Origin of the sequence: Streptomyces sp. NPDC048473 (assembly GCF_043200155.1) — a bacterium.
In the GTDB taxonomy this organism is placed as follows: domain Bacteria; phylum Actinomycetota; class Actinomycetes; order Streptomycetales; family Streptomycetaceae; genus Streptomyces.
The window spans coordinates 398,308-510,402 of record NZ_JBICXE010000002.1 but is presented as its reverse complement, the minus strand read 5'-3'; the positions used below and the strand labels follow the sequence as shown (position 1 = coordinate 510,402).

The 112,095-nt window shown below is 70.1% G+C and carries 107 protein-coding genes, 1 tRNA gene and 2 pseudogenes (2 of these 110 cut by a window edge); 66 read left to right on the top strand and 44 right to left on the bottom strand.

Annotated elements, in window-relative coordinates:
• From ACGFU7_RS05730 to ACGFU7_RS05705, 6 genes are all read left to right on the top strand, one after another.
• Positions 1–617 carry the 3' portion of a hypothetical protein gene (locus ACGFU7_RS05730; RefSeq protein WP_393692605.1) on the top strand. The gene continues 37 nt to the left of window position 1, outside the view, so the window shows 617 of its 654 coding nt (coding positions 38–654); its start codon lies beyond the left edge, outside the window; it ends in the stop codon at positions 615–617.
• Positions 614–1,690, top strand: a complete 1,077-nt coding sequence (locus tag ACGFU7_RS05725) for a peptidoglycan-binding protein (protein WP_393692603.1) — start codon at positions 614–616, stop codon at positions 1,688–1,690. The genes ACGFU7_RS05730 and ACGFU7_RS05725 overlap by 4 nt, the downstream gene beginning before the upstream one ends.
• Complete coding sequence (locus ACGFU7_RS05720; RefSeq protein WP_393692601.1) at positions 1,687–2,406, top strand: ABC transporter ATP-binding protein; 720 nt, start codon at positions 1,687–1,689, stop codon at positions 2,404–2,406. Before ACGFU7_RS05725 ends, ACGFU7_RS05720 begins: the two co-directional genes overlap by 4 nt.
• The gene (locus ACGFU7_RS05715; protein WP_393692599.1) at positions 2,403–3,596 is read left to right on the top strand and encodes an ABC transporter permease; all 1,194 of its coding nucleotides are present in this window, start codon (positions 2,403–2,405) and stop codon (positions 3,594–3,596) included. Before ACGFU7_RS05720 ends, ACGFU7_RS05715 begins: the two co-directional genes overlap by 4 nt.
• A 183-nt stretch (positions 3,597–3,779) precedes the next feature.
• Entirely contained in the window at positions 3,780–4,232 is a 453-nt protein-coding gene (locus tag ACGFU7_RS05710; RefSeq protein WP_393692597.1) for a DoxX family membrane protein, read from the top strand.
• Positions 4,229–4,657, top strand: a complete 429-nt coding sequence (locus ACGFU7_RS05705; RefSeq protein ID WP_393692595.1) for a Zn-ribbon domain-containing OB-fold protein — start codon at positions 4,229–4,231, stop codon at positions 4,655–4,657. Before ACGFU7_RS05710 ends, ACGFU7_RS05705 begins: the two co-directional genes overlap by 4 nt.
• 9 nt (positions 4,658–4,666) lie before the next feature.
• On the opposite strand, the gene ACGFU7_RS05700 is transcribed toward ACGFU7_RS05705, so the two are convergent.
• The 4 genes from ACGFU7_RS05700 to ACGFU7_RS05685 form a co-directional block, all read right to left on the bottom strand.
• A complete protein-coding gene (locus ACGFU7_RS05700; RefSeq protein ID WP_393692593.1) occupies positions 4,667–5,251 on the bottom strand; it encodes a hypothetical protein in 585 nt (194 codons plus the stop codon).
• 9 nt (positions 5,252–5,260) lie between these two features.
• On the bottom strand, positions 5,261–6,172 hold the full coding sequence (gene htpX / locus ACGFU7_RS05695; protein WP_393692591.1) for a zinc metalloprotease HtpX: 912 nt from the start codon (positions 6,170–6,172) through the stop codon (positions 5,261–5,263).
• Between the two features lie 92 nt (positions 6,173–6,264).
• Positions 6,265–6,945: a pyridoxal 5'-phosphate synthase gene (locus ACGFU7_RS05690; protein WP_393692589.1), complete on the bottom strand. Its 681-nt coding sequence runs from the start codon at positions 6,943–6,945 to the stop codon at positions 6,265–6,267.
• A gap of 219 nt (positions 6,946–7,164) precedes the next feature.
• Positions 7,165–8,334 carry an acetyl-CoA acetyltransferase gene (locus ACGFU7_RS05685; protein ID WP_393692587.1) on the bottom strand — a complete coding sequence of 390 codons (1,170 nt, stop codon included), beginning with the start codon at positions 8,332–8,334 and terminating at the stop codon, positions 7,165–7,167.
• A 163-nt stretch (positions 8,335–8,497) separates the two neighbouring features.
• Here ACGFU7_RS05685 and ACGFU7_RS05680 point away from each other — a divergent pair, with 163 nt between their 5' ends.
• Together ACGFU7_RS05680 and ACGFU7_RS05675 are read left to right on the top strand one after the other, a co-directional pair.
• Positions 8,498–9,766 (top strand): acyl-CoA dehydrogenase family protein, encoded by a 1,269-nt coding sequence (locus tag ACGFU7_RS05680; protein ID WP_393692585.1) that lies wholly within the window; start codon positions 8,498–8,500, stop codon positions 9,764–9,766.
• The gene (locus ACGFU7_RS05675) at positions 9,766–10,272 is read left to right on the top strand and encodes a nitroreductase family deazaflavin-dependent oxidoreductase (RefSeq protein WP_393692583.1); all 507 of its coding nucleotides are present in this window, start codon (positions 9,766–9,768) and stop codon (positions 10,270–10,272) included. The genes ACGFU7_RS05680 and ACGFU7_RS05675 overlap by 1 nt, the downstream gene beginning before the upstream one ends.
• Before the next feature lie 169 nt (positions 10,273–10,441).
• On the opposite strand, the gene ACGFU7_RS05670 is transcribed toward ACGFU7_RS05675, so the two are convergent.
• Entirely contained in the window at positions 10,442–11,089 is a 648-nt protein-coding gene (locus tag ACGFU7_RS05670) for a TetR family transcriptional regulator (RefSeq protein WP_093893325.1), read from the bottom strand.
• Between the two features lie 350 nt (positions 11,090–11,439).
• Here ACGFU7_RS05670 and ACGFU7_RS05665 point away from each other — a divergent pair, with 350 nt between their 5' ends.
• Positions 11,440–12,330, top strand: a complete 891-nt coding sequence (locus tag ACGFU7_RS05665; RefSeq protein WP_393692581.1) for a VOC family protein — start codon at positions 11,440–11,442, stop codon at positions 12,328–12,330.
• A 160-nt stretch (positions 12,331–12,490) separates the two neighbouring features.
• Entirely contained in the window at positions 12,491–14,887 is a 2,397-nt protein-coding gene (locus ACGFU7_RS05660; RefSeq protein WP_393692579.1) for a PQQ-binding-like beta-propeller repeat protein, read from the top strand.
• A 61-nt stretch (positions 14,888–14,948) separates the two neighbouring features.
• Here the strand turns inward: ACGFU7_RS05660 and ACGFU7_RS05655 are convergent, their stop codons facing one another.
• The gene (locus tag ACGFU7_RS05655; RefSeq protein WP_393692886.1) at positions 14,949–15,617 is read right to left on the bottom strand and encodes a hypothetical protein; all 669 of its coding nucleotides are present in this window, start codon (positions 15,615–15,617) and stop codon (positions 14,949–14,951) included.
• A 147-nt stretch (positions 15,618–15,764) separates the two neighbouring features.
• On the opposite strand from ACGFU7_RS05655, the gene ACGFU7_RS05650 reads away from it, so the two are divergent.
• A complete protein-coding gene (locus ACGFU7_RS05650) occupies positions 15,765–16,310 on the top strand; it encodes a hypothetical protein (RefSeq protein WP_393692577.1) in 546 nt (181 codons plus the stop codon).
• A gap of 2 nt (positions 16,311–16,312) precedes the next feature.
• Here ACGFU7_RS05650 and ACGFU7_RS05645 read toward each other — a convergent pair whose 3' ends face one another.
• Genes ACGFU7_RS05645 through ACGFU7_RS05635 form a run of 3 tightly spaced genes read right to left on the bottom strand, consistent with a single transcriptional unit; the run spans position 16,313 to position 18,695 of the window.
• Positions 16,313–17,086 (bottom strand): enoyl-CoA hydratase/isomerase family protein, encoded by a 774-nt coding sequence (locus tag ACGFU7_RS05645; RefSeq protein WP_393692575.1) that lies wholly within the window; start codon positions 17,084–17,086, stop codon positions 16,313–16,315.
• 6 nt (positions 17,087–17,092) lie between these two features.
• Positions 17,093–17,533, bottom strand: coding sequence for a Zn-ribbon domain-containing OB-fold protein (locus ACGFU7_RS05640; RefSeq protein WP_393692573.1), 441 nt, complete (start codon positions 17,531–17,533; stop codon positions 17,093–17,095).
• A gap of 13 nt (positions 17,534–17,546) precedes the next feature.
• Complete coding sequence (locus tag ACGFU7_RS05635; protein ID WP_393692571.1) at positions 17,547–18,695, bottom strand: lipid-transfer protein; 1,149 nt, start codon at positions 18,693–18,695, stop codon at positions 17,547–17,549.
• A 97-nt stretch (positions 18,696–18,792) separates the two neighbouring features.
• Here ACGFU7_RS05635 and ACGFU7_RS05630 point away from each other — a divergent pair, with 97 nt between their 5' ends.
• Both ACGFU7_RS05630 and ACGFU7_RS05625 read left to right on the top strand, forming a co-directional pair.
• Positions 18,793–20,349 carry a FadD3 family acyl-CoA ligase gene (locus ACGFU7_RS05630; RefSeq protein WP_393692569.1) on the top strand — a complete coding sequence of 519 codons (1,557 nt, stop codon included), beginning with the start codon at positions 18,793–18,795 and terminating at the stop codon, positions 20,347–20,349.
• A gap of 31 nt (positions 20,350–20,380) precedes the next feature.
• Entirely contained in the window at positions 20,381–20,635 is a 255-nt protein-coding gene (locus tag ACGFU7_RS05625) for a hypothetical protein (RefSeq protein ID WP_393692567.1), read from the top strand.
• A 3-nt stretch (positions 20,636–20,638) separates the two neighbouring features.
• Here the strand turns inward: ACGFU7_RS05625 and ACGFU7_RS05620 are convergent, their stop codons facing one another.
• The gene (locus ACGFU7_RS05620) at positions 20,639–20,851 is read right to left on the bottom strand and encodes a hypothetical protein (RefSeq protein ID WP_393692565.1); all 213 of its coding nucleotides are present in this window, start codon (positions 20,849–20,851) and stop codon (positions 20,639–20,641) included.
• Positions 20,852–21,071: 220 nt separating this feature from the next.
• Positions 21,072–24,029 (bottom strand): BTAD domain-containing putative transcriptional regulator, encoded by a 2,958-nt coding sequence (locus tag ACGFU7_RS05615; protein WP_393692563.1) that lies wholly within the window; start codon positions 24,027–24,029, stop codon positions 21,072–21,074.
• A 263-nt stretch (positions 24,030–24,292) separates the two neighbouring features.
• Here ACGFU7_RS05615 and ACGFU7_RS05610 point away from each other — a divergent pair, with 263 nt between their 5' ends.
• Positions 24,293–25,522, top strand: a complete 1,230-nt coding sequence (locus tag ACGFU7_RS05610) for an amidohydrolase family protein (protein WP_393692561.1) — start codon at positions 24,293–24,295, stop codon at positions 25,520–25,522.
• Positions 25,523–25,597: 75 nt separating this feature from the next.
• Here ACGFU7_RS05610 and ACGFU7_RS05605 read toward each other — a convergent pair whose 3' ends face one another.
• Both ACGFU7_RS05605 and ACGFU7_RS05600 read right to left on the bottom strand, forming a co-directional pair.
• On the bottom strand, positions 25,598–26,425 hold the full coding sequence (locus tag ACGFU7_RS05605; protein ID WP_393692559.1) for a MerR family transcriptional regulator: 828 nt from the start codon (positions 26,423–26,425) through the stop codon (positions 25,598–25,600).
• A 173-nt stretch (positions 26,426–26,598) separates the two neighbouring features.
• Positions 26,599–26,802 carry a cold-shock protein gene (locus ACGFU7_RS05600; protein WP_003967102.1) on the bottom strand — a complete coding sequence of 68 codons (204 nt, stop codon included), beginning with the start codon at positions 26,800–26,802 and terminating at the stop codon, positions 26,599–26,601.
• 378 nt (positions 26,803–27,180) lie between these two features.
• Between ACGFU7_RS05600 and ACGFU7_RS05595 the strand changes: the two genes are divergently transcribed.
• From ACGFU7_RS05595 to ACGFU7_RS05580, 4 genes are all read left to right on the top strand, one after another.
• Positions 27,181–28,059 (top strand): menaquinone biosynthetic enzyme MqnA/MqnD family protein, encoded by an 879-nt coding sequence (locus ACGFU7_RS05595; RefSeq protein ID WP_393692558.1) that lies wholly within the window; start codon positions 27,181–27,183, stop codon positions 28,057–28,059.
• Positions 28,060–28,447: 388 nt separating this feature from the next.
• The gene (locus ACGFU7_RS05590) at positions 28,448–30,226 is read left to right on the top strand and encodes a protein kinase (RefSeq protein WP_393692557.1); all 1,779 of its coding nucleotides are present in this window, start codon (positions 28,448–28,450) and stop codon (positions 30,224–30,226) included.
• A 72-nt stretch (positions 30,227–30,298) separates the two neighbouring features.
• Entirely contained in the window at positions 30,299–31,498 is a 1,200-nt protein-coding gene (gene mqnC / locus ACGFU7_RS05585; RefSeq protein ID WP_393692556.1) for a cyclic dehypoxanthinyl futalosine synthase, read from the top strand.
• A gap of 7 nt (positions 31,499–31,505) precedes the next feature.
• Complete coding sequence (locus ACGFU7_RS05580; protein WP_393692555.1) at positions 31,506–32,132, top strand: hypothetical protein; 627 nt, start codon at positions 31,506–31,508, stop codon at positions 32,130–32,132.
• Between the two features lie 10 nt (positions 32,133–32,142).
• Here the strand turns inward: ACGFU7_RS05580 and ACGFU7_RS05575 are convergent, their stop codons facing one another.
• Positions 32,143–32,865 carry a DUF3152 domain-containing protein gene (locus ACGFU7_RS05575; RefSeq protein WP_393692554.1) on the bottom strand — a complete coding sequence of 241 codons (723 nt, stop codon included), beginning with the start codon at positions 32,863–32,865 and terminating at the stop codon, positions 32,143–32,145.
• Positions 32,866–32,992: 127 nt separating this feature from the next.
• On the opposite strand from ACGFU7_RS05575, the gene ACGFU7_RS05570 reads away from it, so the two are divergent.
• Complete coding sequence (locus ACGFU7_RS05570) at positions 32,993–33,685, top strand: demethylmenaquinone methyltransferase (protein WP_266358846.1); 693 nt, start codon at positions 32,993–32,995, stop codon at positions 33,683–33,685.
• A 95-nt stretch (positions 33,686–33,780) separates the two neighbouring features.
• Here ACGFU7_RS05570 and ACGFU7_RS05565 read toward each other — a convergent pair whose 3' ends face one another.
• Positions 33,781–34,305 carry a GNAT family N-acetyltransferase gene (locus ACGFU7_RS05565; RefSeq protein ID WP_393692553.1) on the bottom strand — a complete coding sequence of 175 codons (525 nt, stop codon included), beginning with the start codon at positions 34,303–34,305 and terminating at the stop codon, positions 33,781–33,783.
• Between the two features lie 96 nt (positions 34,306–34,401).
• Between ACGFU7_RS05565 and ACGFU7_RS05560 the strand changes: the two genes are divergently transcribed.
• Positions 34,402–35,685 (top strand): geranylgeranyl reductase family protein, encoded by a 1,284-nt coding sequence (locus ACGFU7_RS05560; protein ID WP_393692551.1) that lies wholly within the window; start codon positions 34,402–34,404, stop codon positions 35,683–35,685.
• A gap of 71 nt (positions 35,686–35,756) precedes the next feature.
• Here ACGFU7_RS05560 and ACGFU7_RS05555 read toward each other — a convergent pair whose 3' ends face one another.
• A complete protein-coding gene (locus ACGFU7_RS05555; protein WP_393692549.1) occupies positions 35,757–37,406 on the bottom strand; it encodes a penicillin-binding transpeptidase domain-containing protein in 1,650 nt (549 codons plus the stop codon).
• 85 nt (positions 37,407–37,491) lie between these two features.
• Between ACGFU7_RS05555 and ACGFU7_RS05550 the strand changes: the two genes are divergently transcribed.
• Together ACGFU7_RS05550 and ACGFU7_RS05545 are read left to right on the top strand one after the other, a co-directional pair.
• Complete coding sequence (locus ACGFU7_RS05550) at positions 37,492–38,451, top strand: LysR family transcriptional regulator (RefSeq protein WP_393692547.1); 960 nt, start codon at positions 37,492–37,494, stop codon at positions 38,449–38,451.
• Positions 38,452–38,465: 14 nt separating this feature from the next.
• Positions 38,466–39,338 (top strand): serine hydrolase, encoded by an 873-nt coding sequence (locus ACGFU7_RS05545; RefSeq protein ID WP_393692884.1) that lies wholly within the window; start codon positions 38,466–38,468, stop codon positions 39,336–39,338.
• A 49-nt stretch (positions 39,339–39,387) separates the two neighbouring features.
• On the opposite strand, the gene ACGFU7_RS05540 is transcribed toward ACGFU7_RS05545, so the two are convergent.
• The 6 genes from ACGFU7_RS05540 to ACGFU7_RS05515 all read right to left on the bottom strand — a co-directional run bounded on the left by ACGFU7_RS05540 (position 39,388) and on the right by ACGFU7_RS05515 (position 46,234).
• Positions 39,388–40,548: an abortive phage infection protein gene (locus ACGFU7_RS05540; RefSeq protein WP_393692545.1), complete on the bottom strand. Its 1,161-nt coding sequence runs from the start codon at positions 40,546–40,548 to the stop codon at positions 39,388–39,390.
• Between the two features lie 163 nt (positions 40,549–40,711).
• Positions 40,712–41,941 (bottom strand): MraY family glycosyltransferase, encoded by a 1,230-nt coding sequence (locus ACGFU7_RS05535; protein ID WP_393692543.1) that lies wholly within the window; start codon positions 41,939–41,941, stop codon positions 40,712–40,714.
• 66 nt (positions 41,942–42,007) lie between these two features.
• A complete protein-coding gene (locus tag ACGFU7_RS05530) occupies positions 42,008–42,397 on the bottom strand; it encodes a hypothetical protein (protein WP_393692541.1) in 390 nt (129 codons plus the stop codon).
• 58 nt (positions 42,398–42,455) lie between these two features.
• Positions 42,456–43,814 carry an acyltransferase gene (locus tag ACGFU7_RS05525; RefSeq protein ID WP_393692539.1) on the bottom strand — a complete coding sequence of 453 codons (1,359 nt, stop codon included), beginning with the start codon at positions 43,812–43,814 and terminating at the stop codon, positions 42,456–42,458.
• A gap of 114 nt (positions 43,815–43,928) precedes the next feature.
• Positions 43,929–45,149, bottom strand: a complete 1,221-nt coding sequence (locus ACGFU7_RS05520) for an MFS transporter (protein ID WP_393692537.1) — start codon at positions 45,147–45,149, stop codon at positions 43,929–43,931.
• 266 nt (positions 45,150–45,415) lie between these two features.
• Positions 45,416–46,234, bottom strand: a complete 819-nt coding sequence (locus ACGFU7_RS05515) for a C40 family peptidase (protein ID WP_393692535.1) — start codon at positions 46,232–46,234, stop codon at positions 45,416–45,418.
• A 761-nt stretch (positions 46,235–46,995) separates the two neighbouring features.
• Here ACGFU7_RS05515 and ACGFU7_RS05510 point away from each other — a divergent pair.
• From ACGFU7_RS05510 to recQ, 15 genes are all read left to right on the top strand, one after another.
• Positions 46,996–47,355: an NADH-quinone oxidoreductase subunit A gene (locus tag ACGFU7_RS05510; protein WP_003992243.1), complete on the top strand. Its 360-nt coding sequence runs from the start codon at positions 46,996–46,998 to the stop codon at positions 47,353–47,355.
• Between the two features lie 18 nt (positions 47,356–47,373).
• Positions 47,374–47,928, top strand: coding sequence for an NADH-quinone oxidoreductase subunit B family protein (locus ACGFU7_RS05505; RefSeq protein ID WP_030975705.1), 555 nt, complete (start codon positions 47,374–47,376; stop codon positions 47,926–47,928).
• Positions 47,925–48,650: an NADH-quinone oxidoreductase subunit C gene (locus ACGFU7_RS05500; RefSeq protein WP_393692533.1), complete on the top strand. Its 726-nt coding sequence runs from the start codon at positions 47,925–47,927 to the stop codon at positions 48,648–48,650. Before ACGFU7_RS05505 ends, ACGFU7_RS05500 begins: the two co-directional genes overlap by 4 nt.
• Positions 48,650–49,972: an NADH-quinone oxidoreductase subunit D gene (locus ACGFU7_RS05495; protein WP_393692531.1), complete on the top strand. Its 1,323-nt coding sequence runs from the start codon at positions 48,650–48,652 to the stop codon at positions 49,970–49,972. The genes ACGFU7_RS05500 and ACGFU7_RS05495 overlap by 1 nt, the downstream gene beginning before the upstream one ends.
• A gap of 29 nt (positions 49,973–50,001) precedes the next feature.
• A complete protein-coding gene (gene nuoE / locus ACGFU7_RS05490) occupies positions 50,002–50,772 on the top strand; it encodes an NADH-quinone oxidoreductase subunit NuoE (RefSeq protein ID WP_393692882.1) in 771 nt (256 codons plus the stop codon).
• Entirely contained in the window at positions 50,769–52,142 is a 1,374-nt protein-coding gene (nuoF, locus tag ACGFU7_RS05485; protein WP_393692529.1) for an NADH-quinone oxidoreductase subunit NuoF, read from the top strand. The genes nuoE and nuoF overlap by 4 nt, the downstream gene beginning before the upstream one ends.
• A complete protein-coding gene (locus ACGFU7_RS05480; RefSeq protein WP_393692527.1) occupies positions 52,139–54,646 on the top strand; it encodes an NADH-quinone oxidoreductase subunit G in 2,508 nt (835 codons plus the stop codon). Before nuoF ends, ACGFU7_RS05480 begins: the two co-directional genes overlap by 4 nt.
• A complete protein-coding gene (gene nuoH / locus ACGFU7_RS05475) occupies positions 54,643–56,046 on the top strand; it encodes an NADH-quinone oxidoreductase subunit NuoH (protein WP_393692525.1) in 1,404 nt (467 codons plus the stop codon). Before ACGFU7_RS05480 ends, nuoH begins: the two co-directional genes overlap by 4 nt.
• Positions 56,039–56,668 (top strand): NADH-quinone oxidoreductase subunit NuoI, encoded by a 630-nt coding sequence (gene nuoI / locus ACGFU7_RS05470; protein ID WP_393692523.1) that lies wholly within the window; start codon positions 56,039–56,041, stop codon positions 56,666–56,668. The genes nuoH and nuoI overlap by 8 nt, the downstream gene beginning before the upstream one ends.
• On the top strand, positions 56,665–57,492 hold the full coding sequence (locus tag ACGFU7_RS05465) for an NADH-quinone oxidoreductase subunit J (RefSeq protein ID WP_393692521.1): 828 nt from the start codon (positions 56,665–56,667) through the stop codon (positions 57,490–57,492). The genes nuoI and ACGFU7_RS05465 overlap by 4 nt, the downstream gene beginning before the upstream one ends.
• Entirely contained in the window at positions 57,489–57,788 is a 300-nt protein-coding gene (gene nuoK, locus ACGFU7_RS05460) for an NADH-quinone oxidoreductase subunit NuoK (protein WP_093543641.1), read from the top strand. Before ACGFU7_RS05465 ends, nuoK (ACGFU7_RS05460) begins: the two co-directional genes overlap by 4 nt.
• 14 nt (positions 57,789–57,802) lie before the next feature.
• Positions 57,803–59,698 carry an NADH-quinone oxidoreductase subunit L gene (gene nuoL / locus ACGFU7_RS05455; protein WP_393692519.1) on the top strand — a complete coding sequence of 632 codons (1,896 nt, stop codon included), beginning with the start codon at positions 57,803–57,805 and terminating at the stop codon, positions 59,696–59,698.
• Between the two features lie 4 nt (positions 59,699–59,702).
• Positions 59,703–61,274 (top strand): NADH-quinone oxidoreductase subunit M, encoded by a 1,572-nt coding sequence (locus ACGFU7_RS05450; RefSeq protein WP_393692517.1) that lies wholly within the window; start codon positions 59,703–59,705, stop codon positions 61,272–61,274.
• Entirely contained in the window at positions 61,271–62,935 is a 1,665-nt protein-coding gene (gene nuoN, locus ACGFU7_RS05445) for an NADH-quinone oxidoreductase subunit NuoN (RefSeq protein ID WP_393692515.1), read from the top strand. Before ACGFU7_RS05450 ends, nuoN begins: the two co-directional genes overlap by 4 nt.
• A 141-nt stretch (positions 62,936–63,076) precedes the next feature.
• Positions 63,077–65,125, top strand: a complete 2,049-nt coding sequence (recQ, locus tag ACGFU7_RS05440; protein ID WP_393692513.1) for a DNA helicase RecQ — start codon at positions 63,077–63,079, stop codon at positions 65,123–65,125.
• A 70-nt stretch (positions 65,126–65,195) separates the two neighbouring features.
• Here the strand turns inward: recQ and fahA are convergent, their stop codons facing one another.
• From fahA to ACGFU7_RS05425, 3 genes are all read right to left on the bottom strand, one after another.
• Positions 65,196–66,425, bottom strand: a complete 1,230-nt coding sequence (fahA, locus tag ACGFU7_RS05435; protein WP_393692511.1) for a fumarylacetoacetase — start codon at positions 66,423–66,425, stop codon at positions 65,196–65,198.
• 204 nt (positions 66,426–66,629) lie between these two features.
• A complete protein-coding gene (locus tag ACGFU7_RS05430; protein ID WP_393692509.1) occupies positions 66,630–68,624 on the bottom strand; it encodes a CocE/NonD family hydrolase in 1,995 nt (664 codons plus the stop codon).
• A 9-nt stretch (positions 68,625–68,633) separates the two neighbouring features.
• Entirely contained in the window at positions 68,634–70,133 is a 1,500-nt protein-coding gene (locus tag ACGFU7_RS05425; protein ID WP_393692507.1) for a peptide MFS transporter, read from the bottom strand.
• A 156-nt stretch (positions 70,134–70,289) separates the two neighbouring features.
• Here ACGFU7_RS05425 and ACGFU7_RS05420 point away from each other — a divergent pair, with 156 nt between their 5' ends.
• The 6 genes from ACGFU7_RS05420 (at position 70,290) to ACGFU7_RS05395 (ending at position 76,056) form a co-directional block, all read left to right on the top strand.
• Positions 70,290–71,300 carry a polyprenyl synthetase family protein gene (locus ACGFU7_RS05420; RefSeq protein WP_393692505.1) on the top strand — a complete coding sequence of 337 codons (1,011 nt, stop codon included), beginning with the start codon at positions 70,290–70,292 and terminating at the stop codon, positions 71,298–71,300.
• A gap of 217 nt (positions 71,301–71,517) precedes the next feature.
• On the top strand, positions 71,518–72,786 hold the full coding sequence (locus ACGFU7_RS05415) for an outer membrane lipoprotein carrier protein LolA (RefSeq protein WP_393692503.1): 1,269 nt from the start codon (positions 71,518–71,520) through the stop codon (positions 72,784–72,786).
• Positions 72,787–72,901: 115 nt separating this feature from the next.
• Positions 72,902–73,885 carry an ATP-binding cassette domain-containing protein gene (locus ACGFU7_RS05410; protein WP_393692501.1) on the top strand — a complete coding sequence of 328 codons (984 nt, stop codon included), beginning with the start codon at positions 72,902–72,904 and terminating at the stop codon, positions 73,883–73,885.
• Positions 73,872–74,768 (top strand): ABC transporter permease, encoded by an 897-nt coding sequence (locus ACGFU7_RS05405; RefSeq protein WP_393692499.1) that lies wholly within the window; start codon positions 73,872–73,874, stop codon positions 74,766–74,768. The genes ACGFU7_RS05410 and ACGFU7_RS05405 overlap by 14 nt, the downstream gene beginning before the upstream one ends.
• A 195-nt stretch (positions 74,769–74,963) precedes the next feature.
• Positions 74,964–75,557 (top strand): TetR/AcrR family transcriptional regulator, encoded by a 594-nt coding sequence (locus ACGFU7_RS05400; RefSeq protein ID WP_393692497.1) that lies wholly within the window; start codon positions 74,964–74,966, stop codon positions 75,555–75,557.
• A 52-nt stretch (positions 75,558–75,609) separates the two neighbouring features.
• Positions 75,610–76,056 carry a hypothetical protein gene (locus ACGFU7_RS05395; RefSeq protein ID WP_393692495.1) on the top strand — a complete coding sequence of 149 codons (447 nt, stop codon included), beginning with the start codon at positions 75,610–75,612 and terminating at the stop codon, positions 76,054–76,056.
• A gap of 9 nt (positions 76,057–76,065) precedes the next feature.
• Here ACGFU7_RS05395 and ACGFU7_RS05390 read toward each other — a convergent pair whose 3' ends face one another.
• Positions 76,066–76,872, bottom strand: coding sequence for an HAD family hydrolase (locus ACGFU7_RS05390; RefSeq protein ID WP_393692493.1), 807 nt, complete (start codon positions 76,870–76,872; stop codon positions 76,066–76,068).
• Between the two features lie 400 nt (positions 76,873–77,272).
• Between ACGFU7_RS05390 and ACGFU7_RS05385 the strand changes: the two genes are divergently transcribed.
• Together ACGFU7_RS05385 and ACGFU7_RS05380 are read left to right on the top strand one after the other, a co-directional pair.
• Positions 77,273–78,193: a nitroreductase/quinone reductase family protein gene (locus ACGFU7_RS05385; RefSeq protein WP_393692490.1), complete on the top strand. Its 921-nt coding sequence runs from the start codon at positions 77,273–77,275 to the stop codon at positions 78,191–78,193.
• Positions 78,194–78,249: 56 nt separating this feature from the next.
• Positions 78,250–78,639: a VOC family protein gene (locus tag ACGFU7_RS05380; protein WP_393692880.1), complete on the top strand. Its 390-nt coding sequence runs from the start codon at positions 78,250–78,252 to the stop codon at positions 78,637–78,639.
• Between the two features lie 170 nt (positions 78,640–78,809).
• On the opposite strand, the gene ACGFU7_RS05375 is transcribed toward ACGFU7_RS05380, so the two are convergent.
• Positions 78,810–79,259, bottom strand: coding sequence for a VOC family protein (locus tag ACGFU7_RS05375; protein ID WP_393692488.1), 450 nt, complete (start codon positions 79,257–79,259; stop codon positions 78,810–78,812).
• 22 nt (positions 79,260–79,281) lie between these two features.
• Here ACGFU7_RS05375 and ACGFU7_RS05370 point away from each other — a divergent pair, with 22 nt between their 5' ends.
• Positions 79,282–79,893: a CGNR zinc finger domain-containing protein gene (locus ACGFU7_RS05370; protein ID WP_393692487.1), complete on the top strand. Its 612-nt coding sequence runs from the start codon at positions 79,282–79,284 to the stop codon at positions 79,891–79,893.
• 102 nt (positions 79,894–79,995) lie between these two features.
• On the opposite strand, the gene ACGFU7_RS05365 is transcribed toward ACGFU7_RS05370, so the two are convergent.
• Complete coding sequence (locus ACGFU7_RS05365) at positions 79,996–80,388, bottom strand: MerR family transcriptional regulator (RefSeq protein WP_393692485.1); 393 nt, start codon at positions 80,386–80,388, stop codon at positions 79,996–79,998.
• A 93-nt stretch (positions 80,389–80,481) separates the two neighbouring features.
• Between ACGFU7_RS05365 and ACGFU7_RS05360 the strand changes: the two genes are divergently transcribed.
• Both ACGFU7_RS05360 and ACGFU7_RS05355 read left to right on the top strand, forming a co-directional pair.
• Complete coding sequence (locus ACGFU7_RS05360) at positions 80,482–80,955, top strand: hypothetical protein (RefSeq protein ID WP_393692483.1); 474 nt, start codon at positions 80,482–80,484, stop codon at positions 80,953–80,955.
• A gap of 205 nt (positions 80,956–81,160) precedes the next feature.
• The gene (locus ACGFU7_RS05355; protein WP_393692481.1) at positions 81,161–81,778 is read left to right on the top strand and encodes a hypothetical protein; all 618 of its coding nucleotides are present in this window, start codon (positions 81,161–81,163) and stop codon (positions 81,776–81,778) included.
• A 131-nt stretch (positions 81,779–81,909) separates the two neighbouring features.
• Here ACGFU7_RS05355 and ACGFU7_RS05350 read toward each other — a convergent pair whose 3' ends face one another.
• The 5 genes from ACGFU7_RS05350 to ACGFU7_RS05330 all read right to left on the bottom strand — a co-directional run bounded on the left by ACGFU7_RS05350 (position 81,910) and on the right by ACGFU7_RS05330 (position 86,236).
• Positions 81,910–82,188 carry a hypothetical protein gene (locus tag ACGFU7_RS05350; RefSeq protein WP_393692479.1) on the bottom strand — a complete coding sequence of 93 codons (279 nt, stop codon included), beginning with the start codon at positions 82,186–82,188 and terminating at the stop codon, positions 81,910–81,912.
• Between the two features lie 57 nt (positions 82,189–82,245).
• Positions 82,246–83,820, bottom strand: coding sequence for an FAD-dependent monooxygenase (locus tag ACGFU7_RS05345; RefSeq protein WP_393692477.1), 1,575 nt, complete (start codon positions 83,818–83,820; stop codon positions 82,246–82,248).
• 70 nt (positions 83,821–83,890) lie between these two features.
• On the bottom strand, positions 83,891–84,193 hold the full coding sequence (locus ACGFU7_RS05340; RefSeq protein WP_393692878.1) for a winged helix-turn-helix transcriptional regulator: 303 nt from the start codon (positions 84,191–84,193) through the stop codon (positions 83,891–83,893).
• A gap of 21 nt (positions 84,194–84,214) precedes the next feature.
• Positions 84,215–85,210, bottom strand: a complete 996-nt coding sequence (gene rarD, locus ACGFU7_RS05335) for an EamA family transporter RarD (RefSeq protein WP_393692475.1) — start codon at positions 85,208–85,210, stop codon at positions 84,215–84,217.
• A 165-nt stretch (positions 85,211–85,375) separates the two neighbouring features.
• The gene (locus tag ACGFU7_RS05330) at positions 85,376–86,236 is read right to left on the bottom strand and encodes an SDR family oxidoreductase (protein WP_393692473.1); all 861 of its coding nucleotides are present in this window, start codon (positions 86,234–86,236) and stop codon (positions 85,376–85,378) included.
• Between the two features lie 108 nt (positions 86,237–86,344).
• Between ACGFU7_RS05330 and ACGFU7_RS05325 the strand changes: the two genes are divergently transcribed.
• Positions 86,345–86,734: a winged helix-turn-helix transcriptional regulator gene (locus ACGFU7_RS05325; RefSeq protein ID WP_393692471.1), complete on the top strand. Its 390-nt coding sequence runs from the start codon at positions 86,345–86,347 to the stop codon at positions 86,732–86,734.
• A gap of 20 nt (positions 86,735–86,754) precedes the next feature.
• Here ACGFU7_RS05325 and ACGFU7_RS05320 read toward each other — a convergent pair whose 3' ends face one another.
• The 6 genes from ACGFU7_RS05320 to ACGFU7_RS05295 all read right to left on the bottom strand — a co-directional run bounded on the left by ACGFU7_RS05320 (position 86,755) and on the right by ACGFU7_RS05295 (position 95,671).
• Positions 86,755–88,710, bottom strand: coding sequence for an APC family permease (locus ACGFU7_RS05320; protein ID WP_393692469.1), 1,956 nt, complete (start codon positions 88,708–88,710; stop codon positions 86,755–86,757).
• Between the two features lie 90 nt (positions 88,711–88,800).
• Positions 88,801–89,856, bottom strand: a complete 1,056-nt coding sequence (locus tag ACGFU7_RS05315; protein ID WP_393692467.1) for a 2-oxoacid:ferredoxin oxidoreductase subunit beta — start codon at positions 89,854–89,856, stop codon at positions 88,801–88,803.
• Positions 89,846–91,804, bottom strand: coding sequence for a 2-oxoacid:acceptor oxidoreductase subunit alpha (locus ACGFU7_RS05310; RefSeq protein WP_393692465.1), 1,959 nt, complete (start codon positions 91,802–91,804; stop codon positions 89,846–89,848). The genes ACGFU7_RS05315 and ACGFU7_RS05310 overlap by 11 nt, the downstream gene beginning before the upstream one ends.
• A gap of 307 nt (positions 91,805–92,111) precedes the next feature.
• Complete coding sequence (locus ACGFU7_RS05305; protein WP_393692463.1) at positions 92,112–92,786, bottom strand: LuxR C-terminal-related transcriptional regulator; 675 nt, start codon at positions 92,784–92,786, stop codon at positions 92,112–92,114.
• Between the two features lie 186 nt (positions 92,787–92,972).
• Positions 92,973–94,328, bottom strand: coding sequence for a sensor histidine kinase (locus ACGFU7_RS05300; protein WP_393692461.1), 1,356 nt, complete (start codon positions 94,326–94,328; stop codon positions 92,973–92,975).
• A gap of 149 nt (positions 94,329–94,477) precedes the next feature.
• Positions 94,478–95,671: a sensor histidine kinase gene (locus tag ACGFU7_RS05295; RefSeq protein ID WP_393692459.1), complete on the bottom strand. Its 1,194-nt coding sequence runs from the start codon at positions 95,669–95,671 to the stop codon at positions 94,478–94,480.
• A 181-nt stretch (positions 95,672–95,852) separates the two neighbouring features.
• On the opposite strand from ACGFU7_RS05295, the gene ACGFU7_RS05290 reads away from it, so the two are divergent.
• The 12 genes from ACGFU7_RS05290 (at position 95,853) to htpX (ACGFU7_RS05235) (ending at position 107,857) form a co-directional block, all read left to right on the top strand.
• Entirely contained in the window at positions 95,853–96,254 is a 402-nt protein-coding gene (locus ACGFU7_RS05290; protein WP_037689408.1) for an NADH-quinone oxidoreductase subunit A, read from the top strand.
• The gene (nuoB, locus tag ACGFU7_RS05285; protein ID WP_393692457.1) at positions 96,245–96,991 is read left to right on the top strand and encodes an NADH-quinone oxidoreductase subunit NuoB; all 747 of its coding nucleotides are present in this window, start codon (positions 96,245–96,247) and stop codon (positions 96,989–96,991) included. The genes ACGFU7_RS05290 and nuoB overlap by 10 nt, the downstream gene beginning before the upstream one ends.
• Positions 96,988–98,484, top strand: a complete 1,497-nt coding sequence (locus ACGFU7_RS05280; protein WP_393692455.1) for an NADH-quinone oxidoreductase subunit C — start codon at positions 96,988–96,990, stop codon at positions 98,482–98,484. Before nuoB ends, ACGFU7_RS05280 begins: the two co-directional genes overlap by 4 nt.
• Positions 98,481–99,449: an NADH-quinone oxidoreductase subunit H gene (locus ACGFU7_RS05275; protein ID WP_393692453.1), complete on the top strand. Its 969-nt coding sequence runs from the start codon at positions 98,481–98,483 to the stop codon at positions 99,447–99,449. The genes ACGFU7_RS05280 and ACGFU7_RS05275 overlap by 4 nt, the downstream gene beginning before the upstream one ends.
• Positions 99,449–100,099 carry a NuoI/complex I 23 kDa subunit family protein gene (locus ACGFU7_RS05270; RefSeq protein WP_393692451.1) on the top strand — a complete coding sequence of 217 codons (651 nt, stop codon included), beginning with the start codon at positions 99,449–99,451 and terminating at the stop codon, positions 100,097–100,099. Before ACGFU7_RS05275 ends, ACGFU7_RS05270 begins: the two co-directional genes overlap by 1 nt.
• Entirely contained in the window at positions 100,096–100,659 is a 564-nt protein-coding gene (locus ACGFU7_RS05265) for an NADH-quinone oxidoreductase subunit J (RefSeq protein WP_393692449.1), read from the top strand. Before ACGFU7_RS05270 ends, ACGFU7_RS05265 begins: the two co-directional genes overlap by 4 nt.
• Entirely contained in the window at positions 100,659–101,072 is a 414-nt protein-coding gene (gene nuoK, locus ACGFU7_RS05260; protein ID WP_393692447.1) for an NADH-quinone oxidoreductase subunit NuoK, read from the top strand. The genes ACGFU7_RS05265 and nuoK (ACGFU7_RS05260) overlap by 1 nt, the downstream gene beginning before the upstream one ends.
• The gene (locus tag ACGFU7_RS05255) at positions 101,069–103,069 is read left to right on the top strand and encodes an NADH-quinone oxidoreductase subunit L (RefSeq protein WP_393692445.1); all 2,001 of its coding nucleotides are present in this window, start codon (positions 101,069–101,071) and stop codon (positions 103,067–103,069) included. Before nuoK (ACGFU7_RS05260) ends, ACGFU7_RS05255 begins: the two co-directional genes overlap by 4 nt.
• A 27-nt stretch (positions 103,070–103,096) precedes the next feature.
• Complete coding sequence (locus ACGFU7_RS05250; RefSeq protein WP_393692876.1) at positions 103,097–104,671, top strand: NuoM family protein; 1,575 nt, start codon at positions 103,097–103,099, stop codon at positions 104,669–104,671.
• Complete coding sequence (locus ACGFU7_RS05245; RefSeq protein ID WP_393692443.1) at positions 104,668–106,221, top strand: NADH-quinone oxidoreductase subunit N; 1,554 nt, start codon at positions 104,668–104,670, stop codon at positions 106,219–106,221. Before ACGFU7_RS05250 ends, ACGFU7_RS05245 begins: the two co-directional genes overlap by 4 nt.
• A 97-nt stretch (positions 106,222–106,318) precedes the next feature.
• A complete protein-coding gene (gene mscL, locus ACGFU7_RS05240) occupies positions 106,319–106,777 on the top strand; it encodes a large conductance mechanosensitive channel protein MscL (RefSeq protein ID WP_393692441.1) in 459 nt (152 codons plus the stop codon).
• A 216-nt stretch (positions 106,778–106,993) separates the two neighbouring features.
• Entirely contained in the window at positions 106,994–107,857 is an 864-nt protein-coding gene (gene htpX, locus ACGFU7_RS05235) for a zinc metalloprotease HtpX (RefSeq protein WP_393692439.1), read from the top strand.
• Between the two features lie 66 nt (positions 107,858–107,923).
• Here the strand turns inward: htpX (ACGFU7_RS05235) and ACGFU7_RS05230 are convergent, their stop codons facing one another.
• Positions 107,924–108,325, bottom strand: a complete 402-nt coding sequence (locus tag ACGFU7_RS05230) for a YccF domain-containing protein (protein ID WP_393692437.1) — start codon at positions 108,323–108,325, stop codon at positions 107,924–107,926.
• A 126-nt stretch (positions 108,326–108,451) separates the two neighbouring features.
• Here ACGFU7_RS05230 and ACGFU7_RS05225 point away from each other — a divergent pair, with 126 nt between their 5' ends.
• Both ACGFU7_RS05225 and ACGFU7_RS05220 read left to right on the top strand, forming a co-directional pair.
• A complete protein-coding gene (locus tag ACGFU7_RS05225) occupies positions 108,452–109,009 on the top strand; it encodes an SMI1/KNR4 family protein (RefSeq protein ID WP_393692435.1) in 558 nt (185 codons plus the stop codon).
• A gap of 107 nt (positions 109,010–109,116) precedes the next feature.
• Positions 109,117–109,389 carry a GlsB/YeaQ/YmgE family stress response membrane protein gene (locus ACGFU7_RS05220; RefSeq protein WP_093897216.1) on the top strand — a complete coding sequence of 91 codons (273 nt, stop codon included), beginning with the start codon at positions 109,117–109,119 and terminating at the stop codon, positions 109,387–109,389.
• On the opposite strand, the gene ACGFU7_RS05215 is transcribed toward ACGFU7_RS05220, so the two are convergent.
• From ACGFU7_RS05215 to ACGFU7_RS05205, 3 genes are all read right to left on the bottom strand, one after another.
• The gene (locus ACGFU7_RS05215) at positions 109,350–110,063 is read right to left on the bottom strand and encodes an alpha-ketoglutarate-dependent dioxygenase AlkB family protein (RefSeq protein WP_393692433.1); all 714 of its coding nucleotides are present in this window, start codon (positions 110,061–110,063) and stop codon (positions 109,350–109,352) included. The two genes, ACGFU7_RS05220 and ACGFU7_RS05215, sit on opposite strands and share 40 nt — an antisense overlap.
• Before the next feature lies 1 nt (position 110,064).
• Positions 110,065–110,574 carry a methylated-DNA--[protein]-cysteine S-methyltransferase gene (locus ACGFU7_RS05210; protein WP_393692431.1) on the bottom strand — a complete coding sequence of 170 codons (510 nt, stop codon included), beginning with the start codon at positions 110,572–110,574 and terminating at the stop codon, positions 110,065–110,067.
• Between the two features lie 196 nt (positions 110,575–110,770).
• Positions 110,771–111,259, bottom strand: coding sequence for a YajQ family cyclic di-GMP-binding protein (locus ACGFU7_RS05205; RefSeq protein WP_266931780.1), 489 nt, complete (start codon positions 111,257–111,259; stop codon positions 110,771–110,773).
• A gap of 215 nt (positions 111,260–111,474) precedes the next feature.
• On the opposite strand from ACGFU7_RS05205, the gene ACGFU7_RS05200 reads away from it, so the two are divergent.
• Positions 111,475–111,556, top strand: a tRNA-Tyr gene (locus ACGFU7_RS05200).
• Between the two features lie 162 nt (positions 111,557–111,718).
• Here ACGFU7_RS05200 and ACGFU7_RS05195 read toward each other — a convergent pair.
• Positions 111,719–111,943, bottom strand: a pseudogene (locus ACGFU7_RS05195) (site-specific integrase); the annotation flags it as partial.
• Between ACGFU7_RS05195 and ACGFU7_RS05190 the strand changes: the two are divergent.
• Together ACGFU7_RS05190 and ACGFU7_RS05185 are read left to right on the top strand one after the other, a co-directional pair.
• Positions 111,935–112,087, top strand: a pseudogene (locus ACGFU7_RS05190) (UTRA domain-containing protein); the annotation flags it as partial. The pseudogenes ACGFU7_RS05195 and ACGFU7_RS05190 sit on opposite strands and share 9 nt — an antisense overlap.
• Before the next feature lie 2 nt (positions 112,088–112,089).
• A protein-coding gene (locus tag ACGFU7_RS05185; RefSeq protein ID WP_393692429.1) for a YdcF family protein crosses the window boundary here: on the top strand, positions 112,090–112,095 show its 5' portion. The gene runs 663 nt beyond the window's last position; the window shows 6 of its 669 coding nt (coding positions 1–6); its start codon is at positions 112,090–112,092; its stop codon lies beyond the right edge, outside the window.

The following is a 112,095-nucleotide window of genomic DNA, read 5'->3' as shown; positions in this document are numbered from 1 at the left end:
GGCTGCGCATGGCCGGCCTCGTGGCCCTGCCCGTACTCGCCTTCTCCGTCGCCTGCGGCGGCGGTGACGACAGCGCCGGCGGAGCGAAGAAGGACGACGCGATCGCCGACGTACCGGACGCGCCGACCGCGAGCGCCGCGAAGGGCGAGAACAAGCCGAGCACGCAGCCCGCGGGCAAGAGCGCCTTCTACGACGCACAGATGAAGTACGTCCAGTGCATGCGCGCCAAGGGCGGCTACAAGGACTTCCCCGACCCCAAGCTCAGTGGGCACCTCGACTGGGCGAAGGTCGACGAGATCGGCGCCCAGCCCGGCCGCAACGAAGGCATCAAGGGCGGCAAGAACGGTGTCTGCGTCACCGAGTTGCAGGCCGCCATGACGGCCGAGCCCAAGCGCGACCAGCAGAAGGACTACGAGTCGATGCTCGCGCACGCCAAGTGCATGCGGGACAACGGCGTCTCCAAGTTCACCAACCCGACCATGAGTGGCGGCAACGCCCAGCCGGGCGGCGACCCGAACCCGGCGTCCCCGTCCATCGACTCGAAGTCGCCGGCGTACAAGCAGGCCCGCGAGGCGTGCAAGTCGAAGCTGCTCGATGGTCTGGACGGCATGCAGTGAAGCGCCGCACCACCTTCCTCACGATCGGCGCGGTGACCGCCGCCGCCGTCACCGGGGGAGTCCTGTTCCTCGGCGACGGCGGCGACGCGGGCACCTCCGGGAGGGTCGGCGGCCTGCCGCCCGCCACCGCGACCGTCGTACGCACCGACCTCGTGCAGTCCAAGACGGTCGACGGCAAGCTCGACTTTGCGCAGCGCCGCGCCGTCAAGTCCGCCGTCGAGGGCACCGTCACGGTGGCCGCTTCCGAAGGGAGGACGCTGACCATGGGACAGGCGCTGTACGAGCTGAACGACAAGCCCGTCACCCTCCTCTACGGGCCGGTCCCGATGTTCCGCGAGATGAAGGCGGGCGACCGGGGCAGTGACGTACTCCAACTGGAGCGCAATCTGCGCGACTTGGGGTACGGGTCGAATCTGTACGTCGACACGCGGTACGACAAGGACACCGAGGCCGCCGTCAAGCAGTGGCAGAAGTCCCTGAACCGCGACAGCACCGGCAGGGTCGGCAGGGGCGACGTCGTCTTCCAGCCCGGCCAGGTCAAGGTGGTCTCCGCCGACGCGGCGCTCGCCGACCAGGTCGGCCCGGACGAGCCGGTCCTGACGATCGCCTCCACCAAGCCCGTCGTACGGGCGCAACTGGAGCAGGCCGACGGCGCGCTCACATCGAGAGGCACCAAGGTCGAGGTCACCCTGCCGAGCGGGAAGACCGCGGCCGGCAAGGTCGCCGGGACGGTGCGCCCCGAGGAGCCCGACTCCGGGGGTGGTGCGGGCGCCCAGGAGGGCATCACCGTCGAAGTCGTCCTGGACGGCGGGGCGAGCGCCGCGTCCGGTGAGGACACCAAGGCGTCGGCGAGCGTGAAGTTCGTCAGCGAGGCGCACAAGGGAGTCCTCGCGGTCCCCGTCGAGGCGGTCGTCGCCCTGCGCGGCGAGAACGGCGGCTACGGCCTCCAAGTAGTCCAGGGCGCCACCTCGAAGATGGTGCGGGTGGAGACGGGCATGACCACAGACGGGCAGATCGAGGTCAGCGGCCCGGACGTGCGCGAGGGCATGAAGGTAGGTGTGGCGAAGTCATGACGTCGGTGCCGGTGATCGAACTGCGGGACGCCACCAAGTCCTACCCCGGCGGCGTCCACGCCCTGCGCGGAGTGAACCTCACCGTCGAAGAGGGCGAACTGGTCGCCGTCGTCGGCCCGTCCGGCTCCGGCAAGTCCACGATGCTCAACGTCATGGGCACCCTCGACAAGCCCACCACGGGCACCGTCCGGGTCGCCGGATACGACGTGTCCGAGCTCTCCGACTCCCGGCTCTCCGCACTGCGCGCCCGCCACATCGGCTTCGTGTTCCAGCACTTCCACCTGGCGGCGGGGCGCGACGCGGTGGACAACGTCGCCGACGGACTGCTGTACGCGGGCGTACCGCTGAAGGAACGGCGCACACGTGCGCGGGAAGCGCTCGCCAAGGTGCGACTGGACCACCGCTACTCGCACACGCCGAACGAGCTGTCCGGCGGCGAGAAGCAGCGCGTGGCCATCGCCCGCGCCCTGGTGGGAGACCCCCGGCTGCTGCTGGCGGACGAACCGACCGGGGCGCTGGACACCGCGTCCGGCGAGATCGTCATGGAGCTGCTGCACGAGCTGAACGCGTCCGGCACCACCATCTGCGTGATCACCCACGACAACGAGATCGCGGACTCGCTGCCGCGCCGGGTCCGCTTCAAGGACGGCGAGATCGTCTCGGACTCGCGTTCCGGCGCGCACTCCGCCTCCCGTACGGAAGAGGCCGGTTCATGAAGAACGACCTCAAGCCCTCCCGCCTCTCCCCCCGCGACATCCTCCGCGTCGGTGCGGTCGGCCTTCGCGCGCGTCGCGCCCGCGTGGTGCTCTCGGCGCTCGGCATCGCCATCGGTATCGCGACCATGGTCGCGGTCGTCGGCCTGTCCGAGTCGAGCCGCTCGGACCTGATGGCCCGGCTCGACCGCCTGGGCACCAACCTCCTCACCGCCGAGGCGGGCGAGGACGCCATGGGGCAGGAGGTCAAGCTCCCCAAGAACGCGGTCGCGATGGTCGAGCGCGTCGGCCCCGTGCAGCACGCCACGGCCACCGCCGATGTCGACGCCCGCATCCGCCGCACCGACGTGGTCCCCGAGGAGCGCAGCGCCGGCGTCACCACCCAGGCGGCCCGCATCGACCTGCTGTCCGCGCTCGGCGGCGAGGTCGACAAGGGCGCCTGGCTGAATCCGGCCGGCGAACGCCTCCCGGTGACCGTCCTCGGCGCGGTGGCGGCGGACCGCCTCGGCATCACCCGCACCGGCGAGACCATCATGATGAACGACACGCGCGTGGTCGTCGTCGGCATCCTCAAACCGCTCGAACTGGTCCCCAACCTGGACCGGGTGGCCATGGTCGGATTCCCCGCCGCCGAGCGCTACTTCGGCTTCGACGGCCACCCCACCACCATCTTCGAGCGCTCCACGGACGCCTCGGTGGAGGACGTACGGGCGGTCCTGGCCCGCACCATCAGCCCCGGCAACGAGGCGGCCGTCAAGGTCTCCCGCCCCTCGGACGCGCTGGCCGCCAAGGCCGCCACCGACGAGGGCCTGACGACCCTGATGCTCGGCCTGGGCGCGGTGGCCCTCCTGGTCGGCGGTGTGGGCGTTGCCAACACCATGGTCATCTCCGTCCTGGAGCGCCGCCAGGAGATCGGCCTGCGCCGCTCGCTGGGCGCGACCCGCAACGCGATCCGGCTCCAGTTCCTGACCGAGTCGCTGCTGCTGTCGGCGCTGGGCGGGGCGACGGGCGCGCTGCTGGGCGCGGCGGCGACGTACGGCTTCGCGCGGGTCCAGGGGTGGACGGCGGTGGTCCCGCCCTGGTCCCTGGCCGGCGGCCTGGCCGCCACCCTCCTGATCGGCGTGGTCGCGGGCCTCTATCCGGCGATCCGCGCCTCCCGTCTCCACCCGACGGTGGCTCTGAACGCGACGTGAGGCGGCGGCGTACGGGGCGCCCTCTTGAGGCGGCGCCCCGTACGCCCCACGCCGCCCTGCACTTCTTCGGCCCCGCCGTCGCCGCCGGCTCCGCCTCCCGTCTGCCTCTCGCACGCCTCTTGCGCGAGCCGCCCGCCATCAGGTGAACTGACGTACCGTCAGATTCATTGAGCGGGAGGCCCCATGCAGACGATCTGGCTCGGCGGAGCCGAGTGGCTCGCCGTTCTCCGGATAGGCCTCGGCCTGTGGTGGCTGGAGAGCTGGCGGCACAAGGACAAGAAGGGCTGGTTCGAGCGCGGTACGGGCATCGCCTGGGCCGCGGATGTCGCGGGCAAGCACAGATGGCCGGTGGTGAAGAGCGGCTTCGAGAAGATCGTCGCGCCGCGCCCCCGGCTCATGGCCCATGTCGTCGTCTACGCGGAACTCGCCCTCGGGCTCGGCCTGGTGCTGGGATTCCTGACCCCCGTCGCACTCGTCGCCGGGCTCCTGCTCAACCTTCTCTACCTGGTCCTGATGATCCACGACTGGGCCGAGCAGGGGCAGAACGCGATGATGGGGCTCATCTCGCTCGTGACACTGTTCGCGATGTCCTGGCAGACCTGGTCCCTCGACGACGCGATCGGACTCTTCCTGTGACCACGGCAGCAGTACGTTTCGACCTCCCCGAACCCGACGCCTTCACCCGCCCCTACTGGGACGCCGCCGCCCGGGGGGAGTTGCTGCTCCGCCGCTGCCGCACCTGCGGGCGCGCCCACCACTACCCCCGCGAGTTCTGCCCGCACTGCTGGAGCGAGGACGTGGCCTGGGAGCGGGCGAGCGGACGGGCCACGCTCTACACATGGTCCGTCGTCCACCGCAACGACCTGCCGCCGTTCGGTGCCCGTGTGCCGTACGTCGCCGGCGTCGTCGATCTGGCCGAGGGGCCGCGGATGATGACGCAGATCGTGGAGTGCGCGGAGTCGGGCCTGGCGATCGGTATGGCGCTGCGGGTGGCATTCCGGCGGGAGGAGGATCAGGAGGCTGTCCCGGTCTTCCGGCCGCGGTCCTCCGGCACCGGCTGACCCTGCCCGTTACAGCCCCGGCGCCCCCCACACCGGGAACCACCGGGCCAGATCCTTCTCCATCCGGAGGTCGTCCCCGAGTACCGCCCGGACCTGCAGCTCCAGCTGATTGTCACGCTTCTCGGCGCCGCCCGGCACCGGAGCGAACGGATAGAACGTGCCGCGCTTGTAGAGGTAGACCAGGGCCAGCGGACGGTCCCGCGCGTCCCGGAAGCCGATCAGGGAGCAGAGCAGCTGCGGCCCGAAGCCGCCGTCCTGGAGCAGGGTGTTGACCGCGTGCAGGTCGTTGACCAGGGCGGGGGTGTCCTCGGCCGGCCGGCGGGCGAGCAGCCAGGTGTAGCCGTAGCTGTCCTGGCTGAACTCCACCGGGATGCCGCCCCGGCCGGTGTCGGCGTCGAGCAGTTCGCGTACGTCCTGTTGGATGCGGGCGAAGGTGCCGCCCTCGACGCCCGCGAAGCACACCGAGCCGAGGCCGGTGGGGGCGAACCCGGCGCCCGCCTGGAGGGTGAGGGCGGCGGAGGGCACGGCGAAGAGCTGGTCGAGGTCGGGGCGGACCGGTTTGCTGCGGCCCAGGATGGTGTCGAGGAGACCCATGAACATTCCTTACGGGCGGGCGAGGTCGGCGGAGATACGGGCCAGCTGGTCCAGGCGCTGTTCGAGGGTCGGGTGGGAGGAGAGCAGCCGGCTCAGGCTCTCCTTGGAGGAGAACGCGGGAACGAAGTAGAAGGCGTTGTACGGCTCCGCCTTCCGCAGGTCCTCGGTCGGGATGCGGGCCATCTGGCCGCTCACCTTCGTGAGGGCGGAGGCGAGCGCCGAGGGGCGGCCGGTGAGCAGGGCGGCGGTGCGGTCGGCGGAGAGCTCGCGGTAGCGCGAGAGCAGCCGGGTGAGCAGGAAGCTCAGGGCGTACACGACGGCGCTGACCAGCGGGATCAGCATGATCGCGATGCCGACGGGGTCATTGCTCCGGCTGTTGCGGGAGAGGCCGCCCCACAGGGCGACGCGGGTGATGATGCCGGCGAGCACACCGAGGAACGAGGCGATCGTCATGACGGCGACATCGCGGTGCGCGACATGCGACATCTCGTGCGCGAGTACGCCCTCCAGCTCCTCCGGTTCCAGTCTGCGGAGCAGTCCGGTGGTGGCGCAGACGAGGGCGGTCTTCTCGCTCCGGCCGGTGGCGAAGGCGTTCGGCACATCGCTCTGGGCGATGGCCACCCGTGGCTTGGGCATGTCGGCCAGGGCGCAGATCCGGTCGACCGTGCCGTGCAGTTCGGGCGCCTGCTCGGGGGTGACCTCCCGGGCGCCCATGCTGAATGCGGCGATGCGGTCGCTGAACCAGAACTGGGCGATGAAGAGTCCGCCGGTGAAGATCAGAATGATCGGCCAGGCGCCGCGCAGCACCGCGAGCAGCACGCCGACCAGCACCACGTACAGCAGACCGATCAGGAACATGGTGGTCACCATGCGCGTGGTCAGCCCGCGGTCGGGGGCGTAACGGGAACGGGTTCGGCTCATCGGTGCCTCCAGTCCTCACCTGTCTCCCATAGTGCTCCTTCACGGTTGAATCCGAATAAAACGGCGACCTGCGGGCGCGGTTCCTGCGGCTCTCACGGCCAGAGCAGTTCCCGCGTCCAGTCCGCACCGTCCCGGCGGTAGCGCAGTCGTACGTGCCGGCGCCTCGCGTCGCCCTGGAAGAACTCGACCTCCCGCGGCTCGACCACGTACCGCGTCCAGCTCGCGACCTCCGCGTCCGGCTCGGCCGAGGCCCGTTCCCAGGCGGCGTCGGCGGTCCGGGCCAGTTCCCCCGGCGAGGCCAGCACCTCGCTCTGCGACCCGGTCAGCGCCGATGCGAGTGCCCCGGTCGAGCGGGCGTGCAGATCGGCCAGGCTCTCGGCAGGTGCGCAAGCGGTGACCGGCCCCCGCACTCGTACCTGCCGCCCCTGCACCGGCCAGTAGAAGCCGAGCGCCGCGTACGGGTGGGTGGCGAGCTGGCGGCCCTTCGCGCTGGTGCGGTGCGTGGCGAAGTGCCAGCCGCGCTCGTCCGCGTCGTGCAGCATCAGCGTCCGTACGTCAGGGTGTCCCTCGGCGTCGACGGTGGCCAGCGACATCGTGTGCGGCTCGGCCTGCCCGGCGGCCACGGCCTCGGCGAACCAGGTGTGGAAGAGGGGGAGCGGGGCGGAGGGTGCGGTGTCCGGGGCGAAGGCGGGAAGCTCCACGTCCCAGACCCGCTGGGCGTGGAGCAGGTCCAGGAAGCTCTGCTGTGCGTCGGTCTTCTGTGCGTCGCTCATGGCCCCATTGCAGCGCATGGCGCCATCGCGCGGGGCGTCGGGAATATCGCGTAGCGCATGGCCCGGCGTCATCCCGGGCCCCGGCGCATGGCCCTGCTGATCGCGTCCATCGCCTCGGTCGGGGGACTGCCGCGCTTCACCCGCGACGCGGAAGACCTCAAGGGTCTGGAGGGGCGCTCACGGGCGTCGCAGTGTGACCGGCCGCCCCCGCCGGAACCCTCACCCCCGCCCCAGCACCACCGTCCCCGACGAGCAGAACCAGCCGCCCGTCCCCGATGCCACCGCCAGCTCCGGGCGCCGCCCGCCCGCCCTGTGCACCTGGCGCTCGCCCGCCTCGCCGCGCAGCTGCCGTACCGCCTCCACCAGCAGGAACAGTCCGCGCATCCCGGGGTGGCAGGCGGACAGGCCACCGCCGTCGGTGTTGACCGGCAGCTCGCCCGTCAGGCCGGTCCGGCCCTTCTCCACGAACGCGCCGCCCTCCCCCTTCGCGCAGAAGCCCAGGTCCTCCAGCGTCACCAGCGTCATATAGGTGAACGCGTCGTAGATCTCGGCGAGATCGATGTCCGCCGGCCGCACCCCGGCCCGTTCGAACGCCAGGCGGCCCGAGACCGCCGCGGGGGAGACCGTGAAGTCGTCCCACTCGGACATGGCGGAGTGCGAGACGTGCTCACCCGTACCGAGGATCCACACCGGTTCCTTCGCCGTGTCCGGTACGTACTCCTCGGCGGCCAGCAGCACCGCGCAGCCGCCGTCGCTGCGGATGCAGCAGTGCAGCTTGGTGAACGGGTCCGAGATCATCGGCCCCGACAGCACGTCGTCCACGGTGATCGGGTCACGGAACATCGCGTCCGGGTTGGCCGCCGCGTTCGCCCGCGCCTGGACCGCCACCTCGGCGAGCTGCTCCAGGGTCGTCCCGTACTCGTGCATATGGCGGCGGGCGGCCATCGCGTACTTGGCGATCAGAGAGTGCCCGTACGGCACCTCGAACTGGAGCGGGCCGCGCGCCCCGAAGGAGAGGTTGGAGGTCCGACGGCCCGCCTTGATGTCCGCGCGGGCCGTCGACCCGTACACCAGCAGTACGGCATTGGCGTGACCCGCCGCGATGGCGTCCGCCGCATGGGCCGCCATCACCTCCCAGGTCGAGCCACCGACCGCGGTGGAGTCCACCCAGGTGGGCTTCAGCCCCAGATACTCGGCGACCTCGACCGGGGCGAGCGTGCCGAGCCCGGCGGAGGCGAAACCGTCGACGACGGACCGGTCCAGACCCGAATCGGCCAGTGCCCGGCGGGCCGCCTGGGCGTGCAGGGCGTACGGCGTGGCCTCGTCGACGCGCCCGCAGTCGGCGAGGGATATGCCGACGACAGCGACCTTGCGGTGGGAAGAAGGCATGAATCTGACGGTACATCAGATAGTGGGTGCGCGGACCGCTCGGTGGGACGGGATCTTCCCGGCCCCTCCCGGTGCGCGACTCTGTGCATCTGGTGGATTCACCCCTAGCATGACGGCCCGTCAGATCAGAGGTCCGAGGCCCCTGAGGGGAAGGAGCCCGACGATGGATGCCGCCTTCACCGCGGAACAGGACGAGATCCGCCGCACCCTGCGCGAACTGCTGGCCAAACGCAGCGGACCCGACGACGTCAGGAGTGCCGTACGGACCGCCGACGGGTACGACGAGCCCCTGTGGCGACAGCTCGCCCAGGACCTCGGGCTGCCCGGGCTCGCCCTGCCGGAAGAGTACGGAGGCGTCGGCTGCGGCCTCGCCGAGCTCGCCGTCGCCTGTGAGGAGACCGGCCGTGCCCTGCTGCCGTCGCCCCTGATCGCCACCTCCGCACTCGCCGCGCCCCTGATCGCCGCCCTCGGCACCGAGGCCCAGCGCACCGCCCTGCTGCCGCGCATCGCCGCCGGAGCCCTGACCGCGACCCTGGCCGTCCCCGGCGGCTCGCTCGCCACCGCACTCGGCCTCACCGGTGACCCCACCGGCGGCGCCTGGGCGGGTGGCGGCCGGGCGGGCGGCATACAGGCCAGGCCGGTCGGCGGTGCGGAGGGCTGGCGGCTGTACGGGGAGGCCGCGCAGGTCCTCGACGGGCACAGCGCGGGACTCCTCCTGGTCGCCGCCCACACCGGCGGCTTCCCGCGCAGCCGTACGCTCCTCTTCCTGGTCCGCCCGGACACGGCGGCCGGAATCGTCCGCACCCGCCGGACCTCGCTGGACGAGACCCGCCCGCTGGCCCGCATCGAACTCCGCGACACCGAGGCCGAACTGCTCGGCGCGGACGACACCGTGGACATCACCGACGCACTCGCCCCGGCCGGACGCGGGGTCGCCGCACTGCTCGCGGCGGAGGCGGTGGGGGCGGCGGCGAGCGCACTGGAGCGGACCGTCGAATACGTCAAGGCGCGCGAACAGTTCGGCCGGGCGATCGGCTCCTTCCAGGCCGTGAAACACCGCCTCGCGGACCTGTACGTACGGGTGCAGGCGGCCCGCTCCGCCGCGTACTACGCCGCCTGGGACCCGGCGGCCGGGGGTCTCGCCCTCGCCCAGGCCCTGGAGGCGCTGCGCATCACCACCGCCGAGGCCGTCCAGCTGCACGGCGGGATCGGCTTCACCTGGGAGCACGAGGCGCATCTGTACTTCAAGCGGGCCGCCGCCGACGAACTGCTCTTCGGCCCCGTGCACCGGCTCCGCGACCATGCGGCGCAGCGGGCGGGGCTGTTCACACCGTCGAACGGGCAGCCGTCCGCGTCCCCGGCCTTCGCCGCCCCGGGATCCGCAGCTCCGGGATCGGCCGCCCCGGGATCGGCCGGGCAGGTGGCGGTCTGATGGCGCCCGGCGTCCGGCTGGTCCAGAAAGTCTCCTCGACCCGCATGTTCGCGAGGATCGCCCCGCATGTCATCCCCGCCATGGACCGTACGGTGCACCGGCTCACGCGCGGCAAAGTGCTGCTCAGTGCCCGGATGCTGCCGGGGCTGATCCTGACGGTGCCGGGCGCGAGGAGCGGGCGGCTCAGGATCACTCCGCTGGCCTGCATGCCGGAGAACGGCATGGAGAACGGGACGGAACAGAGCTGGATCCTGGTCGGCAGCAACTTCGGCCGTACGGGGCACCCGGCCTGGACCGCGAATCTGCTGGCCGGTTCCGGCAAGGCCGTCGTCAACTGGAAGGGCCGGGACATCCCGGTGCGCGCCACACTGCTGAAGGGCGCGGAACGGGACGTGGTGTGGCAGACGGCGCTGAAGTTCTGGCCGCCCTATGCGGCGTACCAGGCGCGGGTGGAGCGGGAGATCCGGCTCTTCAGACTGGAACGGCGGGGTGACGCCGCTACCTGACGAGGATGCGCGAAAGCTTCGTGCGGGAACGGCCGTTGGAGCGATCCGTGGAACGGTCCGGGTGCATCGACGGCGGACCACATGCGTGGTCCGCCGTCGATGAGACAGGACCTGGGGCGCCCGGAATTGCCGCGCGGTGCCCAGTGGGGGGAAGTGGCCCGGCGCGGCGCTACTTGGTCGGCTTCTTGCCGGTGATGCCCAGATGTACCAACAGTGCGAGATTCGGCTTGAGTTCGGCCTGCTTCACACCCCAGGTCGTGAAGCCCTTCTGGTGCGAGGCGACCGCGGCCAGCATCGCGACGAGCGAGCCCGCCATCGCGGCGGCGCTGACGTCCTTGTCGACCTTGCCCTTGGCCTGGAGCTCCTTCACCGAATCCGTAAGGGAGTTGGTGACCGAGTTCAGGATCTTCATACGGATCTTGTAGAACCGCTTGTCGCCCTCGGCCGCTCCGAGGTCGACCACGCGCAGGATCGCGTCGTGATGTCGCCAGAAGTCGAGGAATCCCTCGACGAGTTCTTCGGCGGTCTGCCAGCCGGCCTTGCCGACCCAGGAGCGGCCTGCGACCAGTTCGGTCAACCCGGCACCCTCCTTTGCCATTTCTTCGGCGATTTCGAGGACGGCGCCCTCGACGTCGGGGAAGTATTGGTAGAAGGTCGCGGGTGAAGTCCCCGCCTTCCGGGCGACGTCGATGACTTTGACGTCCCGGTACGGCGAGGAACTGAGCATCTCGCTGAGGCAGTCGAGCAGCTTCTGCCGCGTCGCCTGTCCGCGTCGACCGGCCACGCGGCCGTCGACGGTGCGCACTTGTCCTGTCATGCCGTCAGCTTACCGAGGGGTGATCGGAGCGCGATTCGGCCGACTGCAAATGGGGAGCACCGCAGGCGGGGTGGGGGGAGTGGCCGGATATCGACGGATGCGCCCCACGGAGCGATAAGTCTTATCAACAGCCTGTGGATAACTTCCGTGGATAACTTTCCGTGACGCCGCGGGCAAGGAACTCCTCTATCGAATGTGAGTTCGATGTAGACGGGTCGGGGCGCGGTGTATGCCACCCGCGGTTACGTTTGCTGTGACGAGCGTCACTGTCACGAACTGTGAGCGACCGCGAGCGACCGCGGACAACTGGGAACAAACCGCGAACGACCGCGACGGAAGGACCCGGGCCCATGGCCGCATTCGCGCAATCCGCGCCGTGCTGGGTGGATGTGCAGCTTCCCGACCTCGAAGCGGGCAAGCGCTTCTACGGTGAGCTGTTCGGCTGGACCTTCCGGGCCGGCGACGGCCCGTACGCGGACGCCCTCAGCGACGGGAAGCTCGTCGCCGCACTCGCGGCCAAGCAGGACGGCCGGATGCCGACTGCCTGGGGCATCTACTTCGCCACCGACGACATCGCCGCGACCGTCGCCCGCATCAGGGAGGCGGGCGGTCAGGTGATCACCGACCCCGTGCGAGCCGGCCGGGCCGGAGTGCTCGCCCAGGCGGCCGACCCCGGCGGAGCGGTCTTCGGGCTCTGGCAGGCCGGTGACCGCGAAGGCTTCCAGAAGCAGAACGAACCCGGCTCCTTCTGCTGGACCGAGGTCTACACCCGGCAGAAGGGCCGTGTCGACGCCTTCTACGAGGAGGTCTTCGGCTTCCAGGGCACGGATCTCGACGGCACGGATCTCGACGGCACGGATCTCGACGCCTCCGAGGCAGGTGAATCCGACGCGGGTGAATCCGACGCGGGCGCCTCCGACGCGGGCGAACCCGGCCCGGCCGAGCCCGGCGTCGACTTCCGTATGTGGTCCCCGGCGGGCACGGAACCCGGACCGGACACCGCGGTCGGCGGCCGCAGCGTCATCACCGACGCCTTCCCGGCCGAGATGCCCAGCTACTTCCTCAGCTACTTCGCCGTCGAGGACTGCAATGCCACCGCCGGGCACGCCGTACGCCTCGGCGGCCGCATCTCCGCGCCGCCCTTCGACATCCCGTACGGGAGGATGGCGGTCCTCCAGGACGATCAGGGTGCCGTGTTCGCCGTACTTCAGCCCCCTGTGTCCGAGAAGAGGGCAGAGTGAGCTGTGACACCCCGGTCCGCCCCCGGGTTCGCAACCAGAGCGTCAGCCAGGAACAATCGGGGTGCGCACCGCCGGGTGGTGCCCAGTGGTGAGACGCCGTACAGGGCGGGTTTTCGCGGGCTTCTGTTCCTGAGGTCCGTACGGGGAGGTGGCAGGGCAAGTGGTGGAGCAGCTGACGCAGCACGACCCGAGGCGGATCGGCCCGTTCGAGGTGCTGGGACGGCTCGGGGCCGGCGGCATGGGGCTCGTCTATCTAGCCCGCTCGGCTTCGGGCCGGCGGGTAGCGATCAAGACGGTACGTACGGAGCTTGCCGAGGACCAGCTGTTCCGGGTCCGCTTCACGCGTGAGGTGGAGGCCGCCCGGGCCGTCAGCGGCTTCTACACGGCCGCGGTGGTGGACGCCGACCCGCGGGCCGCCGTGCCGTGGCTGGCCACCGCCTATGTGCCCGCCCCGTCGCTCGAAGAGATAGTGAATGAGTGCGGGCCCATGCCGGCCCAGGCGGTGCGCTGGCTGGCCGCCGGTATCGCCGAGGCGCTCCAGTCGATCCACGGTGCGGGGCTCGTCCACCGCGACATGAAGCCGTCGAACGTGCTCGTCGTCGAGGACGGCCCGCGGGTGATCGACTTCGGGATCGCGTCCGGTGTCTCCAACACCCGGCTGACCATGACGAATGTCGCCGTCGGCACGCCCGCGTACATGTCGCCCGAGCAGGCGCGGGACTCGCGCAGCGTCACGGGCGCCAGCGATGTCTTCTCGCTCGGCTCGACGCTGGTCTTCGCTGCCACCGGCCATGCGCCGTTCCACGGCGCCAACCCCGTCGAGACGGTCTTCATGCTGCTGCGCGAGGGACCCGACCTGGAGGGCCTGCCCGACGAACTGCGGCCGCTGATCGATTCCTGTATGGAGATGGACGCCGGGCTGCGGCCCACCCCCGCCGATCTGCAGGCCCAGCTCGCCCCGCACCTCTTCGCCTCCGGCAGCGACGACAGCGGTACGGCCTCGGCATGGCTGCCGGCCTCCGCCACCGCGATGATCGAGCAGCGCCGCGGCGGAGGCCGCAAGACCGCGGCTCCCGCACCCGCTCCGGCCCCCGTGCCGCCGCCGCCCCAGCAGCCGCCCGGCGCCGACCGGGACACCGCCTGGCGCAGCGGCGCCGACCTGCGCTCCCCGGCGGCCGCGTCCGCGCAGCTGCCCGACGGGGGCGGTCCGGTACGGCTGCCCGGTGCGAAGGTGCCGATCGGTCCCGGCCCGCGCGCCCAGGACGTACGGGCCACCGCCACGGCCACCGCGGACGCCGGCCCCGCAACCGGCTGGGTGCGCCCGCCCGCCGGGGTGAACGGCACGGCCCTCGCCGCCCCGCACGCCCCCCTGCCCGCGCCCGCGCCCGCGCACGCCCCTGAGACCCCGCCCGCGGGCCCGGACCGCTGGCGGCCCTGGCGGTTCCGGATGTCCAACGACGTCTGGGGGACGCCCGTCGTCGCCGGGGACCTCCTCTACGTCACGTCGTTCGAGGTGCACGCCCTGGATATCGGCAACGGGCGGCGCCAGTTCAAGACCCGGGACGTGGCCTGGGCGATGGCCGTCGAGGGCGGCCGTATCCACGCCTCCGACGGGCCGTCGCTGTACGCCCTGGACGCGGCGACCGGCACCGAGCGGTGGCGGCTGCAGACCGATGCCTGGGTGTACTCCCTCAAGGCCGACCGCGGCACCGTCGTCACCGGAACCCGGGGCGGCGGCGTGCAGGCGTGGGAGGCGTCCACCGGCGAGAAGCTGTGGGAGAGCAGCGGCGTACAGACCGACTTCGAGACGGCGGAGGCCGGGCCCGCGATCCACGACGGCACGGTCTACCTCTGGCAGGACGCCCGGCTGCGCGCCGTCGACGCCCGAACCGGCATCGAGCGCTGGTCGTACCCCATCGGCGACGCGGCCTCCTGCGGCGGCGTGCCGGTCCGGGTGACCGCGGCCCCGGACGGATTCGTGTACGTCAGCGCCGGGGCCCGGGTTCTGGCCGTCGACACCGTGTCCGGTCATGTCCGCTGGCACTTCGAGTCGCCCGCGGTCTTCCTCTCCCCGCCCGCGTTCGCGCCCGGACCCGCCGTCACCGGCGGTGGTGTGTACCTCGCCGACTACCTCGGCACGGTGTACGCGATCGACGCCTCGACCGGCAAGGACCGCTGGCGCATCGCCACGGAGGCCCGCCAGTCGATCGAGCCGGTCCTGGTCACGGCCGGGAACGTCCATGTCGGCAGCGGCAGCGCGCTGTACACGCTCGACGCGGTCACCGGCACCCCGAAGTGGCGGTTCGCGGCGGGCGGCGAGGTGGTGGGTGCCCCGGTCGTCGCCGATGGCCGGGTCCACTTCGGCTCCGCCGACCACGTCCTGTACACCCTGGACGCGGCGGGCGGCCAACTCCGCTGGAAGCTGGCGACGGGCGGCGAGATCACGGGTTCGCCGGTGGCGCAGGGCGGTGTCGTGTACGCGTGCAGCAAGGACCGCTGCGTGTACGCGCTGGACGCGCTGAAGGGTACGGGTACGGGCAGCCGGGCCCGGACGTAGAGCTTCGCCCACTTCAAGCCCGTCCGGCGAGTTGAGGACGGAACCCTCGGCGCGGGGGGCCTCAGGGGCGCGGGGGCCGGTCGGTGTCGGGGCCCTCGTCCGGTACGGAAGGGGGTGGCGCCGTGTCCTGGTCCTCCGGGGCCGGGCGGCGGGCCGCCGGAGAGGGCCCCGTGTACAGGTCCGGCTCGGGTTCCGGCAACGTACTCGTCTGCACGGACGGCCCCGGCTCCTGCGTCGGCGGCCACGTGTCCGGGTTCTCCGAGCCGGGCGCCGCATACGGCTGGTCATGGCCCCCGCGGGCAAACCGGCGCCCACCGCCGCGCCGCCCCGACATCACCGCCGCCCCCAACAGCAGCAGCACCCCGCCGCCCGCCGCGTACGCCACCCCCCACCGCACCCCGGAACCGTCGCCCGCGACCGTCGGACTGCCCACGGCCTCCCCCTGGCGCACCATCCACAGCACGGTGAACCCGAGCACCACCACACCCGCGGACGCCACCAGCAGCCGCGACCGCAGCACCACACCGACCACCGTCAGCAGGGCGGCGAAGAGGAAGGCCAGGAAGATCGAGCCCAGCAGTCCGGGTCGGCTGCCGGTGATACCGGTGAACAGCTCGTCGATCCGGTAATGACGCCCCGGACGGCCGTCGTACCAGTCACGGAAGGGGCTCAGCACGGCGGCCGCCGCTCCTGCGAGAGCGAGCACCGAGCCGAGGACGTTGCGGAGCATCATCGGCCTCCTGCGTGTACGCGGACCGGCGTCACAGATCAGCACCGCTCTCGGCCTCGACGCTACGCCCGGCCCTTGACCCCCGCACCTTGCGCTAGCGTGTCGCGCGGTCGTTCGACAGACAACAACACAAGGGGGGCTGCATCGATGATGCGGCAGCACATAAAGCTTTCCGCGGTACTGGTCGTGGTGGTCCTCGCACTCACCGGCTTCTCGACCTCCAGCCACGGCGGCCGCGGACACGGCAGCAAGAGCAAGGGATCGAGCAGCAGCGGCGGCGGCTGCTCCAACTCCAAGAAGAGCAACGGCAGCTACCACCACAACGACTACGACGACAACGACTACGACTCGTCGAGCAGCTCCTCCGGCAACACCGGCTACGAGACGCCGGCCCCGAGCGTGACGGCTTCGGACGCGCCCCGGGCGTACGTCTTCCGCTGCGCCCAGCCCCGCAAGGGCAAGCGCAAGGCCGTCACCTCCTCCACCGTCCGGCTCACGGCGAACGCCGTCGGCTCGCACACGTACGACGTCGATGTGACGTTCCTCGACGCAGTGGGCAACACCGTCGACACCGGTGAGGCGACCGTGGACGTCGAGGGCGGCGACACCAAGACCGTCTCCGTGCGGATGGACAGCCCGCGCAAGGTCTCCCGGGTGAAGAAGTGCCGGGTCGAGGCCGAGCTGAGCTACTGACCTCAACGCATCCGGAACTCGTTGCCGCCCCGCCCCTGGAACAACTCGGCCTGCCGCTCCGGCTCCAGGTTCCCGAGCGCGATCAGGTGCGGGGCATGGGCCATGGCCTGCGCCCTGGCCGCCTCCTTCGCGGACCACACCGCCCGTACCGTCCCCTGCACCGCCCGGGTCGGGTACGAGGCGATCACGCCCGCTGCCCGCAGCGCCGCCTCCACCGCGCCGCCGGGTGCCGTCACCTCACTGACCAGCCCGGTCTCGTACGCCCGGCGGGCCGTGACCCGTTCGGCCGTACCCATCAGGGACATCCGGGCCACCTCGCCGAACGGCATCCGCTGCGCCATGGAGATCGCCTCGTACGCGCTGACCATGCCGTACGTCGTGTGCGGGTCGAAGAACGTCGCCTCCTCGGACGCGATGACGAACTCCGCCTCGCCCAGCAGATAGAACGCCCCGCCGCAGGCCATCCCCTCAACGGCCGCGATCACCGGCTTCCACAGGTCGTTCGCCTTCGGCCCGATCGCGATCAGCGGATCGTCGATCGTGTACGGGGACGGGGGCTGCGGCACCTGCACGCCCCGGTCGATCCCCGTACAGAAGGCCCGGCCGCCCGCACCGGTGACGACAACGGCCCGTACCCCGTCGTCGAAGCGGAACGTCCGCCAGGCAGCGGTCAGTTCGGCGGCCGTCGCCAGGTCGATCGCATTGAGCTTCTCGGGCCGGTCGAGGGTGACGAGCGCGACCCCGGTCTCCTTGTCCGTCTCCGTCCGCAGCGCCATCGCCGATCACCTCTCCAGCAGCCAACGCACCAGGGTCGCCCCGGATCCGACCGGGCAGAACACCGCCCGCACCGGCGCACCGATCCGCAGCCGCCCCGGATCGACCGAGTCCAGCGGGGCGTCCGGACCGCTCACCACATTCCCGACCAGCCGGATGTCCGGGGCGTCGGCCAGCTCGACCACGACGGCGTTGTACGGGGCCTGCGCGGCGTACGCGGGCAGCAGCGGCGGATGCGGCAGCACGTACGACCAGATGCGGCCGCGTCCGCTCATCGGCCGCCACTCGCTCGCGAAGGACTGACAGTGCGGGCAGCACGGCCGGGGCGGGAAGCGGAGCCTTCCGCAGCCGGCGGCGGCGCATGCCTGGACGCGGAGTTCGCCGCGGGCCGCGTACTCCCAGAAGGGGGCGCCGTCCTCGTCCACGACGGGCAGCAGCAGAGCATCCATCCCGGTCAACTCCTCAACTCCTCAGCAGTACGGCAGATGTGGGCACGCCCTCCCCGGCGGTGACCAGGCACGTCCCGGCGTCCGGTACCTGGGCGGTGGAGATGCCGCGCAGCTGCTTCACGCCCTCGTTGATGAGGTTGAAGCCATGCACATACGCCTCACTGAGCCCGCCGCCCCCGGTGTTGAGGGGCAGCCGCCCGCCGCTCTCCAGCGCCCCGCCCTCGGTGAACGCCGCGCCCTCGCCGCGCCCGCAGAAGCCGTAGCCCTCCAGGGAGAGCGGAATGAGCGGGGTGAACGCGTCGTAGATCTGCGCGACATCCACATCGTCCGGGCCGAAGTCGGCCTGCTTCCACAGCTGCCGGGCGGCCGTCCAGGCGGGTCCGGTGAGCGGGTCGTCGTTCCAGTAATTGACCATGCCGTGGTGCTGGGCGGGCAGCCCCTGGGCGACGGAGTGGATGTAGACGGGTTTCTGCCGGCAGTCGCGGGCCCGCTCCGCCGAGACGATGACGCAGGCCAGCGCCCCGTCCGTCTCCAGACAATTGTCGAAGAGGCAGAGCGGCTCGCTGATCCAGCGCGAGGTCATATACATGTCGCGGGTCAGCGGCCGCTCGTACATCACCGCGTCCGGGTTCTGGTTGGCGCGGTTGCGGCAGGCGAGGGCGACATTGAAGAGATGGTCGCGGGTCGCCCCGTACTCGTGCATGTACCTCCGCGCCAGCATCCCGATCTCGTCGGCCGGCCGCAGCAGTCCGTAGGGCCGGGTCCACTGGGCGGGGGTGGGCAGTTGCACGGCGGTGTTCCTCCAGGGCCGGGGCCCCGACCCCCGCTTCCGTGACCGCCAGGCGACACCGACACTCGCCTGCCCGGTCGCCACGGCGGCGGCGAGATGCGCGATCGTCGCGCACGAGCCCCCGCCCCCGTACCCCACCTTGCTGAAGAAGGTGACATCGCCCGCCCCGATGGCCTTGGCGATCTCGACCTCGTCGGTCTCCTCCATCGTGTACGAGGCGAAGGCATCCACCTCCGAGGCGGCGATGCCCGCGTCGTCGAGCGCCGCGACGATGGCCCGGCAGGCCAATGTCTTCTCGGATTCGGGCAGTTGCTTCGCAAAGGCCGTCTGCCCTATGCCGGCTATCGCTGTCACGTCCTTGAGTGCCGCCACGCCACCGCCACCTCCGAGACCGTCATGACTGCTGACAGCGGCTGAGGCTACAGCTAATCTGACGGATAGTCAGCTACTGCGTCAGGGAGGGCGAACGATGCGCGGCGACGAGGAATGGGGCAGCATCCCGAAGCTGGTACGGGCGGCGGCGCGACGGTACGGGGACCGGGAGGCGGTCGTCGAGGGCCGGACCCGGATCTCGTACACCGAACTCGGCGACCGCGTCGAACGGGCTGCCGCCGCCTGCATGGCCTCGGGCGTCGAGCCGGGGGACCGGGTCGCGGTCTGGGCCCCGAACACCCTGGACTGGATCGTCTCCGCGCTCGGCGCGGTCACGGCCGGCGCGGTCCTCGTCCCCCTCAACACCCGCTTCAAGGGCACGGAGGCGACGTACATCCTGGACCGCAGCCGGGCGAAGCTGCTCTTCGTCACGGGCACCTTCCTCGGAACGTCGTACGTGGCGTCCCTGCGCCGGGCGGAGGTCGAACTCCCCCACCTGGAAAGAGTGGTGGTGCTGGCGGACACCGCCCCCGAGGACTACGTCACCTGGAAGGACTTCCTGGCGGCGGGGGAGGGGGTGTCCGGCGCGGAGGTACGGTCCCGCGCCGACGCGATCGCCCCCTCGGACCCCTCCGACATCATCTACACCTCGGGCACCACGGGCCGGCCCAAGGGCGCCGTCATCACCCACGCCCAGACCCTGCGCTGCTACGCGATCTGGAGCGAACTGGCGGATCTGCGCGAGGGCGACCGCTATCTGATCGTGAACCCCTTCTTCCACACCTTCGGCTACAAGGCGGGCATCATCGCGTGCCTGATGCGGGGCGCGACGATGGTCCCGCAACCGGTGTTCAACGTGGACACGGTCCTGGCCAACATCGCCGCCGAACGCATCTCGGTCCTGCCCGGCCCGCCCACCCTCCACCAGTCCCTCCTGGACCACCCGGCGCGCGGCGCGCACGACCTCTCCGCCCTCCGCCTGGTGGTGACGGGCGCGGCGGTGGTCCCCCTGCGACTGGTGGAGCGCCTGCGCACGGAACTCGGGATAGCGACGGTCCTCACCGCGTACGGCCTCTCCGAGGCGAGCGGCATCGTCACCATGTGCCGCCGCGGCGACCCGGTGGAGACGGTCGCCTCGACGTCGGGCCGGGCGATCGACGGCACGGAGATCCGCGTCCTGGCCGCCCCCGGCAAGTCCGGCGAGGTGCTGGTCCGCGGCTTCAACGTGATGCAGGGCTACTTCGAGGACCCGGAGACCACGGCCGCCGCGATCACCTCCGACGGCTGGCTCCACACGGGCGACGTGGGCGTCCTCGACGAGGACGGCAACCTCCGGATCACCGACCGGATCAAGGACATGTTCATCGTCGGCGGCTTCAATGCGTACCCCGCCGAGATCGAACAGCTCCTCGGCCTGCACCCGGATGTGGCCGACGTGGCGGTGATCGGCGTCCCGGACCCCCGGCTGGGCGAGGTGGGCAAGGCCTACGCGGTACGCAGACCGGGCGCGACGCTGACGGCCGACGACCTGATCGCCTGGTCCCGCCGCGAGATGGCGAACTACAAGGTCCCGAGGGCGGTGGAGTTCGTGAACGAGCTGCCGCGCAATGCGAGCGGCAAGGTGGTGAAGGGGGAGCTGCGGGGGCGGGAGTAGAGGGGAGGGCTCCCGGATCGTCGTCGAACCGATGACCAAGGAGGTCGCGGACGAGGCGATCGGGCTGCCGGCGGATACCGGCCTGCACGGTCACAAGTACGCCAACTACACGGCACTCGCGGTGATTGCGGGGCGGCAGCGGGGGCGGGTCGCGGGTGCAGGCCAGGGCACTGTAGGGGTACGGGGAGGGGTCCGAGCCACCTGGCCCGGACCCCTCCCCCGCGGACATGCAGCGGCCGCGACGGCTCCCCCTCCGCGCCGCCGCGGCCGCTTCCCCGTCGAGTGACGTTCAGGCCTTCTCGGAACCCGCGTGGTTCTCCTGCGTCTTGAGGAGATCCTTCGGCGTGCTACCGGCGTGGTTCTCCAGGGTCGTGATGTCCTCGGTCACACTGCCGGCGTGGTTCTCCAGCGGCTTGACGGTGCCTCCACCGTTGCTCGGGCTGCCGGCGTGGTTCTCCTGAGTGGTCGCGGCACCCGTCTTCGGCTTCAATGCGTCGCTCATGCCTGTCAACTCCCAAAGTTCTTGCTTGCGTGGTCGGCGATGCCCGTCCGGCTGCTCCCCCGTGGGCTGCCGGACGGGCATATCAGGGCCGTTCACCCTAGCGGTGTGGTCCCCCGTACAACCCGCCTGCCCCCCGACACGACGGATCGATGGGCTTAAGACTGACGAGTGGCGATAAACGTTCGATGAACGCCGACGGCTCTCTGCCTGTTCCGGTGCGTCAGGCGGCACTGACCGGGTTGAGGAGTGCCCGGACCTTTTCCGCCTCCGCGGCTCCGAACTGCTCGTGGATGGCCAGTGCTTCGGTCCAGCATGCATGGGCCCGGTCGATCTGACCGAGGTGTTCGAGGGCGCGTCCCAGGGTGATCAGAACGTTGCCCCGCATCCATTCGCCTCCGATGACACGCAGGGCCAGGGCCTGCTCCGCGTGCTGAGCCGCCTGTGCGGGGCGCTCGTCGGCCAGGTGTGCCTCCGCCATCCGGAAGTGGGTCGAGCCTTCCCAGAGCCGTTGCCGGTTGCCCCGGAACACGCGCAGCGCCTCGTCGAGCTCCTCCAGGGCCTCGGTCGGCCTTCCGGCCTGAGTGAGCGCGATGCCCAGCGCGAAGCGACCGTTGGCCGTGCGGAGACTGAGTCCCATGCCGTCGAAGATGGCCGTGCCCTGCTGGGCGAGCTCGACCGCGCTGGCCGTGCGGTTCATGTTCACGTGGATGCGCGAGAGATTGCACAGCGCGGATGCCTCGCCGACCAGGTTTCCGTCCGCGCGGTAGTTGTCTATTGCTGCCTGCAGGAACTTCTCACCCTCTTCGTGCCTGCCCTGGTAGAACGCGATGATGCCGCGATCGTTGGGCGCCCAGCACGCGGGGATCGGGTCCTTGGTGCTCTCGGCCAGATCCATTGCGTGCCGTGCCTCCTCGTCGGCCAGCGTGAAGCGGCCGGAGACGAGGTAGACGGTGGACAGCGAGGCGCGGGCCCGCGCCTCGGAGCGCGGGTCGGCGGCAGCCCGTGCTGCGTCACGCAGAGCCGCGCCGGTGGTTTCGTACTGGCGGGAGTTCGCGCCCGACTCGGCGAGGTCCTTTGCCGCGCAAAGCAGGTCGACGGCTCGCTGAAGCATTCCGCTCGACGCGCTCTGATGGGCGCAGGCGAGCAGCGAATTGGCCTCGCTGTACAGCCAGTCCACGGCCTGCGGCCCGTCCGTGAATTCGAGTCCCGGGTGCTCGGTGGCCACCAGGTGGGCAACGGCGCGATCTCCCGGCCGCTCCAGCGCATACACCCCCGCCGCCGTCGCCAGGTAGAAGTCCAGCAGCCGCGACAGCGCCGACTCCCGTTCCTCCAGGGGCTCCTCGTCCCGTTCCGCGCAGGAACGCGCGTAGAGGCGTACCAGGTCGTGGTAGCGGTAGCGGCCCGGCGCCGCCGACTCCAGAAGGCTGGTGTCCACCAGGGCCTCCAGGAGGTCCTCCGCGGCGTGTACGTCCAGGTTCAGCAGGGCCGCCGCTGCGGCCAGGGAGATGTCGGGGCCGTCCGCCAGGCCCAGGAGGCGGAAGGCGCGGGCCTGGGCGGGCTCCAGCTGTCCGTAGCCGAGTTCGAAGGTGGCCTTCACCGCGAGGTCACCGGCCTGGAGTTCGTCCAGGCGGCGGCGTTCGTCGGCGAGTTTGGCGGCCAGGACGGAGACCGTCCAGGTGCGGCGAGCGGCCAGGCGGGAGGCGGCGATGCGGATGGCCAGGGGGAGGAAGCCGCAGGCGGCGACCACGTCGAGGGCGGCCTCGCGCTCGGAGTTGATGCGCTCCTCGCCCACGATGCGGGTGAAGAGCTGGAGCGCCTCCTCCGGGGACATCACGTCCAGGTCGACCAGGTGGGCGCCGGCCAGGTCGACCATGCGGACGCGGCTGGTGACCAGGGCCGCGCAGCCCGCGGTGCCGGGAAGCAGGGGGCGGATCTGGGCCGCGTCATGGGCGTTGTCGAGGAGGACCAGTATGCGGCGGCCGTCGAGCGTGGACCGGTAGAGGGCGGCGCGTTCGTCCAGGGAGTCGGGGATCGCCGAGTCCGCCGTGCCCAGGGCGCGCAGGAAGGCGCCGAGGACCGTCTCCGGTTCGGCGGCGCGTGCGCCGGCGCCCTGGAGGTCCACGTACAGCTGGCCGTCCGGGAAGTGCTGGCGCGCCTGGTGGGCGACGTGCACGGCGAGGGTCGTCTTGCCGACGCCACCGATTCCGGCCAGTGCCGAGACGGCCATGACCGAACCCTCGGCGGTCGCCAGCCGGTCGCCCAGATCCCGGACGAAGGAGGCGCGGCCCGTGAAGTCGGGAACGGTGGCCGGTAGCTGGGCGGGGCGCACCGGTGCGGGGGCCGGGGCCGGTTCGTCGGCCGGGCGGGCCAGTTCCTCGTCGGCCTGCAGGATGCGCTGCTGGAGCTGGGAGAGCTCGGGGCGCGGGTCGACGCCCAGTTCGTCGGCGAGCAGCCGGCGGGTGTCGGCGTACACCGCGAGCGCCTCGGCCTGGCGGCCGCTGCGGTACAGGGCGACCATGAGGAGTTCGCGCAGCCGTTCGCGCAGCGGGTGCGCGGCGGTGAGCGCGGTCAGTTCGGAGACCGCCTCCGCGTGGCAGCCGACCTCCAGGTCCAGGTCGAGGCGGGATTCGGTGAGCTGGAGCCGCCATTCCTCCAGACGGGTGCGCTGATTCTCGGCGTACGGTCCGGGCACGGAGGCCAGGGCCTCGCCGTCCCACAGACCGAGCGCCTTGTCGAAGAGGGCGCGGGCCTGGGCGCGGTCACCGCCGGCCCGGGCCTTCTCCGCCTCGGCCGCCAGCGCCTGAGCCATGGTCAGGTCGAGGGCATCGCGCCTGATCCGGATCGCGTATCCACCGGCGTCGCTGGCCAGCGTCTGCGGGCCGAGGATCTTACGGAGCCGGGAGGCGTACGTGCGTACGGCGGCGAGCGCCTGTGAGGGCGGGTCCTCGCCCCAGATGGCGTCGATGAGTTCGGAGGCGGTGGCCGTGCGGCCGCCGCGCAGAAGCAGTGCGGTCAGTAGGGCGCGCTGCTGAGGTGAACCGGACGGCAGCGCCTCGCCGCCCCGCCATGCCCGTACCGGGCCGAGCACGGCAAAGCGCAGATCGGCGCCGTCGGCCGACCGTTGCCCAGGAGCGCGCTGCTCCGGAACATGCATGCGCGGCCCGTTGTCACGGTCCATTGCTGCCCCCTGCCCTGCTCGCCCCGCCGGTCCTGCCGATCGTGCTGGTGCTGTCTGTTTCGGATTGCCCGCCCATGTGCCGGTCCGGTACGGGTGGATCCGGATTGCTCGGTACCGCTGGTATCGCGCTCAACAGTCTGCCTTGTTATCGGCGGACACGTCAGCAGTGGGTGGCTCTCTGCACAAGCCCTCGACAACGATTGTGGAACGGGGGTCGGTACAGATAGCTGACGGTACGTCAGATCAACGCTACCGTGGGAGGCATGGAGACCTTCCCGAAGATCATCTCGGTGGACGACCACACGGTGGAGCCCGCTCATGTCTGGCGGGACCGGCTCCCGTCCAAGTACCTCGACCGCGGCCCGCGGATCGTTCGCGCACCGCTCAAGGAAATGACCTTCATGGGCGGCAGGTTCGCGCCTGTGATGGGTGCGAAGGGCGACGACGGGCCGGTCGGCGACTGGTGGGTGTACGAGGACCTGCACCGCCCGCTCACCCGGCTCGACACCGCGGTCGGCTACGACCGGGACGAGATCAGGCTTGAGGTCATCACGTACGAGCAGATGCGCCCGGGTTCGTTCTCCGTCCCCGACCGGCTCGCCGACATGGACGTCAACCACGTCCAGTCCGCCCTCTGCTTCCCCACCTTCCCCCGCTTCTGCGGCCAGACCTTCACCGAAGCGAAGGATCACGAGCTGGGGCTGCTCGGGGTGCGGGCGTACAACGACTGGATGGTGGAGGAGTGGTGCGGGCCCGAGGCGCGGGGCCGGCTCATCCCGCTCACCCTGATCCCGCTCTGGGACGCACAGTTGGCCGCGGACGAGGTCAGGCGGAACGCGGCGCGCGGTGTGCGCGCGGTGGCGTTCTCCGAAATACCTCCGCATCTCGGGCTGCCGTCCATTCATACGGACGAGTGGGATCCGTTCCTGCGGGCCTGTGACGAGACGGGGACGGTGATCGCGATGCACATCGGCTCGTCCTCGAAGATGCCGTCCACCTCGGCGGACGCCCCGCCCGCCGTCGGTTCCACCATCACCTTCGCCAACTGCTGCTTCTCGATGGTTGATTGGCTGATGAGCGGCAAGTTCGAACAATTCCCGAACCTGCGGATCATGTACGCGGAGGGCCAGATCGGCTGGATTCCGTACATCCTGGAACGTGCCGACGTGGTCTGGGAGGAGAACCGGGCCTGGGGCGGCGTCGCCGACAAGGTCCACCGTCCGCCGTCGGAACTGTTCGCCGAGCACGTCTACGGCTGTTTCTTCGACGATGCCTTCGGGCTGAAGAACCTGGACTCGATCGGCGTCGGGAACGTCCTGTACGAGACGGACTACCCGCACTCCGACTCCACCTGGCCCAAGTCGCGCGAGGTCGGCGAGGCGCAGATGGGGCATCTGGACGCCGATGTCGTGGACCGGATCGTGCGCCGCAACGCGATCGACCTGCTGGGGCTGACGGACGACGGGCTGTGGGCGGGGCCCGGAGGACGGTAGGGGGGTGCGAAAGAACGTGACACCCGAGGGGTGGAGTGTCACGTTCTTTTCGACCCATTGGGCGTCCGGAGGGAGTCAGGCCCTGGTGACCGGCTCCTGGAGTTCCGTCACCCACTTGTCCCGGTCCTCGGGGCACTCCAGGCTGATCTCGCGGGCGTATCCCGCGGACCGGTAGCCGTTGGCGTCGATCCAGCGGGCCAGGGTCTGGGCCGTCGGCAGTACGCCGTCCATCGAACCCCGGTGGACAATGGTCGCCGCCTCGAACGGGGGCAGTTCGACCACCGTGATCCCGGTGTCGCCGAGCGGGCCCACCGGGGCGGAGACCGTCACCCCGGCGTGGACGACGACCGCGCCGCCACCCTCCGGGGCATCCTCGTAGTGTGCGATCCCGGGGCCGCTCGGGCTGACACCCACCGTGCCCAGCAGCGGGAAGAGCCGGTCGTACAGCGGGCCGATCACCGGAGTGATGTCCTCCGGTTCGTAGCCCGCCGCGGTGCCGGTCAGCTCGGCCACCCGTACCGCGGCAACACTCTTGACCACCACATCGTCCGCAGACATGCGTCCCTCGCTCTCGATCGACCGGAGCCTCGCCTCGACCTGCGCCAGCCGTGCGGCGGCCGCCGCCATGGCCTCCTCCAGCTCCGCCCGCCGCAGCCGCAGCATCCCGCGCAGCTCCTCCGATCCCACCTGCTCGTCGAGGATGGCCTGCACCTGCTGGAGGGTGAAGCCGAGATCCTTGAGGGCGATGATGCGGTTGAGGCGGGCGAGCTGGGCGGCCCCGTAGAAGCGGTAGCCGGTGGCGGGGTCGGTGCGGTCGGGGTGCAGCAGCCCGATGGCGTCGTAGTGGCGCAGCATCCGGGCCGACACCCGTCCGTACCGGGCGAAGTCTCCGATGGTGAACATGATGTCTCCCACTGCACTGCTTCACACGGTGTCAAGGTCAAGCATCTCAGTGCCCCGATGCCGCCGAGAGGGGAAAAGGCGGGAGAAAAGGCAGGAGCCCCGTTCCCCGCCGAGGCGGAGGAGCGGGGCTCCTTGGGTACTGCTAGCCGGCCGCGATCGGCCGACCCGGGCAACTAGGCCGGGGTGACGTTCTCAGCCTGCGGACCCTTGGGTCCCTGAGTGACGTCGAAGTTCACGACCTGGTTCTCCTCGAGGGAGCGGAACCCGGACGCGTTGATCGCGGAGTAGTGGACGAAGACATCCGGGCCGCCGCCGTCCTGGGCGATGAAGCCGAAGCCCTTTTCAGCGTTGAACCACTTGACGGTTCCGGTAGCCATAAGCCCTCCTTGGGCCAAAGGGTTGCCCTGCTCCAGAACCTGCAAAGAAGTCTGAAAACTACAAAAGCCTGCGGGTTACATGCTCCGCAGGCTCTGTACTGCAAGGGAAACCAAACTGCAACTTGGCGTTGAGCCTAGCACGCAGCATGTAGGGAAGGGTAGAGGGAAAGATCACTTCACTCGGATGTTTGATTGTCATGCCGATGAGCTGACGAAGTGGGTGTCCCGGGGGGTGTCATCGAGGTGCCTTCAAGGGGTACGGAGAGGGCTTCCATGCGCTCCTCGGGGGTGGTGTCGGTGCGATCCCGGGGGTGGGATCGGGTGACGCCCCGTGCACCCGGTGCCGTCCGGGCGGCGCCACGGGTCTAGCCTCGCGATGTGGACAATTCAACCGTCTCAACCGTCGCAGGCGACGACCGTCGCAGCCGGCCGCGCGTCGGCCACATCCAGTTCCTGAACTGCCTCCCCCTGTACTGGGGGCTGGCAAGAACCGGAACCCTGCTCGACCTGGAGCTCTCGAAGGACACCCCGGAGAAGCTCAGTGAGCAGCTGATCAGGGGCGATCTGGACATCGGCCCCGTCACGCTGGTGGAGTTCCTCCGCAACGCCGACGACCTGGTCGCCTTCCCGGACATCGCGGTGGGCTGCGACGGGTCCGTCATGTCGTGCGTGATCGTGTCGCAGGTGCCGCTGGACCAGCTGGACCGCGCCCGGGTGGCGCTCGGTTCGACCTCGCGTACCTCCGTGCGGCTGGCCCAGCTGCTGCTCGCCGAGCGGTACGGGGTCAGCCCGGACTACTACACCTGCCCGCCGGACCTCGGCGTGATGATGCAGGAGGCGGACGCCGCCGTGCTGATCGGCGACGCCGCGCTGCGGGCCAACCTGCACGACGCGCCCCGGCTCGGTCTCCAGGTCCACGACCTGGGCCAGATGTGGAAGGAGTGGACCGGGCTGCCGTTCGTCTTCGCGGTCTGGGCGGCCCGCAAGGACTACCTGGCGGCCGAGCCCCACCACGTGAGCAAGGTGCACGAGGCCTTCCTGGCCTCGCGGGACGTCTCCCTGGAGGAGGTCACCAAGGTCGCGGAGCAGGCGGCGCGCTGGGAGGCCTTCGACGCGGAGGTGCTGGAGCGGTACTTCACGACCCTGGACTTCCGCTTCGGCCCGGACCAGCTGGCGGGCGTACAGGAGTTCGCGCGCCGGATCGGTCCGACGACCGGCTTCCCGGCGGACGTGAAGGTCGAGCTGCTCGGCGGCTGACCGGGCGGCGGGGTGGGGCGGGGCGGGGTGCCGGGCCGCCGGCGGGCGCCGAGTGTGCCGCGCGCGGGAATGGCCCGGGATATAGGTGAATCCTGTACCTCTGCGGCGGATATCTCTTCCCGCCCCTGCTCTCGCCCCTTCTCCCGGCCCGGTTATCGATTCGGGTTAATACGCGTCGAATAGCCGATTCCTGGATGGTGTCCGGGGAGAGCCCCGATCGTGTACCGGAATCGCTCGGGTGAACGACGCATTCACGCCTTTTGTTGTGTCGAAAGCCGTTGTTCGTTCCCTTAGGGGTGAAATCGGCGGATGGTTTCCCCTGTGACCCGATGACCTTCGCCCCCTAGGCTTCGGTCGGAGGTCCGGCCGGTCCACAGGGGGAGTCCATATGCAGCCGCTGGAAGCCGGCGAACCGCTGACCATCGGTGCCTACCGACTGCTCGGCAGGCTCGGTGCGGGCGGCATGGGCCGGGTCTATCTGGGGCGCAGCGCGGGCGGACGTACGGTCGCGGTCAAAGTCGTGCACCCCCACTTCGCCCTCGACGAGCAGTTCCGGGCCCGCTTCCGGCGGGAGGTGGACGCGGCGCGGCGGATCGGTGCGCAGTGGACGGCGCCCGTCCTGGACGCCGACCCGGACGCCCCCATTCCGTGGGTCGCCACCGGTTATGTGGCCGGGCCCCCGCTGTCGGCCGCGGTCACCGAGCACGGGCCGCTGCCCGAGCACGCGGTGCGGACGCTGGGCGCCGGACTCGGGGAGGCGCTGGCCGCGGTGCACGCGCAGGGCCTCATCCACCGCGATGTGAAGCCGTCCAACGTGCTGCTCGCCCTCGACGGCCCCCGGCTGATCGACTTCGGGATCGCCCACGCCATCGGTGCCGCCGCCTCGCTCACCTCCACCGGGGTCTCCGTCGGCTCGCCGGGCTACATGGCACCGGAGCAGATCCGGGGCGTGGACATCTCGGGCGCGGCCGATGTCTTCTCGCTCGGCGCGGTGCTCGCGTACGCGGCGACCGGTACCGCGCCCTTCCTCGGCGACTCCTCGGCCGTACTGCTCTACAAGGTGGTGCACGAGGAGCCCGAACTGGGTGAACTGGAGGGGGAGTTGCGGGACGTCGTCGCCGGGTGTCTGGCGAAGTACCCGGAGGACCGGCCGACGCCCATGGAGCTGGCCCGGCAGCTGGCGCCGGGCGGGGCGGCCGCGCTGGTGGCGGCGGGCTGGCTGCCCGGCCCTCTGGTGCGCGAGGTCAGCCGGGCAGCGGTCGCACTGCTGGACCTGGAGCCGCAGGATGCACCGGTGCAGTCGGGGCCGGTGCCGTTCAGCAGCGCGGCGTGGGACGTTCACGGCGCCAACAGTGCGAACGGTGGAGGTGGTGCGGGCGGTGGGTTCGGCCCGCCGATCGAGCCGCCCCCGTCGCATGAACCGACCCGGCCACCCCGTCCGAACGGGCCGCCCTCATGGCCCGCGACCGCCGGTATGGCCGAGTCGGCCGGGACATCCGGGCAACGTACGCCCGACCCCCGTTTCTCCGTCACCGTCAGCGCGGACTCCGCCCCGGCCCGCCCCGATGCGAACCGCGGCCGGAGGCTGAGCTGCACCGTCGCCCTCGCCGTGGCGGGCGCCCTCGCCGCCGTGACCGTGGGCAGTGCGTACCTCTTCGATCTGATGCCGGGAGGCGGTGGCAGCGACACCGCCGAGAACGGCGGTGTCGGCCACACCCCGCCGGCCGCCACGTCCTCCGCGAAACCTTCGCAGCCCTCGGACTCGGGTACGGGCGGCCCGGAGCAGATCAGCGAACTCCCGAAGGCGTTCATCGGCACATGGAAGGGCCCGGTGACCGAGAAGACCACCGGGGAGCCGCACGGCACGCTCACCGCCGTGTTCACCGCGGGGAAGAAGGGCGCGGACGTGGTCCGTATGACCACGGAGGTCAGCGCTCTCGGGCTGACCGTCCGCTGCAACAGCATTGCCGCGCTCTCCTCCGGTACCGACAAGGAACTGACGCTCCGGGAGCGCGCCGATCCCGATCGCCCCAGCGACCCGGCCCTCTGCACCTCCACCACCACCGACGTCCACTTCACGCGCGCCGCCGACGGCACCCTCCGCTTCCGGTCCGACGAGAGGGGCGCGGGACTTCCGTACGGCACGCTCAGCCGGTCCGGCAGCTGACCCCGGCAGGGGCTGGCGTAGGCTGAACCGGTCCGTAGATCCGTTGAAAAACCGCCGAAAGGTGACAGCCCGGTGACCGAGAAGGCCGACCTTCAGCCCATCCTCGACCGAGCCGCCGAGGGCGGTCGGATCACTCCGGAGGAGGCTCTCGACCTCTACCGGTCGGCGCCGCTGCACGCGTTGGGAGCGGCCGCCGACGCCGTACGCCGACGCCGTTACGCCGGTACGGAGCACATCGCGACGTACATCATCGAGCGCAACATCAACTACACGAACGTGTGCGTCACGGCCTGCAAGTTCTGCGCCTTCTACGCCGCGCCCAAGGACACCGCCAAGGGCTGGTCCCGCGACCTCGACGACATCCTGCGCCGCTGTGCGGAGACCGTCGAACTCGGCGGTACGCAGATCATGTTCCAGGGCGGACACCACCCGGACTACGGCGTCGAGTACTACGAGGAGCACTTCTCAGCCATCAAGAAGGCGTTCCCGCAGCTGGTCATCCACTCGCTCGGCGCCTCCGAGATCGAGCACATGGCCCGGATCTCCAAGGTCTCCGCCGAGGAGGCCATCCAGCGCATCCACGCCGCCGGTCTCGACTCCTTCGCGGGCGCGGGCGCCGAACTGCTGCCCGCCCGGCCGCGCACCGCGATCGCCCCGCTCAAGGAGTCCGGTGAGCGCTGGCTGGAGATCATGGAGATCGCGCACGGCCTCGGTGTCGAGTCCACCTCCACCATGCTGATGGGCACCGGCGAGACCAACGCCGAGCGCATCGAGCACCTGCGGATGATCCGTGACGTACAGGACCGGACGGGCGGCTTCCGCGCCTTCATCCCGTACACGTACCAGCCCGAGAACAACAAGCTGAAGGGCCAGACGCAGGCCACGCTCTTCGAGTACCTGCGGATGATCGCCATCGCCCGGCTCTTCCTCGACAACGTCGCCCACATCCAGGGCTCCTGGCTGACCACCGGCAAGGAGGTCGGCCAGCTGTCGCTGCACTACGGCGCCGACGACCTCGGCTCGATCATGCTGGAGGAGAACGTCGTCTCCTCGGCCGGTGCCAAGCACCGCTCCAACCGCCTGGAGATCATCGACCTGATCCGCAAGGCGGACCGTGTACCGGCGCAGCGCGCCACGACGTACGAGCACCTCGTCGTCCACGACGACCCGGCGAACGACCCGGTCGACGAGCGCGTGGTCTCGCACATCTCGTCCACCGCGATCGAGGGCGGTACGGCACACCCGGAGCTGAAGCTCCTGAACGCCAACTGAGGCAGTTTTGCTGACGGTTCACGCCGCCGACGCGGTGCACGGCGCCCCGGAGGGGGCGGACTCCGTGGCCGTGGACGGCGATGTGGTCGTCGCCATCGGCACGTACGGGGAGCTGACCGCCGCCCGTCCGCAGGCCCGGGTCCGGCGGTGGTCCGGTCTGATCACCCCGGGGCTGCTGAACGCGGGCGCACCGGCGCTGCTGGAGGCCGCCTACCACCCGGATCCGCGCGAGGCGGACGAGCTCGGCGGCGACCCGCTCACCGGTGACGCGCTCACCGCACTCGGCATGGACGACGCCCGCTGGGGCGCGAGTGCCCGGCGCGGACTGCAACGGATGCTGCGGCACGGCACGACCGCCGTCCGGGGCCCCTTCACGCGCCCCGCCGTGCGCACGGCGGTCGCCCGCTCGGGACTGCGCGTCCATGCCCCGGGCCCGGCGCCCCAACCCGTCTCCCTCGACCCGCTGGCGTCCGTGCCGGAGCCGGCCGACGCGTTCGCGGCGACGCTGGCCGTCGGCGGGCCCGCGGATCTGGCGGTGTTCGGCGTACGGGACCTGGCGGCGCTGCGCACCGCGGGCGCCGGGAGCTGTACGGCGACGGTGCTCGGCGGACGGCTGGTCTTCCGTCGCAGCTAGGGCCTGTCCGTCACGGTACCGACGGGCCGCCCAGGTAGTGGCCTTTGGCGTCGTACGGCCAGGCGTTGGAGACGCAGCCCTTCAGACCGTCGATCTGCTGCATCATCGCGGGGGCGGGGCGGCCCTTGCCCGGGCAGGTCTCGTGGCCGTGGCCCAGCCAGTGTCCGACCTCGTGGTTGATGATGAGGGCCCGGTAGTCGGCGAGCGGGCCGTGGAATTCGGGTGAACCCTGCTGCCAGCGCTTGAGGTTGACCATGACGTCGGCGCCGACCCGGCAGTTGACCTCGCCGTGGGTGTCGAGGCCGCTCCGCCCGCAGATGGCGTCGGTGGTCTTGGGGGTGGCGATACGGATGACCAGTCCCGCCGGGCCGTCGGTGATCTGGCGGAAGGTGTGCTCGCCGTGGTGCGCCCAGCCCCGTGGCGCGGCCAGGACGCGGGCGATCTCGGCGGCTGCCCGGTCGGCGTCGACGCCCGAACCGTCCTCCACCTCGACCCGGTAGGCGTTGCCCTTGCCGCTGTCCGAGGCGCCCGCGCGGGCGACGGTGAACGTGCCGGTGTCCGACGAGGTCCCGGACGGGGACGGTGCGCCCGCCTCCCCCTCACCATCGGTGCTCCACCTGGGCCCCACCACAGCGGCGGCACAGATCAGCGCCGCCGGGACGACAGCAGCGACGAACAGCCGTTTCCGGCCGCGTTCCGGTCGTGACTGCCGACGCGCAACCTGTGCGGACATCTGGGCTCCCCCTGGCTCTGTCGTTCCCCCCTGTACTGACTGCCGGTGGACCGAATTGGTTCAGTCCAACCGGGCACGACTCGCGACCGGCGCGAAGCACCGCAGACCGGGCTGCTTGAATGGGTGGGTGACCCGAGCCTCCCTGGACAAGCAGCCGCACGAAGTCGCCACGATGTTCGACGGCGTGGCGGCGAACTACGACCTCACCAACGATGTGCTGTCGCTCGGCCAGGCCCGGCTGTGGCGCAAGGAGGTCGCGAAGGCGGTGCACGCCCGGCCTGCGGAGAAGGTCCTCGACCTGGCGGCGGGCACGGCGACGTCCTCGCTGCCCTTCGCCGCGACGGGCGCGTACGTCGTGCCCTGCGACTTCTCCCTCGGCATGCTGCAGGAGGGAAAGAAGCGCAATTCCTGGCTCCCCTTCACGGCGGGTGACGCCACCAGGCTGCCGTTCCGCGACGAGACCTTCGACGCGGTGACGATCTCCTTCGGGCTGCGCAACGTCCAGGACACGGATGCGGCGCTGCGCGAGCTGTACCGGGTGACGAAGCCGGGCGGCCGGGTGGTGATCTGCGAGTTCTCGCAGCCGACCTGGACGCCGTTTCGCACCGTCTACACCGAGTACCTGATGCGGGCGCTGCCGCCGGTCGCGCGCGCGGTGTCGTCCAACCCCGACGCGTACGTCTATCTCGCCGAGTCCATCCGTGCCTGGCCCGACCAGGCCGGACTTGCGGCGAAGCTCCAGCGGGCCGGCTGGTCGAAGGTCGCCTGGCGCAATCTCACCGGTGGTGTGGTGGCGCTGCACCGGGGTGTACGTCCCTGAAGCAACGCTCCGGTGACTCCCGTTGACGGGAACCGGACGGGTTCGGCACCGTCCCGTCCGTCCGGTCCCTCAACCACATCGACCGGCCCCCGCCGTCACGGAGTCAGCCCCAGCCGGAAGCAGACCACTTCCTGGCCCTGCCGCGGAGTCGTGAAGCTCTCCGCCCGCTCCATCCCCAGCCGCCGGGCCACGGCGATCGACCGCTCGTTGCGCGCGTCGATCGTCGCCACCACCCGCTCCACCCCGGCCGCGCGCAGCCGCTCCAGAGTGAGGAGCGCGGCGGCGGTGGCGTAACCCCGGCCCCAGGCCGGCCGGGCCAGCCGCCAGCCGATCTCGATCTCGCCCACCGGGCCGTACTCGGTCTGCGGCCAGGGCTGGGCGCCGGTGAATCCGGCGACCCCGCCGTCCTCGCCGAGCACGGTCCACAGGCAGTACCCGAGTTCGGCGTCGTGCCTGCGCTGCCTGGCGGTCCACTCCTCGTACATCGAAAGCTCCGCCGACGTCCCGCCGAAGAACTCCATCACCTCGGGGTCGTCGAACGCGCGGTGCCAGGACAGTGCGTCCTCGTCGGTGGGGACGCGCAACTGTACGGAGGGGGCGGCGGAAGGCACGGTCGACATCGGGAGCCCTTCGGAAGGTTGATCAGCAGGCCCCCATAGACTGCACGGGACAGGTGCCGCGCGGCACGCGATTTCGAGTCTTCGGGAGATCCGACCGTGACCGAGCCCCTCTCCGAACACAGCGCGGATGTGATCGTCGTCGGGGCAGGCCCGGCCGGCTCCACCACCGCGTACTACCTCGCCAAGGCCGGACTGAACGTCCTGCTCCTGGAGAAGACGGCCTTCCCCCGGGAGAAGGTCTGCGGCGACGGCCTCACCCCGCGCGCCACCAAGCAGCTCGTCTCCATGGGCATCGACATCTCCGAAGAGGCCGGCTGGCTGCGCAACAAGGGCCTGCGCATCATCGGTGGCGGCGTCCGCCTCCAGCTGGACTGGCCGGACCTCGCCTCGTACCCGGACTACGGACTGGTCCGCAAGCGCGACGACTTCGACGAGCAGCTGGCCCGCCAGGCGCAGAAGGCGGGCGCGCGGCTGTACGAGCGCTGCAACGTCGGCGCCCCGATCGTCGACGACCGCACCGGCCGCATCACCGGCGTCAACGCGAAGCTCGGCGAGGAGAAGACCCCGGTCACCTTCCACGCCCCGCTCGTCGTCGCCGCCGACGGCAACTCCACCCGGCTGTCGCTCGCCATGGGCCTGCACCGCCGCGAGGACCGCCCGATGGGTGTGGCCGTGCGTACGTACTTCACCTCGCCCCGCCACGACGACGACTACCTGGAGTCCTGGCTGGAGCTGTGGGACCGCCGTGGGCCCGAGGACCGGCTCCTGCCCGGCTACGGCTGGATCTTCGGCATGGGCGACGGCACGTCCAACGTCGGCCTCGGCATCCTGAACTCCTCCTCCGCCTTCAAGGAGTTGGACTGGCGCGAGGTCCTCAAGGCGTGGTGCGCGTCCATGCCGGAGGACTGGGGCTACACCCCGGAGAACATGACGATGCCGATCCGCGGTGCCGCCCTCCCGATGGCCTTCAACCGCCAGCCGCACTACACCAAGGGCCTGCTGCTCGTCGGTGACGCGGGGGGCATGGTCAACCCGTTCAACGGGGAAGGCATCGCTTACGCCATGGAGTCGGGCCAGATCGCCGCGGACGTCATCGTCCAGGCCCACGCCCGCGCGACCCCGGCCCAGCGCGAACTGGCGCTGAACAACTACCCGAAGGTGCTCAAGGAGACCTACGGCGGCTACTACACGATGGGCCGCGCCTTCGTGAAGCTGATCGGCAACCCGAAGGTCATGAAGATCGCCGCCCAGCGCGGTCTGACGCACCCCCTGCTGATGAAGTTCACCCTGAAGATGCTCGCCAACCTCACCGACCCCACGGGCGGCGACGCGATGGACCGCATCATCAACGGCCTCTCGAAGGTGGCCCCGAAAGCCTGACCAGGTGACCGGCCGGGAGGGCGCGACCGGCCGCATCGTGGACCGGTTCCGTCTCGTCCCGGGTGCCGGCATCACGACGGATCGTCAGGGACGGCGGACAACAGGCTGTGCAGGATCGGACCGGCTGAACCACCACCCGTGACGCCCTGCTCGACGACGCACGCCACGGCGACATTGCCGCGCCGTGCGACGAGCCAGCCGTTGTTGGGCTCGTCCTCGGAGACCTCCGCGGTGCCGGTCTTCGCGCCGATGCCACCGGGCAGGTCGGCGAGTACGTGCGCCGTCCCGTCGGTGACGGTGGCCCGCATCAGCGCGCGCAGCCGGGTCACCACGGCCGACGGGAGCGGCTTCGTCGAGGTGGTGTCCTTGCCGCCGGGGACGATGGTCGGCTGGTGGAACCGGCCGGACGCCGCGGTCGCCGTGACGGACGCCATGATCAGCGGGTTCGCCTGGATCCGGCCCTGCCCGATCATCGAAGCGGCCTTCTCCGTCTCGTCCTTGGGCACCGGCACCGAGCCGTCGTACGACGGGATCCCCACGTGCCACTCCTGCCCGACCCCGAAGTACTCCCGTGCCACATCGCCGAGTTCGGTGTCGCCGAGCTTGCCGCGCAGGCTGATGAAGGCGGTGTTGCAGGACTTCGTGAAGTCCTCCCGGAAGGTGGCGCCCGGGAACTCGGACGTCTCGACGTTGTGGAACTCCTTGCCGACGGTGAGGTACTTGGGGCAGTCCACGACGTCGTCGGGCGCGACGGCATTCTTGAGCAGCAGCGCACTGCTCGTCACGATCTTCCAGGTGGAGCCGGGCGCGTACGTACCGGAGACCGCCCGGTTGAAACCGGTGGCGGGGGAGTTGGCCATCGCGAGAACCTCGCCGTTGTCGACCCTCAGGGCGACGAGCGAGGCGTTCTTGCCGCCGGCCGTTTCGGCCAGGGCCTTGTCGGCCGCTGCCTGCCATGTGGCGTCGAGCGTCGTGGTCACCGGTTTGCCGGACGGCTGCCCGTCTTTCTTCCCGAAGGTGGTCTCCGTGCCCTCGACTTCGCCGGTGGCCCGGTCGACGAGCCGGACAGCCCCGCGCGGCCCGGAGCCGCCCCCGGCGAACTGGGTCAGCACCGGCTGCAACGACGGATGGGCATCGCCCGTCAGGGACGTCCCGTTCCGGTCGGTGACCTTCGGCTCAGGAGTGTCCTCCCGCTCCAGGCGGAACTTGGCGGTGTCGCTGAGATGCGGATGGACGAGCGACAGGGACCAGCCGACTTTCCAGGCCCCGTTCTTCTGTTCCCGAACGGGGAGCTGGGACCGGTAGGTCCAGGTGCCCAGCCCCGTGACGGGCATCTTCGCCGTGAAGGCGACCCGGACCGTGCCGTCGTCCTCCGTCGTAGCCCGCGCGGGGGTGAGCTCCGGCTTGCTGATGTCGAGACCCGAGGTGAAGTTGCGCAGCACCTCCTGAGCCCTTGCGGGACTCGTGGTGCGGGAGCCCGCACTGTCGAACCGGCCGCCCGCCCAGTCCGCGAGGAACGCCCGGGCCTGGGCGGTCGCCGCGGGGTCGGGGGTGTCGTCGCGCTCGAAGGGGCCGAGCCCGGCGGCATACGCGCCCCCTGCGGCGACGGCCGTCACGACGGTCACGGCGATGCCCGCCCGGAGGCCGGGACGACGGCTCCGGTGGCGGTGGGTGGCGGTGTGTCCGAAGTCCGCGTCGGGAGGTGAGGGAAGGCGTGTCATGCCGTGAGGAGAGCAATCGCCCCAGGTCTCTGTCCAAGTCCGATATCGATAAGCTATCGATCAAAATTGCATATGATTGCTGATCGTGGACCTGATTCGGCACCTGGAGTGCTTTGTGACTGTTGCAGAAGAGTCACACTTCGGGCGTGCCGCGGCCCGCCTCGGGATGGCCCAGCCGCCCCTGTCGCAGCGCATCCAGCGGCTGGAGCGGGAGCTGGAGGTGCGGCTCTTCGACCGGAGCAGCCGCCAGGTGGCCATCACCAAGGCGGGCCTGCTGCTCCTGCCCGAGGCGCGCGAGCTGCTCGCCCGGTCCGAGTCACTGCGGGCGGCCGCGCGCCGGATCAGGGACGGCGAGAGCGGACTGCTGCGGGCCGGGCTGCCGCCCGACATCGCCGGCGACACGGTCGCCGCGCTCCTCACGGGGTTCCAGGACCGGCGGTCCGGCGTGGAGTTGGAGCTGCACGAGCTGTCCACCACGGATCAGCTCGCCCGCTTCGCCGCACGCGAACTCGACGTCGGACTCATCCACCACCCCTGCGACGTGACCGGGCTCGAACTCGGCCCGGTGCTCCGGCGCGAGCTCGGTGTGCTGCTGCCGCGCGACGCCGAGGCGGCCGGACTCGCCGAGGTGCCGCTCTCCGCGCTCGCCGGATCCGACCTGATCCTCTTCCCGCGGGCCGGCGCCCCCGTGCTCTACGACGACCTGCTCACCACCTGTGCCCGCGGCGGCTACACACCGCCCGCGGTCCGGCACGGCCAGGGCGCCAGCTTTGTGCGCGGCCTCGTGCTCTCCGTCGGTGCCGTCGCCTTCAGCTCGCGCGACGCACAGGCCGCCGAACCCGACGCCGACCTGGTGTGGCGCCCGCTCGCGGGCGCCCCGCTGGCCTGGCGGCACTCCGTCGCCTGGCCGCGCGGGCACGGCGACACCGCCGTGCGAGCCTTCGCCGACGCGGCCACGCACGCGCTGCGCGCCACCGCCGACGCCCGCCCCGACACCCCCGCCCGCCCGATGCATCTGCGCCCGGCAGCGGAGTACTGGCTGTGACCCGAACCGTGAACGTGCCCGACGCCCCCTACCGCATCCGCGCGGCCTTCGCCGATGCCGGAGTCACCGGGCGGCTGCACGCCCTCGACATCGATTCCGGAGCCCAACTCGACGTCGACGCCGACCAGCCGGTCTGCACGGCGAGTGTCCACAAACTGTGCCTGCTGGTCGCGCTGCACGACCGGGCTGCGGCCGGCGACCTCGACCTCACGGAGCAGGTCGAATGCTCGCCGGACGGCCGCACCCCGGGGGCCACCGGGCTCGCCGCGATGCTGGACGCCACCCGGCTGTCGCTGCGCGACCTCGCGTACCTGATGATGGCCGTCAGTGACAACGCCGCGGCGGATCTGCTCCTGGCCCGGGTCGGTCTCGACGCGGTCAACCGTGTGACGGCCCGCCTCGGCCTCGACGCGACGAGGGCCGTGCATACCTTCGGCGCCATGCTCGCCGGCATCAAGGAGGACGCGGGACCCGCCGGTGCCCAGGCGCTGGCCGACCCGCACGTCGTCGCGCGGCTGCGTGCCCTCGACCCGGCCCGCTCCAACCACAGCACCCCGCGGGACATGACCCGGCTGCTGCGTGCCGTCTGGCGCGACGAGGCGTGTCTGCCCGAACACGGCGCCGCCATCAGGCGGGTGATGGGTCTCCAGGTGTGGCCACACCGCCTGGCCTCCGGTTTCCCGTTCGACGACGTGCACGTCGCGGGGAAGACCGGATCGCTGCCGACGCTGCGCAACGAGGTGGGCGTCGTCGAGTACCCCGACGGCGGCCGTTACGCCGTCGCCGTCTTCACCCGCACCGCCCACACCGCAGCCACGCTCCCCGCGGCCGACGCCGTCATCGGCACGGCCGCCCGCATCGCCGTGGATGCGCTGCGCAACCGATAGTGCGATGTGTCGGCCGACACCTTCCGTGTGGCGCTCGGGGCGACGCGCGTCAGCGGCGACCCGCTCGCCCGTAGCACCGCGCCAGCGCGTGGAAGGCCTGCTTCGGTTCCCAGTGCCAGTCGGACTCCGGGTCGTCGAACCGGTCCTTGATCGGCTTCACGACCGCGTAGCTCGCCATGTCCAGGTCGTAGCGCGGGACGGGTGAGTGCGGGGCGTCGGCGGTGACGAACTCGAAGGCCATCGCGGCGTACAGGCCCATCTCCTCGAAGACGCCCAGGAGTTCGGTGAGACAGGCGGCCTGGGTGCGCTCACTGCGTACCAAGTCGCCTTTGATCTCCGGCGGTTGCTTGGTGTAGTCGACGGTGTCCCATCCCATGCCGCCCTGCTCGGGCGCCCCCGCGTACGTGCACGTCCCGAACTCCGTGATCGCCAGGGGCTTGCCCCAGCGCAGGTACCGGTGCAGCTCGCGGATGTAGTCCGCGCGGTCGGGGAAGTACGAGTAGTAGTCGATGCCCACGATGTCGAAGAGGCTCCAGTCGACCTCGTCGTCCTGCGCGGCCGCGTACGACAGCTTGCCGCCGAAGACCGACCGTCCGACCGCGGCGGCCCGCGCCGTGAACGCGTACAGGCGGCGCATCATCTGCTCCGGGTCGTAGGTGCCGGCCATCAGATTGCGGATCCGCTCAGTTGCGTTGTCGCCGGGCACGATGCCCGGTACGAACAGCCAGAACTCGCAGCCCACGCTCAGGTCGGCCCGCGCGCCCTGGCGGCGCAGCCGCTCCAGGTGCCGGCCGGTCTCCGCGAGGTGGTCGAGGATCTCCGACGCGGGGCGGTCGCCCAGGGTCGGCTGGAGCCAGATGTGCAGGCCCAGCTCGGCGGCCTCGGACGCGGTGGCGTTGAGACGGTCGACGCCGTCGCCCGTCACCTCGATCGATGTGGCGTGCAGGTCGTTCCTGATGGCACGGAGGTCCTCGCGCATGCGGGTGGCGCTCCACGCGGTGCCGGGGGTCTCACCCGCGCCGATCGTGTAGCAGACCCCTCGATGGGTCAGACCTTTGCTGTTCCCACGCCCGCCCCGTCGGCCGGTCGTGGCCGCCGAGGCGGGGGCGCCGGCCAGGAACGGTCCGGTGGCCGCCGCGGCCCCGATCGCCCCCGCCCCGGCCAGGAACCTCGCCCGGCTGATTCCGCCACTGCGCTCGTCGCGATGCACTCGGACTCCCCGGTCGGTCGGCGGTTCGCGTGTCTCCGCCAGTCTGCCGAGCGGGTGCGGGGGCGGGCGTCCCCCGAAAGTCTGCGGGTGCGCGACCAAGGGATGAACCGGGCGCAGGGAGCGGCTACTCAGGTCGCGGCGCCCGGCGGGCAGAGCACCGCGGTCACCTGGCCGGCACCCGGCGTTCCTCGTCGGCCCCGGTGCGCTTTCCGCCGGTGGCGACCACGCGGCCCCGGGGCCTGCGCGGCAGCAGGCGGCGGGTGAGGCCGGATTCGTAGCGGGGCTGGAGCAGCAGGAACAGGCCCACCGCGCAGACGAACGCGACCCCGAAGAGCATCCAGGACTTGGCGCCCCGCGCCGAGTAGGCCACGATCCCGAACGAGAACAGCGCCGACCAGAAGTACATGAGCAGCACGGCCCGGCGGTGCGAGTGGCCGAGCTGGAGCAGGCGGTGGTGGAGGTGGCCCTTGTCGGCGGCGAAGGGGGACATTCCGTTCCACGTACGTCTGATGACGGCGAGCACGAGGTCGGCGACGGGCAGCGCGATGACGGACAGCGGCAGCATCAGCGGAATGTAGACCGGCACCATCGCGGCCGACCCGGACCTGCCGTCCACCGTCTGGTTGAGGAGGCTCGGGTCGACCTCGCCCGTCACCGAGACCGCGCACCCGGCGATGAGCAGGCCGAGCAGCATCGAGCCCGAGTCGCCCATGAAGATCCGGGCCGGATGCGAGTTGTGGACCAGGAAGCCGAGGCACATGCCCGCCAGGATCGCGGAGATCAGCGTGGTGGACGCGGCGGCCTCGATCCCGTAGCCGTACCAGAGCCGGTACGCGTACAGGAAGAACGCCGTCGCCGCGATGCCCACCGTGCCGGCGGCCAGCCCGTCGAGCCCGTCGACGAAGTTGACCGCGTTGATGGAGACGACGATCAGCCCCACGGTCAGCAGCGTGCCCTGCCAGTCGGAGAGGTAGATCCCGTCGGTGCCCGGCACCGGGAGCCAGAGGATCGTCAGCCCCTGGAACGCCATCACTCCGGCCGCGAGTATCTGGCCGCCGAGCTTGACCAGTGAGTCGACACCCCATTTGTCGTCCAGGACACCCAGGAGCCAGATGAGCGAGGCGCCGGACAGCAGTGCCCGCGGCGTCGAGCTCTGGGTGAAGATGTCTTCCAGATGCGGCAGGTGGGAAGCGACCAGCAGCCCGGCCACCAGCCCGCCGAACATGGCCACGCCGCCCAGGCGCGGGGTGGGTTCGCGATGGACGTCGCGCGCCCGGATCTCGGGCATCGCGCCGACGGAGATCGCGAACTTCCGTACGGGGCCGGTCAGGAGGTGGGTCACGGCCGCCGTGATGAACAGCATGAGCAAGTAGTCCCGCACGGGCGGCCTCACATTCCGGCCCAGCGGGCCGATACCTGAGCCCGATCGATGCCCTCGCTGCGCCCAGGCGAGCCTAACTCATACGGATTTCTGTGCGACGGGGAGCGGGGCCAGACGGTGGTGGGTGCGGGCGTCGAGCGATACGTACGTCAGCGGGCGGACGTGCCATTCGATGTGCCGGCCGCCGCGCAGCATGAGCGTGAACCCGCAGGGTTCGCCGCGGTGGAGCGCCCCCAGGGCCTGCACCCAGCCGCCCTGGTCCGACCAGTAGTGGGCGCGGATCAGTTCGCGCGGTGCGAGGCCGAAGAGATGGTTCGCCCGGAGCTGGACGCGGATGGCGCGGACGGCCTCCTGGGGCGTGGCCAGGACGCGCAGGTCGATGGACTCGGGGACAGGATCGCCGCCCGGTGGGGGACCACCGCCCGCGCACGGGGCGCGGTCGCCGTACTCGAAGACGGTGTGGTTCACCCTCGCCGTCCCCGGACGCTGAGGCGCCCCGACCCGCACGCAGGGTGCGAGGCCCTCATCAGCTGCCTTGCCGGGAGAGAATCCGGGCACCTTCATGGCGCACGGCCGGCTGAACGGGCACGGTGGGAGAGCCTTGCGCGACAACGGCCTTCGGGGCGTTCTTCTCCCGTACGACGAGCAGCCCTGCCAGCACCAGCAGTACCCAGAGCACCGGACCGAGCGGGTTTCCGGGGGAAATGAACCCCTGCGCGGCAAGTCCGAGGAGGCCGCCGGCGGAAAGCACGGCCGCGAGAACGACTTTGCCGAGGCTCATATCCGACGCCGCACCGGAACGGCGACGGATTTCGAACCGGCCGAAAATTCTGGTGAAGCACATCAGGGAGATTCCCGAAACGCCGACCCACAGTGGTGCCACCGCGAACCACATCGGGCTACCGGGCGTCGGTGTCGCGAAGCCGAGTCCGACCATTGCGATTCCCGCCGTCATCACGAGCGCGGGCATGTGCCAGAGGTACAGGGTCATGAAGCGGGTTCCGCACCATTGCAGGAAGGCGGTGGCCAGTGGACGTTCGGCGAACCGCGTCATGGCCGGCTTGAGTGTCAGCCAGAGTCCGAGCTGGCCGATCGTCAGCGTCATCATCACCGCGGTCGGAGGGCTCATGTTGGAGACCGGGGCCCCGGGCATTCCGATCATGGATGCCGGGTAGGGCCCGAAGAACACAGCGGCCGCGGTGAGTCCGAAGCCGACAGCGGCCAGACCCGCCGATGTCCACCTGCTCCGCATGCGCAGGCCACCGTCGGCGTAGTGGAAGCCGAACTGGTGGGCTGCCGGCCAGACGAACAGGGCGTTCAGGAAACCGATCGCGGGGCTGACCTCGAAGCGCAGCACATCGATGACCAGGGCACAGACGGCGAGTACGCCGATCACACGCCATCCGTACCGGCGGTACCACCTGAACATCACCGGCGTGAGCGCGATCACGAGCACGTAGACGGCGAGGAACCAGAGCAGCTGCCCGGCTATCCTGCCCGCCATCAGCACCGGTTGCTGAGGCACCCCCGCGCCGATCAACGCGTGGGGCAGCAGCAGCCACACGGCTGCCAGGGGTATGACCGGCACCAGGAGACGCGCAATTCGGCCCCGGAGCCAGGTGCGCACCGATTTCGCCGATCGGAACGAGAAGAAATTCGCGGCCCCGCCGGCGAAGAACACCATCGGCATGACCTGCGTCAGCCATGTGACAATCCACCAGCCGGGACTTGCGAGAGCATTCCCGGTGCTCAAATGCCCATTCTCATAGGCCAGTACGGGCATGAGCCAGTGCTGGGAAATCACGGCCAGCACGCATAGTGCTCTGATGACGTCTATGAAAGGATCGCGACCGCGACCGGGCGAATGAGTGTGCGTTTGCTGCATGCAATCATCGTGCAGTCAGCAGGCGATACGGACAGTGAAGCGGCCCCCCGAATTCATTGGGGTGCCAGCACTGCGTGCCATGGTGGGGTTCTCCCCACCGGGCCCCGGTGTGGTTCACCCTCGCCGCGCTCGGACGCCGAGGCGCCCGGAGCATGGCCCCGCCACGACCACCACGAGAGCCGCGACCGTGCCGCCGAGCGGCATGACCGCCGACACGGACAGGTGGTCGAGCACGGCTCCGCCCGCCAGGGCGCCGATGGCGAAGGTCGCCTGGAAGGACGCGGTGAACAGGACGGACGCCGCTTCGGGCGCGTCGGGCGCGGCCTTGGCGAACCAGGTCTGCGAGCAGACCGGCACCGCACCGTAGGCGACACCCCAGACGACCAGCAGCGCGACGGCTCCGGCCTCCCACCTGCCCAGGACCGGGAGCAGCGCGGTCGCGGCGGCGATCAGTCCCGCGGCGAGGGAGACCGCGGCGCGCGGGCGGCGCGTCACGAGTGCGCTGCCGACGAAGTTGCCGATGATCCCGGCGGCGCCGTAGACCAGCAGGAACACCGTGATCAGCGCCGGACCGGCGTGTGTGACCCGTTCCAGGAAGGGGGTGACATAGGTGTACGTCGCGAAGTGGGACAGAACGATGAGGAAGGTGATGAGCAGGGCGAACCGGGTGCCGGGCCGGTTGAGAACGGTGCGCAGCAGGCTCGCGCGGGTGACCTGTGCCGGCGGCAGGGCCGGAACCACCAGGAGCATCAGGGCCAGTACGCCCACGCTCAGCACCCCCATGACCACGAACGCCGTCCGCCAGCCGGCCAGGCCGCCGATGAATGTACCGGCGGGGACGCCGAGCACGGAGCCCAGCGGGACGGCCGAGAAGATCACCGCTGTCGCTCGGCCGACCGACGCCGGGCGGACCAGTCGGCCGGCCAGTCCGGCCCCGATGGACCAGAAGCCGCCGATGGTGCCCCCGACCATCACCCGGGAGACCAGGACGAGGCGGTAGTCGGTCGCGGCGGCGGTGAGGAAGTCGGCCAGGGCCAGCAGGAGCATGAAGGCGCAGAGCATCAGGCGTCGGTCGACACGCGCCGTCGCCACGGTGACCAAGGGGGCGGAGACCGCCGCGAGGAGTCCGGGCATGGTCATCATCAGGCCCGCCGCGCCGTCCGAGACGGCGAAGTCGGACCCGATCGATGTGAGCAGGCCGATGGGCAGGATCTCGGTGGTGACGATCGAGAAGATGCCCAGCATGACGGAGACGACGGCGAGCCGGCCGCGCAAGGGGGTGCGGGGAGGGAGGGCGATGCGTTCGGAGGGGGTGGTGGCCGCGGTGGTGGTCATGGCGGGTGCCGTCCTGTGCTCGGCGATGCGAGGGCTGTTCGCCCCAGTTCACAAGCGTCGGTGGACGGTGTCCGGCAGGTTCGCGACGTCAACGTTGCCGGCCAGGGGTGATGTCGCGTTTCCGCTGGAAGAGGCGACAGGGAGAGGCAACGGAGACGGCGACCGGAAACGGCGAAGGGCCGTCGCTCCCGAGCGGGGGAGTGACGGCCCTTCGCCGCGCGCCGCGAAGGCGCTTGTGAATCCGTGAACCCAGAGGTTCCGCCGAATCAGAGAACGCGGACCGCGCCCGACGGCGGGTCGTAGGACAGCGGGCGCTGCACCACACCGGTGCTGGAGTTCTGCGCACCGACGAACTCGCCGCCGCCCACGTAGATCCCGACGTGGTACGCGCTGCCCGCGCTGCCCCAGTACAGGATGTCGCCCGGCTGGAGGTTGCTCAGGGAGACCTGGGTGCCGACGGTGGACTGGGACTGCGAGACGCGCGGCAGGTCGACGTTGATCGAACGGAACGCGGCCTGGACGAGGCCGGAGCAGTCCCACGAGTTGGGGCCGGTGCCACCGGGCACGTACGCGTCGCCGACCTGGGCCTGCGCGAAGGCGATGACGGCCGCTGCGGAGCCGGTGGCGCTCGACGAGGAGAAGGAGGCCGAGCCGGCGGAGGAGCCGGAGGTCGCGCTGAGTGTCGTACGGGCGGCGGAGCGGGAGGCGCGCTCGGCGGCCTCCGCCTTGGCCTTGGCGGCCGCCTCCGCCTTCTTCTTGGCCTCTGCCTTGCGGACCGCCTCGGCCTTGGCCTTCTTGGCGGTCTTGGCCGCGGTGGCGGCTGCGGCGTCCTCCTGGGCCTGCGTCTGCAGGTCCTGGGCGACCTGCTGCGTGGCCTGAGCGGACGCGGCGACGGCGGTGGAGAGCCCGGCGGTGATGGTGGGCATCTCGATGGTCTGGGTCACCGGCTCGGCCTGGGCCGGACCGGCAGCGCCTGCGACCGCGATGGTGCTGAGGACGCCACCGGCAACTCCGGCCCGCAGCGCCGTCTTCGGCGCGTTTCGGCGGGGCTTCCGGTGGCTGGGTATGTGAGCGGTGAGGGACATGAGTACTAGCGCTATCAGGGCCCCGGGGCTCCCATCAAGAAACGTGTGTTGCGACACAGTTACGTCCGGAATCTGTGAATCCGCTTTCTGGCGGCCCTTATTGACGCCGTAACGGGCAAACCGGGCATGCTCGATCACCGCTGTGATCACGGACTTTCAGCAATACGCCCGAATTGCCCGTCACTTACCATCCGTTCACACCGATGGCCAAGCCCGCTTTTGTTGAAGCCTGGATGGAGTGACGCAGGTCACAGCGGGGCCGCTGTGTGCGGGGTGTGGGCGCGCCCGGCGTCCGAGGTGCCGTCGGATCCCGGGCGGCCGTCCATTGATCCGGAAGATCGTGAATGCGCGCACACGTCCACTTCGCTCCCCGGGGACCCCTCGCGCGGGTGAGCCCAGAGTGGGGCAGACCCCCTTATCACTCTCAGGCCGTCCATTGCCAATTTGCCTGAGCGGGTATCTGATTGTTAGTGCAACACCTTCTTGACCAGCGCAGACGGCATCGGATGTCACGTCTCGTGATCACTCGGCCGCTTTGCGTACGAAGATCACCGCTCAGGCGGCTTCGCCACCCTTCGCCGGGTGGTGGAGATCACAAACTCGTTGTCGTACCCCGTGTCGCAGATCACAGGATGGCGGGCATAGGATGCGGGGCAGTCGGGCTTGTGAACTGCCTCACATGTGCACGATCTTGGTGGGGTGGCGAGCCGAATCGCCCGATGCGGTCCAACGGTCAAGGACGACTGGAAGGAGCGAGGAGCGTGAATGCCTACGCGCCCATCCTCGTGCTCGGCGCCCTCGGGGCAGGGTTTGCGATCTTCTCCGTGGTCATGGCCACGCTTATCGGCCCGAAGCGATACAACCGAGCAAAGCTCGAAGCGTACGAGTGCGGTATCGAACCCACCCCCACTCCAGCCGGAGGCGGCCGCTTCCCCATCAAGTACTACCTGACGGCGATGCTCTTCATCGTCTTCGACATCGAGATCGTCTTCCTCTATCCCTGGGCGGTCACCTTCGACGCCCTGGGGATCTTCGGGCTCGTGGAGATGCTGCTCTTCGTGCTCACCGTCTTCGTCGCCTATGCGTATGTATGGCGTCGCGGCGGCCTGGAATGGGACTGAGGGGCTGAGGGGCACACCATGGGACTCGAAGAGAAGCTGCCCAGCGGCTTCGTGCTGACCACTGTCGAGCAGGCCGCCGGCTGGGTACGGAAGTCCTCCGTCTTCCCCGCCACCTTCGGCCTCGCCTGCTGCGCCATCGAGATGATGACGACCGGAGCCGGGCGCTACGACCTGGCCCGTTTCGGGATGGAGGTCTTCCGCGGATCGCCGCGGCAGGCGGATCTGATGATCGTGGCAGGGCGGGTCAGCCAGAAGATGGCGCCCGTCCTGCGGCAGGTCTACGACCAGATGCCGAACCCCAAGTGGGTTATCTCCATGGGGGTTTGCGCATCATCGGGCGGGATGTTCAACAATTACGCCATTGTTCAGGGTGTTGATCACATTGTCCCGGTTGATATCTACTTGCCGGGCTGCCCGCCGCGGCCCGAGATGCTGATGGACGCGATCCTCAAGCTCCACCAGAAGATCCAGAGCTCCAAGCTCGGGGTCAACGCGGAGGAGGCCGCCCGCGAGGCGGAGGACGCGGCACTCAAGGCACTGCCCCTGATCGAGATGAAGGGGCTCCTGCGGTGAGTGAGAACCGGAACCACGACGAGCAGAACAACAACGGCGTGCCCGCACCGCGCGACGAGACCGGCGAGGTCATCGGCGTGCGCAAGGGCATGTTCGGCGCCGACAACGGCGGCGACACCTCCGGCTACGGCGGCCTCGTGCGCACGGTGACGCTGCCGGGCGCCACGTCCCGCCCGTACGGCGGCTGGTTCGACGAAGTGGCCGACGAGCTCGAAGGGGCCCTGGAGGAACAGGACCTGCTTCCCGCCAACGCCATCGAGAAGACGGTCGTCGACCGCGGCGAACTCACCTTCCACGTCGCCCGCGAACATCTCGTCCGGGTCGCACAGACCCTGCGCGACGACCCGGCGCTGCGCTTCGAGCTCTGTACGGGGGTGAGCGGCGTCCACTTCCTCGGTGACAAGGGCCGTGAGCTGCACGCCGTCTACCACCTGCGCTCGATCACGCACGGCCGGCTGATCCGCCTGGAGGTGTCGGCCCCGGACAGCGATCCGCACATTCCGTCCCTCGTCGCGGTCTACCCGACCAACGACTGGCACGAGCGCGAGACCTACGACTTCTTCGGGCTCATCTTCGACGGGCACCCCGCCCTCACCCGGATCATGATGCCGGACGACTGGCAGGGCTTCCCGCAGCGCAAGGACTATCCGCTCGGCGGCATCGCCGTCGAGTACAAGGGCGCCCAGATCCCGGCTCCGGACCAGCGGAGGTCGTACTCCTGATGACTACTCCCCACGCAACGCCTCGCGCGACGACCGAGGGGACTGTATATACAGTCACCGGCGGCGACTGGGACGAGGTCGTCGAGTCCGCGGTCAAGTCCGACGACGAGCGCATCATCGTCAACATGGGCCCCCAGCACCCGTCCACGCACGGGGTGCTGCGGCTGATCCTGGAGATCGACGGCGAGACCGTCACCGAGGCCCGCTGCGGCATCGGCTACCTCCACACCGGCATCGAGAAGAACCTCGAATTCCGGAACTGGACCCAGGGCACCACCTTCGTGACGCGCATGGATTATCTGACGCCGTTCTTCAACGAGGCGGCGTACTGCCTGGGCGTCGAGAAGCTCCTCGGTATCGAGGACCAGATCCCCGACCGGGCCACCATCCTGCGCGTGCTCCTGATGGAGCTCAACCGGATCTCCTCGCACCTGGTGTGCATCGCCACCGGCGGCATGGAGCTCGGCGCCACCACGATCATGATCTACGGCTTCCGCGATCGTGAACTCGTTCTCGATCTCTTCGAGCTGATCACCGGCCTGCGGATGAACCACGCGTTCATCCGGCCCGGCGGACTCGCCCAGGATCTGCCGCCCGGCGCGATCGACCAGCTCCGCGAGTTCGTGAAGACCATGAAGAAGAACCTGCCGGAGTACGACAAGCTCGCCACCGGCAACCCGATCTTCAAGGCCCGTATGCAGGACGTCGGCTATCTCGACCTGACCGGCTGCATGGCACTCGGCGCCACCGGCCCGATCCTGCGCTCCGCCGGACTCCCGCACGACCTGCGCAAGACGGACCCCTACTGCGGATACGAGAACTACGAGTTCGATGTCCCCACCGCCGACAGCTGCGACGCCTACGGCCGCTTCCTCATCCGGCTGGAGGAGATGCGCCAGTCGCTGCGGATCATCGAGCAGTGCATCGACCGGCTCGCCCCCGGACCGGTGATGGTCGCCGACAAGAAGATCGCCTGGCCGGCGCAGCTCGCGCTCGGCCCGGACGGGCTCGGCAACTCGCTCGACCACATCAAGAAGATCATGGGCACCTCCATGGAGGCCCTGATCCACCACTTCAAGCTGGTGACCGAGGGCTTCCGCGTCCCGGCCGGACAGACGTACACGGCGGTCGAGTCGCCCAAGGGCGAGCTCGGCGTCCATGTCGTCTCGGACGGCGGCACCCGCCCCTACCGGGTCCACTTCCGCGACCCGTCCTTCACCAATCTGCAGGCCATGGCGGCGATGTGCGAGGGCGGCCAGGTCGCCGACGTCATCGTCGCCGTCGCATCCATCGACCCCGTGATGGGAGGCGTCGACCGGTGACCGAAGCACGTCAGGAAGTCAGTCTGGGGATGCCGCAGCTCCCCGCCCCCGCCTACCCGGCCGAGGTGCGCGCCAGGCTCGAAGCGGACGCGAAGGAGGTGATCGCCCGCTACCCCGGCAGCCGTTCCGCGCTGCTTCCGCTGCTGCACCTGGTGCAGTCCGAGGAGGGCTACGTCTCCCGTACGGGCATGGCGTTCTGTGCCGAGCTGCTCGGCCTCACCACCGCCGAGGTCACCGCGGTCGCCACCTTCTACACGATGTACCGGCGCAAGCCGAGCGGTGATTACCAGGTCGGTGTCTGCACCAACACGCTGTGCGCGGTGATGGGCGGCGACGCCATCTTCGACCGGCTCAAGGAGCACCTCGGCGTCGGCAACGACGGGCCCGATATGACAACCGAGGACGGCAAGGTCACCCTCGAACACATCGAGTGCAACGCGGCCTGCGACTTCGCTCCCGTGGTGATGGTCAACTGGGAGTTCTTCGACAACCAGACGCCCGAGAGCGCGACCCGCCTGGTCGACGACCTGATCGCCGGGCGCACCGTCGAACCCACCCGTGGCGCGCCGCTCTGCTCTTACAAGGAGACGTCCCGGATTCTGGCCGGCTTCCCCGACGAGCGCCCCGGCGCCGTCGAGGCGTCCGGCGGCGCGGGCCCCGCCTCGCTGATCGGCCTCCGGCTCGCCAGGGGCGAGGAGCCGCACCCGCGCGTCGTCGCCCCGCGCAGCGAATCCGGGCACGCCGATGCCCCGCAGGACCCGGACCACCCGGCCGGCCCGACACGCGAGGAGGGAGAGTGATGACGTTGGCAACCGAAATCAACGACAACGGCAGCGGGGGCAGCCCCGAGAAGCTGCTCACCCCCGTCCTCTCCGCCTTCTGGGACCAGCCGGAATCCTGGACCCTGGAGACCTACCGGCGTCACGAGGGGTACGAGGGTCTGCGCAAGGCCCTCGCCATGTCGCCGGACGACCTCATCGCGTACGTCAAGGACTCCGGTCTGCGCGGCCGCGGCGGCGCGGGCTTCCCCACCGGGATGAAGTGGCAGTTCATCCCGCAGGGAGACGGCAAACCGCACTATCTTGTGGTCAACGCCGACGAGTCGGAGCCCGGGACCTGCAAGGACATCCCGCTCCTCTTCGCCAACCCGCACAGCCTCATCGAGGGCATCGTGATCGCCTGCTACGCGATCCGTTCTTCGCATGCGTTCATCTATGTGCGCGGTGAAGTCGTCCCCGTACTGCGGCGGTTGCACGAGGCCGTGCGCGAGGCGTACGAGGCGGGCTTCCTCGGGACGAACATCCTGGGCTCGGGGCTCGACCTGGAACTCACCGTGCACGCGGGCGCGGGCGCGTACATCTGCGGTGAGGAGACCGCACTGCTCGACTCGCTCGAAGGGCGACGCGGCCAGCCCCGGCTGCGACCCCCCTTCCCCGCGGTCGCCGGTCTGTACGCCTGCCCCACTGTGGTGAACAACGTCGAGTCCATCGCCTCGGTTCCCGCGATCCTGAACCGGGGCAAGGACTGGTTCAAGTCGATGGGCAGCGAGAAGTCCCCGGGCTTCACGCTGTATTCGCTCAGCGGGCATGTCGCGAGCCCCGGCCAGTACGAGGCCCCGCTCGGCATCACGCTGCGCCAGCTGCTCGACATGAGCGGGGGCATGCGCGCAGGGCACCGGCTGAAGTTCTGGACCCCGGGCGGCTCCTCGACCCCGATGTTCACCGACGAGCACCTCGATGTGCCGCTCGACTACGAGGGCGTCGGCGCCGCCGGTTCCATGCTCGGCACCAAGGCGCTCCAGTGCTTCGACGAGACGACCTGCGTCGTGCGGGCCGTCACCCGCTGGACCGAGTTCTACGCCCATGAGTCCTGCGGAAAGTGCACACCGTGCCGCGAAGGCACCTACTGGCTGGTCCAGTTGCTCCGCGACATCGAGGCGGGCAAGGGACAGATGGCCGACCTCGACAAGCTGAACGACATCGCCGACAACATCAACGGCAAGTCCTTCTGCGCCCTCGGCGACGGCGCCGCCTCGCCGATCTTCTCCTCGCTGAAGTACTTCCGCGAGGAGTACGAGCAGCACATCACGGGCAGGGGCTGCCCCTTCGATCCCGCCAGGTCGACCGCCTGGGCCGACGACAAGAACGCTCACCAGGGGGTGAACGCATGACAGTCACCACGAGTGCGCCCTCCGGGGGCGGCGAGGCGGCCCTTCCGCCCGAGGACCTCGTCACGCTGACGATCGACGGCATCGAGATCAGCGTGCCCAAGGGCACCCTGGTCATCCGGGCCGCCGAACTCCTCGGCATCGAGATCCCGCGCTTCTGCGACCACCCGCTCCTCGACCCGGTCGGCGCCTGCCGCCAGTGCATCGTCGAGGTCGAGGGCCAGCGCAAGCCGATGGCGTCCTGCACCATCACCTGCACCGACGGCATGGTGGTGAGGTCGCAGCTCACCTCGCCCGTCGCCGAGAAGGCGCAGAAGGGTGTGATGGAGCTGCTGCTCATCAACCACCCGCTGGACTGCCCGGTCTGCGACAAGGGCGGTGAGTGCCCGCTGCAGAACCAGGCGATGTCGCACGGCGGCGCCGACTCCCGTTTCGACGGCAAGAAGCGCACGTTCGAGAAGCCCGTCCCGATCTCCACCCAGGTGCTGCTGGACCGTGAGCGGTGTGTGCTCTGCGCGCGCTGCACCCGGTTCTCCAACCAGGTGGCGGGCGACCCGATGATCGAGCTGCTGGAGCGCGGTGCGCTGCAGCAGGTCGGTACGGGCGAGGGCGACCCGTTCGAGTCGTACTTCTCCGGGAACACCATCCAGATCTGCCCGGTCGGGGCGCTGACCTCGGCGGCGTACCGGTTCCGCTCCCGGCCCTTCGACCTGGTGTCGTCGCCGTCGGTGTGCGAGCACTGCGCGGGCGGCTGCGCGACCCGTACCGACCACCGGCGCGGCAAGGTCATGCGGCGGCTCGCCGCCAACGATCCCGAGGTCAATGAGGAGTGGGTCTGCGACAAGGGCCGCTTCGGTTTCCGTTACGCGCAGGCGCGGGACCGGCTCACCACTCCGCTGGTACGCAACGCGGACGGTGTCCTGGAACCGGCGAGCTGGCCCGAGGCGCTGGCCGCCGCGGCTGCCGGTCTCCTGGCCGCACGCGGCAGGACGGGTGTCCTCACGGGCGGCCGGCTGACCGTCGAGGACGCGTACGCGTACAGCAAGTTCGCCCGGATCGCGCTGGACACGAACGACGTCGACTTCCGGGCCCGGGTGCACAGCAGCGAGGAGGCCGACTTCCTGGCCGCCCGCGTGGCCGGGCGCGGCCGGGACCTGGACGGCACGGGTGTCACGTACACCTCGCTGGAGAAGGCCCCGACCGTGCTGCTGGTCGGGTTCGAGTCCGAGGAGGAGGCGCCCGGCGTCTTCCTTCGGCTGCGCAAGGCGAACCGTAAGCACGGACAGCGCACGTTCGCCGTCGCCTCGCACGCCACGCGCGGCCTCACCAAGGCGGGCGGCACGCTGCTTCCCGCGGCCCCCGGCACCGAGACCGAGTGGCTGGACGCGATCGCGGGCGGTGTCGGACTCGACGGCGACGGGGCCGTGGCGGCCGAGGCGCTGCGCGGCGGGGGCGCCGTGATCGTGGTCGGCGAGCGGCTGGCGGCCGTGCCGGGCGGGCTGACCGCCGCGGCACGGGCCGCGACCGCGACCGGGGCCACGCTGGTGTGGATTCCGCGCCGGGCCGGCGAGCGCGGTGCGGTGGAGGCGGGCGCGCTTCCGTCGCTGCTGCCCGGCGGCCGTCCGGCGACCGACCCGCGGGCCAGGGACGAGGTGGCGGCCGTCTGGGGCGTCGCCGAACTCCCGCCCCGCTTCGGCCGCGACACCGGCCAGATCGTGGAGGCCGCGGCCACCGGCGAACTGGGCGCACTGGTCGTCGCCGGGGTCGAGGCCGTGGACCTGCCGAACCCGGCACGGGCTCTGGAGGCTCTGGACCAGGTCGGCTTCCTGGTCTCGCTGGAGCTGCGGCCCAGCGAGGTGACGGAGCGGGCCGATGTGGTCTTCCCGGTCGCCGCGGTGGCCGAGAAGCCCGGCACTTTCCTCAACTGGGAGGGCAGGGCGCGCATGTTCGAGGCGGCGCTGAAGCCCGAGCAGATGACGCGGACACTCGCGCCGACCGACGCCCGGGTGCTGCACATGCTGGCCGATGCGCTGGACGTGCATCTGGCGCTGCCTGATCTGAAGTCCGTACGCCGTGAGCTGGACCGGCTCGGTGGCTGGGCCGGTACGCACGCCACCGACCCGAACGAGCCGGCGCGGCCGCTGCCCAGGCCCGGCGACGGCGAGGCGGTCCTCGCGGGCCACCGGATGCTGCTCGACCTGGGCCGGCTCCAGGAGGGCGACGACGCACTGGCCGGCACCCGGCACGCCTCGGTCGCCCGGCTCTCCGCCGTCACCGCGGCCGAGACGGGCGTGAAGGACGGCGATCTGCTGGCCGTCACCGGCCCGGCGGGCAGCGTCGAACTCCCGTTGAAGGTCACCGACATGCCGGACCGGGTGGTCTGGGTGCCGCTGAACTCCGTCGGGCGGGGTATCCCGGCCGACACCGGCGCCCAGCCCGGCGGTCTGGTCCGGATCGGCCCCGCCGCACCGGGCACTCCCGACGTCACACCGGAGGTGGGGGCGTGACTGCCTTCGCTCAACTGGCCGCGGCACCGCACGGTGCCGTACTCGCCGCCGAGGATCTGTCGATGTTCGGCACCGACCCGTGGTGGCTCGTCGTCATCAAGGCGGTGTTCTGCTTCGCGTTCCTGATGGTGACCGTGCTCTTCTCCATCGTGTGGGAGCGCAAGGTCGTCGCCTGGATGCAGCTGCGCATCGGCCCCAACCGGCACGGCCCCTGGGGCATGCTCCAGTCGCTCGCCGACGGCATCAAACTGATGCTGAAGGAAGACCTCGTCGTCAAGCGCGCCGACAAGGTCGTGTACGTGCTGGCGCCGATCGTCGCCGCCGTACCGGCGTTCATGGCGATCGCGGTGATCCCGTTCGGCCCGTCCGACAACGAGGTCTCGATCTTCGGGCACCGTACGGCGATGCAGCTCACCGACCTGCCGATCGCGATGCTCTACATCCTCGCGGTGGCCTCGGTCGGGATCTACGGCATCGTGCTGGCGGGCTGGTCGTCCGGATCGACGTACCCGCTCCTCGGCGGTCTGCGCTCGTGCGCACAGATGATCAGTTACGAAATCGCGATGGGCGCCGCGTTCGCCTCGGTCTTCCTCTACTCCGGGTCGATGTCGACCTCGAAGATCGTGGAGGCGCAGCAGGACCGCTGGTTCATCCTCCTGCTGCCGGTCTCCTTCATCATCTACATCATCACGATGGTCGGCGAGACCAACCGGGCCCCGTTCGACATGCCGGAGTCCGAGGGCGACCTGGTCGGCGGCTTCAACACCGAGTACTCGTCGATCAAGTTCGCGATGTTCATGCTCGCCGAGTACGTCAACATGGTCACCGTCTCCGCGGTCTCCACGACCCTGTTCCTGGGCGGCTGGCGGGCCCCGTGGCCGATCAGCACCTTCTGGGAGGGAGCGAACCACGGCTGGTGGCCGATGCTCTGGTTCGTCCTCAAGGTCCAGCTGCTGCTGTTCTTCTTCATCTGGCTGCGCGGCACGCTGCCCCGGGTCCGCTACGACCAGCTGATGAAGCTCGGCTGGAAGGTCCTGATCCCGGTCTCCGTGGTCTGGCTGATGCTGGTCGCGACGGTGCGGGCGCTGCGCAACGAGGGGTACGACTTCTCGAGGATCGTGCTGTACGTGGCCGGGGCCGTGATCGCGATCCTGCTGATCTCCTTCGTCGCCGACATCTTCCGCGACAAGAAGGGCCGGGCCGCCGAGGCGGAAGCGGGACCGGAGCCGGCGTTCGACCCGATGGCGGGCGGATTCCCGGTGCCGCCGCTGCCCGGACAGACCCTGCCGCCGGTGCCGCGCCGCAGGCCGCACAGCGAGCGGGAGCTCGTTGTCAGTGGCGGGTCGGATACTGAGAGTGACGACAGTCCGAGTGACGGAAAGGAGGCTGACGGTGTCTGAGTCATCAGAACCCTCGGGGGAGAAGTTCCAGAACCCCGTCGCCGGCTTCGGCGTGACCTTCAAGGCCATGTTCAAGAAGCGGCTGACCGAGCAGTATCCGGAAACGCAGAAGGTGACGGCGCCGCGCTTCCACGGCCGGCATCAGCTCAACCGTCACCCGGACGGTCTGGAGAAGTGCATCGGCTGCGAGCTGTGCGCCTGGGCCTGTCCGGCGGACGCGATCTATGTGGAGGGCGCGGACAACACCGACGAGGAGCGCTACTCCCCGGGTGAGCGCTACGGCCGCGTCTACCAGATCAACTACGCGCGCTGCATTCTCTGCGGACTGTGCATCGAGGCGTGCCCGACCCGGGCGCTGACGATGACCAATGAGTTCGAGCTCGCCAACACCACCCGCGAAAGCCTCATCTACACCAAGGGCGAGCTGCTCGCGGGCCTGGAGGAGGGCATGGTCGACAGCCCGCACGCGATCTACCCCGGGATGGACGATCAGGACTACTACCGGGGTCTTGTCACCGAGGCCGCGCCCGGTACGGAGCGTCAGGTCGCCCTCTCCAAGGGCGAGAAGCCGTCGGACGGCGACAGCGGGAACAACGGCTCGGCGCAGGAGGTGGACGCATGACCGGCCTGGCCGCGGCGGCCTCCCAGACCTCGACCGGTGAGGCCTTCCAGTTCTGGGTGCTCGGGACTGTCGCCGTGATCGGCGCGCTGTCCACCGTACTGATGAAGAAGGCCGTGCACAGTGCGCTGAGCCTCGCCGGGACCATGATCGTCCTGGCGGTGTTCTACCTCGCCAACGGCGCCTACTTCCTGGGCGTCGTCCAGATCATCGTCTACACCGGCGCGATCATGATGCTGTTCCTCTTCGTGGTCATGCTCGTCGGTGTCACGGCGGCCGACTCGCTGAAGGAGACCCTCAAGGGCCAGCGCTGGCTGGCCGCGGGCTGCGGGATCGGCTTCGGCGTCCTGCTGATCGCGGGCATCGGCAACGCCTCGCTGAACAGCTTCAACGGGCTCGGCACCGCCAACGCCGAGCACGGCGGAAACGTCGAGGGGCTGGCCAGCCTCATCTTCACCAAGTACGTCTTCGCCTTCGAGATCACCGGCGCCCTGCTGATCACGGCGACGGTCGGCGCGATGGTGCTCACCCACCGGGAGCGCACCGAACGGGCCAAGACCCAGCGGGAGATGTCCGAGGAGCGCGTACGCGGCAAGCAGGTGCCGCCGCTGCCCGCCCCCGGTGTCTACGCCCGGCACAACGCCGTGGACATCCCGGGTCTGCTCCCGGACGGCACACCGTCCGAGCTCACCGTCATGCAGACGCTGCGCAACCGCGGTCAGATCCGCGATGTGTCGAACGAGTCGCTGGACCAGCTCAAGGCGCTGGAGCAGCGCTCCGAGGAGCGGCTCGGCCGTGACAACGATGGAGAGGAGGTCGCCAAATGAATCCGGTCAACTACCTCTATCTCGCCGCCCTGTTGTTCACGATCGGTGCGGCCGGGGTGCTGATCCGGCGGAACGCGATCGTGGTGTTCATGTGCGTGGAGCTGATGCTCAACGCCTGCAACCTCGCGTTCGTGACCTTCTCCCGGATGCACGGCAATCTCGACGGGCAGATCATCGCCTTCTTCACGATGGTCGTCGCCGCCGCCGAGGTCGTGGTCGGTCTCGCGATCATCGTGTCGGTGTTCCGTTCCCGCCACTCGGCCTCGGTCGACGACGCCAGCCTGATGAAGCTGTAAGGGGACGTTGAATCGTGGAGAACCTGATTGCGCTGCTCGTCGCGGCGCCTCTGCTCGGAGCTGCGGTCCTGCTCTGCGGCGGCCGACGGCTGGACCGTGCCGGGCACTGGGTCGGCACCCTGCTCGCCGCCGTGTCGTTCGTCATCGGTGTCGTGCTCTTCCTCGACATGCTGGGGAAGGGTGCGGAGGACCGGGCGCTGCACCAGAAGCTGTTCAGCTGGATTCCGGTCGAGGGCTTCCAGGCCGATGTGGCCTTCCAGCTCGACCAGTTGTCGATGACGTTCGTGCTGCTGATCACCGGTGTGGGCACACTGATCCACATCTACTCGATCGGCTACATGGAGCACGACGAGCGCCGGCGCCGCTTCTTCGGCTATCTGAACCTGTTCCTCGCGGCGATGCTGATCCTGGTCGTCGCCGACAACTACCTGCTGCTGTACGTCGGGTGGGAGGGCGTCGGTCTGGCGTCGTACCTGCTGATCGGCTTCTGGCAGCACAAGCCCAGCGCGGCCACGGCCGCCAAGAAGGCATTCCTGGTCAACCGGGTCGGCGACATGGGCCTGTCGATCGCGATCATGCTGATGTTCACCACGTTCGGCACCTTCGCCTTCGGTCCCGTCCTGGGGGCGACCGGTCAGACGAGCGAGGGCAAGCTGACGGCGATCGGCCTGATGCTGCTGCTCGCGGCCTGCGGCAAGTCGGCCCAGGTGCCGCTGCAGTCCTGGCTCGGTGACGCGATGGAGGGCCCGACCCCGGTCTCGGCCCTCATCCACGCCGCGACCATGGTGACCGCGGGTGTCTACCTCATCGTCCGGTCCGGCGCGATCTTCAACGCCGCGCCGGACGCGCAGCTGGCCGTCGTGGTCGTCGGTGCGGTCACGCTGCTCTTCGGTGCGATCGTCGGTTGTGCGAAGGACGACATCAAGAAGGCCCTCGCCGGGTCGACGATGTCGCAGATCGGCTACATGATCCTGGCCGCCGGGCTCGGCCCGATCGGCTACGTCTTCGCGATCATGCACCTGGTGACGCACGGCTTCTTCAAGGCCGGGCTCTTCCTCGGCGCCGGTTCGGTCATGCACGGCATGAACGACGAAGTCGACATGAGGAAGTTCGGCGGCCTCAGGAAGTACATGCCGGTCACCTTCATCACCTTCGGCCTCGGCTATCTGGCGATCATCGGCTTCCCCGGTCTGTCCGGCTTCTTCTCCAAGGACAAGATCATCGAGGCGGCCTTCGCCAAGGGCGGCACCGAGGGCTGGATCCTCGGCTCGGTGGCCCTGCTGGGCGCCGCGATCACCGCGTTCTACATGACGCGCGTGATGCTGCTGACGTTCTTCGGAGAGAAGCGCTGGCAGCCCGACGCCGAGGGTCATGAGCCGCATCCGCACGAGTCCCCGAAGTCGATGACCATCCCCATGATCATCCTGGCGTTCGGGTCGGTCTTCGCCGGAGGCCTCTTCTCCATCGGCGACCGCTTCCTGAACTGGCTGGAGCCGGTCACCGGACACAGCCACGGACACGCCCCGGTCAGCGCCACGACCGTCACGGCAGCCACGATGGTGGTGCTCGTCATCGGTGTCGGCATCGCCTGGGCGATGTACGGACGCAAGCCGGTACCGGTCGTCGCCCCGCGCGGCTCGCTGCTCACCCGGGCCGCCCGCCGCGATCTCCTCCAGGACGACTTCAACCATGTGGTCCTGGTCCGCGGCGGTGAGCACCTCACCCGCTCCCTGGTGTACGTCGACCACACCCTGGTCGACGGCGTCGTCAACGGCACGGCCGCCTCGATGGGCGGGCTCTCCGGCCGGCTGCGCAAGCTGCAGAACGGCTACGCCCGCTCCTACGCGGTCTCGATGTTCGGCGGTACGGCGATCGTCATTGCCGCGACCCTGCTGATGAGGGCGGTCTGATCACATGTCCTTTCCCCTCCTGACAGCGACGGCGGCGCTTCCGGCGATCGGTGCGATCGCCACCGCCGCCGTCCCGGCCGCCCGGCGCACCGCCGCCAAATGGCTGGCGCTGCTCTTCTCGCTGGCCACGCTCGTACTGGCGGGCATCGCGCTCGCCCGGTTCGAGCCCGGCGGCGCCCGCTACCAGCTCACCGAATCGCACGCCTGGATCAAGGACTTCGGCGTCCGGTACGAACTGGGTGTGGACGGCATCGGGCTGGCGCTCATGGCGCTCACCGCCCTGCTGATCCCCTTCGTCATCCTGGCCGGCTGGCACGACGCCGACCCCCTGGAGACCAAGTCCTCGCGCTGGCGCCCGACGCAGGGCTTCTTCGCCCTGATCCTGATGGTCGAAGCGATGGTGATCCTCTCCTTCGAGGCCACCGACGTCTTCCTCTTCTACATCCTCTTCGAAGCCATGCTCATCCCGATGTACTTCCTCATCGGCGGCTTCGGGGACCGGGCGCACACCGGCAGTGACGAGAACGCGGCGGCTCAACGTTCGTACGCCGCGGTCAAGTTCCTCCTCTACAACCTGGCCGGCGGCCTCATCATGCTGGCCGCCGTGATCGGTCTGTACGTGGTCGCGGGGACGTTCTCGCTCTCCGAGATCGCCGAGGCCCGGGCCAATGGCTCGCTCTCCATGGCGACCGGCACGGAACGCTGGCTCTTCCTCGGGTTCTTCTTCGCCTTCGCGGTGAAGGCCCCGCTGTGGCCGCTGCACACCTGGCTGCCCAACGCCATGGGCGAGGCGACCTCCCCGGTCGCCGTCCTGATCACCGCGGTCGTCGACAAGGTCGGCACCTTCGCGATGCTCCGCTTCTGCCTCCAGCTGTTCCCGGAGGCCAGCAAGTGGGCGACGCCGGTGATCGTCGTCCTGGCGCTGATCAGCATTGTGTACGGGGCGCTGCTCGCCGTCGGACAGCGCGACATCAAGCGGCTGATCGCCTACGCGTCGATCTCGCACTTCGGCTTCATCATCCTGGGCATCTTCGCGATGACCAGCCAGGGCCAGTCGGGCGCCACGCTCTACATGGTCAACCACGGGATCTCGACCGCCGCGCTGATGCTGGTGGCGGGCTTCCTGATCACCCGGCGCGGTTCGCGGCTCATCGCCGACTACGGCGGAGTGCAGAAGGTGGCGCCGGTCCTGGCCGGCACCTTCCTGATCGGCGGTCTGGCCACCCTGTCGCTGCCCGGGCTCGCCCCGTTCGTCAGTGAATTCCTGGTCCTGGTCGGCACGTTCAGCGCGTATCCGGCGGCGGGCATCGTCGCCACGACCGGCATCGTGCTCGCCGCGCTGTACGTCCTCGTCCTCTACCAGCGGACGATGACGGGCCCGGTGAAGGCCGAGGTCCAGGGCATGGCGGACCTCAAGGTCCGGGAGCTGGTGGTGGTCCTCCCGCTGATCGCGCTGCTGCTCTTCCTGGGTGTCTACCCGAAGCCGCTGACGGAGATCGTCAACCCGGCGGTGCAGCACACCATGTCGGACGTCCAGAAGAAGGACCCCCAGCCTGAGGTGGAGGCCGCCAAGTGAGCGCAACAGCTGTCCACAGCCTGTGGACAATGGCGGGCGGAGTGACATCGGCCGCCCCGGCCGAGAAGTTCAAAGCACCGGTCATCGAGTACGCCCAGCTGACCCCGGTCCTCATTGTGATCGGTGTCGCTGTCGTGGGCGTACTCGTCGAGGCCTTCGTGCCGCGCCGGGCCCGCTACTACACGCAGGTCTTCCTGACGGTCGTCGCCCTCGCCGCCGCGTTCGCCGCGGTCGTCGCCCTGGCGGCCGGGGGGTACGGCACGACGAAGGCGCACATCGCCGCGATGGGCGCCATCGCGATCGACGGGCCGACGCTCTTCCTGCAGGGCACCATCCTGCTGACCTCACTGGTCGCCGTCTTCACCTTCGCCGAGCGGCGGCTCGACCCCGCCGCGCACGGCAACCGCGTCGACTCGTTCGCCGCACAGGCCGCGTCGGTCCCCGGCAGCGACAGCGAGAAGGCCGCGGTCAGGGCCGGGTTCACCACCACCGAGGTCTTCCCGCTGGTCCTCTTCTCGGTGGCCGGCATGCTGGTCTTCCCGGCGGCCAACGATCTGCTGACGCTCTTCGTGGCCCTGGAGGTCTTCTCCCTCCCGCTCTACCTCCTGTGCGCCGTCGCCCGCCGCAAACGGCTGATGTCGCAGGAAGCCGCGGTGAAGTACTTCCTGCTCGGCGCCTTCTCGTCGGCGTTCCTGCTCTTCGGGATCGCCCTGCTGTACGGGTACGCGGGCTCCGTCTCGTACGCCACCATCGCGAACGTGGTCGACGGCTCCGTCACCCAGATCGACCCGGCGCTCGCCGACACCATGGGCAACGACGCGCTGCTCCTGATCGGCGGCGCGATGATCCTGACCGGCCTGCTCTTCAAGGTCGGCGCCGTCCCGTTCCACATGTGGACCCCGGACGTCTACCAGGGCGCCCCGACCCCGGTCACCGGCTTCATGGCCGCGGCCACCAAGGTCGCCGCGTTCGGTGCGCTGCTGCGTCTGCTGTACGTGGTGCTGCCGGGCCTCGCCTGGGACTGGCGCCCGGTCATGTGGGCCGTCGCGATCGTCACGATGCTGGGGGGTGCGATCGTCGCCATCACCCAGACCGACATCAAGCGGCTGCTCGCCTACTCCTCGATCGCGCACGCCGGCTTCATCCTCGCCGGTGTCATCGCGACCACCCCGGACGGCATCTCGTCGGTCCTCTTCTACCTCGGCGCGTACTCCTTCGTGACGGTCGGCGCGTTCGCCGTCGTCACCCTGGTGCGCGACGCGGGCGGCGAGGCGACGCATCTGTCGAAGTGGGCCGGGCTCGGCCGGCGCTCGCCGCTGGTCGCCGCGGTCTTCGCGGTGTATCTGCTGGCCTTCGCCGGTATCCCGCTGACCTCGGGCTTCGCCGGAAAGTTCGCCGTCTTCAAGGCGGCGGCGGAGGGCGGTGCGGGCGGCCTGGTCGTGGTCGGTGTGATCTCGTCGGCGATCGCCGCGTTCTTCTACATCCGGGTCATCGTGCTGATGTTCTTCAGCGAGCCGAAGGCGGACGGCCCGACGGTCGCCGTCCCGTCCCCGCTGACGATGACGACGATCGCCGTCGGTGTCGCGGTCACGCTGGTGCTGGGCCTGGCCCCGCAGTACTTCCTGGACCTGGCGAGCCAGGCGGGAGTGTTCGTGAGGTAGCACACACGCACACAGTCGCTACAACGCCGGACGGGCCTGAGAAGTCAAGCCCGTCCGGCGTTGTCGTAGGCGGCGCCTATCGTGGCAGGGGACGGTGGCAGGACGGAACGGGACGGACCCGGGATCTCGGGGGACAGAGCAATGAGCGCGACGGGCGGGACCATGGATGTGACCGAGAGCGACGCGCGGCGGACGCTGCACCGGGTGTTCGGGTACGAGGCGTTCCGCGGCGAGCAGGAAGCGATCGTCGACCATGTGGTGACGGGCGGGGACGCCGTCGTGCTCATGCCGACCGGTGGCGGAAAGTCCCTCTGCTACCAGATCCCGGCCCTGGTCAGATCCGGTACGGGCATCGTCATCTCGCCCCTGATCGCCCTGATGCAGGACCAGGTGGACGCGCTGCGGGCACTCGGTGTGCGGGCCGGCTTCATCAACTCCACGCAGGACTTCGACGAGCGCCGCTCGATGGAGGCCCAGTTCCTCGCCGGCGAGCTCGACCTGCTCTATCTGGCCCCGGAGCGGCTCCGCCTGGACACCACGCTCGGCCTGCTCTCCCGCGGCGAGATCTCCGTCTTCGCGATCGACGAGGCGCACTGCGTGGCCCAGTGGGGCCACGACTTCCGCCCGGACTATCTGGCCCTCTCCGTCCTCGGCGAGCGCTGGCCCGACGTACCACGCATCGCCCTGACGGCCACCGCGACCAACGCCACGCACCAGGAGATCACCCAGCGCCTGGGCATGCCCGACGCGAAGCACTTCGTCGCCAGCTTCGACCGGCCCAACATCCAGTACCGGATCGTGCCGAAGGCCGACCCGAAGAAGCAGCTGCTCTCCTTCCTCAAGGAGGAGCACGCCGGTGACGCGGGCATCGTCTACTGCCTGTCGCGCAACTCGACGGAGAAGACCGCCGAGTATCTCTGCCGCAACGGCATCGAGGCCGTCCCGTACCACGCCGGTCTGGACGCGGGCACGCGCGCCGTCCACCAGTCCCGCTTCCTACGCGAGGAGGGCCTGGTCGTCGTCGCGACCATCGCCTTCGGCATGGGCATCGACAAGCCGGACGTACGCTTCGTCGCCCACCTGGACCTGCCGAAATCGGTCGAGGGCTACTACCAGGAGACCGGCCGCGCCGGGCGTGACGGGCAGCCGTCCACGGCCTGGATGGCGTACGGACTCCAGGACGTCGTCCAGCAGCGCAAGCTCATCCAGGGCGGCGAGGGCGACGAGGCGTTCCGCCGCCGCGCGGCCTCCCACCTCGACTCGATGCTGGCCCTGTGCGAGACGGTCCAGTGCCGCCGCGCCCAGCTCCTGACGTACTTCGGCCAGGAGCCCACCGCGGCGGCCTGCGGCAACTGCGACACCTGCCTCGCCCCGCCCGAGACCTGGGACGGCACGGTGGTCGCGCAGAAGCTGCTGTCGACCGTGGTGCGGCTGAAGCGGGAGCGCGGGCAGAAGTTCGGCGCGGGCCAGATCATCGACATCCTGCTCGGCCGCAAGACGGCGAAGATCATCCAGTTCGACCACGACCAGCTCTCGGTCTTCGGTATCGGCGAGGAGCTGGCCGAGGCCGAATGGCGCGGAGTCGTACGGCAGTTGCTCGCCCAGGGGCTGATCGCGGTCGAGGGCGAGTACGGCACGCTGGTGCTGACCCAGGAGAGCGGCTCGGTGCTCGGCCGGGAGCGCGAGGTGCTGCTGCGCAAGGAGGCGCCGAAGCCCGCGTCGCGCTCCACGAAGGGCGAACGCAAGGCGAAGTCCTCCACGGCCGCCGCCGAGCTGGCGCCCGAGGCCGTCCCGGTCTTCGAAGCGCTACGGGCCTGGCGCGGCGCCCAGGCGAAGGAGCAGGGCGTCCCGGCGTACGTCATCTTCCACGACGCGACGCTGCGCGAGATCGCCACGGTGCGGCCGGACTCGGTGTCCGCGCTGGGCGGCATCGGCGGCCTGGGCGAGAAGAAGCTGGCGACATACGGGGAGGGGGTGCTGGAGGTGCTCGCGTCGTTCGCCGAGGTGGCGTCGGAACCGGAACCCGGTCCCGCGGCGGAACCTGGTCCCGCACCGGAACCCGGTCCCGCACCGGAACCCGGTCCCGCACCGGAACCAGCCCCTGCCCCTGCGCCGGTCCCGGCCGCGTCTGCGGCCCCCCACGACGACCCGGAGTTCGGCTGGGACGAGGAGCCGCCGGAGTACGAGTGAAACAGGCGGACCGGTCGCGAGCCGTTGACGACCGCACCCCGTCGGGGGCGCGGCCGTCAGCCGGCAGGCGTCATGCGGACGGCACGATCCGTCCCGTGACCTCGCCGAGGCCGACCCGGGTGCCGTCCGGGCCCGGTGCCCAGGCCGTCAGTGTCACCGTGTCGCCGTCCTCCAGGAACGTCCGCTTGCCGTCCGGGAGGTCCAGCGGGTCGCGGCCGTTCCAGGTCAGCTCCAGGAGCGAGCCGCGCTGTCCGGGCTCGGCGCCGCTGACCGTGCCGGAGCCGTACAGATCACCGGTGCGCAGCGACGCGCCGTTCACCGTCATCTGGGCCAGCATCTGGGCCGCCGTCCAGTACATGGTGGCGAACGGCGGCTCGGCGACCGGCTGTCCGTTGATCGCGACGGAGATCCGCAGGTCGAGGCCGCCGGCCTCCTCCTCGCCCGCGTCCTGAAGGTAGGGGAGGAGCGGGAAGTCGCGGGCCGGGGGCGCGATCCGGGCCGCCTCCAGGGCTTCGAGCGGCGTCACCCATGCCGATACGGACGTGGCGAAGGACTTGCCGAGGAACGGGCCGAGCGGGACGTACTCCCAGGCCTGGATGTCCCGCGCCGACCAGTCGTTGAGCAGCGAGAGCCCGAAGACATGGTCGCGGAAGTCGCCGAGCGGTACCGGGCGGCCCTGCTCGGAGCCCACTCCGACGACGAACCCGACCTCGGCCTCGATGTCGAGCTTGATGGACGGACCGAAGACCGGGGCCGCGTCGGCGGGCGCCTTGCGCTGGCCGGACGGGCGCACCACATCCGTACCGGAGACGACGACGGTGCCGGACCTGCCGTGGTAGCCGATCGGGAGGTGCTTCCAGTTGGGCGTCAGCGCGTCACCGTTCGGCCGGAAGATCTTTCCGACGTTGGTGGCGTGGTTCTCGCTCGCGTAGAAGTCGACGTAGTCCGCGACCGCGTACGGCAGATGGAGCGTCACGGACTCGACCGGGTGCAGCAGCGGTTCGATGTCCGCGCGGTGTGCCGGGACCGTCACCCATGCCGTCAGCGCCCGCCGGACGTCCCGCCAGGCGGTGCGGCCCGCGGCCAGCAGCGCGGTCAGGTCGGGCTGGGCGAGAAGCCGCGCGTAGGGCGAGCCGAGTGCGTGTGCCGCGGCTCCGGCGTCCAGTACGTGGTTGCCGATGCGGACGCCGACCCGGCGGTCCTCGGGGTGGTCGGGGGTGGAGAACACACCGTACGGAAGGTTGTGCGGACCGAAGGGGTCGCCCTCGGCCAGATCGAGCGGGCTGCTCTGCTCGGGCATGTGTTGCTGCCTCGCTTTCCAGGTCGATTGGGGGACACGTTACGTCGGTGTTGCTACCCCGCGGGAGTGTCCCAACTGCTCCTGATGCCCGGAAAGTTCCGCCGTGCCCCCTGGTGTGCGGGGGCGCGGCGGTGGGTTTCACCCGGCCGTGCGCGGGGGCGCGGCGTCGGCTCACCCGGTCGTGCGCGGGGGCACGGCGTCGGCTCACCCGGCCGTGCGCGGGATCCGCTTCTCCCAGGTCCGGTGGAAGACGACCTCGCCGCCGTCCTTGCACACCACCTCGTCGGACGTGATGAAGTCGGTGTCGTCCGCACTGATTTCGGACCGGGTCTCGATCCGTACGTCCCACGCCATCTCCGGCCGGTGCAGCCGGATCGCCCAGTCGGAGCGGGTGCGTGCGGAGAGCGGGTCGTTCTCCTGGATCGTGTACGTCTCCACGGCGTCCTCGGTGAATTCCAGACCGTCCGGGTAGACGCGGGTGCCGCCGTAGCGCGGGTCGACCTCCAGCCGCCATTCGCCCTTGGCGACATCGCGGACCACCAGGCGCTCGGGGCGCTGTTCATCGAGCGTCACCGGGTAGACAACGCCGAGCGGCTCCGACTGCTCCGGCTCCTCGAACCGGATCGCGGGGTCCTCGGTGTGCCGGCGCACCGGCAGTTCGACGAAGCTGCCGTCGGCGTCCAGGGTGAAGCCCACCGACCCGGCCTGCGGCCAGATCCACGGCCAGTACGAGGAGGAGACCGCGAGCCTGATCCGGTGGCCGGGCGGGAAGGTGTGCCCGATGCCGTTCAGTTCGAAGGTCACGTCCTCGTACCGGCCCACCGGCCAGTCGTCCGCGCGGTCGCGGCCGTGCCGGGCGGAGAGGTTGAGCACCCCGCGGGTCACCAGGGTGGAGGAGCCGTCCGGTGCGACGTCGCAGAGCCGGGCGATCGCCTGGCCGCGCGGCACGTCCATCCGCAGGCGCAGCTTCACCCGGGGGCGGCCCAGGATCTCGATCTGGGCGCCCTCGACCGGGAACTCGAAGCAGACCGACTTGGCGTCCTCGTCGCGCTGGTCGGGCGGCAGGTCGGCGTCGTTGCCGAACGGGAAGAAGCGCCCGGCGTCCAGACCGGTCTGCTGGGGCGAGTCGACGATCTGCGGACCGCCCTGGAGGGCGTACGCGACCGGCGCGACGTTCTCCGAGGGCCAGCCGGCCTCACCGACCCAGCGGCCCGGCAGCGTCTCGTACACCGTGGCGGGCCGGTGCGACTCGCTGATCCAGGACCGCAGCAGCGGCTCGGCCATGATGCCGGTGTCCTTGTCCTTCAGGTGCTGGTCCCACCAGCGCAGCGTCTCCTGGAGGAAGCCGATCGCCGGACCGGGCGGCAGACCCCGGTCGGGGTACTGGTGCGACCAGGGCCCGATCAGCCCGCGGACCTTGTCCGGGGCGAGGTGTTCGACGAGCCGCAGGACGGTGTCGCGGTACGGGTCGTGCCAGCCGCCCACCGCGAGGACCTTCGCCTCGATCGCGGAGTAGTCCTCGCAGACGCTGCCGTGCTTCCAGTAACCGTCGCGGGTCTGGTGCGCCAGCCAGGTGTGGATGAACGGCTCGACCGTCTCCAGCCGCTTCAGCCACATGGACTTCCACTCCTCGCCGACCTGCGCCGGGTCCGGCGGCCGGGAGACGAAGGCCAGCATGGTGGCGGCCCAGGCGTGCATGTCGATGGCGAGCACCGAGCCGCCCATGTAGTGGACGTCGTTGTCGTAGCGGTCGTCGGCCGAGCAGACGGTGACGATCGCCTTCAACGGCTCGGGGGCCAGCGCCGCGATCTGGAGCGAGTTGAAGCCGCCCCAGGAGATGCCGAACATGCCGACCCGGCCGGAGCACCACTCCTGCTCGGCCAGCCAGTGGATGACGGCGACGCCGTCGGCCAGCTCCGTCGCGTCGTACTCGTCGCCCGGCATTCCCTCGCTGTTGCCGTGGCCGCGTACGTCCACCCGGACGGAGGCGTAGCCGTGGCCTGCGTACCAGGGGTGGCGCTGCCAGTCTCGGGGCGCCGTCCAGTCGCTCAGCCGGTACGGCAGATATTCGAGGAGCGCGGGGACGGGTTCGTCGGTGACCGGCCGCCAGATCCGGGCATGGAGCCGGGTGCCGTCCGGCAGCGGAATGCGGACGTCCTCATGGGTGGTGTCGTACGGATACGTGGTGCGGATGTGCATGGCGGTACCTCAGTGGACGGGGTGCATGGTGCGCTTGAGCCAGGGTGCGGCGGCGATGACGGCCACACCGGCCACCACCGCGATTGCGCCATTGACACCGAAGTAGGCGGGGTTGGAGACCTCGCCGTACAGCTTCACGACTTGGGCCTGGATGCCGTTGGCGAGGGCCAGCGAGAGGAACCAGAGCGCCATCGTCTGGCTGGCGAACGCCTTGGGTGCGAGCTTGGTGGTCGCGGACATGCCGGAGGTCTCCAGCAGGATGTCGCCGAGGCCGAGCAGCAGATACGAGCCGACGATCCACCAGGCGGCCATCTTGTAGGTGTCGCCGGAGTGCCCGGAGGTCGGCAGCACCATCAGCAGGAACGACAGTCCGCCGAGGATCACCCCGATCGCGATCTTGTTGGAGGCGTGCGGCTGGCGCGGGCCCATCCGGGCCCAGACGGCGGCGACCACCGGGGCGAGCGCGACCTCGAAGGCGCCGAGCGCGGAGGCGTACCAGCTCGCCGGGAAGTGGAAGCCGAGGATCTCGGTACGGGCGTTGGCCGACGCGAGCAGAATCATCGTCGAGTACGCCTGGAAGAGGATGAAGTTGAAGACGACGGAGGCCAGGAACAGCACCACGTACGGGCGCAGCCTGCCGCGCTCCTCGCTGGTGACCCGCGGGCTGCGGAACATCACCACGAAGTACACGACCGGTGCGATCACCGAGATGAGGGTGAGCAGGTCGACGAAACGGTCCATGGTCAGCCATCTCGCCAGGGCGAGCGCGGTGGCGACGGCGGCGACCACGACGGCGCCGGCCACGATCAGCCGAACGGCGCGGCGCATCGGCTCCGGAGCGAGCGCGAATTCGGCGCTGTGCTTTCGCCCGGCCAGGTGACGCCGGCCCAGTACGTACTGGATCAGACCGAGCGTCATACCGAAGGCGGCGGCCGAGAAGCCCCAGTGCCAGCTCGCGTGGTCCCCGAGCCAGCCGGTGACCAGCGGGCCGAGGAACGCCCCGATGTTGATGCCCATGTAGTAGAGCGCGAAGCCGGCGTCGCGGCGCTCGTCGTCGGTCCGGTAGAGCTTGCCGACCATGGTCGCCACATTGGGCTTGAGCAGACCGGTTCCGGCGCTGATCAGGCCGAGGCCGGTCCACGTCATGGCGTCGGTGGGCACCGCCATGGCGTAATGCCCGCACGCGATGAGAATTCCGCCGTACAGGACGGCGCGGTACGAGCCGAGGATCCGGTCGGCCAGCCAGCCGCCGGCCACGGAGACCAGGTAGACCAGGGTGCCGTAGGCGGCCGAGACGGACGCCGCGGTGCCCACATCCATGCCCATGCCGCCGTGGGCGACGGTGTCGGCGAAGTAGAGGACCAGGATCGCCTGCATGCCGAGGAACGAGAACCGTTCCCAGACCTCCAGGCCGGACAGGGTCATCAGGCCCCGTGGCTGGCCGAAAAAGGCATGGTCGTCGCCGGGTTGCGGCTGAGTCGGTTCGGTGTCGGTTGCCGTGAAGGACAAAGGGAGAACTCCTGATCGTATGAGCTGATCCCGAACATACCGGCGGTGGCGGGAAGGCGCCCATGGTGATCCAAAGGGGACCGGATACGCTGAGTTGAGTGATGACAGCGACACATCGACATTCCGTGTGATCGTCAGCAGACAGGAGATCCCCTCGTGACCGTCGTCGGGCCGTTCGGACTGAGCGTGCGGGACCACGCTCTTGAGGCCGATGTCCAGGCCGGTTTGGCTGCTGTCGAGTCGGGGCTGCTCGATGCCACCAAGAGCGGCGTGCCCTTCATCACGGAGGCCGCGCAGCATCTCGTACGCGCCGGAGGCAAGCGATTCCGGCCGCTGCTGGCCATGCTGGCCGCCCGGTTCGGCGACCCCGACGCGCCGGGCGTCGTGCCCGCTGCCGTCGTCGTCGAGCTGACCCATCTCGCGACGCTCTACCACGACGACGTGATGGACGAGGCGGACGTACGCCGCGGCGTCGACAGCGCCAACACCCGCTGGGGCAACTCGGTGGCCGTCCTGACCGGCGACTTCCTCTTCGCCCGCGCCTCGCACATACTGGCCGACCTCGGTCCGGAGGCCGTACGCATCCAGGCGGAGGCGTTCGAGCGGCTGGTCACCGGCCAGATCCTGGAGACCGCGGGCCCGGGCGACGGGCGCGACCCGGTCGAGCACTACCTCGAAGTGATGCGCGGCAAGACCGGCTCGCTGATCGCCGTGGCCTGCCGGTTCGGCGCGATGATGGCCGGCGCGGACGAGACGGCCGTCGACATCCTCACCCAGTACGGGGAGCGGCTCGGCGTCGCCTTCCAGCTCGCCGACGACGTACTCGACATCGCCTCCGACTCCCACGAGTCCGGCAAGACCCCCGGCACCGACCTGCGCGAAGGCATCCCGACGCTCCCTGTGCTCCATCTGCGGGCCCAGGCGGCGGCCGACGGAAAGCCGGACGACCTGGAACTCGTCGAGCTGCTCGACGGCGACCTCAGCGACGACGCCCGGCTCGCCGAGGCGCTCTGCCGGCTGCGCGCGCACCCCTCGCTGGAGCAGGCCCGGCGGGACACCATCCGGTACGCGGAGGAGGCACGGGCGGCGCTGGCTCCGCTGCCCGGGGGCTATGCGAAGGCCGCGCTGGAGGAGCTGTGCGACGCGGTGGTGCACCGGGCGGGCTGAGCCCGTTCGTGTGCCACCCCCTACGGGACGGTGGACGCCCGCCCGTGTGACGTCATACCGAAGAGGTAGGCGGAGTTGCTCCCCGGGAGTGACGATTTCGCGCCGCCGTTTTGGTCAGATGGAGAACAACCACTCCTGAGCAAATCGGCGAGAATGGCGGCACGGAGTGGACGAGTGCATCCGGACGGAAGCCGCCGACCACGGAGGTAGGGCACACATGGCACCGAACGACAGCGCAGAGACCAACGGCGGGACCAGGGGCACCGCCGTCGGCCGTCGAAAGGCGGCACGCTACATCGTCCCGGTCGCGGTGGCGGGAGTGGCGGCCGCGACGATCGGGCTCGTCCCGGCGCTCGCGAGCACCGGTGACCCCGACCTGCCGAAGATCACCGCACAGCAGCTCATCGAGAAGATCGCCGCTTCGGACACCCAGCAGCTCTCCGGCACGGTGAAGATCAGCACGGACCTCGGCATCCCGTCGCTCGGCGGTCTGGCCGGCTCCTTCGCCCAGAACAGCGGCGGCAGCGGCAAGGGCGATTCGACCGCCGACCCGCAGTCGAAGATGACGGAGCTGGCGTCCGGCACGCACACCCTGCGGGTGGCCGCCGACGGCCCCGACAAGCAGCGGGTGTCGATCCTGGAGAACGCGGCGGAGTACAGCCTGATCCACAACGGCGGTCAGGTCTGGGCGTACGACAGCAAGACCAACCAGGCCTACCACTCCACCGAGGACCGGAGCGGGACGGGGAAGCCCGGGCACGCGACCCCGGCCCCCGAGGGCGTGCCGACCACGCCGAAGGCGCTTGCCGAGCAGGTCCTGAAGGCCGCGGGCCCCACCACATCGGTGACGGTCGACGGCACGGCGCAGGTCGCCGGACGTGACGCGTACAGGCTGCTCATCAAGCCCAGGCAGAGCGGCTCCACGATCGACTCGGTCACGGTCGCGGTCGACGCGAAGAACGGTGTGCCGCTGAAGTTCACGCTGCTTCCGAGCAGCGGTGGCAAGGCCGTCGTGGACGCCGGATTCACCAAGGTCGACTTCGCGAAGCCGGCCGCCTCGTCGTTCACATTCACCCCGCCCAAGGGCGCCGAGGTGACCGAGGCCGACGACGCGAAGGCGCAGCAGAAGACGGACGGGGCCAAGGGCCTGGGCATGTTCCCGGGCGCCGAGGGACTGGGTGCCGAGGGACTGGGCGCCGGGGGCCAGGGCTCCAAGGACACGAAGGTCATCGGCGAGGGCTGGAACGCGATCGCCGAGATCAGGACCCCGGGCGGCACCGGACTCCCGTCGAAGGCGTCGGGTGACGTACCGGCCCAGGCGCAGCAGTTCCTGGACTCGCTGGGCGACAAGGTCTCCGGCACGTTCGGTTCGGGCACGGTCTTCAAGACCCGCCTGGTCAACGCGCTGATGACGGACGACGGCAAGGTGTACGTCGGCGCGGTCACGCCGGACGCGCTGGTCAAGGCGGCCAACAGCGCCTCCTGACGCCGGGGCGCGTCCCGTCCCCGCTCACCCGCCCCGCCGTACCCTCCGTACGGCGGGGCGGTCCGCTGAGACGTGTCGCGACGACCACTGGAACTCAAGCCCATGGGGAGTACGCATGACAGAGCCCGGGACCGTGACCGAGCCGAGGGCGGTGGCCGAGCCCGGGGCAGTGATCGAGACACGGGGCCTCACCAAGCGGTACCGCGGCGGCCAGCTCGCCGTCGACGGTCTCGACCTCAGCGTCCCCGGCGGCAGCGTCTTCGGATTCCTCGGCCCCAACGGCTCCGGGAAGACCACGACCATCCGCATGCTGATGGGCCTGATCGACCCGACGTCCGGGACCGCGCAGGTCCTCGGCCACCCGATGCCGGGTGCGGCCCGCTCCGTACTCCCACAGGTCGGAGCGTTGATCGAGGGGCCCGCGCTGTACGGCTTCCTGAGCGGCCGGGACAATCTGCTGCGCTACGACTCCGCCGACCCGACCGCCGATCCGCGCACCCGCCGGGCCCGGGTGGGACAGGCCCTGGACCGGGTCGGGCTGGCCGCGGCGGCCGGCAAGAAGGCCAAGGCGTACTCGCTCGGCATGAAGCAGCGCCTCGGCCTCGCCGCCGCCCTGCTCCAGCCGCGCCGCCTGCTCGTCCTCGACGAGCCGACCAACGGCCTGGACCCGCAGGGCATGCGCGAGATCCGCGCCCTGGTCCGGGAACTGGCGGCGGAGGGCACCACCGTCTTCCTCTCCTCCCACCTCCTCGACGAGATCGAGCAGGTCTGCACCCATGCCGCGGTGATGGCCGGAGGCCGGCTGATCACCCAGGGCCCGGTCGCGGATCTGGCGGCAGGGGCGCGCGGCCGGCTGGCCGTCACCACCCCCGATCCGGGTGACGCCGCCCGCGTCCTCAAGGAGCTGGGTGTCACCGGCGTCACGGTCGACGGCGACCGGGTGAGCGCCGAGGCCCCGCCGGGCGACGTCGAACTCGCGGACCTCAGCGCGGCGCTGGTGCACGCGGGCGTACGCCTGCGGTCCTTCGGCGTCGAACGGGCCTCGTTGGAGGACGCCTTTGTCGCACTCACCGGAGAGGGTTTCGATGTCGCAGGATGAAGTCTCACTCGTAGGCGCGGATGGGGCGGGCAGGGCGCAGAGCCTGCTGTGGACCTTTGGAATCCTCCGCTCCGAACTGACCACCACCCTCCGCCGCTGGCGCACCCTCGCACTGCTCGGGGTGCTGGCCGCCGTTCCCGTGCTGATCGGGATCGCGGTGAAGATCGAGACGAACCACGGCTCGTCGCCCGGACCGGCCGGTGGCGGGGGAGGGCCCGCGTTCCTCTCCCAGGTCACCAACAACGGCCTGTTCCTGGTCTTCGCGGCCCTCGCCGTGACGCTCCCGGTCTTCCTCCCGATGGCCGTCGGGGTCGTCGCGGGCGACTCGATCGCGGGCGAGGCCGACGCCGGCACCCTGCGCTATCTGCTGGTCGCCCCGGCGGGCCGGACCCGGCTGCTGCTGACGAAGTACGCCTCCGTGCTGACGTTCTGCCTGGTCGCGACCCTGGTCGTGGCCCTCTCGGCGCTCGCCGTGGGCGCGCTGCTCTTCCCGGTGGGTGAGGTCACCACCATCTCGGGCACCCGGATCGGCTTCGGCGAAGGACTGCTGCGGGCCGGACTGATCGCGGTGGTGGTCGCGGCGTCACTGATCGGATTCGCGGCGATCGGCCTGTTCATCTCGACCCTCACCAGCAGCGGGATCGCGGCCATGGCCGCCACCGTCGGGATGCTGATCACCGTGCAGATCGTGGACACGATCCCGCAGCTGAGCGGCATCCATCCGTATCTCTTCCCGCACTACTGGATGTCGTACGCGGACCTGCTGCGCGACCCCGTGTACTGGGACGAGGTGGTCAAGAACCTGGGGCTGCAGGGCTTGTACGCGGCGGTGTTCGGCTCGGCGGCCTGGGCCCGCTTCACGGCGAAGGACATCACCGCCTGACGCACGGCGCATCGCACTCGTGCCGTCGGCCGGGCGAGCCGTCCCCCGATCGGCTCGTCGCGGCACGAACGGCACGAACGGTGCGAACAGCAGGAACGATACGACACGGCACGTTCCGTTTCCGCCTCAGTATTGTTCGACTTCTGACGACTGACTGTCAACAAGGATTGGCTCAAACACACCTATGCTCACCGAATGATCACATCGCCGAGTTCACTGCGTCGCAGCGAGAGATCACGGCGGGCGACCCTGGAAGCCGCCCTCGACCTGTGTACGGAGAAGGGGTACGGCCGCGTCACGGTCGAGGCCATCGCGGCCAGAGCGGGTGTCAGCAAGAAGACGATCTACCGTTGGTGGCCGTCGAAGAGCGCGGTGATGCTGGAAGCGTTCACCGAAGCGCTGGTCGGCACGACGCCGTTCGAAGACACCGGCGACATCGCCGCCGACCTGCGGGCCAATGTGATGGGCGCGGTGAAGCTGCTCTCCACGCCGCCCTACGGCCCCGCGTACGCCGGGATTCTCTCCGAGATCCACCACGACGACGCACTCGCGGAAACAGTCAGAACGAAGCTGATCGACCCCCGCTTCGGTCAGGCGGTCGCCCGCCTGCGCCGGGCCCAGGAGCAGGGCCGGATCCCACCGGACGCCGACCTTCCGCTGGCGGTGGAGATGCTGTACGGGCCGGTGTACTACCGCCATGTGCTGCGAAAGCCGGTGCAGGACGAGGAGACGATCGCGGCACTGGTCGCGCATGTGCTGCGGGCGCTGGGGGCGCCGCCGGAACCGTGAGACGCGTCCAGGAGTCATGTCGACGGCCGGGCGGATATGCGAGCATGCGCGCATGGGAAGCCTGTACGACTACTTCAGCGCACCTGACGGCCTCGCGGCCCTGACGGCCTTCGGCCGGGGTGTCGAGGCGGCCGGGCTCCCGGCGCTCGCGGTCAAGGGGATCGACCCGTATGTGCAATTGGGGCAGGCCGAGAGCCTGCTCACCGGCATGCCGTACGCAGATGTCACATCGCTCCCGCGTTTCAACCAGCTGGTGAGCTCTCCCGAGGACGACTCCCGCCGGCTGGTCGCACTCACGGACGAGCTGCGCGACGCCCTCGCGTCCGCGAGGCCCGGGCAGCTGATGGCGGTGGCCGAACCCTGTTCGCGCATCGAGGAGTTCGGCGACGATCACGCACCCGGGCCGCCGGCCGACTTCCTCAAGGAGCCGGCGACCCTGGCCGCGGAGGCCGGGGCCCGGCGTGACCCGCACCGGCCCCACTGCCTGATGCCCCTCTGATACTGCCCCTCAGCCGAATACCCGCTCCAGCACCTGGGCCACCCCGTCGCCCTCGTTCGACGACGTCACCTCGTCCGCCGCTGCCCGGAGGTCCGGATGGGCGTTGGCCATCGCGACGCCGTAACCGGCCGCGCGGAACATCGGCAGGTCGTTGGGCATGTCCCCGAAGGCGATCGCGGCGTGCGTCTCCACGCCCAGGAACTCGGCGGCCAGCGCGAGCCCGCTGCCCTTGTCGACGCCGTACGGCTGCAGTTCGACGGTGCCGGGGCCGGAGAGCGTGACGGAGGCGAGATCGCCGACCGCCGTGCGGGCCGCCTCGGCCAGCGCGTCGTCGGTGAGCTCCGGGTGCCGGATGAGGACCTTGATGACGGGCGCGGACCACAACTCGTGGCGATGACGCGTCCGTTGGGCGGGAAGCGTGGGGTGGGGCATCAGATACCCCGGCTCGATCAGTGTCCGGCCCTCGGTCCCGTCCTGGTCCACGGCCGCGAAGACCGGCCCCACCTGGGCCTCGATCTTGCCGAGCGCGGTGTCGGCCGCCTCGCGGTCCAGGGTGACCGCGCGCACCATGCGCCCGGACCCGGCGTCGTACAGCTGAGCCCCCTGCCCGCAGACCGCCGGCCCCCGGTAGCCCAGCTCGGCGAGCAGCCCCCGTATGCCGGGCACGGGCCGCCCGGTGACCACGAGATGCCGCGCCCCGGCCCGTGCGGCCAGGGCGAGCGCGGCGCGGGTGCGGGGACTCACGGTGTCGTCGCGGCGCAGCAGGGTGCCGTCCAGGTCCGTGGCGACGAGGGCATATGCGGGTGGGATGGGCATGGATCAAGCCTAAGGTCCGCCCGGGTGCGTGCACTTCCGCGTTGACAGGCGACGGCCGGCTGCGTGTAATGAGGTCGGTGTCGCGTGACGCCGGCCAAAGAGCAGTGGGCCGGCCGGTGGTCGGGCGAACACCCTTCATCCAAGGGGTCCGTGATGAGTTCATACTCCGCGCCCTGTACGTGACGTAGCGCAGCAGTCGCACGTCATCATCTGCCGTTCGCGGGTTTCCGCACTGTCATGTGCGCCGTCCCGACGCCAAACCCCGTGATTGCGCGCGTAGTTGCCGGCGGTCCGCGTCCGGCGGAAGGCCGTGCGATGGCTCCGTCCCGCGCGCAGCACGATCAGCCATTCCCGCAGTCACTGCGGGCTTCATCTGCATCTTCCGGAGACACAGAACCGTATGCCCACACCCTTCAATCAATCAGTCATCGAGGAGTTCCGCGCCAATGGAGGGAAGGTCGGTGGCCCCTTCGAGGGTGGCGACCTCCTCCTGCTGACGACCACCGGCGCGAGGTCGGGGAAGGAAACCACCACCCCTCTCGGTTACGTCCGCCACGGCGACTCGCTCCTGATCGTCGGCTCCAACCTCGGTGCCCCGACCGATCCCGACTGGTACCACAACCTGCTCGCCCACCCCGTGGTGCGGGTGGAACTCGGCACTCGTACGTTCCAGTCCCTCGCGGTCCCCGCCGAAGGAGCGCGGCGCGAGGAACTGTTCGCGCACGCCGTGAAAGCGGCGTCCGGATACGGCGACTACCAGGCCAGGACCACCCGGCCCCTGCCGGTCGTGGTGCTGGAGCGCGCCGAGCCCGACGGCTGGGAGAGCCCCCGCGAGGTCAACAGCCTTGCCGACAAGGTCATGGAGGTCCACACCTGGCTGCGGGGTCAGTTGCGCCAGGTGAAGGCGGAGGCCGATGCCCACTTCACCGCACGGGCGGCCCACCAGGGCCCCGGTGAACCGCCGGCCCCGAGTCTGGGGCTCCAGATCCGGCAGCGTTGCCTGGCGTTCTGTCAGGCCCTGGAGTTCCACCACACCAGCGAGGACGCACACCTGTTCCCCGGAATCGCCCGCTACCACCCGCACTTGACCGACACCTTCGCCCGGCTCGCCGACGAACACCGCACGGTCGCGCGCATCCAGGGCGAGTTGGCGGCCCTGCTGGCGGGCATCGGCATCACCGATCCCGAGTGCTTCCGCGCGGAGCTGGACAGGATGTCCATGGAGCTGAACGCGCATCTGGATTACGAGGAGGAGCAGATCCTGCCCCTGCTGGCCGAGGTCCCCTGGCCTCCGGCTCCTCCGGCTCCTGCGGTTCCTTGAACCGTTCCGTTCCGTTCCGAACCGAATGTGAATGGCTGAAAGGTTGTGCCGTGCGAGTGAGAGTCAAGGACTTCGATCACCTGGTGCTCAATGTGCAGGATGTCGAGCGCGCACTGGAGTTCTACTGCGGCCCACTCGGCCTGGAGCCGATCAGGGTGGACGAGTGGCGGGCCGGTGAGTTCCCGTTCCCGTCGGTACGGGTCAGCCCGAGCATGATCATCGATCTGCTGGGTCGGCCGGGTTCCGCATCGAACGTCGACCACATCTGCCTGGTCGTCGAACCGCTGGACTGGCAACAGGTTGTCGACTCGGGCACCTTCACCGTGCTGGAAGGCCCGGTCAGCCGCTCCGGTGCCCGGGGCGAGGCGCAGTCGGTGTACGTCCGGGACCCGGACGGCAACACCGTGGAGCTGCGCTGGTATCCGCAGGACGTGGTGGAGGACTGAACCGGGCGGCCCGGCTCCGGGGCGGAAACCCTGCCGATCGCACCGGAGGGTGCGGCAGGGTTCCGGCCCGGACCCGGCGTCCGTCAACCGCGCGCCCCCGCCCCTGCGCCCTGAGCCCGCCGCGCCGGCGTGCTGATCTCCGGACTCGTGCCGGTCAGCCGCGTCCGCAGCTATTGCACGCAGAATTCATTGCCCTCGGGATCAACGAGAACAGTCCACGTGCCCCCCGGTTCCTCAACCCTGCGGAGCACCGTCGCGCCCAGTCCCTCCAGCCGGGTCACCTCTTCCTCGCGTCGCTCCGGTCCCGCGTGCACGTCCAGGTGGAGGCGGTTCTTCGCGGTCTTGGGCTCTGGCACGCGCTGGAACAGGAGCCGTCGCCCGAGGCCCGTTCCGCTCTCCTTCTCGTACGGATCGTCCGGGTGCCGGACCGCCACGAGGTCGCGGAAGGCCCGGCGGCCTCCGACCAGGACCGTTGCCGCTTCCGGCACCGCCCCGCACCCGAGCAGCCGCTCGATCAGTGCGCTGTTGTCCTCGACCAGGTAGCCGAGGGCCTCGGCCCAGAATGCGGCCTGGGCGTGCGGGTCGGCCGAGTCGATGACGAGTTTCCAGTCCAGGGTCATGGAAACCGTTTATAGTGGTTACATGACCGAGTCGGCAATGGGCGCGCCGGGGCTGATCCTCAGTACGCCGGAGGGCCGCCCCTATCGCTTCGATCCCGGCACCCTGTGCCTGGAGTTGCTGCCCACCGGCGGGTACGCGCGGTACGCGGCGTACGAGGTGCTGCACACCGCCGCCGACCTGGTGCGATGGGCGGGCGAGAGCCGGCTGCCGGACGGCTTGTCCCTTTCGGTGAGTACGGAGGAGCTGCGGCGGGCCCACGAGCTGCGCGCCGCCCTCTGGAACCTGGCCACCGCCCGCGCATACGGCCGCCCCCTCGGCCAGGCGGACCTCGCCACGGTGAACGCCACGGCGGCCGAGTGCCCGCTCGTCCCTCGTGTCGACGTCGCTTCCGGCACCCTCGCCTGGGTCCCGGACGCCACGGGAACGGCCCTTCTGTCGACCGTCGCCCGCGACGCGGTGGAGCTGTTCACCGGCCCGTACGGCTCCCGCATCCGCGAATGCGGCTCCGACAGCTGCAAGTTGCTCTTCGTCGACACCTCACGGCCGGGCAGACGGCGTTGGTGCGCGATGGAGCGCTGCGGAAACCTCCACAAGGTACGGGCCCACCGTGCCCGGCACACCACGACCGACTGAGGACTCATGCCGACGCCTCGGCTGTCCTGCGGCCGTTCAGCCGGGCCCCAGAGGCACTTTGCACCGTGTGCGAACGTGGCGGTCGACCCTTTATGTGTCCCGCTATCGCGCGAGGGCGGGGCGGTCGGCGCGGGCGGGTCGGTCGGCTGTCCGCAACGGACAACCGGTGCCGACGCGCGCGGTGAGTTCGGTTCGCAGGGTGGCGAGTTCGGCCATGCGTGCGTCGATGACCTGGATCTTCTCCGCGAACAGAGCGGACAGCGCTTCCGAGGTGTCCGGCGCTTCGCGTAGTTCCTCGCCGTGCCGCGCGATTTCCGCCAGTGAGAATCCGAGTGTCTGCGCGGTGCGGACATAGTGCAGCCAGGCCACTGTCTCGGGCGGGAAGTCACGGTAACCATTGGCCAGCCGTCGGCCTGTGACGAGGCCGACCTTCTCGTAGAACCGGATGGCGTCCCTGGTCATGTCCGCCTGTGCGGCCAGCTCTCCGATACGCATGACCCTTCGTCGGACGATGGGCTTGACCTTGGAGCGTACTCCACTGTTTACCGTGAGGCGCATCGCTGCCCCGAGACCAGCAGGAGCCTCATAGTGATCCGTCTCCCAGCCCCCTCACGTCCCGTCTATCTTCGCGTCGTACGCGCGAGCGCTTGGTACGACCTCGTCGTCACGGCGGGATTCGCGACGCCGTGGACGTATGCGCTGGTGCACGATGCGCTGTCTTCGTTGGGTCACGCATGGGGGCTGGGCGTCCTGCCCGAACTCGACCCGGTGCAGACCCTGTACGCGAATCTGATGGGTTCGGTCGTGGTCGTCTGGGCCGTCCTGCGCATCGTCAGGCCGCTGCCAATGCACGGACTGCTCGACGGCATCGCGCGCACACTGTTTGCGGTGTGGCAGGCGTACGCGGTCGCCCACGGCGCCGCGCAGCTGCTGTGGCTGTTCCTCGGTGTCGAGGTGGCGTTCGGAATCGTTCAGCTCGTGCCGTGGTGGCGCAACCGGCACACCGAGCCGGCGGGCGAGCATGGGGAGTTCATCACCGGCCCGGAGGGCGTACGCCTCTGACTCGGCCCGGACGCCGAGCTGCCTGCGGAGAAGGGTGCTCCGTACCGTACGGCCGACGGCGTCGAGGGCGAGACCCGCAGCTACCGCCCCGGTGGCCCAGATCGTTGGCCACTGCACAGACACTGTCGGCCGTGAGGTACCTTCGCGCAGGTCAGCCAGCGGTGACAACAACACCCACCGCCCCGCCGTCCAGAACAGGCGCCCTGTGACCAACCCGCCCGGCCTCAGCCAGTCCATACGTTCCGCCAGGACCTCGACGGCCCGGATCCGTATACGCCCGGTCGCCACCGCCGTCCTCCTGGCTGCCCTGCTCACCGCCTGTGGCAGCCCCGCCGCGCCCAGCAGTTCCGCCGCGCCCAGCGGTTCGGCTGCGCCCGTCGGCGCCGGCAGCCCCGCCGACTCGGGGCCGCGCGACGGAACCGCATCGAGCCCGCCCGACCGCACCGTCGCAGGGCTGCGTGACGACATCCGCCACATCACGCGGAAGACCGCCACAGGTACCCGGCCGCGCATGGTCGAGCGCTGCACCGCGCGCGTCAGGAAGGTCAAGCACACTTCCAGCACAGGCAAGGGCCGCACCAGGAAGACCCGGACCTGGTACACCAACGACTCCTACAAGGACTGCAAGAAGGTCCAGCAGGGCACCAGGAGTTACACCCGCGTCGTGCGCCCGGCACGCTGGTGCGTCGAACTCGACAATGTCGGAGGCAACTCCGCCAGGGACGATGTCTGGTACGAGGTCGAATCGGCCGTCTACCACAAGGCCACGCAGATCAAGGAAGGCGCCGGACTGACCTTCACCCCGCTGCGCAGGGGCTGCTGACTCACGCCACCCGCTCACCCCGCCGCCGTCCGGGTGGACGGCAGGCGGGCGAAGGCGACCACGTTCGACCGGTAGCCGCCCGCTTTGCGGTCGTACCGGCCTCCACAGGTGAGGAGGCGGAGTTGGGCGTCCTACGTGAGGTCGTGGGCGATAGCGCTGGAGAAGTGCTTCTTCGGGTACTTCTCGATGGAGTCGACGCGGTACGCGGCGATCGTGCGGTCGATGTGGCGGACGTCGGCCGTCGCGCCGGGGCGCAGGGATTCGAGGCAGGACGGGTGGACCTGCTCCGCGCTGTTGTGCGCGTGTGCGGGCGAGGCTCCGCAGACGAGGAAGGACAGCGTGGACAGGGACGCGGTGGCGGTGCGCAGGAGCACGCGGGAGTTCCCGGACGTGCGCGTGGATCGGCTCATAACATGTCAGAAAAGTATAAGCGTCTGGTAGTTCCGGGATTACCCACCGTGACGCGCTCAAAGCCGCCTGAATGCCGTACCGCTCGGGTGGTCCAGGCGGTCCAGGTAGGCCCCGACAGCCCGGCTGTCCGTCGCCGAAGTGATCAGCCCCACGTGATTGTCGGGGCGGACCAGGACGAGGGTGTCGACGCCCGTTTCGACGCCGTACGCCGAGCGGGCGTGGCCGCCTTCGTCGGTCAGGCCGGCGAGGCCGCCCGCGTCCACGCCGTACGCCCGCACCGCGTCGCCGTACGTCGCCTCCGCGGCCCGCAGCGCGTCCGCCGTGCCCGGGCCGAAGCCCAGCAGGGTGAAGTGCGGTCCGGCGAACGCCTCGAACAGGCGGGTCGGCAGGCCCGTTCCGACGTCGCGGCAGGGGGCGTCCGGGGCGCGGTCGCCCGCTCGCAGTCGGGTGGTGGAGCCTGCGGGGGAGAGTGAGCTCCAGCGGTAGCCGAGGCCCAGGCCCGTGGTCTCCCCGGTGGCCGCCGCGTCCAGGCCGCCGCCCGGCCGCTGAATCGCGTCGAGCGTGACCCGCAGCCGCTCGGAGGTGATGTCCAGCGTCCAGGAGGCCACGGGCAGCCGCTCCTCCTCGTACGTGTCCAGCAGGCCGGGGTCGGCCTGGCCGGTGACGACCCGGGCGAGCTTCCAGCCCAGGTTGAACGCGTCCTGGATCCCGGTGTTCATGCCCAGCCCGCCCGCGATGGAGTGCACATGCGCGGCGTCCCCGGCCAGCAGTACGCGGCCCACCCGATAGCGGTCGGCCATGCGCTCGTTGACCCGGTACGTGGAGAGCAGGGCGGCCTGTGAAAGGTGGGTGCCCGGCAGTCCGGTGTGCTTGGCGAAGAGCCGCCGGAAGCTCTCCAGCGAGGGCGGTACGGGGGCTCCCGCGCGGTCCCGCTCCGGCCCCGCCTGGAACCACCAGCCCGACCGCGTACCCGGGATCGGGCACAGCATCACGGCGCCGTCCTCGTCGAACCACTGGTGCCAGTAGCCGCGATCCAGGCCGTCCGCCTCCACGTCCCCGCAGACCATCATCTGTTCCTCGGTCGTCTTCCCCTCGAAGCGGACGCCGAGCAGCTTGCGCACCGGGCTGTGGCCGCCGTCGCAGCCCACCACGTACCGCGCCCCGATGCTCCGGCCGTCGGCGAGCCCGACGGTCACCGAGTCGGATCCCTGTCTCAACTCGGTTGCTTCCGAGCCGAGTTCCGCGTGTACGCCGCACTCCGCCAGGCGGTCCCGCAGGATCTCCTCCAGTTGCCACTGGGCGATCATCCGCGGTCGGCCGTACGGGGCGTCCGGCGTCGGGTGTGCTGCCTCGAACGGGTCGGTGTCGGCGATCGGCAGCCCGTTCCGGTACTTGCGCATGGGCGGCGGCGCCGAGCCCGCGGCCAGGATCCTGTCCACGACGCCGAGGTCCTCCAGGACCTCCAGGGAACGGAGGTTGGGGCCCTTCGCCCGTGAACTGCGCGGGAATTCGGGGGACTTGTCGATGATCCGTACGTCGATGGAGCGACGGGCCAGATCGCAGGCCAGGATCAGGCCGGTCGGACCCGAGCCGACGATCAGTACCTGGGTGGTGGGCGCGGATGCGGGCATGGGAGCTCCTCGGTCGCGGTTCCGTGGACCTCCAGAAAACCGTAACCGAGTTAAAAAAGCAACTGAGTAACTAAAGCTGTGCGTCCGCGGCCCCGCGGGCGTCGTAGGCGGCGCGTGCCCTCGCGATCTCGCTCCGGTGCTCCTCTGTCCAGGTGACGAGCGCCCGGATCGTGGTGTGCAGCGTGCCGCCGAGCGGTGTCAGCCCGTACTCCACGCGCGGCGGCACCACCGCGTGGACCGTCCGCTCGACCAGTCCGTCACGTTCCAGCCGACGCGGGGTGACTGTCGGCATCCGCCGGCTGATGCCGTCGATCTCGCGGCGCAACCGGGTGAAGCGGAGCTTGCGCCGGTCCAGCAGGGCGATGACGAGCAGCGGCCACTTGTCGGGCGCTGGTCACTTCGCTGGGGTTGCGGCCGAGGGGGAGGAGGCGGAATCCCCGGTCGGCGGTGTCTGCCGCACAGTCTGGGCCGCCAGCTGCGCCGCGGCGGTCTGCGCCTGCGCCCTCGTCCGCCGCACCGTCCGGAACGCGTCCCACGTCAGCAGGGTGAGCGCCAGCCACACCAGGGCGAACCCGGCCCACCGCTCCGGCGGCATCTCCTCGTGGAAGTACAGGATGCCGAGGGCGAACTGGAAGACCGGCGCCAGATACTGCAGCAGGCCCAGCGTGGAGAGCGGTACGCGGATCGCCGCCGCCCCGAACAGGACGAGCGGCGTGGCCGTGACGACACCCGTCGCGGCCAGCAGCGCCGCATGGCCGGGGCCCTCGGAGGTGAACGTCGCATCGCCCTGCGCGCCCAGCCACAGCAGATAGCCGAGCGCGGGCACGAACAGTACGGCGGTCTCGGCGGTGAGCGACTCCAGGCCGCCCATGTTGACCTTCTTCTTCAGCAGGCCGTACGTCGCGAAGGAGAACGCCAGCGTCAATGAGATCCACGGCGGCTGTCCGTAACCGATCGCCAGCACGAGTACCGCCGCGACACCGGTGCCGACTGCCACCCACTGCACAGGGCGCAGCCGTTCACCGAGGAGCAGGACACCCATGGCGATGGTGACCAGCGGATTGATGAAGTAGCCGAGCGACGCCTCGACGACATGGCCGTTGTTCACGGACCAGATGTACAGACCCCAGTTCACCGTGATCACGGCCGCGGCGATCGATATCAGGCCGAGCTTCTTCGGCTGCCGTATCAGCTCGCCGATCCAGGACCAGCGGCGCAGCACCAGCAGCGCGATGCCGACGACCCCGAGGGACCAGGCCATGCGGTGGGCGAGGATCTCGATCGCTCCGGCGGGCTTCAGCAGCGGCCAGAACAGGGGGACGATGCCCCACAGGCCGTAGGCGCCGATACCGGACAGCAGTCCGGCCCGTTGTTCATTTGTCCCCTTCACGGGCCCTCCCGGCATGTCTGTGTCAACGGCTCCGCCGACTGCACGACGGTAGCGCCGTCAGGGCCCCATGTCATAGCCGTATCGCGATACGGTCATGACACGGGGCCCTGAGGTGCGCGGGGGCGGAGCTGTGCCGTGGCCGCCGTCCCGGTGAGGGGGGCGGAGTTACGCCGCAGCAGCCGCCGCGGCCACCGTCTCGGCGAGCGGCGTCGTCGGCCGGCCGATGAGCCGGGCCAGGTCGCCGCTCGTACCGGCGAGCAGTCCGCGCTCGATCGCGGCATCGACGTCGACGAGGATCGCCGCGAAGCCCTCGGGCAGACCGGCGCCGACCAGGATCTCCTGGTGCACGGCGGCCGGGACGTTCTTGTACACGATCTCCTTGCCGGTGGCCTTGGCGACCTGAGCCGCGTACTGGGCGAACGACCAGGCGACATCGCCGCTCAGCTCGTAGACCGCGCCGATGTGTCCCTCGCCGGTCAGTGCGGCGGCTGCCGCGGCGGCGTAGTCGGCGCGGGTGGCGGAGGCGACCCGTCCGTCGCCCGCGTTGGCGACGACGGCGCCGTGCTCCAGGACGGGGGCGAGGTTGGCGGTGTAGTTCTCGGTGTACCAGCCGTTGCGCAGGAAGGTGTGCGGCAGCCCGGATTCGAGGATCAGCTGCTCGGTGACCTTGTGCTCGTCGGCCAGCTCGAAGTCGGCGTCGGGGCCGCCCAGCACACCGGTGTACGCGAGCTGCGCGACGCCCGCCGCCTTGGCCGCGTCGATGACGGCGGTGTGCTGCGGTACGCGCTTGCCGACCTCGCTGCCGGAGATGAGCAGGACGCGGTCACCGGCCCGGAAGACGTCCTTGAGGGACTCCGGACGGTCGTAGTCGGCGACACGGAGCTCGACGCCGCGGGCGGCGAGCGGGGCGGCCTTCTCCTTGTTGCGGACGACGGCGGCGATCTCGTTCGCGGGCACGGTGGTGAGCAGCTGGTCGATGACGAGACGGCCGAGCTCTCCGGTGGCTCCGGTGACAACGATGCTCATGGGGGGTTTCTCCTCTTTGGGGGCACTGGTCCTTGTTTGGGCTCGCAGACTCACTGTACGGGGTGCACTAACCAATCGAAAGTACCCACTTTGAAGTAAGGTACTGGCATGAGCGTGAGTGACCTGAGCAGGAAGCCCGATGTGAACCGGCTGATGTGCCCCTCCCGGCTGGTGCTCGAACATGTCACCAGCCGCTGGGGCGTCCTGGTCCTCGCCGCCCTGCTGGAGCGCTCGTACCGCTTCAGCGAACTGCGCCGCGAGGTCGGCGGCGTCAGCGAGAAGATGCTGGCCCAGACCCTCCAGACGCTGGAGCGCGACGGCTTCGTGCACCGGGACGCGAAGCCGGTGATCCCGCCGCGGGTGGACTACTCGCTCACCGAGCTGGGCCGGGAGGCCGCCGAGCAGGTGTGGGCGCTGGCACGCTGGACGGAGCGGCGCCTGGACGCCGTTCACGCGGCGCGCGAGGCGTACGACGCGCAGAAGGCGCGCGAGGCGTAGGACAGGAAGAACCGGCAGGCTCAGTCCGGCTGGGGCTCGTGCCCCTCCTCCAGCGTCCGCAGCGCCCGCGAGACGTCGAACGGCAGGATCGTCACCGCCACGTGCGGCAGCTGCGCCAGCGTCTTTGCCATCTGCTCGCCCGTGCCCCGGTGTAGCAGCTTCCCGAGCGCGTTGCTGTACAGCCGCCGGGGCACCAGCACCGTCAGCCAGGTGTTCCCGTCCTCCGTGGTGCGGGACGCGAGCTCCTTCATCGCATGACGCAGCCGCCGGTCCGGGCATTCCACCAGCTCCAGGGACACGGACGTGGCGGCCGTCGCCTCCCACCGGCCGGCCAGCCGCCTGGCGTATGCCTCGTCGATCGCGAAGTGCACCGCCCGGATCTCGTCCGGGCGCAGCTCGTGGGCGTACCGCAGGGCCTTCAGTGTCGCCAGGTCGAGCGTCTCGACCAGGACGAAGACCAGATGGCGGCGGAACCGCGTCCGGTCGGCGCCCGGGGCCTGGATGCCCTGCAGCACGGTGGCCTCGCGCCGGTACTCGCGGTTGATCCGCATCAGCGCCCACACCCCGAGCGGGAAGACCACCACGACCAGCCAGGCGCCCTCGGTGAACTTGGTGACCGCGAAGATCAGCACGACGGCGGCCGAGATCACCGCGGCGAGCCCATTGACCGTGATCTTCGCCCTGCGGTACGGCTGCCGGCGCCGCAGGTGGTACGCGGTGAGGCCGGCCCCGGCCATGGTGAAGGCGGTGAACACGCCGATCGCGTACAGCGCCACCAGCTTGTCCACGCTGGCGCCGGTCGCCAGCAGCAGCGCCAGGGAGACGACGGTCAGCGAGATGATGCCGTTGGAGAACGCCAGCCGGTGCCCGCGCCGGGTCAGCACCCGCGGCAGGAACCGGTCCTTGGCGACGAAGCTGGCGAGGTACGGAAAGCCGGTGAACGGGGTGTTGGCGCCGGTATAGAGGACCAGCGCGGTCGCCAGCTGTACGAAGACGAGCCCGGCCATGCCGAGCGGCCCGCCGCCGAACGCGAGATGGGCCTCCTGGGCGATGACGGTCGGTGTGCCGTCGGTGTACGGCACGGCATGGGTGAAGTGCGCCAACGTGGAGACGCCGAGCACCAGGATGCCGAGCACACAGCTCATCGTGATGAGGGTGCGGCGGGCGTTGCGGCCCTGGGGTTCACGGAACGCGGAGATGCCGTTGGAGATCGCTTCGAGCCCGGTGAGGGACGAGCCGCCGTTGGCGAACGAGCGCAGCACGATGAAGAGCGAGGCGCCGTAGAGCCAGCCGTTGCCCGGCGTGCCGAGCGGCACGACCCCGGCGGCGTGCAGATCGGCGCGCGGCAGCTCGCCCGTGAGCCCGCGCAGCGCGGCCACGAGAAGGACGAGACCGACGGCGGCCATGAAGAGATAGGCGGGCAGCGCGAAGGCCCGGCCCGCCTCGCGGACCCCGCGCAGATTCCCGTACGCGAGCAGCACGATGACGGCGACGGAGACCGGCAGCTGGAGATGGTCCAGGCCGGTGAAGCCGCCGCCGGCCAGATGGGCGAGCGAGATCAGGGCGTTGGTGCCGGCCGAGACCTGGACGGCGACGGTGACGATGTAGTCGACGAGCAGCGCCACGGCGGCGATCTGCGCGACGTTCGGCCCGAAGTTCTCCCGGGCGACGACGTACGACCCGCCCGCCCGGGTGTAGATCATCACGACATCGCTGTAGCAGAGCGTGAGGAGCAGCAGTACGAGGAGGATCGCGCCGGTCACCGGCATGAGCAGGGTGAACGCGGCGGCGCCGACGACGGGTACGAGGACCCGGAGCATCTCCTCGGAGCCGTACGCGGACGAACTGATGCAGTCGGAGGCGAGCACCCCGAGCGCTGTCCGGTTGTTCAGCTTCTCCTCGCTGATGCGCTCGGTGGTGAGCGCTCTGCCGAGCAGACGCCGCTTGATGCGGTACGCGGGGCGGTCCAGGGTCATGGCCACATGGTGGGCGGTGGACGGCCGCACCCCTGGCCGCAATCGCCGGGCGGGCCGAAAATCAGCCCGTCCGGCGATGGCAGGAAGCGGCTAGCCGACCACCGTCCAGTTGTCGTTGCCGGCGAGCAGTGCGGCCAGGTCGCCCTTGCCGTCTCTCTCGACGGCGGTGTCGAGCTGATCGGCCATCTGTGTGTCGTAGACCGGTCGGTCGACGCTGCGCAGTACCCCGATGGGGGTCTGGTGCAGGGTGTCGGCGTCGGCGAGCCGGGACAGCGCGAAGGCCGTGGTGGGGCTGGCTGCGTGGGCGTCGTGGACGAGGATCTGCGACCGGTTCTCCTCGGTGACCGCGACGACCTTGAGGTCACCGGTGGCCGGATCGCGTACGACACCCTTGTCGTTGTCCGCGCCGAAGAGGATCGGCTGCCCGTGCTCCAGCCGGATGACCGCGTTCTGCGCCTGGTCCTTGAGGACCTCGAAGGCGCCGTCGTTGAAGATGTTGCAGTTCTGGTAGATCTCCACCAGCGCCGTGCCCGGGTGGTCGGCTGCCGCGCGCAGCACGCTCGTGAGGTGCTTGCGGTCGGAGTCGATCGTACGGGCGACGAAGGACGCCTCCGCGCCGATGGCCAGGGACACCGGGTTGAAGGGGGCGTCGAGCGAGCCCATCGGCGTCGACTTGGTGATCTTGCCGACCTCGGAGGTGGGGGAGTACTGCCCCTTGGTGAGCCCGTAGATCCGGTTGTTGAAGAGCAGGATCTTCAGGTTCACATTGCGGCGCAGCGCGTGGATGAGGTGGTTGCCGCCGATGGACAGCGCGTCGCCGTCGCCCGTGACGACCCAGACGGACAGGTCGCGGCGGGAGGAGGCGAGCCCGGTGGCGATGGCCGGGGCGCGGCCGTGGATCGAGTGCATCCCGTAGGTGTTCATGTAGTACGGGAAGCGGGAGCTGCAGCCGATGCCGGAGACGAAGACGATGTTCTCCTTCGCCAGTCCGAGCTCGGGCATGAAGCCCTGCACGGCGGCGAGGACCGCGTAGTCACCGCAGCCGGGGCACCAGCGCACTTCCTGGTCGGACTTGAAGTCCTTCATGGACTGTTTGGCCTCGGCCTTGGGCACCAGTTGCAGGAGTTCATTGGTGTCAGACGGCATCGATGGCCTCCTTGAGAACCGTCGCAAGCTGCTCGGCCTTGAACGGCATACCGTTGACCTGGTTGTAACTGCGCGCGTCGACCAGGTACTTGGCCCGGATGAGCGTGGCCAGCTGGCCGAGGTTCATCTCCGGCACGACCACCTTCTCGTAACGCTTCAGCACCTCGCCGAGATTCCCCGGGAAGGGGTTGAGGTTGCGCAGATGGGCCTGGGCGATGGGCTGCCCGGCGGCGCGCAGCCGGCGGACGGCGGCGGTGATGGGGCCGTAGGTGGAGCCCCAGCCGAGGACGAGCGTGTGCGCCTCGCCCGGATCGTCGACTTCGAGGTCGGGGACCTCGATGCCGTCGATCTTGGCCTGACGGGTGCGGACCATGAAGTCGTGGTTCGCGGGGTCGTACGAGATGTTGCCGCTGCCGTCCTGCTTCTCGATGCCGCCGATGCGGTGTTCGAGACCGGGGGTGCCGGGGACGGCCCACGGGCGGGCCAGGGTCTGCGGGTCGCGCTTGTACGGCCAGAACACCTCGGTGCCGTCGGCCAGTTCATGGTTCGTGCCGTTGGCGAACTGGACGCGCAGGTCGGGGAGTTCGTCGATCTCGGGGATCTTCCACGGCTCGGAGCCGTTGGCGAGATAGCCGTCCGAGAGCAGGAACACCGGGGTGCGGTACGTCAGCGCGATCCGGGCGGCGTCGAGCGCGGCGTCGAAGCAGTCCGCCGGGGTCCTCGGGGCCACGATCGGGACCGGGGCCTCGCCGTTGCGCCCGTACATCGCCTGGAGCAGGTCGGCCTGCTCGGTCTTGGTGGGCAGACCGGTGGACGGACCGCCGCGCTGGATGTCGATGACGATCAGCGGCAGTTCGAGGGAGACGGCGAGCCCGATGGTCTCCGACTTCAGGGCCACTCCGGGCCCGGACGTCGTCGTCACCGCGAGCGATCCGCCGAACGCGGCGCCCAGCGCGGCACCGATGCCCGCGATCTCGTCCTCGGCCTGGAAGGTGCGTACACCGAAGTTCTTGTGCTTGCTGAGCTCGTGCAGGATGTCGGAGGCCGGGGTGATCGGGTACGAGCCCAGGTAGAGCGGCAGATCCGCCTGCCGGCCCGCGGCGATCAGCCCGTAGGACAGCGCCAGGTTCCCGGAGATGTTGCGGTACGTACCCGTCGGGAAGGCCTGCGAGGCCGGCGCCACCTCGTAGCTGACCGCGAAGTCCTCCGTCGTCTCCCCGAAGTTCCACCCGGCGCGGAACGCGGTCACGTTCGCCTCGGCGATCTGCGGCTTCTTCGCGAACTTGGCGCGCAGGAACGCCTCGGTTCCCTCGGTCGGCCGGTGATACATCCAGGAGAGCAGCCCGAGCGCGAACATGTTCTTCGAGCGCTCGGCCTCCTTGCGGGAGAGCCCGAACTCCTTCAGTGCCTCGATCGTGAGCGTGGTCAGCGGCACCGGGTGGACGCTGTACGCCTCCAGCGAGCCGTCCTCCAGGGGACTGGTCTCGTAGCCGACCTTCGCCATCGGGCGCTTGGTGAACTCATCGGTGTTGACGATGATTTCGGCGCCGCGCGGCACATCGCCGATGTTGGCCTTGAGGGCGGCCGGGTTCATCGCGACCAGGACGTTCGGCGCGTCGCCCGGTGTCAGGATGTCGTGGTCGGCGAAATGCAGCTGGAACGACGAAACCCCCGGCAGGGTGCCTGCGGGGGCGCGGATCTCGGCGGGGAAGTTCGGCAGCGTGGAGAGGTCGTTCCCGAAGGACGCGGTCTCCGAGGTGAACCGGTCACCGGTGAGCTGCATACCGTCTCCGGAGTCACCCGCGAAGCGGATGATCACCCGGTCCAGGCGGCGGATCTCCTTCTCGCCGGCGCCCGTGTGATCGGAATGGGGGGCACGCTGTCCCCCGACGAGCGCCTCGCTGGCCTCATCGGCCTGTTCGGCTGGGCTACTGACCTGGCTGGTCACTGAACTGGACCTCCCTTGGGGCGGCGGCTCGGGACCGGCCGGCCCGCCGGCGGTCCCAAGGCCCACCCTACGTCGGTAAGGGTCGCCTTCCCTGGACCGGTCATATGGTGGACGTCGCTTTGAGACGCGATTTGATACCGGTTTGTCATGTTTCGCAAGCCCCCCAGCCGTTCGGTGAAGACGCTGTGCACTCATTCTTTGGTTCTAGGACCCCGGTCGGCCGCCGTTTCGGGGCCCAGGTCACCGCGACGGCCGCGGCCGGCCCCCGCGGTGACCTTCACCAGGTATCTGACAGGGTGTCAGCTGGTCAGGAGTTCAGATAGGTCAGCACCGCCAGCACCCGGCGGTGATCCCCGTCACTGGGGGACAGGCCCAGCTTCAGGAAGATATTGCTGACGTGCTTCTCCACGGCGCCGTCGCTCACCACCAGCTGCCTGGCCACCGCGGAGTTCGTCCGCCCCTCCGCCATCAGGCCGAGGACCTCGCGCTCGCGCGGCGTCAGCCCGGCCAGGACGTCCTGCTTACGGCTCCGCCCCAGCAGCTGCGCCACCACCTCCGGGTCCAGCGCCGTCCCGCCCTGCGCCACCCGGACCACCGCGTCCACGAACTCCCGGACCTCGGCGACCCGGTCCTTCAGCAGGTACCCCACACCTCGGCTGGATCCGGCCAGCAGCTCGGTCGCGTACTGCTCCTCGACGTACTGCGAAAGGACCAGTACCCCGATCCCGGGATAGTCCTTGCGCAGCCGGACGGCCGCCCGCACGCCCTCGTCGGTGTGGGTCGGCGGCATCCGTACGTCCGCGACCACCACATCGGGCAGGGCGTCCTGTCCGGCGAGATCGCGCACCGTCTTGATCAGCGCCTCGGCGTCCCCCACCCCGGCGACGACGTCATGCCCGAGATCGGTCAGCAGCCGGGTGAGCCCCTCCCGAAGCAGTACCGAATCCTCGGCGATGACTACCCGCACCCTGTCCTCCACCATGACGCTGTATTCCCCACTGCTCGCTGGTCCCGCCCGTATGACGTCCAGCATCCCAGTATCGGCAGTGCTGTGTCCTCAGCCGCCGGACCGGCTTGATTTCAAGCCTGTCCGGCAGCCGAGGACGAGGGGACGGAGAGCCGTGGAGGTGGGGGGTTCCTGTCACGGCTCCGTGGGTGTGCGGTGTGTTCAGCCGCGCCACAGCAGCTCGGCCGTGATCCGTGTCGGGCCGCCCTGCGGGGAATCCACGACGAGTACGCCGTCCACCGCGTTCAGCCGCTCGGTCAGCCCGGCCAGCCCGCTGCCCGAGGACACATCGGCGCCGCCGCGCCCGTTGTCGGTGACCTGGAGCATCAGCCGGTCCGCCGCGCGCCACACATCGACCGATGCGCGGGTCGCGCGTGAATGCTTGCTCACGTTCTGCAACAGCTCGGAGACCGTGAAGTAGGCGATCCCCTCGATGGCCTGGGCGGGCCTGGACGCCAGGTCCACCTCGACCGTGACGGGGACGGTGCAGCGGGAGGCGATGGCGGAGAGCGCGGCGTCGAGTCCTCGGTCGGTGAGGACGGCGGGGTGGATGCCGCGGGCGAGGTCGCGGAGTTCCTGGAGGGCGACCTTGACCTCGCCGTGGGCCTCGTCGACCATGCGGGCGGCGGCCTCGGGGTCGTCGGTCAGTTTCTCCTTCGCCAGACCCAGATCCATGGCGAGGGCGACGAGCCGGGCCTGTGCGCCGTCGTGCAGGTCGCGTTCGATGCGGCGCAGGTCGGCGGCGGCGGTGTCGACAACCACCCCGCGGTCCGACTCCAGCTCGGAGACGCGCGTCGCCAGCCGGGACGGCCCGAGCAGCCCGGTCACCATCACCCGGTCCACGCTCGCCAGACCACGGATGACCCACGGCGTGACGAGGACGACTGCCAGGCCGCACGCGCTGGTCGCGGCCAGCTCGAAGGGGGAGTCGAGGTAGACCTCATGGGCCCTGTCGCCGTACAGCTGAATGCCGCCGACCCCCAGGTACGTCGGGAAGACCCAGTGCGACAGCGGGTAGGTGAGGGCGGCCCACCCGGTCGTCCAGAGCGTCACCGAAACGGTGAAGGCGAAGACCGCCCACGGGAAGTGCAGCACCGCGTAGAGCAGGTGCCGCCAGGACGCCCCGCTCTTGAGGGCCGCGCCCATCCAGGACATCGGGCCGCCGGTCCTGCCGCGCACCGGCGCCGGCGCCGCCACGTCCAGCCTCAGCAGCCCGCGCGCCCGGGCCCGCTCCATCGCGCCGAAACCGCGGCACATGGCCAGCGCACCGGCCAGGATCGGAACCCCGAGGAAGGTGATCAGCATGCCGATGCCCAGCGACGTCAGGGTGATCGAGAGGCTGAACAGGACCGTGCTGATCGGCAGGCTCAGCAGCAGATAGCCGAACTCGCGCCAGGTCCTGCCCTCGAAGGGCGCGCGCAGCGCGGCCGGAAAGAAGTGCTTCACCGGGGGATGGTCCCCGAAACCGGCTCCGGACCGCTGGTGGTCCCGAGTGTCCGGTCCGTATGCCGTGGCCATGGGTGCAGTCCGTTTCTTCTCATGGAGCCGGTTTCTCCGGTGGTTTCGGGGGTCCGGCCGGTACATCAAGGGTGCTGGGTCGCAGGCCGGCGCACCATGAGGGCGGTATCCCTCTTCGACCGGGGGTTTTCCCCACCTTGCAAGGGGGCTCAGGGGTGCTTGACGGTCCCCGCGCGGTCCCGGTTCCGCCAGGGCAGCTCCGCCGTGACGGTCGTGGGACCGCCGACCGGCGAGTCGAGGACGAACAGCCCGTCGACGGCGCCCAGCCGTTCGGCCAGCCCGGCCATGCCCGTACCGCCGTCCATCCGGGCCCCGCCCCGCCCGTCGTCGGTGACCTGGAGCATCAGCCGGTCCGCCGCGCGCCACACATCGACCGATGCGCGGGTCGCGCGTGAATGCTTGCTCACGTTCTGCAACAGCTCGGAGACCGTGAAGTAGGCGATTCCCTCGATCGCCTCCGCGGGCCGCGCGGACAGATTCACCTCGACCGTGACGGGGACGGTGCAGCGGGAGGCGATGGCGGAGAGCGCGGCGTCGAGTCCTCGGTCGGTGAGGACGGCCGGGTGGATGCCGCGGGCGAGGTCGCGGAGTTCCTGGAGGGCGACCTTGACCTCGCCGTGGGCCTCGTCGACCATGCGGGCGGCGGCTTCGGGGTCGTCGGTCAGTTTCTCCTTCGCCAGACCGAGGCCCATGGCGAGGGCGACGAGCCGGGCCTGTGCGCCGTCGTGCAGGTCGCGTTCGATGCGGCGCAGGTCGGCGGCGGCGGTGTCGATGACCACCCCGCGGTCCGACTCCAGCTCGGCGATCCTGCGCTCCAGCTCGTCGGAGGGCGAGAGCAGCCCGCGCGCCATCGCCCGGTCGGCATTGGTGAGGAGCCGCGCGGTATAGGGGAGCACCGGCCACAGCACGAAGAGGCTCACGAGCGTCACGGCGAAGGTGAGTACGCCCCAGGGCAGCCGTATGAAGGAGTACAGCACCGCCCGCCAGCCCACCGGGTCCGTGAGGCTCGACCACAGCCAGGGGAAGAACCCCTGTTCCCGGCGGGACAGAACCATCGGGCTCGGTTCGTCGATCCGGACCCCTAGCATCGCCCGGGCCCGGCCCCGCTCGCCCTTCCCGATCAGCCGCGCTCCGTGCAGCCCGGCGGCGAGCAGGGGCAGACCGATCACCGTGATGGCAAGCCCCACGCCGACGCCGATCATGAACACTGCGTAAACAAACCCGGCAATGGTCATGGGGAGGTTGGCCAGGAGATAGGCGATCTCCTTCCACGTCCACCGATCAAGGGCGAAGCGGGCGGGCGGTGGCCGGTCGTTGTCGGGCACCAGGGGGCTCATGGTCATACGCCCCAGCCTGCCGGGCGGCGCCTGCGTACGCCATGGGGCTCGTGGGTGGGGTGAAGTAGGGATAACCCCACCTGTTGTCCGACGCGACTGCTTACCCTCCCTTTAACAGGGCCTAGACTCCCGTGCGTACAGATCGTCGACAGATCATCGAACGGGTTTGAGGGAGCGAGGGGCGGACGTGGCGGACCTGCCGGAATCGACCGTTCTCGCGTCGGACTACTTCCACAGCTATTCCGTGGTCGGACTGCTCGCTGTGATCGGCGTGCTGTTCGTCGCCGTCGCCTTCGGGGCCGGCCGGCTGCTGCGCCCCGTGGTTCCCACGCCGGAGAAACTCCTGACGTACGAGTGCGGCGTGGACCCGGTGGGTGAAGGATGGGCACATACCCAGGTCCGTTATTACGTGTATGCCTTCCTGTACGTGATCTTCGCCGTCGACTCGATCTTCCTGTTTCCGTGGGCGACCGTATTCGCCGCACCCGGATATGGGGCGACGACTCTGGTGGAAATGTTCATCTTCCTCGGTTTCCTGGCCGTAGGACTGCTCTACGCATGGAAGAAGGGCGTCCTCGAATGGACGTGACGAGCCCGCCGCCCCCCGAGCACCGGCCCGCGACGCAGCCGGAGCAGGAGCCCGAGCCGGCGCCCGCACCGCAGACCGAATCGACGTCCGGACTGCAGCCCGAATCGGCGTCCGAACCGCAGCCCGGGGTGGGGTCCGAACCGCAACCCGTTCCGACGTTCCTGCCGGAGCCCAAGCGGCTCGGCGTCCTGTCGCGCCTGGCTCCCGAGCCGATGAAGGTGGTCCTGAACTGGGGCCGCCGCTACAGCCTCTGGGTCTTCAACTTCGGGCTCGCCTGCTGCGCCATCGAATTCATCGCCGCCTCCATGGCCCGGCACGACTTCATCCGGCTCGGCGTGATCCCGTTCGCACCGGGCCCGCGCCAGGCCGACCTCATGATCGTTTCAGGCACGGTGACGGACAAGATGGCCCCGGCCGTGAAGCGGCTGTACGAGCAGATGCCCGAGCCCAAGTACGTCATCTCCTTCGGCGCCTGCTCCAACTGCGGCGGCCCGTACTGGGACTCGTACTCCGTGACGAAGGGCGTCGACCAGATCATCCCGGTCGATGTCTACGTCCCCGGCTGCCCGCCCCGGCCGGAGGCGCTCCTCCAGGGCATCCTCAAACTGCAGGAGAAGATCGCCCGCGAGTCGCTGGGTGAGCGGTACGCGACGGGTGGCGCCGGCCGTCCCTCCACCGCCGCACTGCGCAGCGGCCTGGTCGCCGCCCCGCCGACACCGGGGGAGGACCGCGCATGACCGGCACCCCTGCTGCCGACGCCTACGACCGCCTGCCGGACGCCGTCGCCGAGCTCTTCGGCGAGGACGCGACGGCGGAGTACGCGTACGACCTGCTGACCGTCGACGTACCGGCCGCCTCCTGGATCGCCGCCCTCGAAACGGCCCGTGACCGGCTGGGCTGCACCTACTTCGACTGGCTGAGCGCGGTCGACGAACCGGGCACCGGCTTCCGGGTCTGTGCGCATGTCGCCTCCCTGGCCGGGGACAAGGTCCGTCGGCTCCTGATCCGTACGACCGTTCCGCATGAGGCGGCGGTCCTTCCGAGCGCCATCGACGTCTACGCGGGCGCCGCCTGGCACGAGCGCGAGACACACGAGATGTTCGGCATCGGCTTCGAGGGCCACCCGCACCTGGTGCCGCTGCTGCTGCCCGAGGGCTTCGAAGGCCACCCGCTGCGCAAGGACTTCGTGCTGGCGGCACGCGTCGCGAAGGCATGGCCGGGCGCGAAGGAGCCGGGCGAGTCGGAGCACGGCGGCCCGAAGCGGCGCACGATGCTGCCGCCCGGCGTCCCCGACCCGAACGAATGGGGCCCCCTGAAGGGCCAGCTCCCACCGGCCCCGTCCCGCCCGGCCCGCACCCCGCGCGCGGCGGGCGACCGCCCGGTACGCCGCACCCGCAGCGTGACCGAGGGCTCGGCCACCCAGCAGCCGGAGCCGACAGCCCCGGCCGCCGAGCCCACACCTCCCGCAACCCCGCGCCGCACCCGCAGCGCCTCCCAGGGCTCGGCCGGCCAGCAGCGCGAGGCAGCCAAGCCGGGGACGGCGGGGGCGGGGCCCGAGACACCGGAACAGGCAGGACCGGACGCGTCGGGGGCGGGGACGGGGACGGGTTCGGCCTCTGGCCAGGCAGCCCCGGGCGGGACGGGTTCGGCCTCTGGCCGGGCAGCCCCGGGCGGGGCAGGTCCGAGCCGACCGGCCTCGGAGCCGTCGCAGACGAACCCGGCGCCGCAGCCCGGAAGCAGCGACGCCCCCTGGCACCACGCCCGCCCGGCCTTCGATGCCCCTGCGGAACCGGGTACTTCTCAGCCCCTCGACACGACCGACGGCGCGGGTACCCCCCAGCCGCATGGCACCACCCCGGGACCGGGTACCCCTCAGCCCCTCGACGCGCCCCCGGACCCGGGTACCGCCCAGCCGGTCCAGCGATCGAGGAGCGGGGGTCCGGGGGCGGAGCCCCCGGTTCGGGAAGGGACGGGCAGGGGAGAGGCCCCGCGCAGCGGCACCTCCGACACCACCTCCACCCCCGACACCACCTCCACCCCCGACACCACCTCCACCCCCGACACCACCGCCTCCACGGACGCTCCCGCCTCCACGGACGCTCCCGCCTCCACGGACGCTCCCGTCGAGACGGCGACCGACCAGCCCACCACCCCACCCCCGGACCCCGCCCCCGAGCCGGGGAACCAACCCGAAACCCCCGACCGCCCCGCCGGAGGCGATACCGCGTGAACGACGCACTGGACGTCGCCCTCCGGCTCGTCATCGTCTTCGCCGTGTTCATGGTCCTCCCCCTCGTCGTGGGGCAGACCGAGCACAAGGTGATGGCCCATATGCAGGGCCGCCTCGGCCCCATGTACGCGGGTGGCTTCCACGGCTGGGCCCAGCTCGTCGCGGACGGCGTGAAGTTTGCGCAGAAGGAAGACATCGTCCCGGCCGAGGCCGACCGCCGTATCTTCCAGCTCGCACCGGCCGTCGCGCTGCTCCCGTACCTCCTCGTACTCGTCGCCATCCCGATCGGCCCCAGCGAGGGCGCGGTCGGACAGGTCGTCGACGCGGGCATCTTCTTCGTGCTCGCCGTCATGGGCGTCGGCGTGCTCGGCTCGCTGATGGCGGGCTGGGCCTCGGCCAATAAGTTCTCCCTCCTCGGGGGCCTCCGCACCGCCGCCCAGCTGCTCGCGTACGAACTGCCGATGCTGCTCGCCGCCGCCTCCGTCGCGATGGCGGCAGGCACCGTCTCGCTCCCGGGCATCCTCAACGCCTTCGAGTGGTGGTGGCTGCCCTGGCAGATCGTCGGCGCCCTGGTCTTCTTCGTGGCCGGACTCGCCGAACTGCAGCGCCCGCCGTTCGACATGCCGATCGCCGACTCGGAGATCATCTTCGGCGCGTACACCGAGTACACCGGCCTCCGCTTCGCGCTGTTCCTGCTCGCCGAGTACGCGGGCATCGTCGTCCTGTGCGGACTGACCACCGTCCTCTTCCTCGGCGGCTGGCACGGCCCGTTCGGCGCCGACGGACTCGGCTGGGTCTGGACGCTCCTCAAGGCCGCGGTCCTCGCCTTCGTCGTCATCTGGCTACGCGTGAGCTACCCCCGGCTCCGCGAGGACCAGCTGCAGAAGCTCGCCTGGACCACCCTCATCCCGCTCGCTCTCGCGCAGATCGCGCTCACCGGCATCGTGAAGGTGGCGATCAACTGATGGCTGCATCGCTCCCGCCCTCCCGGCCCCGCATCCCCGGCTCCGGCCTGGCCAAGGGCCTGGCCGTCACCCTGCGGACGATGACGAAGAAGACGGTCACCGCGCAGTACCCGGACGTCCAGCCCGAGCTCCCGCCCCGCTCCCGCGGTGTCATCGCGCTGTTCGAGGAGAACTGCACGGTCTGCATGCTCTGCGCCCGTGAGTGCCCGGACTGGTGCATCTACATCGACTCCCACAAGGAGACGGTGCCCGCCGCCGCCCCGGGCGGGCGCGAGCGCAGCCGCAATGTCCTCGACCGTTTCGCGATCGACTTCTCGCTCTGTATGTACTGCGGTATCTGTATCGAGGTGTGTCCCTTCGACGCACTGTTCTGGTCGCCGGAGTTCGAGTACGCGGAGACGGACATCCTCGAACTCACGCATGAGCGCGACAAGCTCCGCGAATGGATGTGGACGGTGCCGGAACCGCCCGCGCTCGACCCGGGCGCCGAGGAGCCGAAGGAGATCGCCGCCGCCCGCAAGACGGCGGAGAAGCTCGAAGCCCAGCGCGCCAAGGAGGCGCAGGAAGCCCAAGAGGCACAGCAGGCCCAAGAGGCACAGCAGGCCCAGGAGACCCAGCAGGTCCAGAAGGAAGAAGAGGGGGAGGAGTGACACTCGCAGCCGCCGCGGCCCACTCCGCCCACTCCGGCTTCCTCTCCCCGACCGGCATCGAGATCGCTTTCGTCCTCGTCGGCATCGCCACCCTCGGCGCAGCCCTCGTCACCGTCACGACCAAGCAGCTGGTGCATGCCGCCCTCTGGCTGGTCGTGGCGCTCGGCGGACTCGCCGTCGAGTACCTCCTGCTCACCGCGGAGTTCATCGCCTGGGTGCAGGTACTGATCTACGTCGGTTCCGTGGTCGTCCTCCTTCTCTTCGGGCTGATGCTCACCAAGGCCCCCATCGGCCGGTCCCCGGACGCCGACTCGGGCAACCGCTGGGCGGCCCTCGGCGTGGCGGCCGCCGCCGCCGGCACGCTCGTCTGGGTCGTCGTCGACGCCTTCCGCGCCACCTGGATCGACCTGGACGGACCGGCCCAGGGCTCCACCGAGGTGACCGGCGCCTTCCTCTTCCGGCACTGGGTGCTGCCGTTCGAAGCACTCTCCGTCCTGCTGCTCGCCGCCCTCGTCGGCGCGATCGTCCTGTCCCGTAAGCGCAGTAAGGAGCAGAGCTGATGCACCTCGCCTATCCCGCCGTGCTCGCCGCCCTCCTTTTCTGCACCGGGCTGTACGGAGTGCTCGCCCGCCGCAACGCGATCCTGGTCCTGATGTCCGTCGAGCTGATGCTCAACGCCGTCAACCTCAACCTGGTCGCCTTCGACGTCTGGCTCCGCGACACCCTGCACTCCGGCCAGGCCCTCACCCTCTTCACCATCGCCATCTCGGCGGCGGAGATCGGCATCGGCCTGGCGATCATCCTCGCCGTCCACCGCAACCGCGGCAGCTCGGACGTGGACCGCCTCCGCGACACCGCCGAGACCGACGCCGCCGAAACCCTCCCCGGCGTCGAGGCCGACGAGACCCACGGCACCGAAGACCAGGCCACTGCTCCGGCAGGGAAGGCAAAGAAGGCAGAGGCCACCGCGTGACCACCACGACCCTCGCCGTCCTCGTCCCCCTCCTTCCGTTCCTGGGCGCCGCGGCCGGCCTTCTCCTGGGACGCCGCGCCCCCGGTTACGCACGCCCCCTCGCCGTACTGCCCACCCTCGCCGCCTTCGTGCTCGCCGTAGTCGTCGCCTCGGACCAGGGCGGCGGACGGGCCATCGACGCGGCGACCCGGCTCACCCCCACCGGCTCGGTCCCGATCGACCTCGCCCTGCACCTCGACGGCTTCGCCGTCCTCGTCGCCATCCTGGTCGGGCTCGTCGCGACCTGTGTGCAGATCTACTCGACCGCCTATCTGCGCGACGACCCCCGCTACCCCTCGTACGCGGCCCTCGTCTCCCTCTTCACCTCCGCGATGCTGCTCGTCGTCTACTCCGGCGACCTGATGGTGCTCCTGGTCGGCTGGGAGATCATGGGCATCTGCTCGTACTTCCTCGTCGGCCACTACTGGGAGACGTCCGAGGCCCGCGCCGCCTCCCTCAAGGCCTTCCTGGTCACCAAGCTCGGCGACGTCCCCTTTCTGATCGGTCTGTTCGCGCTCGCCGCCGACACCGGAACGTTCCGCATCACCGGCGTCCTGGGCGCCGTCGCGAGCGGCGGCCTGGACCACCCCACGCTCATCGCCCTCCTGCTCCTCGCGGGCGTCGCGGGCAAGTCCGCGCAGTTCCCCCTGCACACCTGGCTGCCCGACGCGATGGCCGGCCCCACCCCCGTCTCCGCGCTGATCCACGCCGCGACGATGGTCGCCGCCGGTATCTACTTCGTGGCCCGGCTCCTCCCCGTCTTCGCCCAGTCCGGCGCGGCCCTTGTCGTACTCGCCGTGATGGCGGCGATCACGATGATCGGCTCCGGACTCGCCGCCCTCGCCCAGGACGACATCAAACGCGTCCTCGCCTACTCGACGATCGGCCAGCTCGGCTACATGTCCGGCGCGCTGGCCGTCGGCGACCGCGGTGCCGCCGTCTTCCACCTCCTCTCCCACGGTGCGTTCAAGGCCGTCCTCTTCCTCGCTGCGGGCGTCGTCATCCACGCCGCCGGGACCAACTCGCTGGCCGCCATGTCCCGTATGGGCGGCCTGACGAAGCGCATCCCGGACGCCTACTGGACGATGACCGTCGCCCTCCTGGCGCTCGCCGCCATCCCGCCGTTCGCCGGCTTCTTCTCCAAGGAAGCCGTCCTCGTCGCCGCCGAGCACACCGCGCTCGGGGACCGGCACGTCGCCCCGCCCGCCGCCGGCTGGACCGTCCTCGTCGCCGGACTGCTTGCTGCCGTCCTCACCGCCGCGTACGCCACCCGCCTCTGGCTCCTCGCCTTCCGGGGCCGCGGCGCCGAGGCCCCCGACCACGGCAGGCAGCCCGTCGCGATGAACGCCGTCCTCTGGGTCCTCGCCGTCCCCACCATCGCCTTCGGACTGACCGTCGGCGCGATCACCGACTGGTTCGACGGCCACAGCCTCACCCCGTCCTTGACCACCGCCGTCCTCTCCACGGGCGTCGGCCTCGTCGGCGGCCTCGTCACCTACGGCGCCTGGCGCCACACATCGGCACTCGCAGCCCGCACCCCCGTCGGCACCGTCGTCGCCCACCCCGACGCCGAACCCGCCCTCGTCGAGGCCCAGGCCATGTCAGCGCACACCGCCGCCTACGGCACCGACGGGGACGCCCCCGACCCGGCCGACCCCGGCCGCCTGCTGCTCGGCCCGCTCCACCGCCACGCCGCCGCCGGCTTCCACCTCGACGCCCTGTACACGACCCTGTTCGTCCGCCCCGTCCAGGCCGCGGCGAACCTCGTCCGCTTCCTGGACCGCGAGGTCGTCGACACCTACGTACGCGGCTCCGGCACCGGCGCACGCTGGCTCGGCACCGCCGTCCGCCGCGCCCAGACCGGCAATGTGCAGACCTACCTCAGCGCACTGCTCGCCGGTTCCCTAGTCCTGGCGATCGCCGCCGTCGTTTTTGCCAACGTCAACGCCGGGTCGTGAGCCGTGATCGATATCAGCGAATCCGTGATGCAGTTCCTTCTCGCGTTCATCGTCGTCGTCCCGCTCATCGGCGCCGTGGCCGCCCTTGTGCCGGCCCCGCCCGGACTGAAGGGAACCAGCCCCGACCAGGCCGTACTCCGCCACGGCGTGGCCGTCACCGGTGCGATCCTCATCGCCGCGATCGTGCTCGCCGCCGGCTTCGACCACGACCACCCGTCGAAGATGCAGGCCACCACCGACATCAGCTGGATCCCGGCGCTGGACGTCCGGATCCACCTCGGCATCGACGGCATCTCGCTCCCCCTTCTCGTACTGACCGCGCTGCTGACCTTCCTCTGCGCGCTCTACAGCTACTTCAAGCTGCAACATCAGCGGCTGACGCCGCGGGCTGAGGGCCCCTCCCCGAAGGCCTTCGTCGCGCTCATCCTCGTCCTGGAGTCCGGCACCCTCGCGACCTTCGCCGTCCTCGATCTGCTGCTGTTCTTCCTGGCGTTCGAGATGGTGCTCATCCCGATGTACTTCCTCATCGCCCGCTGGGGCGGTGCGCAGAAACAGGCCGCCGCCTGGAAGTTCATCCTCTACACACTGCTCGGCTCGGTGATCATGCTGCTGGGCCTGCTCCTCATCGGACTGAAGAGCGGCACCTTCGACATGGTGGCACTCGCCACTGACAACGGCCGTGGGCTCACCTCGTCCGTGCAGGTCATCGCCGTTCTGGCGATCGGCATCGGGCTCGCCGTGAAGACCCCGATGTGGCCGCTGCACAGCTGGCTGCCGGACGCCCACACCGCCGCCCCGACCGTCGGCTCGGTCCTGCTCGCGGGCGTCCTACTGAAGATGGGTACGTACGGATTCGTCCGTATCCTGCTCCCCATCGCCCCCGACGGGATGCACACCTTCGCGCCCTACCTCGCCGCCTTCGCGGTCGTCGGCATCATCTACGGATCGCTCGCCTGCCTGGCGCTGGCCCGCCCCGGCTCCAAGGGCGACCTCAAGCGCCTGATCGCGTACTCCTCCGTCGGGCACATGGGCTTCGTGCTTCTCGGCATCGCGAGCATGACCCCCACCGGAGTCAACGGCGCGCTCTTCGCCAACATCGCCCACGGCCTCATCACCGGCCTGCTCTTCTTCCTGGTCGGCGCGGTCAAGGACCGGTACGGCACCGCCGACCTCGACACCCTCTCCGGCGCCACCGGGGCCGCGCTCTACGGCCGGGCACCCCGCCTCGGCGGCCTCCTCGCCTTCGCCGCCGTCGCCTCCCTGGGCCTGCCCGGGCTCGCCGGGTTCTGGGGCGAGATGCTCGCCCTGTTCGGCTCCTTCGACCCCGCCGACGGCCTAAGCCGCCCCGCCTTCCTCACCTTCATGTCGATCGCGGCGTTCGGCACCCTGCTCACTGCCGCGTACATGCTGATCGTCGTACGCCGGGTCTGCATGGGCGAGAAGCGGGAAGAGCCGCAGCAGCTCGCCGATGTCCAGACGTACGAATTCGCCGCCTGGACCCCGCTCGTCGCCCTCACCGTCCTCGCCGGTCTGTGGCCCGCCGTCCTCCTCGGCCTCACCGACCCGGCCGTGCAGAAGCTCCTCGCAGGAGGCAAGTCGTGACCGTGGCCGCCGAAAGCGTCACCAGCGCAGCAAGCCTCGTCCAGTCCATCGACTGGCTCGCGATCGCGCCCCCGGTCGTCGTCGCGGCCGTCGCCCTGATCGTCCTGGTTGCCGACCTCTTCCTCCCCGAGGAACGCAAGCCGCTCCTCGGCTGGGTCACCATCGCCGGACTCGTCGCCGCACTCGCCCTCCTCGTCCCACTGCGCGACGGCGACCACTCCACCTTCTGCCTCACCACAGCAACCACCGGCACCAGTGGCACCGGGGCCTGCAGCTACACCGCCGACCACTTCGCCCTCGTCATCCAGGCCCTCGTACTCGGCGGCGCCCTGCTGACCGCCCTGCTCTCCCTCGGTGACATTCGCAAGCTCCCCGCGGGCGAGTTCTGGTTCCTCCTGCTGTCCTCCGCATCCGGCGCCGCACTCCTGCCCGCCGCCCGCGACCTCGCCACCCTCGTCGTCGCTCTCGAAGTCGCCTCGTTGCCCGCCTTCGCCCTCGTCGGCATCAAGCGCGGCGACCGGCGGTCCTCCGAAGCCGCACTGAAGTTCTTCCTCTCCTCCGTCGTCGCGACCGCCGTCATGCTGCTCGGCGTCAGCTTCGTGTACGCCACCACCGGCACCCTGCACCTCACGGAGATCGCCGCCCGGCTCGACGACGTACCCGGTCAGCTCGACACCCTCGCCAAGGCGGGAGTCGTCCTCACCCTGGTCGGTTTTGCCTTCAAGACGGCCGCCGCGCCCTTCCACTTCTGGGTTCCCGACACCTACATCGGCGCACCCCTGCCGATCGCCGCCTACCTCTCGGTCGTCGGCAAGGCGGTCGGCTTCTCCGGCCTCATCCTCGTCACCGTGATCGCGTTCCCGGCGTACGCCGACGTCTGGGGACCGGCTCTCGCCGTCCTCGCCGCGCTCACCATGACCATCGGCAACGTTGCCGCCCTGCGCCAGAACGCCACCCGCGTCCGCAGCGCCGTACGCCTGCTTGCCTGGTCGTCCGTCGCCCAGGCCGGCTACCTCCTGGTGCCGATCGCCGCCGCCGCGTACTCCAACGACGAGCACATCGGCTCCACCGTCGCGTACGCCCTCATGTACGCCGTCGTGAACCTCGGCGCGTTCGCGGTCGCCGCCCTCGTCGCCCGTACGAACCCCGGAAACCGGATCTCCGACTACCGCGGTCTGTACGCCACCCGCCCCCTCACCGCCCTCGCGATGGCCTTCTTCCTGCTCTGCCTGGCCGGACTGCCGCCCGGCATCATCGGCCTCTTCGCCAAGGTCACGGTCTTCTCCGCGGCCGTCGACGCGGGACTCGGCTGGCTCGCCGTCGTCATGGCCGTCAATGTCGTGATCGCGCTCTACTACTACCTGCAGTGGACCGCGGTGCTCTTCCGCGCCCCGGAGGAAGCCCCGGCGGACGAGGCCGCACCCGCCCTCACCAGGCACAGCACCCCGGCCTCCCTCACCCTCGCGATCACCCTCACCGCCGTCGTCGGTGTCGTACTGTCCGGTGCTCCGCAGACAGTCCTCAGGTTCGCCGCCGTCAATCTCTTCTGATATCCGCAAGATCGGTTTGCCCGGGACGGCCCGCACAGGGCAAGGTCATGCCCGCACACCCCCACACACGTACGCATATCCCAGAGGAGCAAGAGCAGTGCTGAACGGCTTCAAGGACTTCATCCTGCGCGGAAACGTCATCTCCATGGCCATCGGGCTGGCCGTCGGAGCCGCGTTCACCGCAGTCGTCACCGGATTCAGCACCGCCTTCATCACCCCGCTGATCGGCCTCGCAACCGGTTCCGTCGGCGACTTCAGCGCGGCGGAGTTCTCGATCGAGGGCGCCATCTTCCCGTACGGGAAGTTCCTCGCCGCCGCCATCGCCTTCCTGATCACCGCGGCGGTGCTCTACTTCTGCGTCGTCGTCCCCATGGCGAAGGTCCAGAACCGCTTCACCAAGGCGGACGAGAAGGTCGACATCAAGGCCGCCATGCGCGACTGCCCCCGCTGCTACACCGAGATCCCGGCCATCGCCTCCCGCTGCGCCCACTGCACCAGCGAGATCAAGCCGGACCCCGAGGCCCTCGCACTCGCCGGCCTCCCCGCCCAGCGCTGAGCCCCCGCCGCCGACCGGTACGCACACAGCCCCTCCCACCCGTACGGCTCAGAGCCTGATCCGGCCGCAAGTGCCGGACAGGTCCTGTTCCTGCGGCCGCGCGCACAAGGGAACTAGCTCTCCTCGCCTGGCGTTGACCAGTACGGGAGGCTCCACTGGGGGAGTGGAGACCACCAAGCAAAGGGTTCCCCTGCCGCACCACTTGGAGGGCGTACCGTGCACCGCCGGCACAACGGGCTGAGAACCGCCGTACTCCTCGGGGGCCTGTCCGCACTCATCATCGTCATCGGAAGTTTTTTCGGACGTACGGGCCTGATCGTCGCGCTCCTCGTAGCCATCGGCACCAACGCCTACGCGTACTGGAACAGCGACAAGCTGGCGCTCAGGGCCATGCGCGCCCGCCCCGTCAGCGAATTCGAGGCGCCACAGCTCTACCGCATGGTCCGCGAGCTCTCAACCGCCGCCCGCCAGCCCATGCCCCGGCTCTACATCTCCCCGACGCAGGCCCCCAACGCCTTCGCCACCGGCCGTAATCCGCGCAACGCGGCGGTCTGCTGCACCGAAGGCATCCTGCAGATCCTGGACGAGAGGGAGCTGCGTGGAGTCCTCGGCCACGAGCTGAGCCATGTCTACAACCGTGACATCCTGATCTCGTCCGTCGCCGGAGCGCTCGCCTCCGTCGTCATGTTCCTGGTCAACTTCGCCTGGCTGATCCCGGTGGGCCGGTCCGACGACGACGAGGGCCCCGGCATCCTGGGCATGCTGCTGATCATGATCCTCGGCCCGCTGGCCGCCTCCGTCATCCAGCTGGCCGTGAGCCGCTCCCGCGAATACGAGGCGGACGCCTCGGGCGCCCAGCTGACCGGCGACCCACTGGCCCTCGCCAGCGCCCTGCGGAAGCTCGACGCCGGTACGAAACAGCTCCCTCTGCCCCCCGAGCCGAGGATCGAGACCGCGAGCCACATGATGATCGCGAATCCCTTCCGTCCCGGTCAGGGCATGTCCAAGATGTTCTCGACGCACCCGCCGATGGCGGAGCGCATCGCACGTCTGGAGAAGATGGCAGGGCATCGCCCGTAAGGGCCGTGACGCCATTGAACCGCGCCCCGGCCAGGGCAGGCGTCCGGCCCGGAGCGACGACAACTCCTAGCGGGCTCCGAACGCTTCGTCGGTCGAGACCACCTCTCGGCCCAGCGGCATGAGCGAGATGGGGATCATCTTCAGGTTTGCCCAGCCGAAGGGGATTCCGATGATCGACACGAACAGCGGGATGCTCGTGATCAGGTGCCCCAGTGCGAGCCACCACCCGGCGAAGACGAGCCAGATCACGTTCCCGACGCACGAGGGCGCGCCCGCGTCGGGCCGCTCCACGGTGGTCCGCCCGAATGGCCACAGCACGTAGCCGGCGATTCTGAGCGAGGCGATACCGAATGGAATCGTCACGATCAAAACGAAGCAGATGATTGCCGCGACCAGGTACCCGAGGGCCATCCAGAACCCACAGAACACCACCCACAAGACGTTCAGGATCAGCTGTACGAGCTTCATGACCACTAGCCTTCCGCAAGTTTCGCCTGTCAGGGCTGTTCAAGGCCAGTATCGGTCCCGGAGACGAGGAGTCGGAACCGGAAGAGGGCCCGTCCGATTGTCAGTGCCGTCGTTCACCATGAACCCATGAACGACACCGAGCAGTTGCTGGCAGCCGTACAGAAGACCGCACGCGCCACCCCGCGCCGGGAGAAGTACCCCCTCCCGGCACCCCTGCCAGCCGAGGGCGTCGTACGGGCCGAAGCCGCCCTCGGGTTTGCCCTGCCGCCGTTGCTGACTGCCCTGTACACCCGGATCGCCAACGGCGGCTTCGGGCCGGCGTACGGTCTGATGCCACTGATCGGCGACCGGGCCCCGGACGGGGAGGAGTCCGTCGTCGCGCAGTATCTCGCCCACCGACGGAGCGCGACCGAGGAGGGCGAGTGGCCGTGGCCGGAGGGCGTGCTGCCGATATGCAGCCTGGGCTGCGGGATGTACTCCTGCGTGGACTGCCGCAGCGAACACACCACGGTGCTGCTCTTCGAGCCGAACGCCGACGAGCCGGAGCACGCCTGGTACGTGGATCAGCCCGACCTCGCCCAGTGGCTGCGCAACTGGCTGGACGGCACCGCGTGGCACTCCGAGGAGTCCGAGGACGAAGGGGCCGACATGGAGGCCTGGCCGGATTTCAGCGCCCGCGTATGACTCATGGGCAAGCGGGGTGCGGATCGTTCGCGGGCCGCGCACTGCAACCGCCCGACCGGCAGGAACGTCTTGGATTCCAAGACCGAGTGACGGGTAGGTTCGCACGCATGAGCATCATTGGTTGGATCATTCTCGGACTGCTTGCCGGGGCCATCGCCAAGGTCCTGCTCCCGGGCCGCGACCCGGGTGGCCTGGTCGGCACCACCCTCATCGGGATCATCGGCGCCTTCCTCGGCGGCTGGATATCGTCGCGCTTCCTCGACCGCCCGATCTCCAACGACTTCTACGACACGGCGACTTGGGTCGCGGCCATCGGCGGTTCGCTGGTCCTGCTGATCGTCTACCGGCTGCTCTTCGGGAACTCCCGCGAACGTCGCTGATGCCCGTCGGCGCCGGGTGTGCCCAACCCGGTCTCGCGCAGGGTCAGATTGAGCCGGCCACGGCTCATCCCCGTCGCGGGGTCGGCCGTCCCCGGGCAGACCTTCGGCACACCGTGGAACGCGAAGCGTGAAGGGCCGCCGAAGACGAACAGGTCGCCGGAGGCCAACTCCACATCCGTGTAGGGCTTTCCGCGGTTCTCCGTGTTCCCGAAGCGGAAGACACAGGTGTCGCCGATGCTGAGTGACACCACCGGAGCGCCGGACCGCTCCTCCTTGTCCTGGTGCATGCCCATCCGCGCCGCGCCGTCATAGAAGTTGATGAGGGCGGTGTCCGGCGCGTACGTCCGGACCGGGCTCTCGTCCCCGTACGCCTCGGCCAGCGCCTCCCGCCCCAAATCCGCCAGCCAGTCGGGGAATTCGGCGACCCGCGCACCGTTCACATCGTCGGCCGTGCGCGAATACCGGTACGGCTGCCAGTGCCACCCCAGACAGACCGTCTGTACGGACATCACCCCGCCACCCGGCAGTGCCGTGTGCCGCAAGGGCACAGGCCCCCGCGCCCATTCCCGGCAGGCCGCCACCAACTCCCGTTGGCGCTCCGGCGACAGCCACTCGGGCACATGCACGGCCCCCGGCGCGACAACGGCCTGTGGCCTCGGAAAGAGCCCGGACATCTCAGCGCGCCGCCAGGGCGCCTTCCAGTCCCAGAAGCTGTTCCTTGCGCTCCAGGCCACCCGCGTAACCCCGCAAGGCCCCGTCCGCGCCGATCACTCGATGACACGGCCGTACGACCAGCAGCGGATTGCGCCCGATCGCCGTCCCCACGGCCCGCACGCCCGCCCCGGGCGTACCGATCCGTTCGGCGATCTGTCCGTACGACACGGTCTCCCCGTACGGGACGGTGTCGAGCGCCGCCCAGACCCGGCGCTGGAAGTCGGTGCCCAGACCGTCCGCGTACACGATGTCGAAGCGGGTCAGCCGCCCCTCGAAGTACTCCCGCAGCTGTGCGGCGATCCCGGCGAAGGCCTCCGGCGCGTGGGTCCACCCGTCCTGGACGACTGCGGCGCCCTTCTGGCCGGGCAGCGAGAGCGAGGCGAGCGCGACTTTGCCGTCCGTACCGGTGGCTTCCTCGCCGACCAGCAGCAGCTCGCCCAGCGGGCTGTCGACCGTTGCGTACATGGTCATGACTGTCCCTCTCCTTGCCCGTCATGCCGGAATTCGACAGGATCGTCGTCCGACATGAACAAGTCTGCGTCCCCCGCTCCGCCGCGACCGGCGGTATTCGGACATCGCATCCCGGCTGCGGGGCGGAGCGGCGCGTCCCCCTCCGCACCACCCCGCACGCGGAAGGCGCAAGACCTGCCGGAAGCCTGCCGGAGACCTACCGATAGTTCGCGAACTGCACGGCGAAGTCGAAGTCCTGGCCCTTCAGCAACGCCTGCACGGCCTGCAGATCGTCCCGGCTCTTCGAGCTGACCCGCAGCTCATCGCCCTGGACCTGTGCCTTGACGCCCTTCGGGCCCTCATCGCGAATGATCTTCGCCACCTTCTTGGCGTTCTCCTGGGAGATGCCCTCCTCGATGGTGGCGAAGATCTTGTACTCCTTGCCGGACAACTGCGGCTCGCCCGCGTCCAGCGACTTCAGCGAGATGCCGCGCTTGATCAGCTTGGACTGGAAGATGTCGAGGATCGCCTTGACCCGCTCCTCGCCGTTCGCCTCCATCAGGATCTTCTCGCCGGACCAGGAGATCGAGGCACCGGTGCCCTTGAAGTCGTAACGCTGCGAGATTTCCTTGGCGGCCTGGTTGAGGGCGTTGTCGACCTCCTGCCGCTCGACCTTCGAGACGATGTCGAAACTGGAGTCGGCCATGACGTGTGGCTCCTTGTATCGGGGGTGCTGGGAATCGGGGGTGCATACGGGCGGCTGCGGGCCTGTCGGCCCCGCGTCGCCGATCAAAGCCTAGCCACCCACGCCCGGTCGGGCCGCTGATCAATCCAGTGGCGTAGCACCCCCGGGCATCGGGTATCGTTTACGTCGTTGCCACGGAGCACCGCCGCAAAGCGGTTCTCACGGCAGCAATCCCTGGCGGTGTGCCCGAGTGGCCAAAGGGAGCAGACTGTAAATCTGCCGGCTCAGCCTACCCAGGTTCGAACCCTGGCGCCGCCACTGGAATAGAAGGGCCCGTGATCAGCGGAGACGCTGATCACGGGCCTTTTCTGCATGCCGGAGCGAGAATGGGCGCGCATGAGTGCTTTGTACCGGTGTGTCTCACCCTGTTTCGCGTGCTGACCAGCTTGTGTGGGGCGGGCGTGGGGCAGCGTGGGACGCCTATCTCCCGCTCCTCAGCGTTGCTTCGATCCGTGCGTTCGCCGTCGCTGCGGCCCCCTCCAGACATTTGGCGTAGACGCGGAAGAGGACGGCCGCACTGTGGCCGGCGCGTTGCGCAACCACCTGTGGCTCCACACCTGAACTGAGCCAGGTCGAGACAGCCGCATGACGTAGGTCGTACGGCCGCTTCGCGAGCAGGGAAGAGCGTTGGAGCGGCGTGAGGGCGAGCCGGTCGTCGAGTTGCGCCGGACGACGTACACAGCGGATGGCACCGCGGTGGAGTATGCGATCGGTGTGCACGCCGCGTCGCGGTTTGCTTGGTCGTATGACTTCAAGGTGCCTGACTCGGCACAGGGCGGAAGGGCGTAGCAGTGATC

What these genes read in the sequence shown, in the direction of transcription:
- ACGFU7_RS05720 (WP_393692601.1), top strand. Translation starts at nt 1,687, where the DNA reads ATGACGTCGGTGCCGGTGATCGAACTGCGGGACGCCACCAAGTCCTAC.
- ACGFU7_RS05715 (WP_393692599.1), top strand. Translation starts at nt 2,403, where the DNA reads ATGAAGAACGACCTCAAGCCCTCCCGCCTCTCCCCCCGCGACATCCTC.
- ACGFU7_RS05710 (WP_393692597.1), top strand. Translation starts at nt 3,780, where the DNA reads ATGCAGACGATCTGGCTCGGCGGAGCCGAGTGGCTCGCCGTTCTCCGG.
- ACGFU7_RS05700 (WP_393692593.1), bottom strand. Translation starts at nt 5,251, where the DNA reads ATGGGTCTCCTCGACACCATCCTGGGCCGCAGCAAACCGGTCCGCCCC.
- htpX (WP_393692591.1), bottom strand. Translation starts at nt 6,172, where the DNA reads ATGAGCCGAACCCGTTCCCGTTACGCCCCCGACCGCGGGCTGACCACG.
- ACGFU7_RS05690 (WP_393692589.1), bottom strand. Translation starts at nt 6,945, where the DNA reads ATGAGCGACGCACAGAAGACCGACGCACAGCAGAGCTTCCTGGACCTG.
- ACGFU7_RS05685 (WP_393692587.1), bottom strand. Translation starts at nt 8,334, where the DNA reads ATGCCTTCTTCCCACCGCAAGGTCGCTGTCGTCGGCATATCCCTCGCC.
- ACGFU7_RS05680 (WP_393692585.1), top strand. Translation starts at nt 8,498, where the DNA reads ATGGATGCCGCCTTCACCGCGGAACAGGACGAGATCCGCCGCACCCTG.
- ACGFU7_RS05675 (WP_393692583.1), top strand. Translation starts at nt 9,766, where the DNA reads ATGGCGCCCGGCGTCCGGCTGGTCCAGAAAGTCTCCTCGACCCGCATG.
- ACGFU7_RS05670 (WP_093893325.1), bottom strand. Translation starts at nt 11,089, where the DNA reads ATGACAGGACAAGTGCGCACCGTCGACGGCCGCGTGGCCGGTCGACGC.
- ACGFU7_RS05665 (WP_393692581.1), top strand. Translation starts at nt 11,440, where the DNA reads ATGGCCGCATTCGCGCAATCCGCGCCGTGCTGGGTGGATGTGCAGCTT.
- ACGFU7_RS05655 (WP_393692886.1), bottom strand. Translation starts at nt 15,617, where the DNA reads ATGCTCCGCAACGTCCTCGGCTCGGTGCTCGCTCTCGCAGGAGCGGCG.
- ACGFU7_RS05650 (WP_393692577.1), top strand. Translation starts at nt 15,765, where the DNA reads ATGATGCGGCAGCACATAAAGCTTTCCGCGGTACTGGTCGTGGTGGTC.
- ACGFU7_RS05645 (WP_393692575.1), bottom strand. Translation starts at nt 17,086, where the DNA reads ATGGCGCTGCGGACGGAGACGGACAAGGAGACCGGGGTCGCGCTCGTC.
- ACGFU7_RS05640 (WP_393692573.1), bottom strand. Translation starts at nt 17,533, where the DNA reads ATGGATGCTCTGCTGCTGCCCGTCGTGGACGAGGACGGCGCCCCCTTC.
- ACGFU7_RS05630 (WP_393692569.1), top strand. Translation starts at nt 18,793, where the DNA reads ATGCGCGGCGACGAGGAATGGGGCAGCATCCCGAAGCTGGTACGGGCG.
- ACGFU7_RS05625 (WP_393692567.1), top strand. Translation starts at nt 20,381, where the DNA reads ATGACCAAGGAGGTCGCGGACGAGGCGATCGGGCTGCCGGCGGATACC.
- ACGFU7_RS05620 (WP_393692565.1), bottom strand. Translation starts at nt 20,851, where the DNA reads ATGAGCGACGCATTGAAGCCGAAGACGGGTGCCGCGACCACTCAGGAG.
- ACGFU7_RS05615 (WP_393692563.1), bottom strand. Translation starts at nt 24,029, where the DNA reads ATGGACCGTGACAACGGGCCGCGCATGCATGTTCCGGAGCAGCGCGCT.
- ACGFU7_RS05610 (WP_393692561.1), top strand. Translation starts at nt 24,293, where the DNA reads ATGGAGACCTTCCCGAAGATCATCTCGGTGGACGACCACACGGTGGAG.
- ACGFU7_RS05605 (WP_393692559.1), bottom strand. Translation starts at nt 26,425, where the DNA reads ATGTTCACCATCGGAGACTTCGCCCGGTACGGACGGGTGTCGGCCCGG.
- ACGFU7_RS05600 (WP_003967102.1), bottom strand. Translation starts at nt 26,802, where the DNA reads ATGGCTACCGGAACCGTCAAGTGGTTCAACGCTGAAAAGGGCTTCGGC.
- ACGFU7_RS05590 (WP_393692557.1), top strand. Translation starts at nt 28,448, where the DNA reads ATGCAGCCGCTGGAAGCCGGCGAACCGCTGACCATCGGTGCCTACCGA.
- ACGFU7_RS05575 (WP_393692554.1), bottom strand. Translation starts at nt 32,865, where the DNA reads ATGTCCGCACAGGTTGCGCGTCGGCAGTCACGACCGGAACGCGGCCGG.
- ACGFU7_RS05565 (WP_393692553.1), bottom strand. Translation starts at nt 34,305, where the DNA reads ATGTCGACCGTGCCTTCCGCCGCCCCCTCCGTACAGTTGCGCGTCCCC.
- ACGFU7_RS05555 (WP_393692549.1), bottom strand. Translation starts at nt 37,406, where the DNA reads ATGACACGCCTTCCCTCACCTCCCGACGCGGACTTCGGACACACCGCC.
- ACGFU7_RS05525 (WP_393692539.1), bottom strand. Translation starts at nt 43,814, where the DNA reads ATGCAGCAAACGCACACTCATTCGCCCGGTCGCGGTCGCGATCCTTTC.
- ACGFU7_RS05520 (WP_393692537.1), bottom strand. Translation starts at nt 45,149, where the DNA reads ATGACCACCACCGCGGCCACCACCCCCTCCGAACGCATCGCCCTCCCT.
- ACGFU7_RS05515 (WP_393692535.1), bottom strand. Translation starts at nt 46,234, where the DNA reads ATGTCCCTCACCGCTCACATACCCAGCCACCGGAAGCCCCGCCGAAAC.
- ACGFU7_RS05505 (WP_030975705.1), top strand. Translation starts at nt 47,374, where the DNA reads ATGGGACTCGAAGAGAAGCTGCCCAGCGGCTTCGTGCTGACCACTGTC.
- ACGFU7_RS05495 (WP_393692531.1), top strand. Translation starts at nt 48,650, where the DNA reads ATGACTACTCCCCACGCAACGCCTCGCGCGACGACCGAGGGGACTGTA.
- nuoE (WP_393692882.1), top strand. Translation starts at nt 50,002, where the DNA reads ATGCCGCAGCTCCCCGCCCCCGCCTACCCGGCCGAGGTGCGCGCCAGG.
- ACGFU7_RS05480 (WP_393692527.1), top strand. Translation starts at nt 52,139, where the DNA reads ATGACAGTCACCACGAGTGCGCCCTCCGGGGGCGGCGAGGCGGCCCTT.
- ACGFU7_RS05465 (WP_393692521.1), top strand. Translation starts at nt 56,665, where the DNA reads ATGACCGGCCTGGCCGCGGCGGCCTCCCAGACCTCGACCGGTGAGGCC.
- nuoK (WP_093543641.1), top strand. Translation starts at nt 57,489, where the DNA reads ATGAATCCGGTCAACTACCTCTATCTCGCCGCCCTGTTGTTCACGATC.
- ACGFU7_RS05450 (WP_393692517.1), top strand. Translation starts at nt 59,703, where the DNA reads ATGTCCTTTCCCCTCCTGACAGCGACGGCGGCGCTTCCGGCGATCGGT.
- recQ (WP_393692513.1), top strand. Translation starts at nt 63,077, where the DNA reads ATGAGCGCGACGGGCGGGACCATGGATGTGACCGAGAGCGACGCGCGG.
- fahA (WP_393692511.1), bottom strand. Translation starts at nt 66,425, where the DNA reads ATGCCCGAGCAGAGCAGCCCGCTCGATCTGGCCGAGGGCGACCCCTTC.
- ACGFU7_RS05430 (WP_393692509.1), bottom strand. Translation starts at nt 68,624, where the DNA reads ATGCACATCCGCACCACGTATCCGTACGACACCACCCATGAGGACGTC.
- ACGFU7_RS05415 (WP_393692503.1), top strand. Translation starts at nt 71,518, where the DNA reads ATGGCACCGAACGACAGCGCAGAGACCAACGGCGGGACCAGGGGCACC.
- ACGFU7_RS05410 (WP_393692501.1), top strand. Translation starts at nt 72,902, where the DNA reads ATGACAGAGCCCGGGACCGTGACCGAGCCGAGGGCGGTGGCCGAGCCC.
- ACGFU7_RS05405 (WP_393692499.1), top strand. Translation starts at nt 73,872, where the DNA reads ATGTCGCAGGATGAAGTCTCACTCGTAGGCGCGGATGGGGCGGGCAGG.
- ACGFU7_RS05400 (WP_393692497.1), top strand. Translation starts at nt 74,964, where the DNA reads ATGATCACATCGCCGAGTTCACTGCGTCGCAGCGAGAGATCACGGCGG.
- ACGFU7_RS05395 (WP_393692495.1), top strand. Translation starts at nt 75,610, where the DNA reads ATGGGAAGCCTGTACGACTACTTCAGCGCACCTGACGGCCTCGCGGCC.
- ACGFU7_RS05390 (WP_393692493.1), bottom strand. Translation starts at nt 76,872, where the DNA reads ATGCCCATCCCACCCGCATATGCCCTCGTCGCCACGGACCTGGACGGC.
- ACGFU7_RS05385 (WP_393692490.1), top strand. Translation starts at nt 77,273, where the DNA reads ATGCCCACACCCTTCAATCAATCAGTCATCGAGGAGTTCCGCGCCAAT.
- ACGFU7_RS05375 (WP_393692488.1), bottom strand. Translation starts at nt 79,259, where the DNA reads ATGACCCTGGACTGGAAACTCGTCATCGACTCGGCCGACCCGCACGCC.
- ACGFU7_RS05370 (WP_393692487.1), top strand. Translation starts at nt 79,282, where the DNA reads ATGACCGAGTCGGCAATGGGCGCGCCGGGGCTGATCCTCAGTACGCCG.
- ACGFU7_RS05365 (WP_393692485.1), bottom strand. Translation starts at nt 80,388, where the DNA reads ATGCGTATCGGAGAGCTGGCCGCACAGGCGGACATGACCAGGGACGCC.
- ACGFU7_RS05350 (WP_393692479.1), bottom strand. Translation starts at nt 82,188, where the DNA reads ATGAGCCGATCCACGCGCACGTCCGGGAACTCCCGCGTGCTCCTGCGC.
- ACGFU7_RS05345 (WP_393692477.1), bottom strand. Translation starts at nt 83,820, where the DNA reads ATGCCCGCATCCGCGCCCACCACCCAGGTACTGATCGTCGGCTCGGGT.
- ACGFU7_RS05330 (WP_393692473.1), bottom strand. Translation starts at nt 86,236, where the DNA reads ATGAGCATCGTTGTCACCGGAGCCACCGGAGAGCTCGGCCGTCTCGTC.
- ACGFU7_RS05325 (WP_393692471.1), top strand. Translation starts at nt 86,345, where the DNA reads ATGAGCGTGAGTGACCTGAGCAGGAAGCCCGATGTGAACCGGCTGATG.
- ACGFU7_RS05320 (WP_393692469.1), bottom strand. Translation starts at nt 88,710, where the DNA reads ATGACCCTGGACCGCCCCGCGTACCGCATCAAGCGGCGTCTGCTCGGC.
- ACGFU7_RS05315 (WP_393692467.1), bottom strand. Translation starts at nt 89,856, where the DNA reads ATGCCGTCTGACACCAATGAACTCCTGCAACTGGTGCCCAAGGCCGAG.
- ACGFU7_RS05305 (WP_393692463.1), bottom strand. Translation starts at nt 92,786, where the DNA reads ATGGTGGAGGACAGGGTGCGGGTAGTCATCGCCGAGGATTCGGTACTG.
- ACGFU7_RS05300 (WP_393692461.1), bottom strand. Translation starts at nt 94,328, where the DNA reads ATGGCCACGGCATACGGACCGGACACTCGGGACCACCAGCGGTCCGGA.
- ACGFU7_RS05295 (WP_393692459.1), bottom strand. Translation starts at nt 95,671, where the DNA reads ATGACCATGAGCCCCCTGGTGCCCGACAACGACCGGCCACCGCCCGCC.
- nuoB (WP_393692457.1), top strand. Translation starts at nt 96,245, where the DNA reads ATGGACGTGACGAGCCCGCCGCCCCCCGAGCACCGGCCCGCGACGCAG.
- ACGFU7_RS05280 (WP_393692455.1), top strand. Translation starts at nt 96,988, where the DNA reads ATGACCGGCACCCCTGCTGCCGACGCCTACGACCGCCTGCCGGACGCC.
- ACGFU7_RS05270 (WP_393692451.1), top strand. Translation starts at nt 99,449, where the DNA reads ATGGCTGCATCGCTCCCGCCCTCCCGGCCCCGCATCCCCGGCTCCGGC.
- nuoK (WP_393692447.1), top strand. Translation starts at nt 100,659, where the DNA reads ATGCACCTCGCCTATCCCGCCGTGCTCGCCGCCCTCCTTTTCTGCACC.
- ACGFU7_RS05250 (WP_393692876.1), top strand. Translation starts at nt 103,097, where the DNA reads ATGCAGTTCCTTCTCGCGTTCATCGTCGTCGTCCCGCTCATCGGCGCC.
- ACGFU7_RS05230 (WP_393692437.1), bottom strand. Translation starts at nt 108,325, where the DNA reads ATGAAGCTCGTACAGCTGATCCTGAACGTCTTGTGGGTGGTGTTCTGT.
- ACGFU7_RS05225 (WP_393692435.1), top strand. Translation starts at nt 108,452, where the DNA reads ATGAACGACACCGAGCAGTTGCTGGCAGCCGTACAGAAGACCGCACGC.
- ACGFU7_RS05220 (WP_093897216.1), top strand. Translation starts at nt 109,117, where the DNA reads ATGAGCATCATTGGTTGGATCATTCTCGGACTGCTTGCCGGGGCCATC.
- ACGFU7_RS05215 (WP_393692433.1), bottom strand. Translation starts at nt 110,063, where the DNA reads ATGTCCGGGCTCTTTCCGAGGCCACAGGCCGTTGTCGCGCCGGGGGCC.
- ACGFU7_RS05210 (WP_393692431.1), bottom strand. Translation starts at nt 110,574, where the DNA reads ATGACCATGTACGCAACGGTCGACAGCCCGCTGGGCGAGCTGCTGCTG.
- ACGFU7_RS05205 (WP_266931780.1), bottom strand. Translation starts at nt 111,259, where the DNA reads ATGGCCGACTCCAGTTTCGACATCGTCTCGAAGGTCGAGCGGCAGGAG.